General features: G+C 45.8%; 104 protein-coding genes, 2 pseudogenes and 2 riboswitches (1 of these 108 running past the window's edge). Of the genes and pseudogenes, 23 read left to right on the forward strand and 83 right to left on the reverse strand.

Annotated elements, in window-relative coordinates; genetic code table 11:
* From LC508_RS06300 to LC508_RS06375, 16 genes are all read right to left on the reverse strand, one after another.
* On the reverse strand, nucleotides 1-85 hold the beginning of the coding sequence (locus LC508_RS06300; RefSeq protein ID WP_033140446.1) for a metallophosphoesterase family protein. The gene continues 629 nt to the left of window position 1, outside the view; only the first 85 of its 714 coding nucleotides appear in the window; the start codon lies at nucleotides 83-85; the stop codon falls past the left edge of the window.
* 41 nt (nucleotides 86-126) lie between these two features.
* Nucleotides 127-291 (reverse strand): SymE family type I addiction module toxin, encoded by a 165-nt coding sequence (locus LC508_RS06305; RefSeq protein WP_103732198.1) that lies wholly within the window; start codon nucleotides 289-291, stop codon nucleotides 127-129.
* 371 nt (nucleotides 292-662) lie between these two features.
* Nucleotides 663-3,098 carry a restriction endonuclease-like protein gene (locus tag LC508_RS06310; protein WP_054351150.1) on the reverse strand — a complete coding sequence of 812 codons (2,436 nt, stop codon included), beginning with the start codon at nucleotides 3,096-3,098 and terminating at the stop codon, nucleotides 663-665.
* On the reverse strand, nucleotides 3,073-4,842 hold the full coding sequence (locus LC508_RS06315; protein ID WP_052099248.1) for an McrB family protein: 1,770 nt from the start codon (nucleotides 4,840-4,842) through the stop codon (nucleotides 3,073-3,075). The genes LC508_RS06310 and LC508_RS06315 overlap by 26 nt, the downstream gene beginning before the upstream one ends.
* A 41-nt stretch (nucleotides 4,843-4,883) precedes the next feature.
* Entirely contained in the window at nucleotides 4,884-5,459 is a 576-nt protein-coding gene (locus LC508_RS06320) for a hypothetical protein (RefSeq protein WP_033140448.1), read from the reverse strand.
* 4 nt (nucleotides 5,460-5,463) lie between these two features.
* Complete coding sequence (locus LC508_RS06325) at nucleotides 5,464-8,721, reverse strand: helicase-related protein (RefSeq protein ID WP_103732197.1); 3,258 nt, start codon at nucleotides 8,719-8,721, stop codon at nucleotides 5,464-5,466.
* 3 nt (nucleotides 8,722-8,724) lie between these two features.
* A complete protein-coding gene (locus tag LC508_RS06330; protein WP_033140450.1) occupies nucleotides 8,725-9,375 on the reverse strand; it encodes an adenosylcobinamide amidohydrolase in 651 nt (216 codons plus the stop codon).
* A 3-nt stretch (nucleotides 9,376-9,378) separates the two neighbouring features.
* The gene (locus LC508_RS06335; RefSeq protein WP_118594114.1) at nucleotides 9,379-10,854 is read right to left on the reverse strand and encodes an ATP-binding protein; all 1,476 of its coding nucleotides are present in this window, start codon (nucleotides 10,852-10,854) and stop codon (nucleotides 9,379-9,381) included.
* Between the two features lie 172 nt (nucleotides 10,855-11,026).
* A complete protein-coding gene (locus LC508_RS06340) occupies nucleotides 11,027-12,574 on the reverse strand; it encodes a MutH/Sau3AI family endonuclease (protein WP_033140452.1) in 1,548 nt (515 codons plus the stop codon).
* Nucleotides 12,575-12,635: 61 nt separating this feature from the next.
* A complete protein-coding gene (dcm, locus tag LC508_RS06345) occupies nucleotides 12,636-14,021 on the reverse strand; it encodes a DNA (cytosine-5-)-methyltransferase (protein ID WP_033140453.1) in 1,386 nt (461 codons plus the stop codon).
* Between the two features lie 83 nt (nucleotides 14,022-14,104).
* Nucleotides 14,105-15,532 carry a Sau3AI family type II restriction endonuclease gene (locus tag LC508_RS06350; RefSeq protein ID WP_033140454.1) on the reverse strand — a complete coding sequence of 476 codons (1,428 nt, stop codon included), beginning with the start codon at nucleotides 15,530-15,532 and terminating at the stop codon, nucleotides 14,105-14,107.
* A gap of 1 nt (nucleotide 15,533) precedes the next feature.
* The gene (locus LC508_RS06355; protein ID WP_033140455.1) at nucleotides 15,534-16,016 is read right to left on the reverse strand and encodes a very short patch repair endonuclease; all 483 of its coding nucleotides are present in this window, start codon (nucleotides 16,014-16,016) and stop codon (nucleotides 15,534-15,536) included.
* 31 nt (nucleotides 16,017-16,047) lie between these two features.
* Entirely contained in the window at nucleotides 16,048-16,389 is a 342-nt protein-coding gene (locus LC508_RS06360; RefSeq protein ID WP_033140456.1) for a nucleotide pyrophosphohydrolase, read from the reverse strand.
* Nucleotides 16,390-16,410: 21 nt separating this feature from the next.
* A complete protein-coding gene (locus LC508_RS06365; RefSeq protein ID WP_103733102.1) occupies nucleotides 16,411-17,994 on the reverse strand; it encodes a DNA/RNA helicase domain-containing protein in 1,584 nt (527 codons plus the stop codon).
* A gap of 12 nt (nucleotides 17,995-18,006) precedes the next feature.
* Entirely contained in the window at nucleotides 18,007-18,204 is a 198-nt protein-coding gene (locus LC508_RS06370; RefSeq protein ID WP_033140458.1) for a helix-turn-helix domain-containing protein, read from the reverse strand.
* Nucleotides 18,205-18,307: 103 nt separating this feature from the next.
* Nucleotides 18,308-18,964, reverse strand: a complete 657-nt coding sequence (locus LC508_RS06375) for a TetR/AcrR family transcriptional regulator (RefSeq protein WP_103733101.1) — start codon at nucleotides 18,962-18,964, stop codon at nucleotides 18,308-18,310.
* 185 nt (nucleotides 18,965-19,149) lie between these two features.
* On the opposite strand from LC508_RS06375, the gene LC508_RS06380 reads away from it, so the two are divergent.
* Nucleotides 19,150-20,268, forward strand: a complete 1,119-nt coding sequence (locus tag LC508_RS06380) for an alpha/beta hydrolase (RefSeq protein ID WP_054351138.1) — start codon at nucleotides 19,150-19,152, stop codon at nucleotides 20,266-20,268.
* A 90-nt stretch (nucleotides 20,269-20,358) separates the two neighbouring features.
* Here LC508_RS06380 and LC508_RS06385 read toward each other — a convergent pair whose 3' ends face one another.
* The 3 genes from LC508_RS06385 to LC508_RS06395 are packed head-to-tail and all read right to left on the reverse strand — an operon-like array spanning nucleotide 20,359 to nucleotide 23,076.
* Nucleotides 20,359-21,246, reverse strand: a complete 888-nt coding sequence (locus tag LC508_RS06385; protein ID WP_225305332.1) for a nucleotidyltransferase domain-containing protein — start codon at nucleotides 21,244-21,246, stop codon at nucleotides 20,359-20,361.
* 16 nt (nucleotides 21,247-21,262) lie between these two features.
* Entirely contained in the window at nucleotides 21,263-22,144 is an 882-nt protein-coding gene (locus LC508_RS06390; RefSeq protein ID WP_033140459.1) for a radical SAM protein, read from the reverse strand.
* Nucleotides 22,145-22,176: 32 nt separating this feature from the next.
* The gene (locus LC508_RS06395; RefSeq protein ID WP_054351137.1) at nucleotides 22,177-23,076 is read right to left on the reverse strand and encodes a radical SAM protein; all 900 of its coding nucleotides are present in this window, start codon (nucleotides 23,074-23,076) and stop codon (nucleotides 22,177-22,179) included.
* Nucleotides 23,077-23,226: 150 nt separating this feature from the next.
* Here LC508_RS06395 and LC508_RS06400 point away from each other — a divergent pair, with 150 nt between their 5' ends.
* Complete coding sequence (locus LC508_RS06400; protein ID WP_054351136.1) at nucleotides 23,227-23,553, forward strand: winged helix-turn-helix transcriptional regulator; 327 nt, start codon at nucleotides 23,227-23,229, stop codon at nucleotides 23,551-23,553.
* 12 nt (nucleotides 23,554-23,565) lie between these two features.
* On the opposite strand, the gene LC508_RS06405 is transcribed toward LC508_RS06400, so the two are convergent.
* The 6 genes from LC508_RS06405 to LC508_RS06430 form a co-directional block, all read right to left on the reverse strand.
* Nucleotides 23,566-24,897: a sensor histidine kinase gene (locus LC508_RS06405; protein ID WP_103730916.1), complete on the reverse strand. Its 1,332-nt coding sequence runs from the start codon at nucleotides 24,895-24,897 to the stop codon at nucleotides 23,566-23,568.
* Nucleotides 24,873-25,547, reverse strand: a complete 675-nt coding sequence (locus LC508_RS06410; protein WP_103730917.1) for a response regulator transcription factor — start codon at nucleotides 25,545-25,547, stop codon at nucleotides 24,873-24,875. The genes LC508_RS06405 and LC508_RS06410 overlap by 25 nt, the downstream gene beginning before the upstream one ends.
* A 47-nt stretch (nucleotides 25,548-25,594) precedes the next feature.
* Nucleotides 25,595-26,326 carry a lantibiotic immunity ABC transporter MutG family permease subunit gene (locus LC508_RS06415; RefSeq protein WP_103730918.1) on the reverse strand — a complete coding sequence of 244 codons (732 nt, stop codon included), beginning with the start codon at nucleotides 26,324-26,326 and terminating at the stop codon, nucleotides 25,595-25,597.
* A complete protein-coding gene (locus LC508_RS06420; RefSeq protein ID WP_103730919.1) occupies nucleotides 26,323-27,084 on the reverse strand; it encodes a lantibiotic immunity ABC transporter MutE/EpiE family permease subunit in 762 nt (253 codons plus the stop codon). The genes LC508_RS06415 and LC508_RS06420 overlap by 4 nt, the downstream gene beginning before the upstream one ends.
* Nucleotides 27,084-27,788 (reverse strand): lantibiotic protection ABC transporter ATP-binding protein, encoded by a 705-nt coding sequence (locus tag LC508_RS06425; protein WP_103730928.1) that lies wholly within the window; start codon nucleotides 27,786-27,788, stop codon nucleotides 27,084-27,086. The genes LC508_RS06420 and LC508_RS06425 overlap by 1 nt, the downstream gene beginning before the upstream one ends.
* Nucleotides 27,789-28,004: 216 nt before the next feature.
* Nucleotides 28,005-28,529: a cysteine hydrolase family protein gene (locus LC508_RS06430; RefSeq protein WP_054351134.1), complete on the reverse strand. Its 525-nt coding sequence runs from the start codon at nucleotides 28,527-28,529 to the stop codon at nucleotides 28,005-28,007.
* A gap of 320 nt (nucleotides 28,530-28,849) precedes the next feature.
* On the opposite strand from LC508_RS06430, the gene LC508_RS06435 reads away from it, so the two are divergent.
* The 4 genes from LC508_RS06435 to LC508_RS06450 are packed head-to-tail and all read left to right on the forward strand — an operon-like array spanning nucleotide 28,850 to nucleotide 31,695.
* On the forward strand, nucleotides 28,850-29,446 hold the full coding sequence (locus tag LC508_RS06435; protein WP_054351133.1) for a TetR/AcrR family transcriptional regulator: 597 nt from the start codon (nucleotides 28,850-28,852) through the stop codon (nucleotides 29,444-29,446).
* Nucleotides 29,439-30,293, forward strand: a complete 855-nt coding sequence (locus LC508_RS06440) for an ABC transporter ATP-binding protein (RefSeq protein ID WP_054351236.1) — start codon at nucleotides 29,439-29,441, stop codon at nucleotides 30,291-30,293. The genes LC508_RS06435 and LC508_RS06440 overlap by 8 nt, the downstream gene beginning before the upstream one ends.
* A complete protein-coding gene (locus LC508_RS06445; RefSeq protein WP_033140468.1) occupies nucleotides 30,290-30,991 on the forward strand; it encodes a fluoroquinolone export ABC transporter permease subunit in 702 nt (233 codons plus the stop codon). The genes LC508_RS06440 and LC508_RS06445 overlap by 4 nt, the downstream gene beginning before the upstream one ends.
* Nucleotides 30,988-31,695 (forward strand): hypothetical protein, encoded by a 708-nt coding sequence (locus LC508_RS06450; RefSeq protein ID WP_054351132.1) that lies wholly within the window; start codon nucleotides 30,988-30,990, stop codon nucleotides 31,693-31,695. The genes LC508_RS06445 and LC508_RS06450 overlap by 4 nt, the downstream gene beginning before the upstream one ends.
* Nucleotides 31,696-32,190: 495 nt before the next feature.
* Here the strand turns inward: LC508_RS06450 and LC508_RS06455 are convergent, their stop codons facing one another.
* From LC508_RS06455 to LC508_RS06465, 3 genes and pseudogenes are all read right to left on the reverse strand, one after another.
* Nucleotides 32,191-32,604 (reverse strand): DUF3795 domain-containing protein, encoded by a 414-nt coding sequence (locus LC508_RS06455; protein ID WP_054351235.1) that lies wholly within the window; start codon nucleotides 32,602-32,604, stop codon nucleotides 32,191-32,193.
* Between the two features lie 49 nt (nucleotides 32,605-32,653).
* Entirely contained in the window at nucleotides 32,654-33,610 is a 957-nt protein-coding gene (locus tag LC508_RS06460; protein WP_103730920.1) for an NAD-dependent epimerase/dehydratase family protein, read from the reverse strand.
* A 59-nt stretch (nucleotides 33,611-33,669) separates the two neighbouring features.
* A pseudogene (locus tag LC508_RS06465) lies at nucleotides 33,670-33,882 on the reverse strand (ACT domain-containing protein); the annotation flags it as partial.
* 419 nt (nucleotides 33,883-34,301) lie between these two features.
* Here LC508_RS06465 and LC508_RS06470 point away from each other — a divergent pair.
* Together LC508_RS06470 and LC508_RS06475 are read left to right on the forward strand one after the other, a co-directional pair.
* The gene (locus LC508_RS06470; protein ID WP_033140610.1) at nucleotides 34,302-34,559 is read left to right on the forward strand and encodes a hypothetical protein; all 258 of its coding nucleotides are present in this window, start codon (nucleotides 34,302-34,304) and stop codon (nucleotides 34,557-34,559) included.
* A 116-nt stretch (nucleotides 34,560-34,675) separates the two neighbouring features.
* Nucleotides 34,676-34,999 carry a DUF4368 domain-containing protein gene (locus LC508_RS06475; RefSeq protein ID WP_033140471.1) on the forward strand — a complete coding sequence of 108 codons (324 nt, stop codon included), beginning with the start codon at nucleotides 34,676-34,678 and terminating at the stop codon, nucleotides 34,997-34,999.
* A gap of 158 nt (nucleotides 35,000-35,157) precedes the next feature.
* Here the strand turns inward: LC508_RS06475 and LC508_RS06480 are convergent, their stop codons facing one another.
* The 9 genes from LC508_RS06480 to LC508_RS06520 form a co-directional block, all read right to left on the reverse strand.
* Complete coding sequence (locus tag LC508_RS06480; protein ID WP_033140472.1) at nucleotides 35,158-36,648, reverse strand: AAA family ATPase; 1,491 nt, start codon at nucleotides 36,646-36,648, stop codon at nucleotides 35,158-35,160.
* A gap of 201 nt (nucleotides 36,649-36,849) precedes the next feature.
* Nucleotides 36,850-38,109, reverse strand: a complete 1,260-nt coding sequence (locus LC508_RS06485) for an MFS transporter (RefSeq protein ID WP_054351127.1) — start codon at nucleotides 38,107-38,109, stop codon at nucleotides 36,850-36,852.
* 15 nt (nucleotides 38,110-38,124) lie between these two features.
* Nucleotides 38,125-40,230, reverse strand: coding sequence for an acetate--CoA ligase family protein (locus tag LC508_RS06490; RefSeq protein ID WP_103730921.1), 2,106 nt, complete (start codon nucleotides 40,228-40,230; stop codon nucleotides 38,125-38,127).
* A 15-nt stretch (nucleotides 40,231-40,245) separates the two neighbouring features.
* A complete protein-coding gene (locus tag LC508_RS06495; protein WP_054351123.1) occupies nucleotides 40,246-40,788 on the reverse strand; it encodes a 2-oxoacid:acceptor oxidoreductase family protein in 543 nt (180 codons plus the stop codon).
* On the reverse strand, nucleotides 40,785-41,528 hold the full coding sequence (locus LC508_RS06500) for a thiamine pyrophosphate-dependent enzyme (protein ID WP_054351122.1): 744 nt from the start codon (nucleotides 41,526-41,528) through the stop codon (nucleotides 40,785-40,787). Before LC508_RS06500 ends, LC508_RS06495 begins: the two co-directional genes overlap by 4 nt.
* Entirely contained in the window at nucleotides 41,529-42,596 is a 1,068-nt protein-coding gene (gene vorB / locus LC508_RS06505; RefSeq protein WP_033140477.1) for a 3-methyl-2-oxobutanoate dehydrogenase subunit VorB, read from the reverse strand.
* A 21-nt stretch (nucleotides 42,597-42,617) separates the two neighbouring features.
* Nucleotides 42,618-42,830 (reverse strand): 4Fe-4S dicluster domain-containing protein, encoded by a 213-nt coding sequence (locus LC508_RS06510; RefSeq protein WP_054351121.1) that lies wholly within the window; start codon nucleotides 42,828-42,830, stop codon nucleotides 42,618-42,620.
* 15 nt (nucleotides 42,831-42,845) lie between these two features.
* The gene (locus LC508_RS06515; protein WP_033140479.1) at nucleotides 42,846-43,820 is read right to left on the reverse strand and encodes a C-terminal binding protein; all 975 of its coding nucleotides are present in this window, start codon (nucleotides 43,818-43,820) and stop codon (nucleotides 42,846-42,848) included.
* Nucleotides 43,817-45,277: a sodium:solute symporter family protein gene (locus LC508_RS06520; RefSeq protein WP_033140480.1), complete on the reverse strand. Its 1,461-nt coding sequence runs from the start codon at nucleotides 45,275-45,277 to the stop codon at nucleotides 43,817-43,819. Before LC508_RS06520 ends, LC508_RS06515 begins: the two co-directional genes overlap by 4 nt.
* 266 nt (nucleotides 45,278-45,543) lie before the next feature.
* Between LC508_RS06520 and LC508_RS06525 the strand changes: the two genes are divergently transcribed.
* The 3 genes from LC508_RS06525 (at nucleotide 45,544) to LC508_RS06535 (ending at nucleotide 47,631) form a co-directional block, all read left to right on the forward strand.
* On the forward strand, nucleotides 45,544-46,227 hold the full coding sequence (locus tag LC508_RS06525) for a FadR/GntR family transcriptional regulator (RefSeq protein WP_033140481.1): 684 nt from the start codon (nucleotides 45,544-45,546) through the stop codon (nucleotides 46,225-46,227).
* 290 nt (nucleotides 46,228-46,517) lie between these two features.
* Nucleotides 46,518-46,718 carry a cold-shock protein gene (locus LC508_RS06530; RefSeq protein WP_033140482.1) on the forward strand — a complete coding sequence of 67 codons (201 nt, stop codon included), beginning with the start codon at nucleotides 46,518-46,520 and terminating at the stop codon, nucleotides 46,716-46,718.
* A gap of 322 nt (nucleotides 46,719-47,040) precedes the next feature.
* Entirely contained in the window at nucleotides 47,041-47,631 is a 591-nt protein-coding gene (locus tag LC508_RS06535; RefSeq protein ID WP_033140483.1) for a hypothetical protein, read from the forward strand.
* 72 nt (nucleotides 47,632-47,703) lie between these two features.
* On the opposite strand, the gene LC508_RS06540 is transcribed toward LC508_RS06535, so the two are convergent.
* From LC508_RS06540 to LC508_RS06590, 11 genes and pseudogenes are all read right to left on the reverse strand, one after another.
* A complete protein-coding gene (locus tag LC508_RS06540) occupies nucleotides 47,704-48,600 on the reverse strand; it encodes a putative manganese transporter (protein WP_103730923.1) in 897 nt (298 codons plus the stop codon).
* A 159-nt stretch (nucleotides 48,601-48,759) separates the two neighbouring features.
* The gene (gene pflA / locus LC508_RS06545) at nucleotides 48,760-49,527 is read right to left on the reverse strand and encodes a pyruvate formate-lyase-activating protein (protein ID WP_033140485.1); all 768 of its coding nucleotides are present in this window, start codon (nucleotides 49,525-49,527) and stop codon (nucleotides 48,760-48,762) included.
* Complete coding sequence (gene pflB, locus LC508_RS06550; protein WP_103730924.1) at nucleotides 49,514-51,766, reverse strand: formate C-acetyltransferase; 2,253 nt, start codon at nucleotides 51,764-51,766, stop codon at nucleotides 49,514-49,516. Before pflB (LC508_RS06550) ends, pflA (LC508_RS06545) begins: the two co-directional genes overlap by 14 nt.
* A 92-nt stretch (nucleotides 51,767-51,858) precedes the next feature.
* Nucleotides 51,859-51,938, reverse strand: a riboswitch (ZMP/ZTP riboswitch).
* A gap of 91 nt (nucleotides 51,939-52,029) precedes the next feature.
* A complete protein-coding gene (gene thiD, locus LC508_RS06555) occupies nucleotides 52,030-52,839 on the reverse strand; it encodes a bifunctional hydroxymethylpyrimidine kinase/phosphomethylpyrimidine kinase (RefSeq protein WP_033140611.1) in 810 nt (269 codons plus the stop codon).
* Nucleotides 52,836-53,486 carry an HAD family hydrolase gene (locus LC508_RS06560; RefSeq protein ID WP_054351115.1) on the reverse strand — a complete coding sequence of 217 codons (651 nt, stop codon included), beginning with the start codon at nucleotides 53,484-53,486 and terminating at the stop codon, nucleotides 52,836-52,838. Before LC508_RS06560 ends, thiD begins: the two co-directional genes overlap by 4 nt.
* The gene (thiE, locus tag LC508_RS06565) at nucleotides 53,483-54,142 is read right to left on the reverse strand and encodes a thiamine phosphate synthase (RefSeq protein ID WP_033140488.1); all 660 of its coding nucleotides are present in this window, start codon (nucleotides 54,140-54,142) and stop codon (nucleotides 53,483-53,485) included. Before thiE ends, LC508_RS06560 begins: the two co-directional genes overlap by 4 nt.
* Nucleotides 54,129-54,953, reverse strand: coding sequence for a hydroxyethylthiazole kinase (gene thiM / locus LC508_RS06570; protein WP_054351114.1), 825 nt, complete (start codon nucleotides 54,951-54,953; stop codon nucleotides 54,129-54,131). The genes thiE and thiM overlap by 14 nt, the downstream gene beginning before the upstream one ends.
* Nucleotides 54,954-55,019: 66 nt before the next feature.
* A riboswitch (TPP riboswitch) is annotated at nucleotides 55,020-55,127 on the reverse strand.
* Nucleotides 55,128-55,182: 55 nt separating this feature from the next.
* Nucleotides 55,183-56,712, reverse strand: coding sequence for an ATP-binding cassette domain-containing protein (locus LC508_RS06575; RefSeq protein ID WP_103730929.1), 1,530 nt, complete (start codon nucleotides 56,710-56,712; stop codon nucleotides 55,183-55,185).
* A 285-nt stretch (nucleotides 56,713-56,997) separates the two neighbouring features.
* Complete coding sequence (locus LC508_RS06580) at nucleotides 56,998-58,299, reverse strand: sensor domain-containing diguanylate cyclase (protein ID WP_334295357.1); 1,302 nt, start codon at nucleotides 58,297-58,299, stop codon at nucleotides 56,998-57,000.
* Between the two features lie 81 nt (nucleotides 58,300-58,380).
* Nucleotides 58,381-58,845: pseudogene (locus LC508_RS28545) on the reverse strand (YbaK/EbsC family protein); the annotation flags it as partial.
* A 15-nt stretch (nucleotides 58,846-58,860) separates the two neighbouring features.
* Nucleotides 58,861-59,214: an arsenate reductase family protein gene (locus LC508_RS06590; protein WP_033140491.1), complete on the reverse strand. Its 354-nt coding sequence runs from the start codon at nucleotides 59,212-59,214 to the stop codon at nucleotides 58,861-58,863.
* Nucleotides 59,215-59,488: 274 nt separating this feature from the next.
* Between LC508_RS06590 and pflB (LC508_RS06595) the strand changes: the two genes are divergently transcribed.
* The 5 genes from pflB (LC508_RS06595) (at nucleotide 59,489) to LC508_RS06615 (ending at nucleotide 66,606) form a co-directional block, all read left to right on the forward strand.
* Nucleotides 59,489-61,714 carry a formate C-acetyltransferase gene (pflB, locus tag LC508_RS06595; RefSeq protein WP_103730926.1) on the forward strand — a complete coding sequence of 742 codons (2,226 nt, stop codon included), beginning with the start codon at nucleotides 59,489-59,491 and terminating at the stop codon, nucleotides 61,712-61,714.
* Between the two features lie 19 nt (nucleotides 61,715-61,733).
* Nucleotides 61,734-62,501, forward strand: a complete 768-nt coding sequence (gene pflA / locus LC508_RS06600) for a pyruvate formate-lyase-activating protein (protein WP_054351113.1) — start codon at nucleotides 61,734-61,736, stop codon at nucleotides 62,499-62,501.
* Between the two features lie 151 nt (nucleotides 62,502-62,652).
* Nucleotides 62,653-64,086, forward strand: a complete 1,434-nt coding sequence (locus LC508_RS06605; protein ID WP_033140494.1) for a PucR family transcriptional regulator — start codon at nucleotides 62,653-62,655, stop codon at nucleotides 64,084-64,086.
* 327 nt (nucleotides 64,087-64,413) lie between these two features.
* The gene (locus tag LC508_RS06610) at nucleotides 64,414-65,589 is read left to right on the forward strand and encodes an MFS transporter (protein ID WP_054351110.1); all 1,176 of its coding nucleotides are present in this window, start codon (nucleotides 64,414-64,416) and stop codon (nucleotides 65,587-65,589) included.
* A 27-nt stretch (nucleotides 65,590-65,616) separates the two neighbouring features.
* On the forward strand, nucleotides 65,617-66,606 hold the full coding sequence (locus LC508_RS06615; protein WP_033140495.1) for a uroporphyrinogen decarboxylase family protein: 990 nt from the start codon (nucleotides 65,617-65,619) through the stop codon (nucleotides 66,604-66,606).
* Nucleotides 66,607-66,657: 51 nt separating this feature from the next.
* Here the strand turns inward: LC508_RS06615 and LC508_RS06620 are convergent, their stop codons facing one another.
* The gene (locus tag LC508_RS06620; RefSeq protein ID WP_033140496.1) at nucleotides 66,658-67,758 is read right to left on the reverse strand and encodes a DUF362 domain-containing protein; all 1,101 of its coding nucleotides are present in this window, start codon (nucleotides 67,756-67,758) and stop codon (nucleotides 66,658-66,660) included.
* 180 nt (nucleotides 67,759-67,938) lie between these two features.
* Here LC508_RS06620 and LC508_RS06625 point away from each other — a divergent pair, with 180 nt between their 5' ends.
* Nucleotides 67,939-68,727, forward strand: coding sequence for an arylamine N-acetyltransferase family protein (locus LC508_RS06625; RefSeq protein WP_052099263.1), 789 nt, complete (start codon nucleotides 67,939-67,941; stop codon nucleotides 68,725-68,727).
* On the opposite strand, the gene LC508_RS06630 is transcribed toward LC508_RS06625, so the two are convergent.
* The 5 genes from LC508_RS06630 to LC508_RS06650 form a co-directional block, all read right to left on the reverse strand.
* The gene (locus tag LC508_RS06630) at nucleotides 68,709-69,080 is read right to left on the reverse strand and encodes a hypothetical protein (RefSeq protein ID WP_052099265.1); all 372 of its coding nucleotides are present in this window, start codon (nucleotides 69,078-69,080) and stop codon (nucleotides 68,709-68,711) included. The genes LC508_RS06625 and LC508_RS06630 overlap by 19 nt on opposite strands.
* 14 nt (nucleotides 69,081-69,094) lie before the next feature.
* Entirely contained in the window at nucleotides 69,095-70,342 is a 1,248-nt protein-coding gene (locus tag LC508_RS06635; protein ID WP_330425235.1) for a Y-family DNA polymerase, read from the reverse strand.
* A gap of 90 nt (nucleotides 70,343-70,432) precedes the next feature.
* Nucleotides 70,433-71,020, reverse strand: a complete 588-nt coding sequence (locus LC508_RS06640) for an SOS response-associated peptidase (RefSeq protein WP_033140616.1) — start codon at nucleotides 71,018-71,020, stop codon at nucleotides 70,433-70,435.
* Between the two features lie 101 nt (nucleotides 71,021-71,121).
* A complete protein-coding gene (locus tag LC508_RS06645) occupies nucleotides 71,122-71,340 on the reverse strand; it encodes a hypothetical protein (protein ID WP_033140498.1) in 219 nt (72 codons plus the stop codon).
* Nucleotides 71,341-71,503: 163 nt separating this feature from the next.
* Nucleotides 71,504-72,829, reverse strand: coding sequence for a replication-associated recombination protein A (locus LC508_RS06650; protein WP_103731691.1), 1,326 nt, complete (start codon nucleotides 72,827-72,829; stop codon nucleotides 71,504-71,506).
* Nucleotides 72,830-72,997: 168 nt separating this feature from the next.
* Between LC508_RS06650 and LC508_RS06655 the strand changes: the two genes are divergently transcribed.
* Nucleotides 72,998-73,528 carry a sigma-70 family RNA polymerase sigma factor gene (locus tag LC508_RS06655; protein WP_052099268.1) on the forward strand — a complete coding sequence of 177 codons (531 nt, stop codon included), beginning with the start codon at nucleotides 72,998-73,000 and terminating at the stop codon, nucleotides 73,526-73,528.
* The gene (locus tag LC508_RS06660; protein ID WP_103731690.1) at nucleotides 73,521-74,720 is read left to right on the forward strand and encodes a DUF4179 domain-containing protein; all 1,200 of its coding nucleotides are present in this window, start codon (nucleotides 73,521-73,523) and stop codon (nucleotides 74,718-74,720) included. Before LC508_RS06655 ends, LC508_RS06660 begins: the two co-directional genes overlap by 8 nt.
* A gap of 199 nt (nucleotides 74,721-74,919) precedes the next feature.
* On the opposite strand, the gene LC508_RS06665 is transcribed toward LC508_RS06660, so the two are convergent.
* The 3 genes from LC508_RS06665 to rhaM form a co-directional block, all read right to left on the reverse strand.
* Nucleotides 74,920-75,753: an alpha/beta hydrolase gene (locus LC508_RS06665; RefSeq protein ID WP_118594104.1), complete on the reverse strand. Its 834-nt coding sequence runs from the start codon at nucleotides 75,751-75,753 to the stop codon at nucleotides 74,920-74,922.
* Nucleotides 75,754-75,864: 111 nt separating this feature from the next.
* The gene (locus LC508_RS06670) at nucleotides 75,865-76,215 is read right to left on the reverse strand and encodes a DUF2200 domain-containing protein (protein ID WP_103731688.1); all 351 of its coding nucleotides are present in this window, start codon (nucleotides 76,213-76,215) and stop codon (nucleotides 75,865-75,867) included.
* Between the two features lie 90 nt (nucleotides 76,216-76,305).
* Complete coding sequence (gene rhaM / locus LC508_RS06675; RefSeq protein ID WP_033140504.1) at nucleotides 76,306-76,617, reverse strand: L-rhamnose mutarotase; 312 nt, start codon at nucleotides 76,615-76,617, stop codon at nucleotides 76,306-76,308.
* 239 nt (nucleotides 76,618-76,856) lie between these two features.
* On the opposite strand from rhaM, the gene LC508_RS06680 reads away from it, so the two are divergent.
* Nucleotides 76,857-77,849 (forward strand): aldo/keto reductase, encoded by a 993-nt coding sequence (locus LC508_RS06680; protein WP_033140617.1) that lies wholly within the window; start codon nucleotides 76,857-76,859, stop codon nucleotides 77,847-77,849.
* Nucleotides 77,850-77,940: 91 nt separating this feature from the next.
* Here the strand turns inward: LC508_RS06680 and LC508_RS06685 are convergent, their stop codons facing one another.
* Genes LC508_RS06685 through LC508_RS06695 form a run of 3 tightly spaced genes read right to left on the reverse strand, consistent with a single transcriptional unit; the run spans nucleotide 77,941 to nucleotide 82,083 of the window.
* Nucleotides 77,941-79,872, reverse strand: coding sequence for an ABC transporter ATP-binding protein (locus LC508_RS06685; RefSeq protein ID WP_081960236.1), 1,932 nt, complete (start codon nucleotides 79,870-79,872; stop codon nucleotides 77,941-77,943).
* The gene (locus LC508_RS06690) at nucleotides 79,872-81,635 is read right to left on the reverse strand and encodes an ABC transporter ATP-binding protein (RefSeq protein ID WP_033140505.1); all 1,764 of its coding nucleotides are present in this window, start codon (nucleotides 81,633-81,635) and stop codon (nucleotides 79,872-79,874) included. The genes LC508_RS06685 and LC508_RS06690 overlap by 1 nt, the downstream gene beginning before the upstream one ends.
* A gap of 13 nt (nucleotides 81,636-81,648) precedes the next feature.
* A complete protein-coding gene (locus LC508_RS06695) occupies nucleotides 81,649-82,083 on the reverse strand; it encodes a MarR family winged helix-turn-helix transcriptional regulator (RefSeq protein WP_103731687.1) in 435 nt (144 codons plus the stop codon).
* A 231-nt stretch (nucleotides 82,084-82,314) separates the two neighbouring features.
* On the opposite strand from LC508_RS06695, the gene LC508_RS06700 reads away from it, so the two are divergent.
* Nucleotides 82,315-83,205 carry a LysR family transcriptional regulator gene (locus tag LC508_RS06700; protein WP_103731686.1) on the forward strand — a complete coding sequence of 297 codons (891 nt, stop codon included), beginning with the start codon at nucleotides 82,315-82,317 and terminating at the stop codon, nucleotides 83,203-83,205.
* Here the strand turns inward: LC508_RS06700 and LC508_RS06705 are convergent.
* The 4 genes from LC508_RS06705 to LC508_RS06720 all read right to left on the reverse strand — a co-directional run bounded on the left by LC508_RS06705 (nucleotide 83,202) and on the right by LC508_RS06720 (nucleotide 88,462).
* The gene (locus LC508_RS06705; RefSeq protein WP_103731685.1) at nucleotides 83,202-84,752 is read right to left on the reverse strand and encodes a hydantoinase/oxoprolinase N-terminal domain-containing protein; all 1,551 of its coding nucleotides are present in this window, start codon (nucleotides 84,750-84,752) and stop codon (nucleotides 83,202-83,204) included. The two genes, LC508_RS06700 and LC508_RS06705, sit on opposite strands and share 4 nt — an antisense overlap.
* Complete coding sequence (locus LC508_RS06710; protein WP_103731684.1) at nucleotides 84,745-85,845, reverse strand: DUF917 domain-containing protein; 1,101 nt, start codon at nucleotides 85,843-85,845, stop codon at nucleotides 84,745-84,747. Before LC508_RS06710 ends, LC508_RS06705 begins: the two co-directional genes overlap by 8 nt.
* Nucleotides 85,846-85,943: 98 nt before the next feature.
* On the reverse strand, nucleotides 85,944-87,563 hold the full coding sequence (locus tag LC508_RS06715; protein ID WP_103731683.1) for a PucR family transcriptional regulator: 1,620 nt from the start codon (nucleotides 87,561-87,563) through the stop codon (nucleotides 85,944-85,946).
* Complete coding sequence (locus LC508_RS06720) at nucleotides 87,560-88,462, reverse strand: RluA family pseudouridine synthase (RefSeq protein WP_158587336.1); 903 nt, start codon at nucleotides 88,460-88,462, stop codon at nucleotides 87,560-87,562. The genes LC508_RS06715 and LC508_RS06720 overlap by 4 nt, the downstream gene beginning before the upstream one ends.
* 288 nt (nucleotides 88,463-88,750) lie before the next feature.
* Between LC508_RS06720 and LC508_RS06725 the strand changes: the two genes are divergently transcribed.
* Nucleotides 88,751-90,610, forward strand: a complete 1,860-nt coding sequence (locus tag LC508_RS06725) for an ATP-dependent nuclease (RefSeq protein ID WP_103733033.1) — start codon at nucleotides 88,751-88,753, stop codon at nucleotides 90,608-90,610.
* A 43-nt stretch (nucleotides 90,611-90,653) separates the two neighbouring features.
* On the opposite strand, the gene LC508_RS06730 is transcribed toward LC508_RS06725, so the two are convergent.
* The 7 genes from LC508_RS06730 to LC508_RS06760 form a co-directional block, all read right to left on the reverse strand.
* The gene (locus LC508_RS06730) at nucleotides 90,654-92,555 is read right to left on the reverse strand and encodes a sensor domain-containing diguanylate cyclase (RefSeq protein WP_103733032.1); all 1,902 of its coding nucleotides are present in this window, start codon (nucleotides 92,553-92,555) and stop codon (nucleotides 90,654-90,656) included.
* Nucleotides 92,556-92,634: 79 nt separating this feature from the next.
* Nucleotides 92,635-93,018 carry a hypothetical protein gene (locus LC508_RS06735; protein WP_033140511.1) on the reverse strand — a complete coding sequence of 128 codons (384 nt, stop codon included), beginning with the start codon at nucleotides 93,016-93,018 and terminating at the stop codon, nucleotides 92,635-92,637.
* 2 nt (nucleotides 93,019-93,020) lie between these two features.
* A complete protein-coding gene (locus tag LC508_RS06740) occupies nucleotides 93,021-93,977 on the reverse strand; it encodes a tRNA dihydrouridine synthase (protein WP_054351233.1) in 957 nt (318 codons plus the stop codon).
* A gap of 29 nt (nucleotides 93,978-94,006) precedes the next feature.
* Nucleotides 94,007-95,107, reverse strand: a complete 1,101-nt coding sequence (gene fliB, locus LC508_RS06745; RefSeq protein ID WP_054351091.1) for a flagellin lysine-N-methylase — start codon at nucleotides 95,105-95,107, stop codon at nucleotides 94,007-94,009.
* A gap of 11 nt (nucleotides 95,108-95,118) precedes the next feature.
* Nucleotides 95,119-97,221: a glycogen debranching protein GlgX gene (glgX, locus tag LC508_RS06750; RefSeq protein ID WP_103732752.1), complete on the reverse strand. Its 2,103-nt coding sequence runs from the start codon at nucleotides 97,219-97,221 to the stop codon at nucleotides 95,119-95,121.
* A gap of 134 nt (nucleotides 97,222-97,355) precedes the next feature.
* The gene (locus LC508_RS06755; RefSeq protein WP_033140514.1) at nucleotides 97,356-98,027 is read right to left on the reverse strand and encodes a YkgJ family cysteine cluster protein; all 672 of its coding nucleotides are present in this window, start codon (nucleotides 98,025-98,027) and stop codon (nucleotides 97,356-97,358) included.
* Between the two features lie 41 nt (nucleotides 98,028-98,068).
* Nucleotides 98,069-98,797, reverse strand: a complete 729-nt coding sequence (locus LC508_RS06760) for an alpha/beta hydrolase (protein WP_103732753.1) — start codon at nucleotides 98,795-98,797, stop codon at nucleotides 98,069-98,071.
* A 1,219-nt stretch (nucleotides 98,798-100,016) separates the two neighbouring features.
* Between LC508_RS06760 and LC508_RS06765 the strand changes: the two genes are divergently transcribed.
* Entirely contained in the window at nucleotides 100,017-100,559 is a 543-nt protein-coding gene (locus LC508_RS06765; RefSeq protein ID WP_033140515.1) for a hypothetical protein, read from the forward strand.
* A gap of 79 nt (nucleotides 100,560-100,638) precedes the next feature.
* Here LC508_RS06765 and LC508_RS06770 read toward each other — a convergent pair whose 3' ends face one another.
* The 12 genes from LC508_RS06770 to LC508_RS06825 all read right to left on the reverse strand — a co-directional run bounded on the left by LC508_RS06770 (nucleotide 100,639) and on the right by LC508_RS06825 (nucleotide 115,301).
* A complete protein-coding gene (locus LC508_RS06770) occupies nucleotides 100,639-101,994 on the reverse strand; it encodes a phosphomannomutase/phosphoglucomutase (protein WP_103732863.1) in 1,356 nt (451 codons plus the stop codon).
* A gap of 18 nt (nucleotides 101,995-102,012) precedes the next feature.
* Nucleotides 102,013-103,470, reverse strand: a complete 1,458-nt coding sequence (locus LC508_RS06775) for an FGGY-family carbohydrate kinase (RefSeq protein WP_103732862.1) — start codon at nucleotides 103,468-103,470, stop codon at nucleotides 102,013-102,015.
* Nucleotides 103,471-103,474: 4 nt separating this feature from the next.
* The gene (locus LC508_RS06780; protein ID WP_103732861.1) at nucleotides 103,475-104,530 is read right to left on the reverse strand and encodes a 2-hydroxyacid dehydrogenase; all 1,056 of its coding nucleotides are present in this window, start codon (nucleotides 104,528-104,530) and stop codon (nucleotides 103,475-103,477) included.
* Nucleotides 104,527-106,116, reverse strand: coding sequence for a xylulokinase (locus LC508_RS06785; protein ID WP_118594106.1), 1,590 nt, complete (start codon nucleotides 106,114-106,116; stop codon nucleotides 104,527-104,529). Before LC508_RS06785 ends, LC508_RS06780 begins: the two co-directional genes overlap by 4 nt.
* Nucleotides 106,117-106,137: 21 nt before the next feature.
* Entirely contained in the window at nucleotides 106,138-107,289 is a 1,152-nt protein-coding gene (locus LC508_RS06790) for a uroporphyrinogen decarboxylase family protein (RefSeq protein WP_158587337.1), read from the reverse strand.
* A gap of 2 nt (nucleotides 107,290-107,291) precedes the next feature.
* Nucleotides 107,292-108,419 carry an ABC transporter ATP-binding protein gene (locus tag LC508_RS06795; RefSeq protein ID WP_033140519.1) on the reverse strand — a complete coding sequence of 376 codons (1,128 nt, stop codon included), beginning with the start codon at nucleotides 108,417-108,419 and terminating at the stop codon, nucleotides 107,292-107,294.
* Complete coding sequence (locus LC508_RS06800) at nucleotides 108,412-109,554, reverse strand: ABC transporter ATP-binding protein (protein ID WP_103732125.1); 1,143 nt, start codon at nucleotides 109,552-109,554, stop codon at nucleotides 108,412-108,414. Before LC508_RS06800 ends, LC508_RS06795 begins: the two co-directional genes overlap by 8 nt.
* A 9-nt stretch (nucleotides 109,555-109,563) precedes the next feature.
* Nucleotides 109,564-110,397, reverse strand: coding sequence for a carbohydrate ABC transporter permease (locus tag LC508_RS06805; protein WP_033140521.1), 834 nt, complete (start codon nucleotides 110,395-110,397; stop codon nucleotides 109,564-109,566).
* Between the two features lie 15 nt (nucleotides 110,398-110,412).
* Complete coding sequence (locus LC508_RS06810; RefSeq protein ID WP_054351079.1) at nucleotides 110,413-111,342, reverse strand: carbohydrate ABC transporter permease; 930 nt, start codon at nucleotides 111,340-111,342, stop codon at nucleotides 110,413-110,415.
* 76 nt (nucleotides 111,343-111,418) lie between these two features.
* Nucleotides 111,419-112,843: an ABC transporter substrate-binding protein gene (locus LC508_RS06815; protein WP_103732124.1), complete on the reverse strand. Its 1,425-nt coding sequence runs from the start codon at nucleotides 112,841-112,843 to the stop codon at nucleotides 111,419-111,421.
* Between the two features lie 98 nt (nucleotides 112,844-112,941).
* Complete coding sequence (locus LC508_RS06820) at nucleotides 112,942-113,745, reverse strand: DeoR/GlpR family DNA-binding transcription regulator (RefSeq protein WP_033140524.1); 804 nt, start codon at nucleotides 113,743-113,745, stop codon at nucleotides 112,942-112,944.
* A gap of 668 nt (nucleotides 113,746-114,413) precedes the next feature.
* Nucleotides 114,414-115,301, reverse strand: a complete 888-nt coding sequence (locus tag LC508_RS06825; protein ID WP_103732123.1) for a fructose bisphosphate aldolase — start codon at nucleotides 115,299-115,301, stop codon at nucleotides 114,414-114,416.
* Nucleotides 115,302-115,343 lie beyond the last annotated feature (42 nt).

Consider the following 115,343-nt stretch of genomic DNA (forward strand, 5'->3'; position numbering starts at 1 on the left):
TATCTTCACGACTGGTCTTTAGCCGCTCACAAAATTCTTCTATTCGTCCAAATTGTCCGTGGGTATCACCTGTTATGTATATCATTTCCAATTCCTTTCCGGATGCCCGCCCTTGGACGGCTCCCTTTATTTAACCATATCATTTCCCTCTTCAACCAGAACTGTCACCGGAGTATCCTTTGTAAATACCCCGTCCTCCAGCCATGCTCCTTTTAACATAATCGCTGGTGTCGGCTTATAATTATATCCGGACTGCTCACAGACTTTCAATGCCCATTTATCTTTCTTCATAATTTCGGCCATCCTTTCTGTATATTTCGATAACACTGCACCATTTGCACGGTATTTTAAGACTCTTACGCAGAATTCTGTCCTTAGTGATTTAAAACTTTGACCCCATTTTTCCGGAACAGCGGTTTCACCGCATCGGTATACCCATCTCTCTGAGAAGGTTCCTTCTGGATGCTTTTGTCTCCTGACTTTTACTTGAGCGAATAATATCCATATTTTCCTGTATAATACAGACATCATTCGCTACCAGAATATCCATTATTTTTCTGAGTTGTTCCTCAGTTTGAATGACTTTATCTGGGCTATTTTCAATTACGGCATTCTGCTAAGATAAGAAATTTTTCTCGTGCTTTTTAATCCATATCATAAAGCTAGCTCAATTTGCTCATGCAGCTTTGCAGCATCCTAAATGTTGCATTCGGATGCTTGTTAAATTCTGCAACATTTTCACTCTTCACGATGCTTCCATCACGAATGATATGAATCATGTCACTCTCAATCAAAACTTTCGTCTCCCCAAACTCAAATGCAGTGGATCCCTCTTCATCCAAAATTCGGGGATCTGTTCGTCTCTTTAATTCTATAAAGAAACGATAATCCGCCTCATTGCGCAAACGCAGTTCTGAGTATGTCTTTGCGGTACTCAGCAGAAAATAGTTTGTATAAGCAACCGGATTAGGTCCGCTCTCTTCCATGGTAATGATTTCCGGAAGTTCATGCCATTGTAAGACTTCAAACACATGATAATCCTTAGAACTATGTTTGCTGGCTCCGGGCAACTGTGACCGTTTTCTCTGACTGTAAGATATGAGTTCTCCGTAGTACCGAATACCGGAGCCTTTTTCATATAGCGCTACATACCGTATTGGCAGGTTCACTTTATCAAATCGACGAGTCCAGTACAACTTAGATTTCAGGAACAGCTGCAGGTGGTCCGAATCTGTAACAAGACCAATCAGCACATCTCTCTTATTCCAATCTACAGTACGAATACGCTCCTCCATACCTGCAGGAAGAGTCGCTCTTTCAAACGCTGACTCGGGTGAATCCGTAATCAGATCGTCCAGCAACTTTGTAACAAGTGAAGTTGCACTTGGAAGAAACGGCAAACCGCCAATGTTGACACTTTCTATGCTTCGGTAAAACCTATGATTCTTATATACTTCCTCCTCTGCATATGGAAACAAAATATAAGCGCCGAACATAGTTTTCTCAAAAGTAAATCTGGAATCCGGATTCTCATAAACAATAGAATCACGATAACGATGCATCGTATTGATATCATCCACTTTGGGACCTGGTTTGGTATCCGGATAAAATGAGCTGTCTGGATTCATTTCAATGCGGTACTTCGCATCAAAAACATATTTATAGGCATTCTTCGATCCTCGTTTTTCAAGTTCAAGAACATTATCCGGACGCTGATGCACTGTCTGAGTCTTTGCCTCAGAAGGATTGTAGGTAAGATAGAACCTTTCATCGATTTGGGTATTTACGAATGTTATCTTCGAAGGCTTTCCCTTGACCAAATCTACTGTGACCCCCTTCCGATCAACCTTGATAATATCCGGTGATTTCAATTCATATCGCTCTTTCAGAATGGCATAAAGCTTAATGAAACACCAATATTCATAGAGCTGCGCAGTTTCTCTTACAGACATTCGGAAGATGTCGCCACCAACAGAAATGCCATTCTGTAGCATCAGATAATACTTGTACAGTTCACGATAACCGGGAGCCATACCGAATACAAGTGACATACTTTGTGCTGCACTGTACTCAGATACATCCGCCAGAAACGAAGAGGCAAGAATACGCTGCAGTTCTCGCTTTATTCTGTATGCCTTATCCAAAATCGACCGCTCAGGTTTTTGGGTGCTCTTGATATATCTTTTCAGGAAATCATCAATGTGTCGTATGGTGGAACGCAACATGAACTTGACCAAACGGTTTTCCTGTGTATCATAGGTAATCTGCTTGCGCACAGAAAGCACACGCTCCGCCAGAATTCTTGTCCCCCCCTTTCTTATGTATTCAGGATGCTTCTGTAGCCACTTTTCAGAGTTTGAATCTGTTCTCCGTGCTTTATAATGCGGAACGACTTCGTGGATCGTTACCAGTTTGTGATGGGGAACAGCAACGATTCGATTTACCGACTGAAGATATTTGCTGCATATTGTTTCTAAAACAGTAAAAAATACGGCCGACACCTCGTTCTTTTTATGGTTCGGAACGAACACTTGATAAGTCTTCTTCATAAAGTCGAGGACACTTTCACTGATCAGGTCATTAATGTCCGCCATCATTTCTTGATAATCCTCTTTATAATTGACCTTAGTGGGATAGACTTCTATCCGAATGGAAATTACTGTCTTATTATTTGCAGCTACATTGAAATCGCAAAAACCGACATTGTTTCCGAAATTAATAACTCCGGACAATAATGATGCATCATCGTCAAGCACCCGGCAAATTCGTTCTTCAATTAGATTGCTGTTACTAAAGAATTCAAGCGCTTCTCCATTTCGAGCTTTTATGGTGACAACATAATCGGTCTGCTCAAAGAATAACGGTTTTACTTTGAATTCATGCACCGCCATTCCTTCATGGTCAAAATATTCCTCTGACATTTCCTGTACAGGAACACTGATTCGTTTTATATCTGAAGCAACGACTTTCAGGGAAGAAGACGCATCACCGTTTACCACAGCACCTGCATTCTGCTTCCCTTTCGTTTTTATTACTATATCAACATACGCTGTTCGGACCTCTAATAACTTATCAGAGCCAGTAGGAAGTGAAACCATCGTCTTCAAACCTCGTCATCATATATCCAATCTTCTTTGCGCTTTCCGGATATTTTGCAGTATATGCCATAACTCGCATCTGCTCGCCAACATTACCTGTATCTGCATCAATTCCGGAAGCAGAACCACTACAGAACTTAAAGAGATCGATCAATAAAGTTTTAACTGTAAAAGAACTGCCCTGAATCCTCGGCAGGATTTTCTGCATGATCTGGTTATCCATTGCCTGATTATATGTAAGCAGTTCTCCTGCCTTCTTATTATTCAGCATATAGAAAACAATCTCATCACGTACACGGAAGCCTACATTAGCATTTGCCTTGGCAAGAAACTTGTTCATTTCCTGAAGTTCCACGCAAACCTTCTGTACAAAATCTTCTTCCTCTGCACAATCAATAGCCAGAATCAGATACTCTGTGCACAGGAAGCTGTTAGATAATGCCTGTGGTTCAACTGTACCAACTGTACGTTTTTGTGGAATCAGATCCACATAGTTGAATTCTATGGTATTGGCACGATCCAGGACTTTCTTGCTGAATGGGAAGGTCGTTTCATCCATATTGACGGTACCGACAACATAAAGGTTATCCGGAATTCCACCTTCATACTGTGCTATGCCTTCTGTTTTGATTCTACCCTCACTCTTATAACGAGACTCGATAACTGACAAAAAATCACTCAGATAATACTCCACACGTGCCAAGTTCATCTCATCGAAACAAAGAAATACGGGCTTGTCTGGATTTTCAACAGCTGCATCAAAAGCACTGCAGACAGGACCCTGAATAAAGTGACCGTTAAGGTCTGTATGTCCGAAAAGGTCACTGCCATCGCTCCAGTCCGGCCGCACAGATACAAGCCTATAGTCAGCTCCGATGGCTTCCGCAAAGAGTTTTACCAAACGAGTCTTTCCAGTACCGGAAGTACCGGCAAGAATAACAAAAGGCTTGCTCTTCAAACTGAGGTAGAAGTTTTCAACCATGCCATCAGGGTAATCGAATCCTCGATTAAAAATATAATTTTTAATTTCAGTAACTGCCTCCTTCGAGCTAACAATAGACTTCAGACCAGGCATAGGCTTCTCTCCTTCCTTTGACTTTGGTTTTGAAGGTTGATGTAACTCGAAAAGTTCATCATAATAACTAACCAACTTTTCTGCTGCACCTAGCAGAGACTTACACAGAGCGGCATCGTTAGTGTAATCATCTTCAGTAATAATGTAGGAAATCTGAACCTTTTTTAGCTTCATAGCCTTTACTACAGTGTTATCGCGTTCATCCAATATACGAAATTCAGATTCGTTATTGCCTCCAGACACATATACGAGCATTGGATCAAGCGGGACATTAAGTAAGCCTGCATAAGTTGTAATATCGCTTGTAGAAGCAGCTGCCATTGCTAATTCAATGCTCAGACGAAACCGGAGAAAATCGTTTCCTTTTTCAGCAAATAACGACATGCTGATTTGGCTATCTTTATGCTCTTTGCGCTTCATTTGACACCATAAATAGCTTACATAAGTGCCGCTATTTTGCCATTGCGTAACCTTGTCATGTTCAAACGAACATGATTTCTCAATGATTTCCACTAGCTCTGTAAATTGCGCTCTTGCAAATTTTCCAGCCTCACTTCCAGAAACCATATAGTCACGCTCTTCATTTGAAGAGCATTTATCAAGCTTCTTATATTGATTTCCTCCATATTTTTTTAAAAATGACAAGATTTTCAGATAGTTATCAACCATTTTGCGGTACCTCAAGTTCTAATTTTAAATTATATAGTCAATCATTGTCTAGTTGGTATGGTCAAATCTCGATACCGTTCTTTTTTCAATTCAGCCTCAACATCTTTCGACGCACTAGTAAGCGGTGTAAGCTCTCCAATCAACAAAGGAATATCCAATGCCCCATAAAGAGACAGAATCTCCTTCTCCAATTTTTCAAACGAAACGATTGCTGCTGCATCATTAGGTGAGATAATATTCAGTGTCTTTCTATTAGCGGCAAGAATCACAGCTTGTTCAATGCCTTCCTTCTTACAAACTTTCAAAGCGTCCAAAATATCAGACCCTAGACTCATCTGATGTCTGAAAGTAACCCTAATCCATGTTTTTTCTTTTATGAAATAACCCGAATCGCCATCCCATCCATGATAGTTAAAACGTTCAACCAAAATCTCATTCAAATAACGCTGCATTCCTTTAGGAGCACTCTTTCCAGCTTTGATTTTTGCATCTCGCTCAGCTGAAAAACGAACAGAAGCATCTTTCCATACATTGCTACTGATTATTTCTAATGCTTCAGATGTTTCATCTGTTAGTGTTGGTTTTGTCCATGGAGGAGCAAGTAATCGAGTTTTCATAAAATCACATCCTTCTCAAAGCCCAAAATTCCGGGCATTTTTCTAGTTCAGTATCCACGCTATAGCTTAAATCCAAGTTTTTACTATTAGGCAACATAATAGGCCTCCCCTGAAGTTCATCACTTGTACTAAGCTCTTTATCCAAAAGAAACTCTGTTATTGATTCATGCTTGATCAGAATCTGATTTCCGCCATCTTTAATCGCAAAAGCGATATCTTTTCCATGCTCATCCTGAAGGATTTCTATTCTAGAATCAGTAAAATCTATGAATTTCCATGGTATTGATGTGAGAGAAATACTCTCTTGCATACCGTCTTTAGCCGTCAGGTCAACTATCGTACCATCTGGCATCTCATATTGAACAATAATTCCATCTAGTAATTTTCCGCGAACAGGAAATATGTTATTGCACAGTGAAATCAGATTTTCTCGCATTCTTCTTGTCACAGTTACAGCCGATGTTTGTGACCATAATTCTTCCAGCGCACGTCTTTGAACAGAGTTACGAATCTCTTTTAACTCTGCTATTCCCGTAGCATCCTCATCCTTATCTTCTATAACGGCATCGCGAATCTCAGTTGCAACGATTTCTGGAAATTCTCCTATAGCCAAATTTGTCTCTTCGAGACGTCGCTGTATTCGATGGTACATCCGTGCCTCTATACTATTAGGATACCAAACATTATAAACATCAACTTTCTCAGACACTTGACCAAGTCTTGCAATACGACCAATTCTCTGCTCTAATCTAGCCGGAGTCCAAGGCACATCGACATTGATCAACACACGGGCTGCTTGCAGATTTAAGCCTTCAGATGCTGCATCCGAGCAAAATACGACCTTCATTCGTCCGGAGAACAAAAATTTTTTTATTTCAGTTTTACTGCATAGTGTTTCTGTACCGTTTTCAACAATTATAGATTTGTCACCGGTATAGATGCCGTAAGCATACTTGCTGTTAGCTCCAATACGAGCAAATTCGTGTAATAACGCATCGACAGTGTCTGTATATCTTGAAAATAAAAGAACTTTATCATCCTTCTCCAAACACCTGAGCGCGATTTGAATTGAACGCACGATCTTCAAATCGCCAGAAGCCTTCAAAAGGGTATCCACTTCTTTTAGCAACGATGATAGCGCTGTTGTTTCGATGCCAACACTCCTACGTAGAGCCACCACATCTAAATCTCCACAATCAATTTCATCTGTACCTTCAAAATCAATATTCAGCAAATCATCCAATTCAATATCGTCTGAACTTGAAAGGATACCGAATGACTGGCCAAGTGTAGAGAACTTTTTCAGATGCTCATCTAATTTATCCTTTAGCTTGGTGATTTTTTCGTATCTACGTTCTAAACTCTTTTTACAGGATAAGAGAGAAGAAGCCATTCTCTGTTGATAACTAACTCGTACAAATCCTATTGACCTAAATTGGTCCGGGTATAAGACTTGCTCAACCTGAAAACAATCATTCGTTAAATACTGATCTAGTTTTATGTAAAACAACTGAACTCGCTCGGAATCAGTAACAGATTCTTCAATAAGATTTCTGGTTGGAAACTTGTATCCAACATTTGATAATGCTCTACGAGTATTTCTGACTGTCAGCAAATGAGCCGGATGAAGTTTGATGAATGCAGGCCTGAGTATATTCCAGTTGTTTTGCACCATTTTACCCAGTTCGTATTGATCCGCAGTATCCTTGATATCAACTATCTTCTCAACTGCAATCGTTTCTTCTTTTGTAAGACGGCTCATATCTGGTTTCATCGACGAAATTGTACTGAGAAGTAGCTTTGCAACACTGGCCGCATCTGAAATATCTGGTGTCTCAGCAATCGCGATAACTTTTAATGAAGTTGTATAATTACGTGGTTTTTGCCAAATTTTAGGCAACCCCAGTAATTTTAATATGGCATGATATTCACTTGCTTCTTTTTGCATAGGTGTAGCTGTGGCAAGTATAAGATGTGGAATCTTTCGAACCACGCTTTCTAACATAGAATACATGCGAGTCTTCTGTGAAGTTCCTGCAATAGATTTGCTTATACGCGCAGAATGAGCTTCATCAAGAATCAATAAATCAGGCAAAACGCATCCAGGTTGTGAAAATAGGTCCTTATTTTTTCCACTACCGCGAGCAAACTGTGCTGACATAAGTACAATACCTGGAGCCCTCTTCCCTAATGGATTGTCAGTACCAATACCGATGCTCTTACCAAAGCAGTCATAGTATGCCTTAGAGCTAGAATTATACAAATATGCATTTATGTGAAAGTGTTCAAAGAGTTCGTCTTGCCACTGTTTCAAAACTGATTTAGGCGTTAAAATGACTACTCTCTTGATGCCGCAATATTTTACAAGAAAGTTCATCGTTGCAGCGACTTCAAACGTTTTGCCGAGTCCCACTTCATCAGAAAATAATACACGCACAGGCCACCTTGAAAGAGCGTCAATCACAGCTCTTTCCTGATGCATATATAGTGCTGGAATATCTCCTGAAACAAAGTAATTAGCGAGCATTTTAGAAGCCGCAGAAAGAATTTCAGCAGAACCATGGCAAACTTCAACACCAGACTTAAGTGAAGCATAGTCCTTACCCAACGCCTCTTTAATCATTTCTGCAGTATCTTCTGTAATATCTAATACGTCCGCTTCTTCATGTTTATTGTTCCAAAGCGTTTCAAAAAAATCCTGCTGCGTTTTCACTGCATCCCGTGCTAGCCAAGAAGTAGCGACCATTAGCTGCTCAAAATTTCCCCCAAGCCCACTACCGGTCTCATTCGGACTTCCAACAGCGACCAGTGTATCTTTATCATCTGAAAGAATTAGCGTTTTCGGGTGAAAAATACCATCACCATTAACAGCAGCAGCCTTAATTTCGAGCAACTGATCTTCAACCATCCAAGCGATAGTAGCTAATCGCTTTTTCTTCAAAGAATCCGAAATGGAATTTATTCCTTTTTTAACTTCTTCACGTACTGAAGCAATCTGCTTTGTCAAATATTCTCGTCGCAAGGATGCTTCAACAAATTCTGCAGGTACGCTATGAATCCCTATAATGAGACGCATTCTTCCTTGTTTCTGATATAACGCTTCGATTCCCTGAGAAATTGCCAGCAGAGACTCAACTGTATAAAAACTTGTTACCCTGTCATAATGTACTGATTCGCCAATGGCAGGTAATAAAAAATCTTTTAAAATCAGTTCACCTCTACCGGCATAGCTCAGTTGGATATTGATTTCTTTTAATCCCATAACTTATTTCCCAATTGCGTCCAAGATTCTGTCGCATATCTCTTCATCACCGTCTATACTGTTGCGCTTAATAGCGCCCTTTGAAGACAGGTTCTCCAAAATTTTTAATACGATATCTATCTGCTTTCCAGAAAGAGTTTTTCCGCGTTTTTTCTGAGTCACAACACTTTTAAAAAATTTATTCTCCCACTCAGAAAGTGCATTGAAATCCTGTCCCTTTTTAAGTGCATGTGCCAAATCAGCTCCAGTCAACATTCCCACCATTTGTTCTTTAGTAAGTCCTGCAATTTCCATCATTTGCTGATAAACAAACTCACTATGCGATGTACCATTATTTGAATGTGAATCCTTACTATTCAATAATGCATTTAATGCCTGTCTCGCCTCTTCATAACTAGCGTTCGCTATCAGTGCCCATGTAGTTTTTGGCGGCTCAGCCTTAGAAATCAATTCAATAAGTTCTTCATCTAAAGCACCCAAAGATAATAGCGCGTCCAATTCAGAAGGTGTTGCTTTAACAAACGCAGCTGCAGTAGAAAGATCCAAACCCACAGCATAAAACGCTTCTGAGATTTCGATGATTTTCTGTCCTAAATCTACATCTACGGAATTCCAAAGGTCTTTGATTTTCTCAAGAGCTTGATATTTATCCACAGCTTATTTCATCCCTTCCGTGCGTTTAACTACCCATTCATTTCGAATTTTCAGGGCCTTGGACGCATCATAACTAAGTTTTTCCACAAGTAATCTATAAATAGCATCAGATGTTGCAAGTACTTTCTTTACATCGTCATCAACCTTCTTCTTCCATAAAGGGTGATTCTTAAACAGTAGCACCTGCAATTCTGCAGTATCGTCATCATCACTTTCAGCAAAAATATAGTCAAATGGTGCATGTATACTGCTTCCACTCTCTTTTTCAAGATAAGTAATGATAATTTCTCCTTCATCTTCCAAAGTCAGAGCCTCTTCAGTAACGATATTCTTGATGGTATCATTGATACTTGGCTTCTCGTCTCTTTCACCTTTCTTTGTAGAAGGTTTTTTTTCACCAAAATCCTCCTCACTCACTTCACCATCAACCTCATAATCGTCACGCAGCGTATTAACTATTTTCTTAAGCTCGCTCGGATTATTAATATTTCCTTTTTTGCTCACATTATTTGATGCCGTAACAATACCTTTCAAGTATTCTTTCATATGAGCGGCAACGAACATCCAGTCTTCTGATTGCTGAATACCCTGCTTATAGAAAGTTGCATCCAAAAAGTCCATATTAACTTCACCAATAATTCGGCTTGTCATCAGATGTGCTCTAAACCAAGTCTTGTCGTATTTTTCTACTAGCTGATTATGTCTATAAATATTAAATCCATAAAAACCGTTGTTATGAGTCTGAGAATCCAATGCCATCCAGCCAGTAATATGATATTTGTCTTCCGGCCCAAAAATCTCATCAATTTCGACTTTTGTTCCTTTAATGAAATTATATTTGATTGGCTCCGCATCATTAGTACCAGATTCATCAATAATGGTGATTCTATCGCCATGATCTAGATGAGCCTTAAAAGCTTCTCCCATGTAAGCTAGTATTGCACTTACCATAGGGTTTTTATTTTTTAATCTGCTTATAACAAAAGCAGTTCCATGTCCAGCTGCGCCTAAAGGGGAATTTTCAGAAGGCAGGAAATCTTCAATTTCCACGTCCCATGCATCTGACCCGGCTGGTCGTGTTCCGTAATCATTAATATCAAACGACGTATAATATTCGACATTCCCATCTACTGGTCTGGTATAGATTTCATAATAATTACCAAGGGTTGAACAGGATGTCTTAAAACCCATTCCGAAATGGCCTTTTGCACCTTCTCCTCTTTCAATATATCTAGACATATCTTCGGCAATACATACCGCTTTTTCCAGAATGGAAAATTCCATACCTTTTCCGTTATCAATGACAGTGATCCTTCCATTTCGCACGTCGATGGTTATTGCAAGTTTTTCATCCTGATAACGGGCGTCAAAGCAATTTGCAACCAATTCTCCAATGGCCTCAGGAGTCGTTTGATTTGTTGCACCAATTGTTTCCATCAAACGTGGAGAAGGATAATTTTTCACAATACGCTTGCCCATTTATCACACCTCATTTAAATAATCTTCTGTTTCTATTGATACGATATCATCCTGATGAACATCCAAGATACACGCCAGTTTAAATCTTCAATAGTCTGCACAGCTTGCCATAATTTCTTTGCAAGAAGATGCCTCATCCGTGTCATTATAATTTGGATGCTTCATAGCTTATTCAGCCTTTTTGGTGTTCTCCTAAATATTTCATCTTATTCAGTAGTTCTACAACATAAGTTCCTTTAACCCAATAATTTTGTCGGAGCATTTTTAAGCCATTAACGATCACTTTATCAGTCGCATCTTTTCCTGTTCCACGAAAAAAAATCACATTATCCAATGCTTTTGGAAGATTTGTTTGTAACATCTCAATTCCTGTTTTAGCTGTATAACGAACAGATCCATCTTTTCTCCTCATAACTGTTACTGTTAATTCACCCGTTTGTACTAAACGTTTTGCTTCTTCCCAGGATGCTCTTACCGATGACATAATTTCATCTGTCCCCAATTCCAAGATTTTGAACCCCTCAAAGGTATTCTCACCATAAATAACCTGAGTGATCATTTTCTTTCCATCGGGGCCTACTATCATTCTCGGATGTTCTTGGAATACTGGACACAACAATCTGTAATCATTAAAAAAGCTATAAACATCTGTATCTTCAAATTTTTTTTGTTCTCCATCTATAATTTGAAAATCAGAAAAATCCAAAGGACATGCAGACAATTTCAAGTCTTCTGTCCTTCCTCCATTTTTATTTAAAACAACGATCTGCCCATTTAATCCAAACTTCGCAAGCTGCTCAATCTGAGAAATCTTTTTAGTTCCTCCAAACATTTTTGCAATAATTTTCTCACCGGCTTGTTTACAACTAATGTTATTATCCACACCAAACTCACGACATAACTCATTTAATGTCATACCTTTATATCGTCTTGTATATTCTATACACTCCTTTTCGACATCATTTATACCAAAATAATGACGGTCAGATCTTTCATATGTATTATTGATTGAACTCTGTACGATAACCGTAACAAACCTTGCTCTAAAACGAAACCTAGGTGCATTAGGATATTTCGGAGATGTATCCAAATACTCCAAATTCTTATTCACAACTGTAGAAAGATTAGGATATTCTTTTTTTCTGCTTTCTTTATCTGGATATCTTTTATGAATATCAGCAATAAAATCATGTACTTTTTGCCAATCACTTGCTATAATCACTTTATCATCATCAGTACAATTATAGAAATAGAAATTCTTTACTTGAAAATCCTTATACCCTGCTGCTTTTACCGTCATCTTCGATAGATAATGATAATAAACAAATAAAATCCTCTGTGATTTATGCCAAAATTTAGATGTTTCAAAAGTCTCTTGTTCTATCGTAGGTATAGATACGGCGGTAATACTGCAAGGCTCTTTCGCATACCATAAACCGCGCGATTTTTCCTGAATACCGATAGTCTTTAACTCTACATCTTCATTGTCCACATTCAAATCCGGTATCTGTTTATTATTTGCCTTATAGCCAAACACAGACTGTTCAATTACATCTCCGGCAATACCTGTCACCTTTGGATTCATAACTGTCTTATCAAAAACTCGATTGATATCCAGCTCTTCAAGTGTTTTACCTATGGTAGGAATTAGGATTCCATATACCTGTTCTTTAGTATAATGTGGAATCTCTTCCTGCAGATTTATTTCACGAATACCCATATTCTATTCACTTTCTCATATTACTTAGTTTTCAACCCATAAAAATCCTCTGCTTAAGTTGTTACTCCTGGTCGAAAATAGCATCAAGGGTTCTTTCCATATCCTCAATCAAATTTACTACCAATGCATTCCCCATCATAAAACGTCTTTTCTTAACTGGCATTTCTACAACTTCTTCATTGACCAAACAAAATTTTGTATGATCTGTTGGAAATCCTTGTATACGTTCTGTCTCCGTAGCTGTTAACAATCGGATTCTTCCTGTCTGTTTATCTTTTACAATATGCGTTGTCCTACTAAAACTCCCTTCTGATGTCAGCATGGTACGGGCAGGTTTATCATAACTATCCAACATCGCAATGGCTCCCTCAGAAAAAATATACTCATGACCATTCGATGATTTTCTAGATAGTTTTTTCCCCCCTTTCAAATACTGCCATGTTTGACGGTCTTCTTTAGGTAGCTTTCCCTTTGTTTCGTCACTTCTCGTAACCAATGGATCCGTATAATAAAGCTTTTCTTCTGAGATAAAATAGGATTCATCTACATCTCCTGTTTCCATAATATCTCCTAACGTTATCTGTGTACCATCAAATTTTGGAGTTGTCTTAACACTATATACAACTCCATCTTTCATAATCCCTGTATTTTCAAATCCAAAACTAAAATGCTCAGATAACTCTCCTATCCCATCCGGGAGTTTCGTTATCAAAATTTTTTTATTATCGACATCGTTGACAGGAAATGTTTCAGCAAAGAATCCATCCTTCAGCAAAAGTTTACCCATGCTTATTCTCTGTGCTTCTAAACTATCACTATACTTATATCCAACTTTTTCTTGAATGGTAGTACAGTATTTCATATCATCCCTATAGGCAAAAATAAAGGTACGTCTTCTACGCTGTTGATATCCATAATCTGCCGCATTGATCACACGCCATTCGACCGTATATCCCTGATCTCTAAGGCAAGCCAAAATAATCCCAAAGTCTCTTCCCCTCTGTTTCGCTGGGGATTTTAATAATCTATCAACATTTTCAAGTAATATAAATGGCGGCTGCTTTGCTTCTATAGTGTCTCGTATGGACCACCATAAGATACCTTTTTTTCCTTCTAGACCCTTTGATGTAGCCAATGATGAAGCCACCGAATAATCTTGGCAAGGAAATCCACCAACCAGAAGATTAAAATCAGGAATAGAAGACTTATCAACCTCTTCTATATCGACATTTGTAGTATCATTTCCATTAATATCGTATCTATTGCCAAATCGATATACATAACAATCATGTGCATACTGTGTCTTCTTCTCTGCTGGCTCCCACTGATTAAACCAGACAGTATCCCATTTTTCTTTTTTATTTACATCCTCCAATGTTTTTATATGGTTTAACCCACAACGGAATCCACCTACCCCTGCAAATAATTCACAAACAGTTTTTTTCATTCAAAACACCTCAATCTATTATTTTACATGTAACTATTCCGATTAATTGTATGATAAATATGGGACTTTGTAAAGATCTTTTTCTATTTTTCCAAAAATCTTTTTTCTAATTGACTCAATATGTACGAATTATTTAGCCAAAAGCATTGTTTTGGAAACTCTCTACCGTCTGGTAATTCATAGGTATCTTTAGCATTTCTTGCGTGTGGTCTGACATGACATACTGGATTATCAGATGCTTTAGGAAAATTATTATAATGTTTCCCATTTCTGACTTTTATCTCCAATCCGTCCAGCACTACTTGCTTTGTAGCTTCCCATACTGATTTGACATCACCTTCCAAATCCTTGTATGGAATATTCCAAAATTGACATCCCTTCAACCTTAATTCATTTTCTCCATTATATTTATAGACAACGAACAAAAAACGAGTCTCGCGAAGATAGTTTCCAAAAGTAGATTCATCCCATTCCTCTTCTACTAATTCTTTAAATTTAAACGTAGGAAATGACATATTTTCTCTGATTTTATTATTCTTTTCTATCCTAATCGTCTTTACAACAATATTAGCTTTTTCAAATTCTTCTGCATGATTTCCTTTAATTCCCAGGATTCTATACGCTAGCATTGCTTCCAAATTTTTTGTTTTTTTCTGGAAATCAACCTGAAATTCCTCACATAAGTCTCTGACGGTATACCCACAATATTTATTTATCTTCTCTACGACATAATCCTCAAAAGAGGCTTCCGCCATTCCTTTGATAATTGGTTCATAAGTAATCTTGCCTGGAATGACGTAATTATTCAATACATAGGTCATATAAGAATTCTTAAATGCAAATGCCCTAGGTTTTGCTAACTCGCTACTAAAAGGTTGTTTTCGTCTATCTCTTGAGCTAGACGCCTTTGGAGCTGCACCTAAATAAAGCGTATCACTCTCAGACAATTCATGTGCCTTTCCAGCCTTTATCTTTTCTTTTATGACATAAAAATCATGCTCAATTATCTTGATATCCTGTTCTGCCGGTGAAAACAATTTCACATAACCAATTTTATAATCCAATCTATTTTCAATCTCTTTTCGATACAAATAATAAATCAATAAAATCAATCTTGCCTTTTGCCACATATGGCTTTCTACAAAGGTCTCGTTAACAACTGAATAGTAATCAATCATAGTAAGAATAAGCCTCTCCTTTGCAGATATAGTTCCATTTTTATTCACCTTATATGGTGTTACTTTTAATTCTACCCCTGCTTTGTCAAAATCTGGTTTAGCATCATTATTTGCCTGATAGTGAAAATATCTTTCTTCTATTAATTCACCAAGTCCACCTTTTCTCTTTTTATTTTCATGTTTTGCTTCGTAGTTATTAATTTCTCGAACCACCATGGCTTTTGTGATATCATCGTCTTCACATACCTCTGCAAATGTTTTTCCAACCAATTTTTTTCCATATTCTTCAATTGATATGGGATCCGTCTCATCATACTCTAATATAAAATCCATTTTAAATCTCCTCATCGAAATCTATCTTCTCCATTTGTTGATCAAAGATCACTTCCTCTATCACTTGAACACATTCCTCTGGTTTTTCTAGTATATCTTTCCCCCAAAAATGAATAACCGACCATCCCAGATACAGTAATGCTTGATCTTTTTCAATATCCCTTTCCATATTACGCTGGATTTTTTTCACCCAGTAATCCGGATTTCTTCCTTTTTCCAAGCGGGGCCGTAGAACTTCCCAATCTTTCCCGTGGAAAAACTCACTGTCACAAAAAATTGCAATACGATACTTAGTTAAAACTATATCTGGTCTTCCCGGTAAATTTTTATAGTTCTTTCTATATCGGTATCCCTTTTTCCACAATGCCTTTCTTAATTTTGTTTCAATCGCTGTATCCTTGCCACGAATATGGCTCATGGTTTTATGACTTTTTTCTGTCACTTCTCCATAAAATCTAGGTTCAGTAGGTTTTTTGGTTCCCACTAAAAATCAACTCCTATTATAAAGTACAATATCATTTATCTTTTAATTCCGTATACTTTTCCTTACTTCCAAACGCCTTTTCCACCGGATATTTCTCATTATTCAATTTCACTTTTTCACGAACAATCTCATCCAAATCCAATCCGCAGGCATCTGCCATGAGGATGCAGTAATTCACTACATCAGCAAGTTCTTCTCTGATCTTATCAATCTTATCTGTGCACACCACATCTTCGGCACTCCACTGGAACACCTCCAATAGTTCAGCAGCTTCCAGACTGATTGAAATTGCCAGATCCTTAGGGTTATGGAATTGTTTCCAATCTCTGTCATCTCGGAATTTTAACACTTCGTTTATCGTATCCTGAGTCATTTTGCCATACCTCTTTTCAAATTATACTGTATCAACATACTGTGAAATATATTTTCGTAATTCCTGATCACATACATATAAATAAGAGCCTCGGATTCCTCTGGTCATAAGGACATAATATATGTGCTGTATGTATTCCTTAAGCTCCTCATATTCTACAGTCTTTTTACCATTTTGATCATAATAGTTTTGTGGCCGGATTATAATACTTTTGCTAACCGGATCATAGCCGATTTCTTCGCCAAGAATGATAAAGGCATAATTCAGATCATAACCTTGTGTTGAGTGAATACATCCCACCTCGTTAATCGCTTCGCTTGAATGAACCCATCCCTCTGTACAATGATTCCATTGTTTCTTTATACCCTGAATTTCAATATCATAAACTGTTTTGTCATTCTTGCTGATCCATTCCCAGGCATATCCGGCTGCCATTCTTACAAGCTGTACTTCTTCTTCCTTTTGGTACATCAGTTGATTAAATGCCTTAAAATCCGTCATCAGTTTAAATTCATACTTATCAAATGTTTTCTTTTCTCTGACATTGCCTGATAAAATATTTTTTACATATGCAATATAATCATTGCCGCCATTTACCCGCATCTGTGTCAACAAATTATAGTAGGATATCATACGCTTCGTCTGTTCGATTTCCATCTTCTTATGAAATCTTCTCACATCGATTCCGGATGGGCCGACTACCTGCATTTCATCATAGAAAAGTACCGGGCATTTGCATTGATGTAAGATCCAATCTAATTCATCACTTTCAATTGTCAATCCGATTTTTTCACAGTTTTTCTTAAAAGCGCCCATATATGAAATATTTTTATACTGATGCAGTCGGTGCGCTTCATCTACAAGCAAAATATCATAAAACTGTTTAGTCACATCTGATGGCGATAATACATCTGATGATCTAAGACCGTAAATGCTCTTGAAAATACCTTTCAGTGTCTTTCTGAGAGATGTCTGCGGAACAACAAAGCCAATCTTTTTATCCTTAAACTCTTCACTGTCCCGTAAATACTTGAGTAAAAAGATAGCAACGATCGTCTTTCCGCTTCCCGGCCAGCCGTTTACTACAATTGTCTGCTTCCCATCTTGCTTTAAGGAACCGATTATCTCTTCTACAGCGGTTCTTTGATCACCGTTCAGTTCCTTATATGGTGAATATTTAAATAAATCAGAATTCTCCAGTTCTTCCAGAGAATGCTTTACTATTTTTTCACGCTGTAATCTTCTCCAAAGGACCTGAAACTTTTCATCATACTCTTTTTTGCCATAATATTCTTTTTCAGCCATTCCGGCATTTTTGTTGCGAACCTCGTAAAGCTCATCTGCCGCAATATACTGAATGAGTTTTGACTCATAATCAAATGTAACCGACTGATTAAATTTTGAAGAATAAATAAAATGCACCTTATCAAAAATCTTCTTATCTAAAGAATTATGATGCTGAGACATACGGTTTTTTACATGATTAGATTCTCCAATATAAGCTTGCTTTCCATTATCCAGTATATAGAGCATCGGCCAATTTGACAGATAACTTTCCTCTCCGTATATCTGGTTTTTAAAGTCGCCTTCCGTAATTTTAAACATACTCATCTTCCTTCAAATAATGTCCATAATATCATCTAATTTACAATCCAGGGTCTTGCATATCTTGATCAATACGCCCACACGAACATCTTCATCTTTCCCAAGTTTCGCCATTGCATTGGTACTGATTCCTGCAGCTTTGATCAAATCTGTTTTCAGCATTTTACGTTCTTCAAGGATTTTCCATAATTTATTGTAACTTACAGGCATTGATCTACCCCCATTTTTGTATGATCCATAAGTCATTATTCGTATTTTAACATCTTGCACAGATAAACACAATCAAAGAATTGTAAATTGCAATTTTCAATTATCATGCTTTTCCTATATCCGTCTGCTCCTGAAATTCCTGGTTTGACACCTGCAGATCAAAAGTATAACGAAGAATTTCCTCTGCAAACAAATCCATATATTTTCTCTTTTGCTGTACATTTCCGATACATGAAATATCATTCGCTATTCTGTCTGTAATGATATATATCATCCTGGCTCTGATATAGAAATCTTCCCGCACTTCCGGATAACGCCTCTTCAAAAACATTTCCACCATGGCAATGAAATCTTCCTCTGCCCTGGATATAATCTCCTGTACCCTTGTGTTCTCTTTCGCGATAATAACAGAATCTTCAAAAAACCTATTGGTACCATCAAAACGTTCCAGCAACGAATTTAAATCCTTCAGCAGAAATTCCTTACAAGCAGCTCTGTCTTCAAATGTTGCCAGTTGGTCCAGCAATTCCTTCATCGCCTTACATGAGTTGCTGCAGTAATCCTCTAATAAAGCGCAGTAAATATCACCTTTATCCCGATAATAATTATAGAAATTACCAATAGAAATACCGGCAAAATGGACGATTTCTTTCGTATTGGTATTGTAATACCCCTTTTCCGCAAAAAGCGCATAAGCAGAATCCAAAAGTTTTTTCCTGCTCTCAATAGCCCGCTGCTGTTTCTTACGCTCTGTGCCCATTTTCTTCCCTCCCGTCGAAAATATAGAATATCATTAGTATACCAGTAAGAAAGAAAAAGTGAACCAAAATTCAGAATATATTGACATCTGCTTACAAACAAGATATAATTAACCTGAACTATAGTTCAGTATTTTAGAATAAACAATATTTATTTCATAAAAAACAGCAAAAAGGAGGGCGAAAAATGGCAATATGGATTATGATCATATGCATTGTCATAGCAGTCTGGGCTATATTTCCGCCCGGTCCGGGAAAAATGCCGTTATTCTATGATAATAACGGTAAGATTCTCCCTGACAGCATATCAGAAAAAACTTATATTGATGTAGACGGAGCAAAAATCGGACTGCTCATAACCGGAAAAAGCAGGTCAAATCCCGTTTTACTCTTTCTCGGAGGTGGCCCCGGTATACCGGAATATCTTCTGGAATACCAAAATCCCTCAAAACTGGCTGATATATTTACTGTGTGTTACCTGGAATATCGTGGTACATCCATTTCTTATAATTCTCATATCAATGTTGATTCCCTGACAACCGAATGCTATCTGTCTGACGCTGCCGCTGTAACCAAATATCTAAGAAACAGGTTTTCTCAAGAGAAGATTTATCTCATGGGCCACTCCTTTGGCACCTGCATCGGGATTCAGGCAGCATTTAGGCATCCTGAATTTTATCATGCTTATATTGCCATGTCCCAAATAGTTAATCAATCGGAATCTGAGATTACTGCATATCAATTTATGCTTGAACAATACCGTCAGATGAACCATGGCAGAATGGTAAAAGCCTTTGAAAAATATCAAATCGCATTCTCTGAAATGGCATATAAAGAGTATTGCCTGTCACCACTGCGGGATCATGCCATGCACAATCTTGGTGTGGGGACCATGCACACTATGAAATCTGTTATCACAGGCATTTTCTTACCCAGCCTTCGGTGCAAAGTTTATACGCCTCTTGAAAGACTCAATATCTGGCGCGGAAAGAAGTTTACAGCAGCTTCTCCGGTTGGATCTGACCGTATGGAGTTTAATGCCTATGCTGAAGTTCCCTATCTTGAAATTCCCATTTATTTCTTTGGTGGCATATACGATTATACCTGTTGTTACTCTTTACAGAAAAACTATTACGAAACAATGAAAGCCCCGCTAAAGGCTTTTTATACATTTAAGAACTCTGCCCACAGTCCTCTGTGGGAGGAACCTGTGCGCTCTATGCAAATCATAAAACGCGATATAAGAAAGGGCCAAAAGGAACTGTCCGACTCAGGCACATGCCATTTTCACATATCCCCGTCATAAACGCAGAAATGACATGGAACGTTTGATATCCCATGTCATTTCTCCAAAAAATTTTAATCAGATTACTTTTTCAATACCTTTTTTCATTTATCAATAAGCCCGAATCTGCTGATTAAGCAAATCTTCCGCCTCACAGCACAATTGCTCTATCATCTCAATATGTTCCATCATATTTTCTTCATTCAGCATCAAAGCCTGATTTGCTCGCTCACTGTAATTATATGGAGAAACCGGAAAATTTGTGATACGCTTCAGAGCTTTCTTTTCATTCAAACAATAAATCTCATTCAACGCGAAGATCACCTGATTCAGAGCAGAAACGGAACGGAACATATGACCAATCCCGTAATATATATCCTCTTTATTCATATAATTCTTTGCCAGTGTACACGAGAATTTTGCTTCAAACATAAAAAAGGACAGGAGTGCTGACTTCAATTTTTCCGGATAACATTCCGCTCTTTCTTTCAATCGTTTTAATTTTTCATTTCCATACAATACCTTTGATGATGCCAGTTCCCCGCGGTACATCACATTAAAATACGCATGCGGATGTCCTGTCTGATAATGCATGGATATATCCCCTGCATCTGTCTGTTCAACACACGCCTCTACACGTTTTATATCACGCAGAATCAGATCCACATCATATCCCTGTACGGTCAGCCACCCTCCGCAGTTAACCCAGTTTCCCCACTCTCCTTCGCTGCAGATAAGGTTTTCCCGCCTTTCATCATCCAACTTCTTAGCAATCAGATTGAGCTGTCTAAAATCGATCAAATGACTGTCATAATATATCCCCACATCAATATCCGAACTTTCTATCGCCATACCCGTCGCCCTTGAACCGCCCAAAACAATCCCTTCCACAAAAGGCAGTCCGCTTAATTCGGAAACAACTTCCCGCAAAACATTTTCTACCATATCTTCTCCTGCTCCTGCATAAATACCGTTTATCTGCTGTCCGTATTTTATCACAGATACGCTTTCTTTCCTATCCCAATGACTTTAAATTCTTTCTATACCTCTGCATTTCCTCTTCCCCCACAGTATCAAGAACATACTGCAGTTCCCCAATCACCTGTTCTCTGTCCCTGGGCAGATAAGCAGCAGTCGGATAAAAATTTGATACACTATTGGCGAACAAATGCACTCTGATCTGCAAATTCCGAATAAAGATCTGCAGTTCTTCCAAGCGTTCCTTTTCACCGGCAGGCACAAATTCTCCCCTCTCGGCCATTTCATATAACTCGGTTCCCTCAAAGAGCGTCAGGGAATCTACAGAAATGAAGCGGGGATTTACCTTGCTGAAAACTTTTGCGCTGTTTACCGCATTTCGATGGCCATTTCCTTTACCGGCCAGTCCGGTCATGTAAACAAAATAGTATTCTATTCCGGCTTCATCTAATTTGCGGCACTGGTCAATAATATCTTTTGCCGTATACCCCTTATTGGCTAACCGCAGTGTAGCATTATCACCTGATTCTGTTCCGATACTAAGACCATTGATTCCCAGCCTTCTCAGTGCCCTTAACTGCTTCACTTTCTTATCCTTTATGTCCCTTATATTTGCAAACATGGCCATCGTCTGACATTCTTTTAAATACTCATGTACCAGCAGCGCTCTTGTCTTCAGATTGTCAAAACTCATAACAAACGGATTGGCACCTGTCCAGAAAATTCTTCTGGCAGTGGGCTGATAAGAACTCAATTCTTTTAAATCTTCCTCCCACTCACGCAAAGGTGCCATACGAAAACATTCCTCCTTATAAAGACTGCAGAACCGGCATTTATGATATGTACAGCCGGAAGCTGCCTGTATAATAAATGAATCGGCTTCATATGGCGGCCGCCACGTTCTGCCTGTAAAATGCATAAAATCACTTCCTTAAATTACTTTTATTGCTGTCATAAATGGCGGAGATTTTTTCGGTAATCCCTTAATTCTTCTTCCTTCACATTTTGTATGATTTCCTCGAGAACAGACAATACCTTTTTCCTGTCCCGCGGCAGATACCCCTGAATTGGGATTGCATTTGACGCCCCGCCCGCAGCAAACCATACAGGAATATTTAAATGCTCCACAAGCGTTCTCAGTTCCTTATATTTTTCAATTTCTGTTTCTTCCTGCCAATTCCCGTTTTGAATCTCCTGATAAAGCTCTGCGTTTTTATAAATCGTAAGCATGTTCGCCCCTATGACCTTTGGCTGTAACTGATTACATATAGCTGCAGTATCATATGCTCCTTTTTCTCCTTTTCCTGCACCCGAAATACCGGTGAGATAAAAGAAATTGTAGCTGATACCCGCCTTATCCAAACGCCTGCACTGTGTGAGAATATCCTGCGCTTCATAACCTTTATTCATGAACCTCAGCGCCTCATTATCCCCTGTTTCAATACCTATGGTCAGCCCATCATAACCTGCTCTCTGTAATTCCGCCAGCTCCCCGTCTGTTTTCAAAGTAATATCCGTAATTCTTGAAAAACAGCCAATACTTTTATTGTCCGGAAAATATTTGCAGATAAGAGCCGCCGTTTCCAATAACCGGGCCGCACTTAAGACAAACGGATTGGCTCCCACAAGGAAAACACGTGCTGCCCTATTATAATTCCATAAGCGAGACTGCTCCCTTGCTTCTTTTAGATCGGCTTCCACAACCTCCGGCGGCGTCATTCTGAATTTGAAGGGTAAATCGTCATATAACGTGCAGAATTTACATTTGTGATGCGTACATCCGGCTGTGGCCTCTATAAGTAATGAAGATGCCTCATATGGCGGCCTCCATACTGTTCCTGTATAATGCATCTCTTGTCTCCTTTCCTATATTCTACACAGATTATATCATTGTACACGAGGATTAAAAGTACTGTACTTTTTTGTAGTACCCTGTCTAAATACTGTACATTGATTTTTACATATCCATCTTATATAATACAGAAAAGGAGCAGAACAAATATGAAAAAAACAGAACAATCTATACAGAGATGCCTAACCATATCAACCGTTCAAAAAATACTGGGCGGCAAATGGAAAATCGAAATCCTTTATTATATCGGCCTGCAGAATGTCCGCAGATTTGGTGCGTTACGTCGTCATATAGGTGGAATAACAGAATCGTCACTGACCAAACAGCTCAGGGAATTAGAGTCTGACGGCTTTATCAACAGGTACGATTTTAAAGAGGTTCCTCCCCACGTAGAGTATACGCTGACGGACTTAGGCGAAAGCTTCATGTCGGTTCTGGAAGTGATAAAACAGTGGGGTGATCTGCATTTAAAATAATTTCCTGCCGGCTTATCTGAAGCTGAATATAACCATCCCGCCTGTCTTGCAGTTGCGCAGTTCCAACTGTGCTGCATGCGTTTTTGCCACTTCTGCCGCAAACCAAAGTCCAAGGCCATTGTGTCCATCCGCCCCGCGTGCCGCATCTCCGCGCCATAAGCGCTCGGTTGCATGACGCAGCGCAGCCTTGCTGAACCCCTCTCCCTCATCACGCACAACAATCTGCCATCCGTTGTCCGTCATACTGCCTTCCAAATATACATTCTTTCCAGCCGGTGTATGTTCTATGGCATTTTGTACCACATTGCCAAGGGCACGCAGCAAATGCTCTTTCTGAATCTCCGCACCACCCTCCAGGCCGTTTTGGGCTTGCAGGCGGACTCCCTTTGTTTCCGCAATCCCTGTTGTATTCCGGCAGAGTTCCTCGAACACAGCAGGCAGGCTGGTATATGCAAATGTCTCTTCCGTGCCGGCTGCGGTTTCCAGCAGGCTGGCCACATACTGTTTTGCCCGTTCATTGCCGGACAGGATCTTTTTCACCATTTTGCGGCTGTTCTCAGAAAGCTCTTCCTCCAGCAGAAGTTCCGCATTGCCTCCCACAAGAGTGAGCGGGGTTTTCAGATCATGGGCCAGCGCTGCGATCTCGGTCTCCCGTTCCTGCTGTGCCGCCCACTGGGAGGACAGGGAACTGTACAGTGCCTCCCGCATATGCTCCATAGCATCAAGCGCCTGGTCATACTCACGGATTCCGGCATGTGGAATCACAAAATCCAGTTCCTGGGCTCCTACCTTCTCACTCACCTCACTGAACAGCTTTAACCTGGCAGCCAGGCGCCGGCGAAGCCACAGGGTATTACCCAGTACGCAGAACGCCACTGCCGCAAAAAATGTAGCAATCCACAGGTATTCAAAGGGCGGCAGCCGGTTACGCAGCACAGGGTCAGCAAACTCTGCTCTGTAATACCAGTGAAAAATCACCGTACTCCCATCCGCATAGGTATACCGCAAAGTATCGGCCTCTTGAGATTCCTCCTGCAGAAGATCTTTTAAAGCTTTCAGCATTTTTCCTTTTACATTACATTCCAGCACTTCACCGTTTTTTCCAAATAAAGCGTACTCTGCCAGAAAATCTTCACCGGGAGAATGAAAGGTCTCCGGCTTACCGGCAAGCATTTTTTCCACCTGCTGGCTGGGAACGATTCCCCGATAAACAATACCGGTATTTTGAAACCGCGACAAACCGGAAGACCATATCATACCGCACAACAGTGTACAGCCAAGCATAACTATGGCAAAACGTAAAAGCACAAAGGAAAGGCTTACAGAACGCTGTCTTTTCGCCATTTATACCCCACCCCCCAAACAGTTTCAATCGGACTAAGGCCGGCCGTTTTCAGCTTGGCACGGATATTTTTGATATGCTCTGCAACAGCCGACGCATCCCCCTCCGCATCAAAACCGAAAACTGCTTCATATAATTGTTCTTTGGTAAACACCTGTCCGGCATGCAGTGCCAGATGCTCACAGATGGCATATTCACTCTTGGTAAAAGGCAGTACGTGCTCACCTGCCATGGCTGCTTTCGCCTGCATATCAAAACGCACACCGCCTCGTCTCAGGGTGTGGGTTGGCTGGCGCAGTTCCCGTCTCAGATGGGCATTTACCCGCGCACACAGCTCTGCTATGCGGAAAGGCTTTTTAATATAATCATCCGCGCCAAGTCCAAAGCCCTGTATCAGGGCAGCGTCTTCGGCTCTTGCCGTCAGAAACAGTATGGGGCAGTCCACCTCTGCCCGGATACGGTTGCAAAGGGAAAAGCCATCCTCCCCGGGCATCATTACATCGAGCAGCAAAAGGTCGTACATCCGGCATCTGGCAGGCTGTACAGTAGCGGCATCTGTCTCCGTGTCAACCTGATGTCCATCCCTTTCCAGGGCAGCACGCACCAGATCCAGCATATCGGGGTCATCATCGACCACTAACAATTTCGGCATAATTACTCTCCTCATATAATAAGTTTCATTCATTTTTCCTCATTACTTTACTCCTGAGTCACTTTCCCTTCCCATCTGTCAAACCAGAGGGTGGTTAGAACCAGAATCGCTAAAGTTATAATGATAGGCAAAACCACCTCGAAAAAAACGGGTATGCCTGATACATTCATACATTCTTTTAAAAATCGAACTCCCCATTCCCACGGAATAGCGGTCCAGATTTTATCACCCATGGGATTCTCAAAGATACCTGCTAAAATGGTTCCGGATACTCCCAATAAAACAGAAACGCTGGACCCAAACCGAAAAGCAACTGCCATGTGCAGCAGATATAAAAACAGATTGCAGAATAAAAATATACAAAAAACCGCAAGATAAAAATCAAAATGTATTATGCTGCTATTTAAAAACCAATTGACTCCAATATAAAAACACACCTCATATAGTATCACATTTACAGCCGAAAGGAACAGCAGAAAGAACAATTTCCCCAGATACACACATTTTCGGGACTCCACCAGTCCCAGCGCATTTTGAAGCCCGTTTATATTCCTGTCTAAATGAATGAAAATCGACACAGCCATGCTTGCAAAAATGGGATACCCTATCTGCAGCAAAAGGAAGAACGAACGCACATCGGGAATGATGCGGTATCCGGCAGAACCGTAGTAAAGCAAAAATAAGGCTGTGATCACAATGGGTGTCAGCAAATGCAGCAACAGCATTGGAGTCCGTTTGATCTTTGTAAAATTGGAAAGGAACTCCCTTGTGACCGTCATTTCCGATACACCTGCCTTTCATACCAGCGGGAATAGAAAGCCGTAAGAGCGAAGGCAGCAAACAGGCTCAGCAGCACCAGCAATAAACTTTCTCCCCTATTTAAAATCAATCTTGATCCCGGTTCAGCCAACAATCCGTTTGTCAATACGCCAAAGACCGTAACCATAAATCTGGCCGGCCAACTGTATGGAAAGATCCAAAACAAAGGTGTCAGGTAGAGAAACAGCCCGCTTGCTGCACTGGCAAACAGATTGATGATCATCGAAGCGACAAATCCCGTTTTTTGTTCCAAAAATAAACAGAACGGAATCTGCCATAAGAGAGATACCCATAATAGGCAGTAACCCAGGATATGACACCCTGCAAGACGAACCGCGTCTGCAAAACCGGACAAAATGCATTCGCAGATAATCGTGACAATCGCCAGCACCAATGATATGACCAAAAGATTTCCTGCAATCAAGATTGTTTTAGACACAAATGTCTTCTTCAGGTCAATGGGCAGGCTGTATAAAGTACGGTATTGGTGCTTCTTTTCCTTATTGTTTACCAAATGGCACATAAACACAACGGACAATGCCGCAATCGGCATGGACCAATTGCAGACCATGACACTTGAAAAACCTCCCAACCCCATACCGATATACATAAATACCATGGAGGTCAAAATCAGGACCACCGGAATCACAATCGCAAGTTTCTGAAACAGGGAATGTTTATATTTCATGTTTTCTGCTTTTAAATAAATTTGTAACATCAGGACGCACGCTCCTTTCTGATAATATCCATAAATAACTGTTCCAGATCCTCATTCGCGTCAATCTTATCCTCATACAGAAGGGAGCCATTGTATATGATCCCTATGTCATCAGCAACCTGCTGTACTTCGCTTAAAATATGGCTGGATACAATGACAGATATCCCCGACTCCGTGAATGTCCGGATCATCTTTCTCAGTTCCTCAATGCCAAAAGGATCCAGCCCGTTGGTTGGCTCATCCAGGATCAGTAGCTGAGGATTATTCAGAAGTGCCAGGGCTATCCCTAATCTCTGTTTCATTCCCAGTGAAAACTCCGATGTCTTCTTATTCTCAGTATCTGCCAAATCCATTTTCTGCAGTACCTCATAACATCTGTTTTTCCCGATTCCCATCAGGGCAGCCCGCACTTTTAAATTCTCAAATGCCGTTAGATTCTCATACAGCGGAGGGGATTCGATCAGGGAACCGATAACCGATAAATCCTTCCGTTTCCAGGGGTGACCGCAGAATTGTATTTCACCCGAAGTCGGTCTTATAATCCCTGTGATCATCTTCAGCAGGGTGGATTTGCCGGCACCATTAGGCCCTAATAAGCCGTAGACTGTATTTCTCCTCACAGACAGTGACAAATCTTTTACTGCATATGTCTTTTTGAACTTTTTAGAAACATTTTGGGTTTTTATGATATACTCGGATGTCATACGCTCCTCCCTTTGACATTTAGCCGCCGATTTTTCTATACTCTGTTTCATATAATTTGCCTCCTTTTTCTTTACTGATGTTATGATAGCAGGCAATTTTAAGGATTTTATAAGGAAACGGGCATTTACTCACATTTTTTACAGAAAAAAAGGCATATGCCGCTTTGACATATACCTGTTCACTTTCTATTTCTAACCATTATCAGGGCCTGCATTTTATCGGCACATTCTTTCCATGGTTTCCTGTACCGTAATGCAGCTTGCGTATCTTTTGTTCCAAATAAAATCATTGTAATATTTATACGTCTCTTCTGCAGACATATAGGCATTGTCAAACGTAGAATTGGACTCTTTTGGTACGATAATTTCAAATCCGTGTTCAAAACCGCATTTGACAGCAGCGTCTATGCAATATTCCGTCTGCAGCCCCACCACGATCATTTGCCCAACCTGCTTTTCGTTTAGATATTTCAGAAGCCCGGTCTCTTTAAAAGGGCTGTTTACGGTTTTGTCAAAAATCTTCTCATTCTTACACGGCTTAAATTCTTCATATATTTCAAAACCCTCCGTTCCCCTTGTCAATGCCCGGCCGGCCCCATCGTCATGGCGGACATATATGATTTCCGTATGTGTCTCTCTTGCCGTTTTTATCAGTTTTTTTACATTAGATACAAATATATCATAGTGATATAAATCCGTGTTTGTAATAAGCTTCTGCGTATCAATCACCAGTAATACCATGTGCAGCATCCCCCCTAAAATATAAATCAGCTTATCCCTGCGTTTTTTATACAAATTCCATATCTATCAGCCATATCTTATCACAGACATATAGGAAAGTCATTTCTTTTCTGCCGATTCAGGCGTAATTCCACACCCCTGGGTTACTGTCCCTTGTCCGGCAACAGGCTTCGCAATGTACAGACATGGGACACTCGATTCCATGTCGTACTGGCTGCCTCGGGATTTTCCAACTCTTCCATTGACAAAGCCAAATACAAGGAATATAATCTATATGACTAAAACATATTATTTAGTCATATAGATTGGAGGATAAATCTATGCCAAAGTTCAGTGACGCGGAAAAAGAAATCATAAAGCAGAAATTGATGCAGGAAGGAGAACGGCTGTTTACTTCATATGGAATAAAAAAGGTGACCATTGACGAGATCGTACAGGCTGCCGGTATTGCCAAAGGTTCCTTTTACTCTTTTTATTCCAATAAAGAGCACCTTTACATGGACATTGCCGGAAATCTGCAGTTTAAAATGTGGCGGGAAATGGATGCGTTTTTAAATGAAAACCGTTCATTACCGCCAAAGGAGCTCTGCAAACAGTGTTTTCTTTGGATGTTCAAAGAATTACAGCGGTATCCCATGCTGAAACAAGCCAACAGTGAAACGGCTGATTATTTATACCGCAAACTGCCCCCTGAAGTGATCGAAGCACATACAAAGGATGACGGACATGAACTTATCAAGCTTCAGGAATATGGTGTTCATTTCAAATGCGGCATTGAGATAGCGACAAAAACACTGCAGACACTTGCCATCAGTTTCCTGAATCTGCAGCAGGAAAACGCTGCTGATCAACAGACGATCATGGAACTTATTCTGGACGGTGTGTTAAAGGAGATGATAAGTGATGAAGGTGATTGATGTTCAAAATGTCTTTCTAAAATATCCATCTGCCAAATCAGATACCATTCGCGGAATCAGTTTTGCTGTTCAGCAAGGCGAGATATTTGGCTTTCTCGGTCCGTCCGGCGCAGGAAAAAGTACCATGCAGAAAATCTTAACGGGGACTCTTAGAAATTATCGCGGAAATGTTCGTGTTTTTGATACAGAGATGAAGAACAGAACAAGTGATTATTATGAAAATATCGGTGTGGATTTTGAGTTCCCCAATTTTTACAGTAAATTCACTGCTGCCGAAAATTTAAAATATTTCGCGTCCCTCTATTCCCGCAAGCCCCTGGACCCGATGGAGCTTTTAGAAAAGGTGGGTCTTCGCCATGACGCGGATAAAAAGGTAGCGGATTATTCTAAAGGCATGAAAATGCGGCTTGGTTTTGTGCGCTCCCTGCTTCATGAGCCGAAACTCCTTTTCCTGGATGAGCCTACCAGCGGTCTTGACCCGGCAAACGCCAGAATACTGAAAGACATGATCTTAGAGCAGAAAAGAATGGGAAAAACTATCATTCTCACCACCCATAACATGCACGATGCAGAGGAGCTGTGTGATCGTGTCGCCTTTATTGTTGACGGAACCATTAAAACAATTGACTCTCCCCATGCTCTGCGAAAAAGCGGAGCCGATACCGAAGTGGAATACAGTTTTTCGGAAAACGGAAAAGAGATAAGAAAGGTCTGCACGCTTTCCGAACTTGTCCATTCACAGGATTTCCAATCAGCGCTGAAAAAAGGCTGCCTGACAAGTATCCATTCAAAAGAACAAACACTTGAGGATATATTTATTGCGTTGACCGGAAGGGGGCTGCAATGAGACTCTTAAATGCCTTAAAAAACGATATTCGTTTTCAGATGAAATATGGTTTTTATTTTCTATATGCCTTTTTCAGCGCCGTGTACATAGCTGTGCTTTTGATCACCCCCCGGGAATATAAAAGTATAACCGCATCCCTCATCATTTTAACAGACCCCGCAATGCTCGGCCTTTTCTTTATGGGCGGGATCTGGCTGCTTGAAAAAGGGGAAGGCCTGCATGGTTTCTGGAGTGTTTCCCCTCTTCGGCCTGTGGAATATGTGTGGTCCAAATCCGTATCTCTGGCAGTTCTGTCAACGGTATCGGCTGACCTGATCGTTCTGTCTGCCATGAGAACCGGGGTGAATCTTGTGCTCTTATCCTTCAGTGTGTTCCTTGGCGCAGTTGTCTTTAATCTCATGGGATTGATGGCGGCATCCTTTGCCCGTTCAGTCAATCATTATATGATCATCGTTTTGCTTCCTGCTGTTTTGCTGTCAATGCCGCCGGTCCTCACAGCGTTTGGAATCACGCATCCGCTCTTAGAGATTTTTCCGGGAACGGCACTGTGGCATTTGATCAACCTTTCTGTCCACGGCTCCCGGAGTATCCATGGCCGGATGTGGATGAATCTTCTTATCTGGCTTGGCATCGCATTGTTTTTGGCTGACAAACGGATTGGAGCTGCTTTGGAATCAGAAGGAGGCGGAGGCACATGAAACATACAGGAAAACTTTTTAAAATCGGATTAAGACAGATAGCAAAAGACGGCATGCTGCTCGTTCTGATTCCGGCACCGTTTTTAGCCGGAATATTTTTTAAGTTTGCTATTCCATATATCAATACCATACTGATTAAAAAATTCGCCTTTTCCATCACGCCCTGGTATGGTCTGATGGACGGTATGCTGATTTGTCTGACACCTATGTTTGTCGCAATGATATCTGCATTTTTGCTTTTAGAAGAGAGAGATGAGGGGTTAAGTGCCTTTTATCAGATCACGCCTGCAGAGGGCCGTTCCTATTTATTTGCACGTATCGGACTTCCCATGATATGGGCGTTTTTTATTACCATGACAGTTGCTGCAGTGTTCAAACTTTCATCCTTTTCTTTTAAAATCCTTCTGTCGAGTTCGGTTATCAGCAGTTTTACCGGTATCTTTTTAGCCATGATGGTGGTCTCCATTGCCGGAAACCGCGTTGAAGGTCTTGCGCTTTCAAAACTGATGGGGATTAGCTTTGCAGGGCTTATTTTAATATGGTTCATACCTGCTCCATATCATTTCATAATGGCATTTCTTCCGTCTTTCTGGATTGGAAAATTGCTGATGGACGGGGCAAGTCTCTTTTCCTTTTTGTTTGGTCTGCTGACCTGCTTTTTGTGGGTCGTCTTTTTTACGAGGAGGTTTTTAAAAAGAGTTTAGGTAAAGAATTGACGAGTAAAACAAAATTAACATCTGACGGATTTGTGTCAGCTCTCTTTTTTAAAAAAGCGCCTGCACTTTAGGATAAAGCTGATAAGGAAGTACCACACAAAACCAACTTAACGGCTGACAAACAGAGTTGCAACGAGGAACGGGCAAGGAGTCAACAGCTTCTTGCCCGTTCTTTCTGTCTTTATATGCTTGTGCTAAAAGGGCGAATGTTACGCAATAGAACGTCGTTTTCGGGGGTGGGAGTATAAAAACCCTTACCGCCTCATTTCTGCGCCAGCAAAGCCGCATAAAGCAAGGCTTTTTTGCGTCTACTTCGTAACATAAACCCATGATATTTTGAGGGCGAAAGCACTTGTTGCTTTCGCCCTCTTGATTACCTGTAAAGCAGGGACAGGCAGTATTGCCAACGACGGCGACAGCCGTTTATTTTATCGTTGACAATGCTGAATGGCTCTGCTATCTCTCCGACAAATCGGAAATCTGCTATTTCATTTTTTCTTGGCACTCGCTACATTCTCTATCGTGGATTGATATAATTCCCCCACATTTTAAACAGGTATATTTCTCTTTCTGCTGTTCCATAAATGCTTCTAATCCCTTTTGTTGTACATATTCACTGTTCTCCATAAGGCTTGCCTGATACCTTTGGTTATAGCTTTTTTCGAGATTTTTTATCAGTTTGCATGGATAATCAGAACATTCAAAGCAATAGGTCAATCTTTTATCCTTAATACATTCTTTTATCTTGCATTTACGACAATGCTCTGGTTTTCCTTGGTCGCTTTTCAAACATCCAGCACATGGTTTTTTATGATAGCAATGCTTATAACATACCTTACAGTTCATACCGCAAGGGGCAAACATTATCGTATCAATTTTTTCTGTTGACATTTTCATAAAGTCTTGCCCCTTTCCTTGTTTCAATTGCATCTCGCCAAATCGGAATTTAATCGACTTTTATAAGTCCTCTGTCAATGTAGCTCTTGACTGCCAAATCAATTGTTTCAATACAAGTGTATTTAGGCTGATACTCCAAAAGAGTTCTCGCCTTTTCAATGCTGAACACACCGCTTCTTACAATGTGATAGTATGTGTGGTCGCACTCTTCTGGACTACCCTCATACTGACACCACTCTGACCACGGAAGAAACTTGATTTTCGCTTCATGCCCAAAGTATTCGTATAGATGCTTTGCAAAGCCATAAAGCGTGATATGAGTTGCTGCATCTGCATCGAAGGATTCTCCAAGTGCTTGATTTCTGTGCGTTATTGCTTTATAGAATACTTGAGCAACATCGTAACCATGTACATGATGAAGGATTTCTTGCCCGAAATTGGGGAGTGCAATTTCCTTACCGTCTGCAATGTCCTGAAACACCTTAATTGAGGTATTTCCCCATGGATTGATAATTGCCCAGCCAGGTCCCGATATTTGTCCTGGCATGATAACTGTTGACGGGAAACCATTCTGCCGATATTGTTCTTTTAGGTACATCTCACTGGCAAACTTATCTTTCCCATAATCATCCAATGGTTCCTTTCGCAAATCATCAGGGTCAAAAGGTATCGTCTCAGCCATTCCATGCGCCCAGCAAGACGAACAATATAGATAGTGAGACAGCTTTGTATTCTTAAATCCTTCGACAATTTTTCTTGTCTCCTTAATGTTAAAGTTCACCAAGTCAACAATGATGTCTGGTTCCATTGACTTCAGATTCTGAATAAAATCAACATCATTTTCTCTATCCATCTGTTCACGCTTAACCGTATGCCACGCAGGTGCATCCTCATATGGTGGTGTCATTTTTCGTGTGATGGCAACCGTATCGTACCCAGCATTCACCAGCATTGGAATCAAATAAGTTCCAATATGCCCTGATGCTCCTATAACTATAACTTTCATAAAGAAACCTCCTTGCTAAATTCATATTTTTTCATCCCGACAACTCGGAATTTGCATCATTATACAATGGTATCGCCTGCATCTCCAAGTACCTTCAATGATTTATCATAGTTTTCTTCTTTAACGAGAATATAATCCGTATTAAAAGTAGAAACAGCAAAAATACCAATCTTATTATCTGCCAATACAGCTGAAATTTTTGACAATATACCTATGAGAGAAAAATCAAGAACACCTTGTATTCTCATCATTTTCCATCCATCATCGTACTTCCGCAAATTCCCGTTTGTCGCTCTGTTTATGATATATTTTACCATACCTCTATGAACATTTCCACCACAACCGCCCTGTTCGCCTACTCATCTTGAGCAGGCGAATATTTTTTTGCTTTTTTCGCCTCAAGCTTTGGCAAAAACACAAAGTGTGGTGTTGTAGGTAGTAAGGAAAGAAATAATCTTTCTCAAATCTTTGGTAAAGCAGATGTTCAATCGTGGTAGAGAGAAAGAGAAAAATATTTCTCAATATCCTCAAAAACTTTGGCATTTTTCATTTTACGGTGGAGAGGGTATTGAAGGGGTTGGGGAATATCCCAACAAGCAAAATGCGGAGCATTTTTCGGAAAAGGGTACCCTTTTCCTATGCTTGCTGCGATACTTCTCACCCTTACCAAACTACAAAGGACGGGAAAGAAATGGAACGGAATATGAAAGATAAGAACAGCGATTTATTACCAAAACGGGGCAATCCGCTGAATGAAACGGTTACACACAAAATTGGCGGTACGTTCTATGAAATATCTACGGTTTGCGGCGGCGATGAACTGCTCTATGACAAAATGGAACGGCTCATAAAATCGGAAACCGTCACATCGCCTACTGACAGGGAAAAGAAAGTCCGATATAATAACGGTAGCAACCTGGTTGTCGGGCGTTCATTACAGGAGGAATGAACACATGACAACGACAAATTATCCCGACAATATTACAGCTTTATATGCCCATTTAAGCCAAGAGAACGCTTTGGACGGAGAGAGTAACTCCATAGCCAATCACTCACGAACGGTTTTTGAAACTATCCTTCGAGTATGAGGCGGAGCAGAAAGAACTGACAGAGTTTGTAAAGTCCGAGCAAGCGGCGGTCAACAGCTACGAACAGGACAAAGCCGACTTTGACAACTTCGCCGCCGTTATACGCAAGTATGTGGGAATACGAGAATTGACGCTCACCATCGTCAACGAGTTTGTGAAGAAAATCATCGTCCATGCTCCCGATAAATCCAGTGGGCACCGCCGCCAAAAGGTGGAGATTGTTTGGAACTTCATCGGGGAACTGAAACAGGACGAGGATAAGCAGACGATTGAACGGCAGAGAAAAGGCAAGACGGCATAGCCTAAGCTATGCCGTCTTGCAACATGATTAAATTACTTCCTTACGGGTGTTCACCATTCCAGCAAGCGCTTTTAAAGCGTATTAATTCATAACAGATATCACCGGCATAAGATATGAAATACATGGTACCCTTCTGTTCGCTCTTAAGCAAAACTTTATTATGCCAGCAGATGTCTCACCATCTCCCCATCAAAAACTACTTTTGCCACACGGTCCACTTCTATCTGATACAGCGCATTGGCCGCCATGTGCTCTGCCGCCTGTTCCAGGTCACGGATACCTGTCGTATCTGCATATTTTTCTATGACTGCGTCAACAGCCTCTGCAGTCACAACGCATTCCTTTTCCTGCAGGCCCATACGTTTCAGGACTTTTGGCAGGGCAAATTTTGAAAATATGATTTTCTTTTCCTCCGCTGTGTAATCCGGAATATCAATGACAGCAAACCTTGACATGAGCGGTGCGCTGATCTGCTCCTTATCATTGGCTGTAGCTATGGGATACACGCCGACTGTTGGGACCATACACTCAATATAGTTATCTGTAAAGCCCAGATTGTCGAGAAGGGTCAGAAGCACATCCGCCGGATTTCCATTCCCCTTTCCGGAAGACGCTTTATCCAGCTCGTTGATAATGAAGACAAGGTTGGATTCTCCCGCCATAGAAAATGCCTCCATAATGATTCCCGGTTTTGCATTTGCATAGATACGGGAGCTTCCGGTGAGCTGTTCCGGGTCGTTGATGGAACTCATATCCAAGGTGGTCCACGGCAGTTTTAAAATGCGGGCAACCGCATAGGCGATCTGGGATTTTCCCGTGCCCGCAGGGCCCACCAGCAGAATGCCGTATGCAGGGAGGGTATGTGTGCGGTTGATCTGTATGATCGTTTCCATGATCCGCTGCTTCACCCTTTCCATGCCGTAGAGCTCTTCATCCAGAATTCTGCGCGCTTCCTGAGGGTCAATGGCTTCAAAATAATTGTTTTTCCATTGAATATTCATCATAATGGAAAGTGCACGCTGCGCATGTCTGCGCTCCTCCGGGGAGACTTCATGGGAGCGTGCGACAGCAAGGTTTCTTCTGGCCCAGAGGCGTATATTATCAGGCAGAGTCTTACCCGCACAGGTCATAAAATCCGTTATGCTCTGCAGGCTGGTGAGCTTCATGCTGTCACCGGTCTCCTCCTGGTCCTCGTCCTCAATCTCCTCTGCAGGTGCACTGCCTGCCAGTAATCTTTCAATCATGAACTGAAGAAATCCATCCTCTGCGGAGAGCTTTGTCCCTCCTCCGAAAGCAATTTCCCGAATCTTGTAGACTGCATACCCGTCTTCCATGTTCTTGCCGGACAGACGCACATTAATGCGGTTCTCACCCAGCCAGTGAAGGAGGCTGACAAAGCGGGCGTCTACTTTGAGAATATCTGCCGGTACCGTACCGTCCTCCTCTTTGAACTCAAATACCGTCTGCTTATCCTGATCTGCAAAGACACCACAGGAATGATGTTTCCATTCCCGTTTATGATTGTCCAGAAGCAGGATGGGCTTTTGGGGTGAAGCAGCGTTCTCATTGGAACGAAATACCGTGTATGTACAATGGAACTCATTACTCTTTTTGTCGTCTGAACTGTTGCTGAAATCAAATACTGGCATATTGGCACACTCCTTTTATTTTAAAACTAAAACACGTATATGGCGCGATATGTGGCAGAGACGGCTCTGCCCGTATGTAGTATACCTATTTTTCCATCTATTTACAAGCTCCTTTATACTGAGTCAACAAAAAAAGAGCGCCATTTTCTCTTTCCAAATGACGCTCTGTGTTCCAATCCTGACTCCTCAACAATATTTTATTCAGTTTTCCTCAAATAACCGTGCCTTCTTACTCCTTCTGTAAAGTACAGCCGCACTTGTTCCTCCGACAGCCAGCAGAATGATTGTATATATAAACATAAACACATATCCTCTGTTTCCATAGTGATCTAGCCAGAACCCAAACAGGGAATGCTGGAACAAATCCGGTGAGTAAGCAAGAGCCGCGTATAAACCCATTGCCGTACCGCTGGCCTGTCTGGCAACATTTGTTTCCGGAGGCAGTGCCAGACAAATATTGGTAAATAAGGTACACACGATTCCGGTAATAAGAGACACTGCCACCAGAACCCCCAACGGAACTTTTGCAGAAAAAAGAAGAATACATATAAGAAATACAATCAGCGCGGAAGTTCCGAATATTACCATTCTGGAGACATATTTCGTCTTCGTTGCAATCTTGCCCAGAATAGGGCTGAACAACCTTCCTCCGTATAGATTCAGCACTCCCAGCACTCCGGAAAATGTCACCGCAACGCCAAACACATCATTAAAATACGGTACAAAATAAGACGTGGTAGCCATGGTTGAAAACATACAGAACCCGCATATGATCATCATCCAAAGCCCAGGTTCCTTCATAACCAATGCCAGCTGGGAGAACGTAAACTTCTCATTCTCATCTCCTTCCGTATTCACATCCTCTACCTTCCTGAATATGAAAATACATCCCAGGGCGGATACAAATGTAAATCCCGCATAAACCCACACAACTGTTGAAAATGCAGGGACCTGTCCCACAGATTTTTCTGCGAGATTATATACATATAAAGAAGTAAAGTTGATAACCATATAGCCGATTGACTGTGCAAAAGAAAACATGCCAACCGATTCACCAACCAGATGCTCCGGCACTATCATACGAGGCAGTTTAAAAATAGATGGGTTAAACACAAAAAATGTAGTAACACCAAACAATCCCCATATAATATACATATTGATCACTGACGGTGCCAATGCCAGCCATACACTAAGAGCCGTGGTTCCAAGCAGTGATACAATAATACATTTTTTATAATCCAGTTTATCTGTGACAAAGCCTCCTATGAGGTTAAATATCACATTTCCAAATCCATACACTGACATGATCAGTCCAAGCTGTGTGTTTGTAGCACCGGTTGCCTCCATCATGGGATCATAAAAAATCCCTTTGATATAAGGCAGCGAATAAGACGCCGCATAGCAGATGCCTGCAATCATCAATGCCCCAGTTACCCATCCCCCAAGACCTTTTTTCTTCATACATAAACCTCCCTTTTAGGGTTTCCGGCATAACACCATTAATCCATCCGCAGCTTTTACTCCTTTTCCCTCCGGATATACAAAAACTGGATTGATATCCATCTCCACCAGTTTATCCCTGTAATCTTCTGCCAGACGGCTCACAGATACCAGGCAGTCTGCCAAAGCTTTTATGTCAAGAGGCGACTGTCCCCGGTATCCCGCAAGCAGCCTGCTGCTCTTCAGGGAACTTATCATCTCTTCTGCTTCCCAGTGATTTATGGGGGCAGGATACAGGACTGCATCCTGGAAGATCTCTGTAAAGATACCACCCATTCCCAGAAGGATCATTGGTCCCAGATTGGGGTCACAGGTAACACCGATTATCATTTCCAGACCTTCTTCCAGCATCTCCTGAACCAGTATGCCATTGATTTTTGCATCCGGGCGCTCTTGTTCTGCACGTTCCATGATACCTTGAAAGGCATTTTTTATCTCTTGTTCTCCCTGAATCCCAACACGTACTCCGCCTATTTCTGACTTGTGCAGGATATCATTGGATTCGATTTTCAAGACCACCTTTTTGCCCATTTCTGCCGCGCAGGCCGCCGCTTCTTTCCAGGTAACCGTCAGTTTTTCTTTCGGACATGGAATCCCATAATCTATAAAAATCTGCTTTGACTGATGCTCGGACAGTGCGATTCTGTCTTCCTCCTGTTTGTTCTGCAGTGCGGCAATTGTACCGGTACGGTTTTCAGCAGTTTTTAAAAATGCAGTGTAATCCATCAAATGCCGTATGACCCGGTATCCGTAATGCGGCGGCGGCAGTATGGGAACACCGGCAGCTTTGAGTTTTTCAAGAACCTCTTTCTCTCTTCCGGATTCAATGAGCGGAACTACAGCGGCCGGCTTTTCCGGATGTCGAATGCAGTAACGGATCAGACCTTCCAGGTAATCGTAAATTGTGATATCACTAATTTTCTCTGTTATCTGCAGAGAGGTTACCAGCATCTCTACCTGGGGATCTTCCATCACGATTTCTGCCACCTGTTCAAAGGTATTCCCATCACTTCCACCGGTTAAATCCATGGGATTCTGCGCTGTGGCAAAGGGCGGCAGAACCTTTTTCAGCCGTTCTGTGGTCTCCTCGGAAAAATCAGGAAGTTCCAGACCGTACAGGGAACCTGCGTCCGCTGAGATTGTTGTCTCCCCTCCTGATATATTTACAAATGCCAGACTGTTTTTTTCCGGCAGTTTTGGGAGCGTTACAATTGCAGCACAGACAGAAAGAAGTTCCTCCAAATCCTCCACCCGGATAACTCCAAACTTCTTAAACAGCGCATCCGTATGCTTATCACATCCACTGAGATTTCCGGTGTGTGAGGCGGCAGCTCTGCTGCCTTTCTGGGAGCGTCCCGCTTTTAGGATAACAACCGGTTTTCTCTTTTCCACTGCTCTGTGCAGTACCTGCGCGAACTTTTCCGGCTTTTTTATTCCTTCCATATAAGCAGCTACAACTTCTGTATTCTCATCCTCCACCAGGAACTCCAGATAGTCCTCCATAGTCACAATTTTACTGTTTCCTGCGGATATCACATAGGAAAAGCTCCCCTTGGCACTCTCCATCAGCCCCATGCAGACTTGACCGCTCTGAGATACCAGGCCGATTTTTCCTGCACTCTCCCTGGCCTGGAACAGAAAACCAAAGGCAAAAACCCGGTCCACGAAATTTAAAAATCCCGCGCAGTTTGGTCCCATAACAGCAATATCCAAATCTTTTGCCTTTGCTGTCAATTCCTCCTCCATCCTGACATCTTCCGGCAGCTTTGTCTCACCGTAGCCGCTCGCAAAAACAACTGCGCCTTTTGCTCCTTGTTCAGCGGCTTCTTCCAATAATGCCGGTACTGTAGTTTTCGGTGTACAGATGACAGCAAGGTCTATTTTCCCCGGAATATCCGATATCTTCCGGTAGCAGGGAACGCCGAATACCCTGTCATTTTTCAAGCTCACAAGATACAGATCTTCCATCCGTTCCCTGCATTGTTCCAGAAACATTCTCGACGCGAAACCCGCCATCGTTTCTCTCTCCGTGGCTCCCACAATCACTATTTTCTGTGGGCGCAGCAGCTTATTCAGTTCCATTTCTTCCCCCGCTTTCTATGAATACAGTCTGTATCCTGCATCAAAAGCCGCTATATTGGCCGACAGATATTTTCCTTTGCCCTTTTTGTCGAAATAGGCGGCAATCGCAGCGGCAAGCTCCTCTTTTCCGAACATCCCTGTGGCCTTTTCCAGAACTCCCAGCATAACCAGATTGGCACCTTTGGAATTCTCTGCACCGGCAGATAATTCATTTGCCGGTACGGAAAGGGCCGTGATATCCTGCCGTGTAATTTTGTCTGCCTCCACCATATCTCTGTTATACAGCAAAATTCCTCCAGGCTTTATCATATGCTCAAACCGTTCCACGGAAGGGGCATTCATGGCAAGCAGAATGTCCAGTTCATTGCAGTAAGGACTTCCAATCTCTTCATCCGACAGCTTCACATTGCAATTGGCTGTCCCGCCACGCATCTCAGAACCATAGGAGGGATACCACGTAAGATTCTGCCCCTTCCGGAAGCCCGCTTCTGCGAGGATCAACCCAGCGGTCAATACACCCTGTCCTCCAAATCCGGCACAAATTATTTCCTTATTCATAAGCTGGCATCCTCCTTCCCAATAAATTCTCCAACAGGAAATACGGGCATAATCGTATCTTTGATATATTTCGCTGCTTTCACCGGTTCCATTGCCCAGTTTGTGGGACAGGGAGAAAGCAGTTCCACAAGGCTGTATCCTGCTCCCTGCATTTGCTTTTCCAAAGCCCTTTTTATATACTTCTTTGCCTTTCTGATATTCGCCGCATCACAAAAGGAAGCCCTGGCCAGATAGGCGATATCCATTTTATTGAGAAGTGAAACCACATCCAGTGTGCCTCCTCCTTCTTCCATACTTTTTCCATGTATGGAAGAACTGGTTACCTGTCCCTGAAGTGAGGTGGGAGACATCTGGCCTCCGGTCATTCCAAACACACAGTTATTTAGGACAATTACAGTAATATTGTCATTTCTTCTTGCAGAATGGATTGTCTCGGCAATTCCAATAGAATAAGCAGCACCGTCTCCCAGATAGGCAATGACGGGATTTTGGGGCCTGGCAAACTTGACTCCCACTGCTGTGGGAACCGGTCTTCCATGTGCTGCCTCTATTGTGTCATATCTCCAGATATCAATGGGCATCCCTCCGCAGGCTACATCCAGTACGGCGATTGCTTCTTCCTCCCGCCCTAACTCCTGGAGCACTTCTCCGATCAAACGGATGGCAATTCCATGGCCGCATCCCGGGCAAAAAGAATGTCCGTCCGTATATGTTATTCTTTCCGGCGCCTTTACCATCATTTAAAACACCTCCCTCTCCATCTTTCCTTCTAATATCTGTACCGCTTTTTCAACAATGTCCATACTTCTCGGCACTTTTATTCCTGTCCCGTATGTATATACAGGGTATCGGCACTGCACAGACAGCTTTACATCCTCTGCCATCTGACCGGTAATACTCATCTCCACTGTCATAAACGCTCTGCAGTTTTCTCCCAAATCAGCAAATGCGTCCACAGGGTACGGAAAAATAGAAATAGGGCGGATGAGACCCAGACGGATTCCCTGTTTTCTTGCTTTTGAGACAGCTTCCTTACAGACTCTGGCACTGATTCCGTATGCTACTAGAATCAGCTCTGCGTCCTCAGTGAGAATACTCTCCCATCTCTGCTCATTCTTTTTCATTTCCTCATATTTCTCTCTCAGAAATGTATTGTAATCATCCATATAATAGAAAACATTTGTGATTTTCTTTGATTCCTGCCGGCCTTTGCATCCTTTTACAGTCCAGTCATCTCTGTCAATATCTACCTCTTCCTGCGGCGGCAGACACACAGGTTCTACCATCTGCCCGATTGCCGCGTCTGAAAGGATGATAACAGGGTGTCTGTATTTCTCAGCCAGAGGAAATGCCTGCATCATCAGATCCACACTCTCCTGAACAGATGCCGGGGCTAATACCAGAAGATGGGAATCTCCGTGTCCGTTTCCTCTTGTTACCAGCTTATAATCGCACTGTCCCTGGCTGATTTCTCCGATACCGCTTCCAAATCTGGCTACATCCACGATCACAGCCGGAATATCTCCTGCGATCAGATAGGAAAGCCCTTCCTGCATCAGTGAAAAACCGGGGCCGGAAGAAGAAGTCATGGCTCTGGCGCCTGCCGCTGCTGCTCCTAATACCATATTAATGGCTGCCAGTTCTGATTCGGACTGTATAAAGGTTCCTCCTGCCTCCGGCATCCGCTGGCTTAAATATTCCAGTATCTCATTCTGGGGCGTAATGGGATAGCCGCTGTAAAAACGGCACCCGCTGCGGATCATAGCTTCAGCCAGCGCTTCATTTCCCTTCATCAATACCTTTTCCATAGACTTTTGTCCCTCCTCTTCTCACTGTACTTTCCCGGAACAGATTTCAAATACATAGTCCGGACATACCGTGTAACATGTGGCACAGGCTACACACAGTTCCTGATTGACTTCCACGACTTCATACCCTTTTTTATTTGTTTTTCCAGATCTGCTGACTGCCCCTTTGGGACATTCCTCTATGCATCTTCCGCAGGCTTTGCAGCGGTGAAGATGAAGTATTACTTTCTCCATAATTTCCTCCTCTGTCTACAATAAATTCTGCACCTGGCCCATTTTCCCTTCACAGTAATATCTCGCATTGTACGCTCCGATTTCCAGTGATATCCGGTATGCCTCATCCGAATAAAAGGCTGTATGCGGTGTTAAAATTACATTGTCCCTGTGCAGAAGCGGATTCTTAGTTAAATCCGGGGTTTCACTTTCCAGAACATCAAGCGCTGCACCTTTTACCAGCCCCAAATCCAGGGCCTGTACCAAATCTGCCTCTACGACAGCTCCGCCCCTGGCTACATTGATGAGAAACGGCTGTTTTTTCATCTTACGGAACATATCCATGTTCAAAAGCCCCTCATTATCTTCTGTCAGGTTCATATGTACACTGATGATATCCGAAATTTCCAGCAGTTCATCCAGCTCTGCCCGGTTCACATTCATATTGTCCATAACCTCTTTTGGCACATATGGATCATAGGCCACGATCTTCATTCCGAAACTCCGGGCTCTTTGCGCAACCGCTTTACCGATTTTGCCAAATCCGATGATTCCCAGTGTTTGCCCCTCGATTCTGTGCACTCCCATTTTCTGAATAGTTTCCATTTCCCATGCGTAGTCTTCCTCAATTCTCCTTCTCAGATAAGGGAAACGACGCTCCAGAGAAAGAATCAGAGCCAAAGTGTGGTCAGCCACTTCCTGTGTACAGTAGCCTGATACATTTGTCACAGCGATTCCCCTGCTTTTTGCATATTCTACGTCCACAAAGTTAAAGCCTGTCGTTTCCAGTGCAATAATTTTACATTTCTGCATTCTGTCAATTGCTTCTTTTCTGATAGGCGCGAAGTCTGAAATCACTGCATCTGCCTGGCTTAAAATCTCATAATAAGCATCTAAATGTTCCGGTTCATACACTGCCCTCAATATTTCCGCATCCGGGGGCAGGCAGTTGATCTCTGTCTGTAAATCTCTGTCTTTTGTTTCTGGAAATACTGTAAATACAACTTTCATTCTTCTTTACCTCCTTGTTTTCCTGCTGATTGAAATACTTTCAGTTTTGCTTTCTCTTCCGGTGTCTGTCTGCCCCAAATACTGATCGGGAAAAAGAGCAGCGCTGACACCGCAAGCCCGGGCCAGAAACTGTCTGTCTCAAAAATTTTCCCCCACTTAAGGGCATTGCCCAAAAACCAAAATAGTACGACTGCCAAAGAACAGGCCGCCGAATAAAAAGCTGCGCTGCTGTTCGCTTTCTTCCAGCACACTCCGAGAACGGTTGGAAGAAATAATCCGGCAGAATTAATCGTCAGTGCAATAAACAAAACATCAATAATATCCTGCCGGTACATTGCAAAAAGTAATGCCACAAATCCTATTCCAAAGGAACAGCACGTACTTAAATGTCTTATTTTTTTATCCGTCACATCCCGGTTGATATATCTTTGATAGATATCCTTCGTTAGATTTGTAGATGCTGTCAGCATTAAAATATCTGCTGAAGACATTATGGCAGCTATAATTCCTACCACTACAATTCCCCGCAGTCCCTGGGGAAATATATGGATGATCAAATAAGACAGCGCATTTCTGCTATCCGGCAGATCAGGCATAATAACCTTTGTACTCAGTCCTAAAAAGGTGGCTGACACCGCAATGATGAAAATTCCCGCAGCAGCCAGCAGAGAGCCTCTTCTGGATGTCTTCACATCTTTTGCCGCTATACACCGGGTATATCCATCCATATTTGTATAGAAGGAAAACAAGGTCGTTAATCCCAGTGCGATGATACTTGGCCACCCCCATGCTCCGAGATTCATATAGGAATCCGGCAATGACTGAATCGCTGATATACCGCCGTCCATATGCATAATGCTGAGCGGAACCCCGAGGATCACAATACCCAGAAGTAAGATTACGGTCTGTACCCAATCCGTGTAGGTGACCGCAAGGAGACCCCCGAAAGCAGTATAAAATGTGATCACTGCTGCAACTACGATCAATGAAACCTTTGTGTCCCATCCTGTCAGCGCACTTAATGTACTCCCTCCTGCCAGAAACTGACTCGCCACAAACCCGATCATACCCAGAATTGTACAGATGGTTGCCACCATTCTCGTTTTGGAATCGTATCTGCTTTCAATAAAATCCGGATATGTCAGTAAGTTCAATTTTGTACTCAGCCTTTTTATGGTTCCTGTAAACGTAAACGCAAAAATCACAAGACTGACTGCAATGACAACCACATACCAGACTGCCGTTATCCCCATGGAATACGCTCTCTCGGCAGTCCCCACAATAGAAGCACCTCCTATCCAGGAAGAAAGCCACAGACATGTAATGGAAAACACACCTGCTTTTCTGCCTGCCACAAAATAATCATCTGAATCCTGCTGTTTTTTACCGGAATATATACCTATAAAGAGCATACCTGCCATATAAAAAACAATAATACCGATATCCAAACCACTCAAAGGAATACCTCCTTCCGTTCACCAGCCCCGCGCGCGAACTGGTCATACCAGTTATTAAGTACATTATACACTGGTACGACCAGTTGTCAATAATTTTCAGATATCATTTTCTCTATTTGTAAAATATGCAGATTTTTGGCACGTATTTTTTGTATATTATTTACAATCCCTCCCACAACACCATTGATTTTTTTCTTATAAAATGATATTTTATTAGGTAAATGGTATTTCATGCCATCTTACGTTAAATGGTCGGAGGAAAACAAATGGAAAAAGAATCAGAACCGAAAGGTTATCAGATAATTATCAGTGAATTACAGAAAATGCTTGCAAACGGTGAATTAAAATGCGGGGATAAACTTCCCTCTGAACGAAATATGACCACTCTCTTTCATCTGAGCAGAACATCTGTCCGTGAAGCCCTTCGGGCAATGGAAATGATCGGGATTGTAGAGAAACGCCATGGGGAGGGAAATTATATTGTAAATAACGCGGAAAGTTCCCTGACAGATGTACTTTCTATTATGCTCATATTGAATGATGGAGCTCTTGATGAATTCATGGAATTTCGTAAATGGATAGAACTTGGGGCAGTCAAAAGCGTGATCGCTTCCTCTTCCGAAGAGGAAATCCTTTCTCTGGATGAAAAATTATCTGCCTATGCCGATTCATCCTCTGTCCATGAAAGGACTTTAAAAGATATTGATTTTCATAAGGCTATCGTTTGTTTATCCGGAAATCCTTTTTTTATTTCCATTTTTAATGCCATCTCTGCTCTTGCCGTCAATCATCTGGAAACCATCATACAGAGGCTTACGTCTAACGGAAAAGACAGTGCAAAGGTAGATTCTATTTATCAGGAACATGAAATGATTCTAAATGCCATAAAAAAAAGAGATTATACTATGGCGGAAAGATTTCTGGATTATCACATCCAGACTTTCACATAAAGAGTCTTCTCCGCTGTGTATCGCAGCGGCATAACTGTTCACAAGCTGCGATACACAGCATTGTGAACAGCGGCACCTGAAACCACATGGTATAAATACATGACGAAAATATTGGTAAAGACATTTCATTTTCTGCTTGACATTCCCCATTTTCTATGTTAATCTGTAACAAGTGTTTTGATAAAGCCTTGATTTCGCATATATCCGTAAGTCATTCTTTTATTCATGATTTACTGTTATATGCGTTTTTTGTTTTGTAAAATGCATATAAAAATTAGGAGGTATCTTTCATGAATAAAGGTACAGTAAAATGGTTTAACTCAGAAAAAGGTTTCGGATTTATTACAGGGGAAGACGGATCTGATGTGTTCGTACATTTCTCAGGAATTAATTGTGACGGTTACAAATCTCTTGAGGACGGCCAGGCCGTGACTTATGATTTGACCAGAGGAAACCGCGGCATGCAGGCCGTTAATGTGTGTGCTGCTTAAACCAGAATATCACTGCACTGTCTTATGAATACCTGGCTGTGATCCACAACAGCAGGTATTCGTAATCTGTATATCAATTAGTCAGAGCTATGATTGATGTTACAGCTAAGTCGGCGGGGTTTATTTTGTATTCCTTGCTGGCTCAACCTAAATTAACTGAATTTCACGATTCATTTATATATAAATTTTCTGCTGACAAAATTCTTATTTTCCAAAACTCCCCCATCCGTATTTTCCATCCCCTATCCAAACTTTTATGCAATAACAATATCAAACGATCTGCATATAATAAACCAACAAATAATGTTCAGGTACACATATTATGAACAATGACCCCCGCGGTACAATCATTCAGCAGGGCAATATTATGCGCATAGATAATGCATTGATTGAAGAGGTATTCTGTTTTAATAATTCGATCGGTCATATCCTTATCTCCTATGCCGTTCCCGAGGCAAATCAGACCACTTCCATACAGACCTTACGTCTGAATATAGGCAGAAACACTGTGATTCTGAATATGTTCGGACAGCGTGTTGACGCCTGTCAGCTTCGGCAGGGTATGTGGATAAATGCCGTATTTTCCTCACGGATGACGCGAAGTATCCCGCCCCAGGCCAATGCGTTTCTCCTTCTTGTCAGGAGAAATCCCCGCCCGCAGACCAATACCACGGATGGACGGATTGCTTCCATTGACCTGAGAAACAGGTTCCTCTTTACGGGAAATCCCAATGATATCAACAGCCAGATCCGGTTCACAGTCACGGACGATACTGTTATTCTGAACCGGTTTGGAAATCCCATCAGCCTTCGGGCGCTCCGCCCCGGGCAGATGGTCAGGATCAACCATGCCAATTTCCAGACGGCCAGTATTCCGCCTCAGACCACTGCCTTCCGGATACAGGTGATATAGGAAATCTTATGGACACAAAAAAAGCTGGCATCTCATACAGAAATGTCAGCTTTTTACTGCTCGCCTTTTTCATTATAATACAATTCCCAGCATCTCTATGAGAATCCCCCAGAACACACCTGTCCCATAAAGGATTCCAATGAGTCCCAGATTCTCTTTCATTCCTTTGTTCGTTCTGCAAAGCACCAGAACGCCCACTCCGGCTCCCACCAGAAGTCCTGCCATCATCTGTCCTGCTCCCAGGATTCCTGTCAGGTAGAGCTGTGTGATGACCACAGAGGAGGCGCAGTTGGGAATAAGGCCCACCAGTGCAGCCAGTAACACACCGATCAGGGGTTTGCTGCTGATAAAGTAACCGATATTATGGCTGCCCACCAGCTCCACGCAGAAACTGATCCCCAGGGAAACCAGGAATATGAAAACCGTGATCTGCAGGGTGTGGAGAAAAGCAGATTTGATGATGCTGCCGTTCTCACAGTGGCAGTGTTCGGATTCACACAGATCATGGATCTCTTTTTCATGGTGGTCCCTGTGTATATGTCTGTATTCTTCCCGCTCTCTTCTCTTCCTGCCGCCGAACCGCCATAATATGTCAATGGCAAATCCCGAGACAGCTCCCAGTACGATCTTCAGTCCCAGAATACGCAGGATTGTGCCTGCAGCCACGGATTCGGAGATAAAGATGGGCAGCATCTCATCTGAAGTGGAGAGAAAGATAGCCAGCAGTGTTCCTGCGGATATAACCCCGCCGGAGTAAAGACTGGCAGCGGCAGCGGAAAATCCGCACTGGGGAAACGCCCCCACAATGCCGCCTATAAGGGGACCAAAATGTCCCGACTTTCGCATAATCTGTTTCGATTTATTTTTTGTCTTATGTTCCAGGTATTCCATGACCAGATAAGTCAGGAAAAGGAAAGGAATCAGCTTCGCCGTATCCAGCAAAGCATCCAAGATCACGTCAAGTACCATTCATACAGCTCCCTTCCGCATCAGAGTTCATCACTGTGCCAGTTTCTAATCATAGCATAAAACCGGGACAAACTCAACGCCGGATTACTATATTTTACAGATATACCTAAAAACAGGCAGCGGCAGCAGAAATCCCGTGTCTTTCCGCTGCCGCTCTTTTTATGCGTTTTGATAACCTGTATATTCACTTGTATGAAGCAGTCTGTTTGCATTCTCCACCCGCTCTTTTGTGGGCGGTTCGATTCCCTGCAGGGGGTAGGGAATACGCATATCCTGCCATTTGAAAATCCCCAGTGTGTGATACGGCAGTACCTCAAAACGCTGTACATTGCCCAGGCTTTTAACAAACGCGTCCAGCCGTATCAGGTCTTCGTCATAATCGTTCCGCTCCGGCACAAGAACATGGCGAATCCATACAGGCTTCCGGATTTCTGCCAGATATCCGGCCATATCCAGGATATTTTCATTGCTGCATCCTGTCAGGATCTTATGCTTTTTGCTGTCGATCTCTTTTATGTCAAGAAGCAGTAAATCCGTGACTTCCATAAGGCGGTTGAATTTATGGAAAAACGGCTCGTGCCTGGAAAACGGATTCCCGGATGTATCCAGAACCGTATGCACGCCATTCTCCTTTGCCTTGGTAAAAAGCTCCAGCAGGAAATCCATCTGCAGCAGCGGTTCCCCGCCGCTGACAGTGATTCCGCCCTTGTCTCCCCAGTATGCTTTATAGCGCAGTGCCTGCCCTAAAAGCTCATCGGCTGACATCATATCCATGGAACTGGTGCTCCAGGTATCCGGATTGTGGCAGAACTGGCAGCGCATTTTGCACCCCTGCAAAAAGATCACAAACCGGACACCCGGTCCATCCACGGAACCGAAGCTTTCTATGGAATGGATGGAGCCTTTTCTCAAACTAAATGCGCTCATGTGCGGAGCGGGCAATCACATCAAGCTGCTGCTCGCGTGTCAGGTCAATGAATTTCACCGCATAGCCGGATACACGGATGGTAAAGTTGGCGTATTCCTCTTTTTCCGGATGTTCCATGGCATCCACCAGCTTCTCTATGCCAAACACATTTACATTTAAGTGGTGTGCGCCCTGGTCAAAGTATCCGTCCAGTATGTGGACCAGGTTGTTGATCCTCTCCTCCTCGGAATGTCCGATGGCACCCGGATTGATGGTCTGTGTGTTGGAAATTCCGTCAAGTGCCCACTCATACGGGAGCTTGGCAACGGAGTTTAAGGAAGCCAGAAGACCGTTTTTCTCAGCACCGTAGCTTGGATTAGCTCCCGGTGAAAGGGATTCTCCTGCTTTTCTGCCGTCCGGAAGAGCGCCTGTGGCCTTGCCGTAAACCACATTGGATGTGATGGTCAGGATTGAGGTTGTAGGCTCGGAATTGCGGTAGGTGGGGTATTTTTTCAGCTTCTCAAGGAATGTGTGAAGCAGCCAGACTGCAATATCATCCGCCCGGTCATCATCATTTCCGTAGCGCGGAAAGTCTCCTTCTGTCTCGAAATCCACAGCCACGCCTTCCTCATCGCGTATCACCTTCACCTTGGCATACTTTACAGCAGAAAGGGAATCCACCACATGGGAAAATCCTGCGATTCCTGTTGCAAAGGTTCTGCGGACATCGGTATCGATCAGTGCCATCTCCGCTGCTTCATAGTAATACTTGTCATGCATGTACTGGATCAGGTTCAGAGTATTTACATAGAGTCCTGCCAGCCAGTCCATCATGATCTCATATTTACGGATCAGCTCATCATATTCCAGATATTCGGAGGTGATCGGTTTGTATTCCGGTCCAACCTGCACTCTTGACTTCTCATCCAAACCGCCGTTGACAGCGTATAAGAGGCATTTTGCCAGGTTTGCCCGGGCACCGAAGAACTGCATCTCTTTTCCTGTCTGTGTAGCTGATACACAGCAGCAGATGGAGTAATCATCTCCCCATACAGGGCGCATCACATCATCATTCTCATACTGGATGGAACTGGTCTCCACAGAGATATAAGCAGCATATTTCTTGAAGTTTTCAGGCAGCCTGGATGAGTAGAGGACCGTCAGGTTCGGTTCCGGCGCAGGTCCCATATTCTCCAGTGTGTGAAGGATTCTGTAGTCCGTCTTTGTCACCATGGAACGGCCGTCCTGTCCCATACCTGCCACCTCCACGGTAGCCCAGACCGGGTCGCCGGAGAAGAGCTGGTTGTAAGAAGGAACGCGGGCAAATTTAACCATTCTCAGTTTCATGATAAAATGGTCAACCAGTTCCTGTGCCTCTTTCTCTGTCAGCATTCCATTTTCCAGATCCCTCTGAATATAGATATCCAGGAAGGTTCCCACACGGCCCACGCTCATGGCAGCGCCGTTCTGTGTCTTGATGGCTGCCAGATAGCCGAAATACAGCCACTGGACTGCTTCTTTGGCATTCTCGGCCGGTTTGGAGATATCGTATCCATAGCTTTGAGCCATTTTCTTCATATCGGCCAGAGCGCGGTACTGCATGGTGATTTCCTCTCTCTGACGGATGATCTCATCTGTCATGATACCGCAGCCGCAGTTATCGTAATCTTCTTTTTTCTTTTCCATCAGGAAATCAATACCGTAAAGTGCCACTCTTCTGTAGTCACCTACAATACGGCCACGGCCGTAGGTATCCGGAAGTCCTGTGATAATCTTGTTATGACGGGCTTTTTTCATCTCCGGTGTGTACGCATCGAAAACACCCTGATTATGCGTTTTGTGATATTCTGTAAAGATTTTATGAAGTTCCGGAGCCGGTGTGTAGCCATTGGATGTGCAGGAATCTTCCGCCATTTTGATACCACCGTAAGGCATAAATGCCCTTTTCAGCGGTTTGTCGGTCTGCAGCCCCACTACCTTTTCCAGGTCTTTTAATTCTTCACTGATATAGCCCGGCCCATGGGAAGTCAGTGAGGATACGATTTCCGTATCCATATCCAGAACGCCGCCTTTTGCACGCTCCTCTTTCTGCAGTTTTGAAAGTGCAGACCAGAGTTTTTCCGTAGCTTCTGTGGGTCCTTCCAGGAAGTCCTGGTTTCCTTCATACGGCGCGTAGTTGTGCTGGATAAAGTCACGTGTGTTGACTTCTTCCTTCCAGATTCTACCTTTAAATCCATCCCATTGTTTGAAGTTATTCATCTTTGCAAGTCCTCCTTCTAAGACAATAATTGTGTCGGAAACTGTACTGTAATGTGACCGGACTCATTAAAAAAAGCCGGTCCTATCCAGACAGCTTCTGCCCAGACGGTCGGCTAAATCAACGTTATACTCCCTGTGGTTCATTCCACTTCCGCCAGTCATATAACACTTGTAGTATAAAGCATTTTTTTAAGAATTGTCAATAAAAGGAATAGAACTTTTATGTTCTTTTTAGTATACATTGCTGCAGAAAAGATTACTTATTACCGGAATGGATAGCCATTTGCAAAAGGCGGTAATCTGTACATGTGGTTCAAAGGACCGCTGCCCGCACCCAGATCAAGTCCATCCTGCAGCGCACCGGTCAGATAATTTTTTGCGTTCTTAATTGCTCTTTCCAGGGCGTATCCAGCGGCAAGATTGCAGGCAATAGCCGAGGAAAGTGTACATCCTGTTCCGTGTGTATTTGGATTTTCTATCCTCTTTGAAGAGAACCAGATGTATTTTCCTTTCTCATACAGCAGGTCATCAGCTCCATCTGCCAGATGTCCGCCTTTTAAAAGGACAGCGCCGGAACCGTAACACGCTATTTTTTCTGCTGCCCGCTCCATCTCACACGGTGTACTGACAGAAAATCCGCAGAGTGCCTCCGCCTCCATAAGATTTGGTGTCACCACTGCTGCCAGAGGAAAAAGCTCTTCTTTCAGAGCTTCCTGCGCATCTTTGGACATGAGTCTGCTGCCGCTTGTGGAAATCATGACCGGGTCTAAAACTACATCCTGTACCTGGTATGTTCTCAGCTTTTCTGCAATCACACGGATAATCTTTTCATTGGGTATCATACCGATTTTTACTGCATCCGGACGAATATCCGTAAAAACACAGTCCATCTGTTTTGCCACAAACTCCGCATCTGTTTCCCGGATGCCGTATACGCCTGTTGTATTCTGTGCCGTGAGAGCTGTGATCACACTCATGGCGTACATTTTGTGAACGGTTATTGTCTTAATATCCGCCTGTATCCCGGCTCCTCCGCTGCAGTCCGAACCGGCGATCGTCAATACCTTTTTCATCTGTTTTTTCCCCATTCTTCCCAGCTTTCAAGATAAATATCTGCCAGTTTCAACAGTTTTTCTCTGTCCTTTTCCGAATAAAAATCGCGTATAACTGCCACTGTAAACCCGGATTTTTTTGCTGTCTCTGCGGCAAAATATGCATCTTCAAACACCAGAGTTTCTTCTTTTTTTGTACCTAAAATCCCCATCGCCAGCTCATAAATGCGCGGATTTCTTTTGCCTGCTCCGGCCTCTGTACAGGTGAGAAGGCCGGTAAAATATCCATCAATCCCATTATTTTTAAGAGCTGCCTCGATCAGAGGTCTGTCCGTAGATGTGGCAATGCACATTCTGACATTACGGCTCTTTAAATCCTCCAGTACCTGCAGAACGCCCGGTTTTATCCGAATCACTTTTTCATAACAGTCATATATCATCCTGTTGAATTCGTCAATGATCTCATCGCGTTCCAGGCGGATCCCGTAACTGCTGCGGAAATACTCTGCGGATTCCTCCATGGTCATGGTCTCCAGCTGCTCCTTCGTATCCTCCCCGGGTCTGATTCCTTTCCGCCTCAGATAGATTTCCCCTGCCCGGTCCCACAGCCCCATAGAGTCGAACAGCGTACCGTCCGCATCGAAGACAGCCCCTTTTATTTCTCTCATTTTTCTGTCATCTCCTTCGCCAGAGCCAGCAGCTCCTCACAGGCTTTTCTGATATCCGGCTGTCCGTAGATACCGGATATGACAGACACTCCGGCGGCACCGCTTCCGGCAAGCTGCATCAGATTCTCTTTCTTGATCCCTCCGATAGCCACAACGGGAATGGATACAGCCCGGCAGATTTCCTGCAGTGTTTCCCGGGATATCACATCTGCATCCTCTTTTGTAGAGGTAGAAAATACCGCGCCGACTCCCAGATAATCCGCGCCCATTTTTTCAGCCTGCAAAGCCTGCTCCACGGTTCTTGCAGAGACGCCTATGATCTTGTCAGGGCCCAGTTTTTTCCTGGCGCTTCCCGCCTCCATATCGCTTTGTCCCACATGTACCCCGTCCGCGTCCACAGCCAGCGCAATACCCACATTGTCATTGATAATAAAGGGCACGCGGTAGCTGGCCGCCAGCGCCTTCATGTCCTTTGCCTCGCGCAGGAACTCATCATCCGGCATATCCTTTTCCCTGAGCTGCAGAAGCGTGATACCTCCGTCCAGGGACGCCTTAACCTGTTCGTAAAGTGTCATTTCCCCCACCCAGGACCGGTCCGTAATGGCATACAAAAGCAGGGCACGCCTCACCAACTCTCTCTTCTCAACGCAATTCATATTTTGCTCCTCTCTCCAGCTCCCGGCCGGTCAGTTTATATACTTCATCGATCAGGTGATTCCTGCAGCCTGCGTTGCCGCTGTTCTCCTCTGCCATTTTCTCATATGCCTTCTCCCCGCACAGGCCCATGGTGATGACAGCAGCAGCCACGGCCTCCAGCTTTCTGTCAGGATTAGCAGCCAGATAGGCTGCGGTGAGGGAGCTTAACATACATCCGCAGCCAGTGATCTTTGCCATGACGGGATGCCCGTTTCTGATTATGTATGTGTTTTTTGTATCTGTCACAATATCCACTGCGCCGCTTATGGCGATCACAGCTCCTGTCCTTCCTGAAAAGTCTCTGGCCAGCGCTATGGTCTTTTCCAGATTCTCCTCTGTCACAGCATCCGCTGCGTCGGCATCCACACCTTTGGAGCTGTTTCTGCCTCCGGAAATGGTCTTGATCTCAGATATATTTCCCCGGATGGCAGTAAATGGAATCTCTCTGAGCAGCTCTTCTGCTGTCTCCCGGCGGTATGTGGATGCGCCGGCTCCCACAGGGTCAAGCACAATGGGGCGGCCAAAACCCGCAGCACTTTTTCCGGCCAGAAGCATGGCTTTTACAGAGCGCGGATGGAGAGTTCCCATATTGATATTTAAGCCGTCGCAGAGACGCCCCATCTCCTCTGCTTCCTCCTCCCCGTCCGACATCGTCGGGGAAGCGCCGCAGGCCAATGTAATATTGGCGCAGTCATTTGCAGTTACATAATTGGTGATGTTCTGAATCAGAGGCGATCTTTCTCTGACATTTTCCAGTATTTCTCCCAGCATTTCTGTTCTCCTCTCTGCATCCTGACAGGGCCGCCGAACACAAAAAGGGAGACGCCAACACGTCTCCCGGAATCGTCCTTCTCTCCCTACGCTGGCATTACCCATATCAGGTTAAAGGGTCGAAGTTGATTACTTCCTCTCAGCCTGCCGCTACAGGCTCCCCTGATGAATTAACTGACTATAAGAATACCACACCTGCCTGTATCTGTCAAATACTCCCTGTCTATCCTCATTTCTTCTCCAGCCCTCTGTCTGTGAGTTCATAGATGGTATCGCACACCTCCTCCATATATTTCCTGTCATGGGAGATACTGATGACTGCCCCCTCAAAATCAGCCAGCAGTTTTCGGATGACCGGCCCGGAGAGCGGTGAAAAGTTTCTGGTCGGCTCATCCAGAAGGAGCACATTGCTGCCGTCCAGACTCATTTTCAGAAAGAACAGCTTTGCCTTCTGTCCGCCGGAAAGCTGGGAGATGCAGTGGTCCATCTCATCCGCCGTGTATTTCATACTGCCCAGATAGGTGCGTATCCTGCTGATTTCTTCTTTGTCACCCGTCTTCTCAAGAAATTCCGGCGGAGTCCTGCTTTCGTCCATTTTTTCCTCATAGTTCTGCGGCATATAAGCGGCCCGGATATCGGTACGCCCCTCCATGGTTGCAGCAATTTTTTTAAGAAGTGTTGTCTTTCCCGTACCGTTTGCCCCGGTAATGCAGATTTTTTCCGGTCCTTTTACAGTCAGATGAATCTGTGTTGAGAGCAGCCTGTCTCCAACCGCGAGTCTGTCGAGAGAATACTCCAGCACTGTCTTACCGTTTGGAATGGAGGTGCCCTTTTGAAAACGGATAAAAATAGCATCCTCTGTCTCGGGTATCTCCGTCCTATCCTCCGCCTCCCTCTGATACCGGCGTTCCATGGCTTTTACCGCACGCATTTTCTTTTTCAAAAGCTTGCCTCCGTGAGGATTCTGCCGGCTGATATTTCTCTGGTCACTCTCCACTTTCTGCTGGATCCTGCGGAACCGTTCCTCCTGTTTTTCAGCTTCCTCCCGCTCTTTTCTTGCGATGCGTTCCTGATTGGTGAGCCCTCTTGCCCTGTTTTCCATATACGTTTTGTAGTCCATCTTTGCCACCGTGTACCTGGGCTTTGTCTTTCTGTTGATCTGCTCCAGATGAATGATGACATTGGCTGTGCGCTCGATCAATGTCTCATCATGGGAGATATAGAGGATGGGAATATGACTGCTGTTCATAAACTGTTCCATCCACTCCAAAGTCCTGATATCAATGTCATTGGACGGCTCATCCAGCAGAAGGATATGGGGATTTCCCATGAGGATTCCCGCCATCTGCAGCTTGATTTTCTCTCCGCCGGAGAGCTCTCCCATCTTCTGCTGGGAATAGTAAATATCCGCCGGTATTCCAAGCTCCCTGCTTATCTTTGACAGCTCTTTGGGGGACATATTATAAAAGTCTGATTCTTCCGTGAAAAACTCCCAGATGCTTTTCTCCCGGTTCCGCTCTTCCAGCTCCTGGGGCAGATACCCTGCCTTTATGTGGTTTTTGACAATCTCCCCTGTATACTCTGCGTAGGAGTCCACCAGAGCCGGGTCATAAATAAGCTTTAAAAGGGTGGATTTTCCGTTTCCCTCCTCACCGATCATGACTGCCCTGTCCCCCTTGTTCAGTACAAAAGAAAAATCCTCCACCAGGGTTCTCATATCTTTTTTATGTGTAACAGTCAGATTCTTAATCTGCAGCATTATGCATACCTTCTTTCCTGATATAAAAAGAGCCTGCTTCTCCACCGGAAAAACAGACTCTTAAATACGCGCACCCATATCGGGTTCGCTGAAGATATCATCATAGGGATACCATTCTCCAGTCAGTCTACTCTCCGGCAACGAAAACAGACCTGCTGTGCAGGTAATGCTCTGTCTTCCATGCTCCGAATCATAAACTACTGAATCATCCTATCCCTCTTTTCTTTTTCATTCTTTAAGCAGAATACTCTGCAGATTTCATTCTATATTATGCAGTACGCCCTGTCAAGTGTCATTTTCACTGTATACCCTGAAGGAGCGTTTTCCTGCCCGCTTTGCCTCATACAAGGCCTCATCGGCACGCCGGTACATCTCCTCATAGGAAAGCTTACTGCCGGTCTGGTAAGATACACCTGCGGACAGAGTCACATTGTACTGCTCCACGCTCTCGTCCTGCAGCGTGTATGTGACAAGCTGCTGCAGCCGTTTCAGACAGACGCCCTTATCCCTGACATCCTCCAAAAATACCATAAATTCATCTCCGCCGATACGGGCACAGATATCATTTTTCCGGAAAGTGGACTGCAGGGCACAGGCTACCTGCAGAAGAATGTTGTCGCCAAAGGGATGCCCGTAGGTGTCATTAAGCATTTTAAATCCGTCCACATCCAGCATGATCATCATACAGGAGGTGGTCTGTTCCATACTTTTCAGCCGCCGTTTGATAAGCCGCTCCCCTGACCTGCGGTTGTAAATACCGGTCAGACAGTCCTTTTCCGCTCCCTGTCGGTAGTAGATCTCCCGCATGGTCTGCTCATGGGTGTCCAGCATTCTGCCGATTTTTCTGTCAAAGCCGCCGTCCTTCCCCTTAAAATGTGCGATCTGGCATCTGGTCCACAGGTTATTGCCTTCCCCGTCCACCATGACCACATCCTGCTCTTCCTTGTCAAAGCTCTGTTCCTCCATGGGATAACTGTGCACAAAGAGCTTCACCTCTCCCTTTTTCTCACAGTTTTCACACATAAAAGGAATGAAATCCTTCTTCCTGGGCGGTCTTCCGAAGCGCTGCTCAAAGCAGCCATAGACATCAATGGTACAGTCTTTGCAGTGTATGTCAAAATCCACATCATTTGCCAGCGTGGTGAGTACCCTCTGCAGATGATCCCTGCGGTTCACCAGCTTCCGCAGCCTGATTTTTTCTGTAGCGTCCACGAGAAAGACGTAAAAGTAATACTTTCCGTTCTCTTCCTCCACCAGGCGTCCGTAGTCCTCCACCCACAAAACCGTTCCGTCCTGGCAGCAGATTCTGTATTCCACATAATCGTATGTGTCTGACGCGATCTGCGCCATGATCTCGCTCTCCACCCGTTCCAGATCCCCGGGATGCACCATTCCCCGGAAGGAACCGCCTGTAAGCGCCTGGAAAGCCTCCATATCCCTGCACCGGAAAAGTTTTAATACGTTCTCATTGACATAGGTGATCTTCTCGTCGCCATCAGCCTCATAGATAAAAAAGCCCCCCGGCATACGGGACAGATACTTTTTTGACGGTTCCGGCACTGACGGCGTATCTGGCACAGATGGCATTTCCGGCACTGACGGCGTTTCTGACTCAGACGGCTTTTCCGGCACAAACGGCTTTTCCGGCACAAACGGCTTTTCCGGCTGCCATCCCCGGCATACATCGATCCATTCCCGGCTGCCGGCGTATTTTTCCAACTCGCCCGGTGTCAGCTCTATGGCGCTGCTGGCACTTCCGCAGGCCGGAAATACTGTCTTAAATCTCTTCAGGGAAATATCTAAAAACACCTGTACATCAGCCGGAATCCCGAAGGGGCATACTCCGCCCACTGCATGTCCTGTCCTTGTTTCCACCTCATCGGGAGAAAGCATTTTGGCCTTTGTATGAAAATAATCCTTGAACTTTTTGTTGTCCACCCTGGCGTCCCCTGCCATCACCACAAGGACCGTCCTGCCGTCAACCAAAAAGGACAGGGTTTTGGCAATGCGTTCCGGTTCGCATCCGGCAGCCTTTGCCGCCAGCTCCACGGTAGCTGAGGACTGGGAAAATTCCATGATCCGCTCCTCCATGCCAAAACCTCTGAAATACTCCTTTACTTTTTCAATTGCCATTTCCGCACCTCTTTTTTACAGACCGAGCTTTTCCATCCACTCTTTTTCCTTAAACCCCGTGACAACAAAAGATTCTCCCACCAGCACCGGACGCTTCACCAGCATACCATCCGTGGCAAGCAGGTCAAGCTGCTGCTCTTCGCTCATTTCCGGCAGCTTATCTTTCAGTTTCAGCTCCTTGTATTTCATACCGCTGGTATTAAAAAAACGTTTCAGGGGCAGACCGCTTGCGTGATACCAGGTCTCCAGCTCCTCCCTGGTGGGATTCTCTTCTATAATATGGCGGTCCTCAAACTCTATCCCCTTCTCTATAAGCCATTTCTTTGCCTTCTGGCAGGTGCTGCATTTTGGATACTCTATAAATAACATATGTGTAATGCCTCCTTTTTATGGTTCTAGTTTATCATTATACTTTCACGCTTTCAACTACAAAAAACCTTCTTTGCCTTCTCTCTTTGTATTTTATTCAATACTTTTTTAATCCAGATTGACAACAGACTATTGGCTGTGCTATTTATATAGCATAGGTTACATTTTGTATACAATATACAATTTGGAAATATCTGGTAACCTTTTTCTTCGAGGCTGCTGCACATAATTTTGTCAGCTTTGATTCATGATTACAGCAGGAGGTAAATACTTTATGAGAACAGAATGGAAAAGCTTTACAGGCGGTGCCTGGGAAAAAGAGATCAATGTGCGGGATTTTATCCAGCAGAATTATACACCATATAAGGGAGACGGAAAGTTCCTTAAAGAGGCCACAGAGGACACCAAAGACCTGTGGCAGCAGGTTCTTGCCCTTATGAAAGAGGAGCGGGAAAAGGGCGGGGTTCTGGATATGGACACCAAAACCGTCTCCACTATCACTTCCCATGGCCCCGGATACCTGGATAAAGACAAGGAAAAGATCGTGGGCCTGCAGACAGACAAGCCGCTGAAACGCTCCATGCAGCCATACGGCGGTATCCGTATGGCAGTCAAAGCCTGCGAGGACAATGGCTACCATGTGGACCCTGAGGTTGTGGAGTATTTCACCACTCACAGAAAGACGCACAATGCCGGTGTGTTTGACGCCTACACCCCTGAAATGCGCGCCTGCCGTTCCAATCATATTATCACCGGACTACCGGATGCCTACGGCAGAGGGCGTATCATCGGCGACTACAGAAGGGCTGCCCTCTACGGTGTGGACCGCCTGATCGAGGAGAAAGAGGAAGAAAAAGCCACCACACGCAGCATTATGTATTCCGATGTTATCCGTGAGCGCGAAGAACTCTCCGAACAGATCCGCGCGCTGAAAATGTTAAAGGAACTGGCCCGCATTTACGGCTGCGACATCTCCAAACCCGCTGAGAATATTCTGGAGGCCACACAGGCACTTTACTTTGCCTACCTGGCAGCCGTGAAGGAACAGAACGGGGCAGCCATGAGCCTTGGCCGCACTTCCACGTTCCTGGATATCTACGCAGAGAGGGATTTAAGAGAAGGGACCTTCACGGAATCCCAGATTCAGGAGATCATTGACCAGTTTATCATGAAGCTCCGCCTTGTCTGCTTTGCCCGCACCCCTGACTATAACCAGATCTTCGCGGGAGACCCTACCTGGGTGACAGAATCCATCGGCGGCATGGGACTGGACGGCCGTCCTCTGGTGACAAAAATGTCCTTCCGTTACCTTCATACCCTGGACAACCTGGGTGCTGCTCCGGAACCGAACCTGACTGTTTTGTGGTCCTCCGGGCTTCCGGAAAGCTTCAAGGAATACTGCGCCGAAATCTCCATCCGCCACTCTGCCATCCAGTATGAAAATGATGATATCATGCGCCCGGTACACGGGGATGACTACGGCATTGCCTGCTGTGTATCCTCCATGCGCATCGGCAAAGAGATGCAGTTCTTCGGTGCCCGTGCCAACCTGGCAAAATGTCTGCTCTATGCCATCAACGGCGGTGTAGATGAGGTTTCCGGACAGCAGGTAGGCCCAAAATTCCGCCCTGTCACATCTGAATATCTGGATTATGACGAGGTGATGGAAAAATACAGAGACATGATGAAATGGCTGGCAGGTGTCTATGTGAACGCTCTGAACATCATCCATTACATGCATGACAAATACAGCTATGAACGCCTGCAGATGGCGCTCCATGACAAGGAAGTACGCCGCTGGTTCGCCACCGGAATCGCCGGATTTTCCGTTGTGGCGGACTCTCTCTCCGCCATTAAGTATGCCAGAGTAAAGCCGGTCCGCAACGAACAGGGAATCGCTGTTGATTTTGAGATCGAAGGAGATTTCCCCAAATACGGAAACGATGATGACCGGGCAGATGAGATCGCCCAGGAGGTGCTTCATACCTTTATGCAGTATATCAAAGGCAACCATACGTACCGCGGAGGTGTCCCCACCACATCCATCCTGACGATCACCTCCAATGTGTCCTACGGCAAAAACACCGGCTCCACCCCGGACGGCAGAAAAGCCGGAGAAGCCTTCGCCCCGGGTGCCAATCCCATGCACGGACGTGATACCAACGGCGCGGTCGCATCCATGGCCACGGTTGCCAAAATGCCGTTCATGGATGCCCAGGACGGTATCTCCAATACCTTCTCCATCGTACCGGATGCCCTGGGCAAAAACGGAAATGCAGAGAAAAATCTGGTGGCACTTTTGGATGGATATGCGGCAAAAGGCGGGCATCACCTGAACGTAAATGTATTCAACAGGGACACACTTCTGGACGCACAGAAACACCCGGAAAAGTATCCGCAGCTCACCATCCGTGTATCCGGTTATGCTGTAAACTTTATCAAGCTGACCAAAGAACAGCAGGATGAAGTGATCTCCAGAACCTTCCATCAGAATATATAAAGGAAAGGCAGGTGTCCACATGAAAGGATATATCCACTCTCTGGAAAGCTTCGGAACCGTGGACGGCCCGGGAGTCCGCTATGTGGTATTTTTCCAGGGCTGTCCCATGCGCTGTCTGTACTGCCACAATCCTGATACCTGGAACCCCGGGGAGGGCCGGCTCATGGACACAGAGGAGATCATAGCCTCCGTGAACCGGAACCGTGCCTTCTATTCCACGGGCGGTCTTACCGCCACAGGGGGAGAGCCGCTTCTGCAGCTTTCCTTCCTGACAGAGCTGTTTGAAAAGGCAAAGGCACAGGGTATCCACACCTGCCTGGACACCTCCGATGTTACCTTCCGGGGCGGCAGTTCAAAGTACCTTGGGAAGTTAGACCGGCTCCTAAAGTCCACGGATCTGGTCATGCTGGACATTAAACATATCCACGATGAAACCCACAAAAACCTGACTGGGCATTCCAACAAAGATATCCTTCAGTTCGCCGGATATCTGGACGCGCACCGGATTCCCCTCTGGGTCCGCCATGTGGCGGTTCCCGGCATTACCTGTGACCGGGAATCCCTCCGTTCCCTTGGAAAATTTCTCGGTACCCTTAAGAATCTGAAGGCCGTGGAGGTTCTTCCTTATCACTCCATGGGGAAAATCAAGTACGAGAATCTGGGACTTAAATATCCTATGGGCGATACAGAAGAGGCAACAAAAGAGGATGCCAAAAAAGCATACGAAATCATTCTGGACGGAATGGAGAGCGTGACCCATACCAGGTTCGTCTCCCATTTCACCTGACACTTTGACCCGCCGGATTTTCCTTCTCCGGCGGGTTTTTTGCCGCTTTCTCTGCCGACACCTCTCGACTTTTTCTGCAGATTGTATTATACTTTGATATAAAGCTGCATATCAGCATAACCTGCTTATGCAGAACAGGGGGATTTTTATTATGAAACTGAGTATGTGGATGATAGCCAACAGGCTCAAACCGCTGAATCCTGAGTTCCAGATCAGCGATGGTTCGCCTGCTGTTTTAAAGAGTGCCCGGCGTGCCTATGCCACCAACTGCGTTTATGTGTTTCCCAGCGGAAACGACGTTATCTGCCAATGGGAAAACGACACCATCAGACTGAAAGATATACAATTTGACGAAGCCTTTGAAATCATTCAGGGCATCTTTGATTTTTATGAGGACTGGGATGCCGCCATCGTCTCAGCCGCGGAACAGGGGGATTACCAGAAGATCCTGGATGAAAGCTGGCACTGTTTCCACAATCCCATGGTCCTGCTGGACGCCAACTGCAATGTTCTTGCATACAGCCAGCAGTATAAAGAGGTTTATGTGGACGAGGAGTGGGCACACCTGATGGAATACGGCTGCAGCTCCATTGACAGCATCCGTTTTATGAGACGTGACTGCACAGACCAGAACTTTTTTAATGTGGGAGCCACCAAATATCATTTTGACAGGAAAGCACTCTCTGACTGCCTCTCATCATTTATCTATTATGACCGTGCCCAGTGCGGACGGATCACCCTGGTGGAACGAAACCGAAAGCTCAATACCGGGGACTGCCAGCTTCTGGACCATATCACACGGCTTCTTGCTGTTTCCATGGGAAAAGCAGGGCCTGCCGCGCCTCCGGATGGTGACCATTACAGTGTATTCCGAGATTTGATCAAGGGGGTTTCCGTCAGTGACAGAGAGCTTGGACGGCAGTTGGAAGTCAATGACTGGTCCACAGAGGATACCTACGGCCTCTGGGTGTTTCACGGGGAAAACGGGGTTCTGGAGGAACAGGTGCTTCTTCTGGCTGCCCACATGATATCCCAGCAGCTGCCCCACTGTGAGATCTTCTGCCTGGATGGCAGCGTGGTGCTTCTCTATAATGAAAAACGGGAGACCTCTGACACTTTAAAACACCGCCTGAGCCGCCTTGTGCGCCATAACCATATGCGAGCCGGCATCAGCCTTCCGTCCTGTTTCCTAAAAGACATTCAATATCACTACAAACAGGCACTTTTTGCCCTGGAGGAAAAGCTGCCGGACAAACATTACTATGATTTTTATCCCAGGGCCATTGACTACATAATCAAAAACAGTGCCCCTGATGTCCTTCTGGCGGCCTGCCATCCGGACATCATCCGGTTTCACCGACTGGATTTGAATCAGCCCACAGAACGGGTGCGCACCATGGCGGCTTATCTGAACAATGAGCGCTCTCTTCTTCACACTTCCGAAGAACTGTTTGTCCACAGGAATACACTGGTGTACCGAATCAAAAAAATAACGGAGGAGCTTAGCTGCAATCTGGAGGAAGGTTATACCCGTGATTATATGAAGCTCTCCATCCGTATCCTGAAACTTTTCGGCTGTATTTAATGCCGCACATCTGCCGGCTGTCATCGCAGGAGTCTGTTCCCTAGACGTGTACAGACTTCTGCAATTTTTTTAGTTTTCTGCACATCTCTGCCATTTTTCTTATGCAGTACGAATAATCACCTGTTTTTCCATAAAATTTCGTATTTCCCAACTGTAGTTTTTATATCTCCTTTTTCTTATAATCTAAGTATAGTAGTTGTTCGGTAATTCTGCAGAACATTCAAACAATATATGCAGAACACTGATTTTGCTGTTATTTCCGGAAAATGCGAAACCAACTGACCGCAGCACAAAAAGAGAGAATGAAAAGAAAAAGGAGGCTTTCGTATGAGCACTACGAAAAATAAGGTTGGTCTGAAAGAGACCATAGCCATACTATCTCTATATTTTGTATCCATGGGATTTACTGTTGTGACGCCTGCTATGGCGAAACTGGCAGCAGCTTTTCCTGACAACAACTTTTCCCTGATATCCACCCTTCCCACCCTCTTCGTGGTATTTGCCACTCTATGGGCAGGTACTGTGGCAGGGAAAAAGGTAAAATACCGCACCCTGGCCCTGACCGGCTGTATTATTTTCACTGTATCCGGCACACTTCCCGCCATCGTGGGCGGTTCCTTTGCCTTTATCCTGGTGACACGCGCACTGGTAGGTATCGGCCTGGGCCTCATGGCTCCTCTTGGAAACGCACTGATCATCGGTCTGTATGAAGGCCAGAAACAGGCAGCTTACCTGGGATACGGCACACTGCTTATGAACGGCGGCGGTATTATTCTCCAGATGCTTGGCGGCGCTCTGGCTGATATCGGCTGGAAGACCACCTTCTTCGGACATCTTCTGGGCGTCATCTCCATCGTATGTCTGATCTTCCTGCCGGAACCGGAAAAAGCTCCTGTACAGCAGGAAACCGGCGGCAAACCGGCAGCAAAAGACAAAATATCACCTTTTGTATACACCATTGCCATTTTGTTTCTGCTGTTTAATGTATTGAACTACCCTGTTATGCTGAACATGTCCCTGATGTTTGAAATGAAGGGTGCCGGCGGTGCGACCATGGCTGCAACAGCTCTGTCCCTTTACACAGTTGCCGGATGTGTGGCAGGTTTCCTGTTCGGTACGATCTTCAAGATAATGAAACGTTTCTGTCTTCCCATTGCCTTCTTCCTCTGGGCAATCGGCGCTTACTGCATTTACATAGGCAAAACCATGGTGGTCATGTCAGCAGGTACTATTTTGATCGGATTCGCATTCTCCGTGATCATGCCTGCAGCCTTCACACTGGTTGGTATGCGTACCCCGCCTTCCACAGTGGCGATCGGAACTTCCATTGTCATGGCACTTATGAACCTGGGCGGCTTCCTCAGCAGCTTCTGGCTGTCTCTGCTGAAAGCGATCTGCGGTGAAAATATTTACTCTCCGCTGCTGGTGGAAACTGTGATCATTGCGGTACTGGGCGTTGTATTTTTGATCTACAACCCTTTCCCAAAACAGGCTGAGCAGTAAAAGCACCCCTTTACAGGAGGAAACTATATGCTGACGAAAAGAGAAAATTTCCTGGAAACCATCCGGGGCGGCAGACCTGACCGTTTTGTCAACCAATATGAAGCTTTCCGGATACTTTACAATCCCGTTATGATGCACAGCCCAATGCCCGGCCCCGGGGATCTATATGTGGTGAATGACTGGGGAATCGTAAATTCATGGCCGGCCGGAACACCGGGACCTTTCCCGGTACACAAGCCGGAAACCATTGTCATCAAGGATATTACCCACTGGAGAGATTATGTCCATGCCCCCGCCACCAAATATTCGGAGGCGGAGTGGGAGCCGTTTATCAAACAGGCGGAAGAGGTGGACCGGAAAGAATATTTTGCTACCCCCTTCGTGGCGCCGGGGCTTTTTGAACAGTGCCACCACCTGGGTGAGATTCAGAACACCCTCATCAACTTCTATGAGGAGCCTGAATACATGCACGAGCTGATCGACTATCTGACGGAATACGAGCTGTCCCTTGCGGAGGAAATCTGTACGCATTTAAAACCGGATGCCCTGTTCCACCACGACGACTGGGGAAGCCAGACTTCCACCTTCATCTCACCGGAAATGTTTGAGGAATTCTACCTTCCGTCCTATAAGAAGATTTACGGGATGTACAAATCCATGGGTGTGGAAGTGATCATACATCACTCTGATTCCTATGCGGCAACCCTGGTTCCCTACATGGTTGAGATGGGTATTGATGTATGGCAGGGAGTCATGTGCTCCAACAATATCCCGGATCTGATCGCAAAATACGGCGGGAAACTTTCTTTTATGGGCGGCATAGACAGTGCAAAAGTGGATTATGAAGGCTGGACAAGAGAAGTGATCGCAAAAGAAGTACGGCGTGCCTGCGAGGAAAACGGCAGATTGTATTTCATCCCCAACACTTCTCAGGGACTTCCCATGAGTACCTTCCCCGGTGTCTATGAGACAGTGACCGAGGAAATAGATAAATACAGCAAAGTGGTTTTTGGTTAATACCCTTTAAAAGGGCGCCCTGCAGTTCCCGCTGCAAAGGCGCCCTTCCTTTTATTCCTGTTTTTCAATATAATCTTTTAAAAATTCATAGATCTGATTCTCCGTTGGCGGACATCCCTTCAGGGAGTGCCGGAAGCATCTGGTACAATTACCGATTCCAAGCTCCCCGGATTTTTTCTGAAATCCCTGTCCGATGCAGATCTTTGTCTTCAGCTCTTTGAAAAGCCCTTCCTCCTTCAGTTGGTCCAGAGCAGGGATCAGATATCCATAACAGGCACTGCAGGATTCCACCTCCTCCACAGCGTCCTGAAGCTCCACGATTTTTCTCTTGACAGGCACATGAACGGAATGCTCCTGTTCATTGCAGGCGCGAAGCACGGCTTTTGAAAAATCAGCGCTTCCCACTCCCAGCTTCTCCGCTATTTTTATATATGGCACCTCCTCTGTTTCATAATTCAGAAGATGGCATACATAGGTGTCACAGAGCACCGGGTCGGCTGCCGCTAAAATCCTGTCCATCACCACCGGATTGCCCCCGTCCTCAAAGTCCAGGTCCCCGCAGATGTTGTCCACCACAATGAAATCCTGGCGCAATACTGTGTTCAGATGAGCAATCGGCTTGTGCAGCCCCATGGCGTGAAAATGTCTCTTCTCTTTATTGGGTATCAGCCCCTTCATGTTTTTCAGGGCACAGGTGACCTTTGTCTGGCAGTGTCCCTTCAGCACAGGCACATTGATCAGAAAATCAAGGGCCAGGGCACTGTCACAGATCTGCAGCTGCATTCCCGCACAGTCACAGGATGTGGTGCTGTCCTTCTGGGTATCCACAAGTTCTACCCCGTATTGCTTTGCCAGACTGTCATATCCGCACACCTGAAAAGCCTCCGCAGTCCGGTCTCCCACCCAGGAGCCCTCCAGGATCACCAGGTTTTCATAGTTTCTCTCCTGCAGATATTCCAGAATCCCGGCAATGATCTCCGGGTGTGTGGTAGCCCCGTAGGAAGCCTCTGTGGGGGATACCAGATTGGGCTTAATGCCGATGCGGCATCTTCTGTCAGGTATCCGTGTGTCCAGTTCTGCCTCTCTTAAAAGGCGCTTTGTCATCTCTTTGTAGTCTTTTCCGTGTATCATCAGAATTTCGTTTTTTTCCATTTCTCTGCCGGCTCCTTTATCGCCTCTTTTCTCTGGAAAACAGGCATTTTTTTCATTTTACTGTCACCAAAATAGTATCATAATTCCCCTGTATATGCTATACTTGTTTTATGGATTTTCCGCTGTCAAAAGCCTGCGGCAGCGGTACGTAAATACAAAAAGAGAAAAGGATTTATTACTATGTACGAAGAATTGTATGAACCCATTCCCCAGACAAAACCCTATCTGAAACGTCTGGGACTTACCGCTGTGCCGGCGGCTGACAAGGAGAATCTGGACCGGCTCATCTACGCCCACCAGCTCCATGTCCCCTTCGAGGATCTGGATGTGTGTGAATTCAAGAGAACCGCATCCCTGTCCATCTCCTCTCTGTATGAAAAGATCGTGTTGAAAAAACGGGGCGGATACTGTTATGAACTGAATGCACTTTTTGCCTCCCTGCTCACTGCCTGTGGGTATGAAGTCACACCCTGTATGGCCAGAATCATCCGGGACTGCGATGACGAGTTCATCCCCCCGATTTCCCACCGGATCAACCTTGTGCGGATAGACGGGCAGCAGCATTTCTGTGACGTGGGATACGGCGGTCCCATGCCCGCTGCCTCCATGCCCCTTGTGGACGGCTTAGAGGAATGCATCAAAGGCCAGACCTTCCGTCTTGACCAGACAGATGCTTTCTGGTGGAAGCTTTCCTACTGCTCCAAAGATACGTTTTCCACTGTCATGAGCTTTTCCCCTGTTCCCTGTGAACCGGTGGATTTTGTGGCTTTGAACGCCTTTGCCTCCACCCACGAACATTCTGTCTTTCCGCGTCTGCGCATGGTGAATCTGCGGACGCCGGGAGGAAGTGTGTCCCTGATGGGAGACATTTTCACCTGTTCGGAAAACGGTGAAAAGACCGTCCGGCAGATAACGGAGGAGGAATTCCTCCCTGTGCTGGAACAGTATTTTCATCTGCATATCTCCTGATCTTCGGTACAAATCACCCCGTCTGCCGGCTGAGCAGACGGGGCATTCTTTATCATTGCCCAGCGGTGTTCCTCCAGAAAAAAGATGAGTTTTATCTCTGTCTCATATCCCTCTTCTTCTATTTTACAGACATATTCCAGTGTGGGAATGCCATTGTAGTGTTTTTCCTCCCTGCAAAGGACCCGGATGCTGCGGACCGTGTGGATCTGTCCTTCCTCATCCTGGTATTTTAAAAGCTGCAGGCTGGTATCCCCTTTGCTGGTAAACCAGCAGCCCACGGCAATGCTCTTTTGTTCTCCCCGGATACTGCCTGCATCCGCTTTCTCCATATGGATATCTGTGCCGAATGCCATAATTCTCTCTCCTCTCAGTGTTCACAGCGGTAACGTTTCTCCCTGGACATCCCGCCGCTCATATGGTCAATGGGGGATTCCAGGAACACGGCCCGCTTTACCGCATCCATACCATACCGCCTCCGTATGGTGTCCACGGCCCGGTCCAGCCGCTCCAGTTTCCCGTAATCCCTTGTGTCAAAAAGTTCCATCTGCCGCATGGCATTTTCATCCTGTATCCTGCCTGTGTGTATGCCCAGATGCCGGATGGGAAGCCCGTCCCAGAGTTTCAGAAAGAGACTGCAGGCATGGCGGTGCAGCTCCTCTGTAATGTTCGTGGGAGCCGGAAGCCGGCACTGATGAGAGGCAGTCTGAAAAAGATAATCCTTGATACTCACAGACAGCACTTCTGCCTTCTTTCCGTCCTTTCTAAGCCTGGCTCCCACCGTTTCCGCCAGAGCCAGAAGCACCAGGGATGCCTGAGACGCAGATGTCACATCCACCGGAATGGTGGTGGAATTTCCATATCCCTTGTTGGGCGGCGGCACAGCCTCCACCAGGGAAAAGTCTCTTCCGTTGGCAAAATTCCAGATAAGTTCCCCCTGCTTCTTCATGTGCCGTTTCAGTATCTCCACATCAGTCCGCGCCAGATCCCCTATGGTATAGATACCCAGATTACAGAGCTTTTTTGCCGAAGCCCTCCCCACAAAAAACAGCTCACTTACAGGAAGGGGCCACAGCTTCAGCGGAATCTCCTGCGCAAAAAGGGTGTGCGTCCTGTCAGGCTTCCTGAAATCAGAAGCCATCTTTGCCAGCAGCTTGTTCTCAGAGATACCGATATTGACGGTAAATCCCAGCTCTTCCCGGATTCTTTCACGGATACGGTCAGCCGCCTGTTCCGGGGATCCGAAAAGTTTTTGCGTGCCGCTCATATCCACGTATGCCTCGTCAATAGAATACTGCTCCACATCCGGGGAATATTCCCTCAAAAGAGTCAGCAGGGCATGGGAACTCCTGTCATAGAGGCTGTAATCGGGAGGTACAATGGTAAGGGGGCCGTACTTCTGCCTGGCCTCCCAGATCGAGTCACCGGTACGGATTCCATATGCTTTTGCCGGCATGGATTTCGCCAGAATGATTCCATGCCTCTGGTTTACATCCCCTCCCACCGCGGAAGGAATATCCCGCAGATCCAGAACTTCTCCCCTGTATTTCCTTCTGTATACCGCCTCCCAGGACAGATAGGCGCTGTTGACATCCACATGAAAAATGACCTTCTCCATTTTCATCACCTCATTACATTCTATTCATGTAAGAATTATATCAGAACATATGTTCTGTTTTAAATAGGTGATTCATGGAAAAAGGACCCGCTACTGCAGGTCCAGTGTCTGTTGCTCATATTCTGTACTATTATAAAGCATGACCGGTGTCTGCCCAAGCAGGTCTTCCGCCTTCTGTCTGCTGAAGATCCAGTCCTTAACCTGCCGTTCCTCCAGGATCAGGGGCATCCTGTCATGAATCCGGCGCATGGAGTCATTGGCCTGCGTGGTCAGGATCACAAACCGTTCTTCCTCTCCATACCGGTTATAAATGCCGGCAAAAAATAAAATTCTGCCGTCAGGTCTTGTAAATGTGTACTTTTCTTTCTTTTTATCCCACTCATAGAAATTTTTGGCCGGAATCACGCATCTCCGAAGAAGAAGGCTGTCACGAAATGTTCTCTTTTCCAGTGCTGTCTCCTGCCTTGCGTTAAAGATCACCCGGCTTTTTTCAAATCCGGGAAATCCCCACATAAGCTCCTCCCCGCACAGCTCTCCCTCTCTTCCCGTGACCACAGGTGCACTCTGGGAGGGAAATACATCCCGGCTCTTTTCTTCCAGCAGTTTTTTATCAATCTGGCGTACCAATTTTTCCATTTCCCTGATGGTATCATCATCAATATAATATCTGCCGCACATAAGCCCTCCTTTTTTCTTTCCTATCTGTAAGGATGCGCATCTGTATTTCTCTTTATTCTCCGTGTGAAAAGGAGATGCGAAAAATCGCATCTCCCCTGTTCTCACGCCTCTGTAAAGGTATACCTCTCTTTTACGCCGTTGGTCACAACTTCGTACACAACGGAACCGTCCTCACGCTCTGTCTTCTCACAGGTGGAAACTTTGCTGGTCAAACCCTTCATGTAAGTGTCCAGATCATCAGTATCCACTTCTTTGATCTGGGAATCCGGATGTCCGTCACACAGATTATAAATCTCATGAATCAGTTCATAATGTTTCATACACAATTACCTCCTTGTATTCATGGTTTCTATACATAACTGCTCTTATACACGGTCAGCGCAGTCAATGCGCAGATCTGACGGGACAGTTACTTTATACTTCTATTATAAACGAATTTCCTGATTTTTACAAAGCTTCTTTTTGATTTTTCAGTTTTTTCTTCTATTCTTCGGAATGTTCTCTCTTCCACTGCAGAACAGACTCCAAACGCGCTTTGACGATTTTTTCCTCCCCCTGTTCTGTGGGGTGGTAATAGCGTCTGTCCTTTAGAGAATCCGGCATACACTGCATGGTGCTCAGTTTCTCCTGTGTATCATGGGCATAGACATATCCCTGTCCGTAGTCCAGCTCCTTCATAAGCTTTGTGGGCGCGTTGCGCAGCTGGAGGGGAACCGGTTCTGCTCTTTTATTCTTCACATCCTCCTTGCAGTGCTCGCAGGCAGCATACAGGGCATTGGATTTCGGCGCCATGGCAAGATATGTAACTGCATGTGTCAGATGCACATCGCACTCCGGCATTCCCAGAAAATGACAGGCCTGGTATGCTGCCACTGCCACCTGCAGGGCATTGCTGTCCGCCATCCCCACATCCTCACTGGCAAAGCGTATCAGCCTCCTGGCAATATAGAGAGGATTTTCCCCGCCCTCCAGCATCCGGCACATCCAATAGATAGCCGCGTCCGGGTCACTGTTCCGCATGGATTTATGCAGGGCGGATATCAGGTTATAATGCTCCTCCCCGGTCTTGTCATACAGCAGGGATTTCCTGCTGATGCACTGCTCCATCCCTTCCCGGGTCACGGTAATGCCCTCTGCCGTGATTTCTCCGTTTAAGACCGCCATCTCCAAGGTGTTGAGGGCAGTTCTGGCATCTCCGTTTGCAAAAACAGCTATGGCCGTAAGCTGTTCCTCTGTGATACGGACATTCTGCCCGCCAAACCCTGCCGGGTTTACCAGGGCATGTTCCAAAAGCTTCACCAGATCCTTTTCCTCCAGTGCCTTCAGCACAAATACCTTACACCGTGACAAAAGAGCCGCGTTGATCTCAAAGGAAGGATTCTCCGTGGTGGCCCCGATGAGCGTAATGCTGCCCTTCTCCACATACGGGAGAAAAGCATCCTGCTGGGCTTTGTTAAAGCGGTGGATCTCGTCCACAAAAAGAACCGTGCGGATTCCCATTCTCCGGCTGGTCTCCGCATGGCTCATCACATCTTTGATCTCTTTGATGCCGCTGGTCACCGCGCTGAAATTAATAAAATCAGCTTTTGTCCTTCCCGCAATGATACTGGCCAGCGTGGTTTTCCCCACTCCGGGCGGCCCCCAGAAGATCATGGAAGAGATCTGGTCCCGCTCTATGAGCTGACGCAACATCTTCCCTCTTCCGAGCAGATGCTCCTGCCCTACAAAATCCTCCAGACGCTCCGGCCTCAGGCGGCTTGCAAGGGGAGCCGTCTGCCCTCTGTCGTCAAATAATGTCATCTGTTCCATATCACCTGTACCTCCGTAAACGAACCGTCTTAACTCATCATTACTATCTTACCAAACATTCGTTCGTACAGCAATATTTCTTTTTTTATTGTAACCATTTATGTTATATTAAAGTCTAATCAGTATAATCATCATGCATGAATGAAAACTGACGTGGGAGGAAAATGTGTGGACAAAGAAAAAATGGCGAAAAAAGCCATGCGCGGAGATACAAAAGCCTATGGAGAGCTGATTCATCTATATCAGGAATATTTATACAGTGTCGCCTTTCTGCATGTAAAAAATGAACAGACTGCACTGGACATGGTTTCCGAATGTATCATAAAAGGCTACGAAAACATAGGCCGTCTGCGGGAACCGAAATACTTCCGAACCTGGATGACAAGAATCCTGTTAAATGCCATAAACGACTATTACAGGAAAAACCCAGTATGCGCCGTATATGAAGACGCCTGTCTGGCAATAACAGAAAGCCCGAATGCGGGCATATCACCGGAGGAAAAAATAGATTTATACCAGGCAGTGGACGCTCTTCCGCCGCGTTACAAAACGATCATTATCCTGCAGTATTTTGAGAACCTGAAAATAAGTGAGATTGCCTTTGCCCTGGACATCCCGGAAGGCTCCGTAAAAGCTTATTCCCACAGGGCTAAGGAAAAGCTCAGACAATATCTGAAGGAGGACTACCTGTATGTATGAAGATAACAGAATAAAAATACCGGAAGAACTGGGGCAGGTTGTTGAAAACAGTCTCCGGAAAGTCAAGAAAATTCACAGGCGAAAGGTATTCTGCAAAGTCTGTCTCACCGCCGGTGCCTGTGCCGCTGCCATTACGCTTCTGCTTGTATGGGGGTTCAAAAATCCTGTAATGGCCAGTAAGCTGCCTGCCATCGGACATTTGTTCTCCCAAATCGAAAAGGACGTCAGCTACAAAGGAAATTTCAGCTCCAAGGCCAATATTCTGCTGCCGGAGGATAAAGGCAGCCGGACAGACTCCCCTTATATACAGGAATCTAATGGAATCACCATCTCCGTCACTGAGACATACTGCAATAATCTGGCCGTCTACCTGGCTGTGGAGATTTATAATGAAGAAGCATTTCCCGATGACTTTATGGCTACAAAATATGATGAAAACTATATTGACGGATATGATGTACTTCGTATGGACAGCATTGACACCTTCAGTTTCGACAGTCCCAAAAGTTCTTATGAACCGTTTCAGATACAGGGGAATTATAAGGATGCGCATACCTTTATAGGAATCATACGTGCAGAGACCGGAGCTGCCAATTTCCGCCTGGAACAGGATACTGAGGTGCCTGAAACCTTCCAGTATGAACTGAATATCAGCAGTTTATCTGGCTATATTTACAGTGGCTGGGTCGAGGATACCTACATCGATCCCGTGACAGGGGAGGAAGGGATCTGCAGACACTTAGACGGACAGGAATCCAAAGTTTACAAGGGTAACTGGAACTTCAAATTTGATCTTAAAATCGACCCGGCACAGATACAGACAGTCACTTTAAATGACGTGAATGACAAAGGAGTCGGCATTAAGGAGGTTGTTAAAACGCCCTTCGAGATAACTGCCACTTACGTTCATCCGGAAGGTACGAAAGCATACGACTATGCTCTTGTCATCTGTGACGCCAACGGCGATTTCCTGGATTTCCAGGGAGAAAATACAAGAAATACATACCAGACTTATGAGCGGAATACGGATACGGTCTCGATTTTTCTCTTTGAAAACGAACAATTCTGGTCAGGGCTGGTGCAGTATTATTGGGCTGAGGACTACGAAACAAAACGGAAAACGAAAACTTTTGCGGAATATTTAGAGGAACATGCCCTTTACAGCACGCATGTGGATTTCACAGATAAGTAGGAACGGCTGTCCGCAGACGAAAACAGAAGCATGTCAGGATTCCTGTATCATCAGGTATTTCCCGGCATGCTTCTTCTTAATAGAAAAATCTTCTTATCCCTGCAGCAAATCTCTTGCTTCCGACTCATCATGGGCAACATCCCTGAGACCATAATGTTCCGGTGTTGCTCTTGCAGGAACCACCATACTGTCCTGCCAGCTATATACCGACATTCCCGCTGTTTCTTCCCAACCCTGTATTCTCTGTGGGAAGCCATTCCATGGCACGTTTGATATAAGTATCCCAGAAATCCCATTCATGAGCTCCTGCACCGCTTTCATATACTGCATTCACCCCGTTTTCTTTCAGAAAATGATACATATCCAGATTAACGTCTCTCAGGCCGTCCTGTTCTCCGCATGCTATGTACACTTCAGGAAATTCTGCGTGCTCTTCTTTTATTCGTCTGACGAGATATTTGGGGTTATTCTCACTTTCAGCCACTTGATCAAGATTTCCCCAGATGCTCTCTGCGTAATCTCTTCTTTCAAGCACATTTACGGTATCGTTTGTCCTGTGGGGCAGCTCCTCTATCAGGAACGCTCCGGAAAGAGACACAATATATCCGAATGTCTCATGATACTTCAGCCCGTTTAGCAAAGCTCCGGCTCCGCCCATTGACAGGCCGCCGATAAAGGTATCTTCCTTTTTTCTTGAAAGAGGAAACATTTTCCGGGTCAACTCCACTAACTCTTTTCCCACAAACTTCCCGTAATTGTTCATGGCTTCCGGGTGATCCACATAAAAAGAATTATCTCCTGAAGGCATGACCACCGCCAGATCGTGCTCTTCCGCATACCGCATGATCTTAGTCCCTGTCACCCAATCCATATAGTTTCCGAAGATTCCGTGGAGCAGGTAAAGCGTTTTGTATGGTTTCTCCTCTCTGGCCGGCATTCCCGGCATCTGCTGCTTGTCTGCCGGCAGGATCACATTCACCGGAACTGTACGCATTAAATTTTGTGATAATAAATTCATTTGGATAAAAGCCATGATCTGTTTTCTCCTTTTGTTAAATTTGATGTGCGGGTACTGGAACTCCTTAAATTATATCTAATTGTACCTCAAAAGTTCCCGTATGGCATTTGGGATCAGCAGAACCCCTCATGTTCTTAATATTTTATCCATTGCCTTTCCTCTTGCAAGTTCATCGATCAGTTTATCAAGGTATCTGATTTCCTGCATAAGGGGTTCCTCAATCTCCTCCACTCTGATACCGCATACGGTTCCTTTGATCAATTTTCTGTTCGGATTCATATTCGGCGCATTTTCAAAAAAGGCGGCATAAGTTATGGGATTCTCAGTCATCGCATCGATTTCGTCATGACTGTATCCTGTGAGCCAGCAGATGATTTCATCCACTTCTTCTTTCTGCCGTCCTTTTTTCAGTGCTTTATTGACCAGAAGCGAATAAATCTTTGAAAAACTCATCTGATATACTTTATCGTTATTCATTGGCGTGTCCTCCGCATTTATGATTCCCTGATTTCAGGATTTTCTGCTTCTTCCGGAGCGTGTTTAAAAAATCGCTTTCGGCAGGCTGTATCAGTCCAGATGGAACAGAGGTTTTAAGTCCACGGAAACCGGGCTGTTGTCAGGATTTGTCTCCATAATATCCGCCATAAAATCCCACCATTTCCGATTGATCACAGTGTCTGCCCCTTTTGCCCATAGTTCTTCATTATCAATTTCTATGTACCCAAATAAGGTAAGGGTCTCACGGTCCAGAAAAATAGAGTAATTCTTACCTCCATGGGTGTGGATCATCTCTCTCATTTCAGGCCAGAGTTCATTATGGCGTCTCTCATATTCCTCCTCAAAGCCGGGATATAGTTTCATTTTAAATGCTTTATACATGTTTTTTCCTCCCAATCATCACTGAAACTTTTTATCAGTTGTAAACAGGATTTCCGTAAAACAGCCCTGCAGCTGACTATCTCCATTATACTTTTCTTTCACCGGAAAAGCCATACCCATTGACAGGACTTCAGGAAATTTTTATAATAACGTTACTGTTTACACTGTGCCCGGCAATACGCTCCCCGATGCACAGATATAACAATACGCTGCTTCACACAGCGGGAAAGAAGGAAAATATGAAGACACTCTCTATTGGAAAATCAGATATATGCTCTCCATACATCGCCATGGGAACCTGGGCCATCGGCGGCGGTACCTGGTGGGGTGAAAACGATGATGCCCTCTCCATCCGTACCATTTCGGAGGCCATGGAGCATGGGATTCTCTGGTTTGATACAGCTCCGGTCTACGGCATCGGCCACAGCGAGGAGGTTGTGGGAAAAGCCCTGAAGGGAAAACGTGACAAAGTTCTGCTCTCTACCAAATGCGGACTGGAATGGGATTATGAAACACCCTGTTTCCACAAAGTCATGGAAGGCCGTAAGGTATACCGGGACCTGTCCCCCAAAGGCATCCGCAAAAATCTGGAGGACAGCCTGCGCCGCCTGCAGACAGATTATATTGATATCTACTACACCCACTGGCAGTCTCCGGACTTCGCCCTCTATCCTCTGGAAGAGACCGTAGGCGTACTGATGGATTTGAAAAAAGAAGGGAAAATCCGTGCCATCGGAGCTTCCAATGTAAACGCGGATATCGTCCGCCAATACTGCCGTTTTGGGCAGCTTGATGTGATTCAGGAAAAATACAGCATTGTGGATACCCGCATTGCCTCGGAACTGGTCCCTGTATGTGAAGAAAACCAGGTGTCCATCCAGGCCTACTCTCCTCTGGAACAGGGACTGCTGACCGGTAAGGTGACTATGGATACAGTGCTCTCTTCCACGGATGTGAGAAATAAAAACCGTTTCTGGAAACCTGAAAACAGAAAGCTCATTCTTGATATGATGGAGAAATGGACGCCCCTTACGGAAAAATACGGCTGTTCCCCGGCAAACCTGGTCATTCGTTATACCGCTTCTGCTATAAATAACCTGAACATCCTGTGCGGCGCCCGGAAACCGGAACAGATTCTTGATAATGCCAAAGCCCTGGAACTGCAGTTACAGGAGGATGATATTCGCCGGATGACAACAATGCTCGATGAAGTCCGCAGTCATCTTATCTGACTTTCTTACAAAAGGGGATGTGCACCGCACATCCCCTATCCGTCTGTTAGCAAAGACAGATACGTCAAATGCTGCCCCTTCTATCTATTCTTTATGCCGTCTCCTCCGCAAAATTCCCTGTGTACAACTGATAATACTTCCCTTTCTCCTCCATGAGCTGGTCATGGGTTCCTCTCTCGATGATCCTTCCCTGTTCCAGGACCATAATACAGTCAGAATTCCGCACCGTTGACAGCCTGTGGGCGATGACAAAGGTAGTTCTGCCTTTCATCAGCCGGTCCATACCCTGCTGCACCAGTGTCTCCGTCCTGGTATCAATGGAGGAAGTTGCCTCATCCAGTATAAGCACAGGCGGGTCAGCCACAGCGGCCCGCGCGATCGCCAGAAGCTGCCTCTGGCCCTGGCTTAAATTGGAGCCGTCCCCGGTGAGCATGGTGTCATATCCATCCGGCAGACGTCGGATGAAACCATCTGCGTTTGCCAGTTTTGCCGCTGCCCTGCACTCCTCATCCGAAGCCTTCAGGCGGCCATAGCGGATATTTTCCATTACGGTTCCTGTGAACAGGTGGGTATCCTGAAGCACCATGCCGAGAGAACGCCGCAGGTCGGATTTTCTGATCTTATTGATGTTGATATTGTCATATCTTATCTTTCCATCCTGTATATCATAGAAACGGTTGATCAGGTTGGTGATCGTCGTCTTACCTGCACCGGTGCTTCCCACAAATGCAATCTTCTGTCCCGGTGTGGCAAAAAGTTTGATATTGTGCAGCACGATCTTATCGTCATTATATCCGAAATCCACATCATTGAAGGTGACATCCCCCTCAAGCCTCTGATAGGTCACGGTCCCCTCCGCCTTGTGCGGATGCCTCCATGCCCATATACCGGTCCGCTTTTCGCTCTCTGTAAGGCTGCCGTCCGGCTGTTCTTCTGCGTTGACCAGCTCCACATAACCGTTATCCACCTCCGGCTCTGCGTCTAAAAGCCTGAAGACACGGTCCGCGCCTGCCATGGCCATAACGATACTGTTCATCTGCTGGCTGATCTGTGTGACAGGCTGTGTAAAGTTCTTATTCAGTGACAGGAAGGATACCAGGGTTCCAAGCGTCAGCCCGGTAAATCCCTTCAGGGCCAGGACCGCGCCCAGTACGGCACAGAGCACATAGCTGATGTTGCCCAGGTTGCTGTTCACCGGCATCATGATATTGGCAAATGTGTTGGCCTTATCTGCACTGTCACGAAGCTCCTCGTTCAGCTTTCTGAAGTCCTTTACACTCTTCTCCTCATGGCAGAACACTTTTACTACCTTCTGGCCCTCCATCATTTCCTCAATATAACCATTTACCCGGCCCAGGTTCCTCTGCTGCTCACCGAAATATTTGCCGGATTTGCCGCTTAACTTTTTCGTGGTGACCATCATGATCCCGACCATCACCAGTGTCAAGAGGGTCATGGGGATATCCAACACGATCATGCTGGTAAATGTGATCACGATCGTCACCGCTGAGTTGACCACCTGGGGAATACTCTGGCTGATCAGCTGGCGGAGGGTATCCACGTCATTGGTATAGACAGACATAATATCCCCGTGGGCATGGGTATCAAAAAACTTGATGGGCAGAGACTCCATATGTGTAAACAGATCCACACGCAGGTGTCTCAAAGTTCCCTGGCTGATGTATACCATGATCCGGTTGTAGGCAAATGCACACAGCACCCCCACCGCGTAGATCCCGATCAGCGTAAGAAGCGCCTTTTTCAGCGGCCCGAAATCAGGATTCGATGCTTTGGTCATGGGAATGATATATTCATCGATCAATTTCTGCATAAACAGGGTTCCGCTCAGGGTAGCCAGCGCTGTAGCTACAATACAGACCACTACCACAGCGAAAAGCCATTTATAATTTTTCATCATATATCCCAGCGTCCGCTTCAGGATCTTTCCCGCATTGTCCACCTTGGGTCTGGGACCGCGGACGTTCATGCCCGGGCCTTTTACTGCCTTTACATTTTCTGCCATTATGCTGCACCTCCTGTCTTCTTTCCGGCCTGGTCAAAGTCTCCGCCGCCTTTGATCTGTGTCTCATAAATCTCCTTATAAATATTGTTATTGGCCAGCAGATTCTCGTGTGTATCGAATCCGTTTACCCTTCCGTCATCCAGGACCAGGATTCTGTCCGCGTCCTGCACACTGGAAATCCTCTGGGCAATGATCAGCTTGGTGGTTCCCGGAATTGCCTTGGCAAAAGCATCTCTGATCTTCGCGTCTGTGGCAGTGTCCACGGCGCTGGTGGAATCATCCAGGATCAGTACCTTTGGTTTTTTCAGCAGCGCCCTGGCAATACAGAGCCTCTGTTTCTGGCCGCCGGACACGTTGGTCCCTCCTTGTTCGATGTAGGTCTCGTATTTGTCAGGGAACTGCTCAATAAATTCATCTGCACAGGCCTGGCGGCATGCTTCCACGCATTCCTCCTCAGTGGCCTGTTCATTTCCCCATCTCAGGTTATCCAGTATGGTGCCTGAGAAGAGGACATTCTTCTGAAGCACCACAGCCACCTGATTTCTCAGCTCCTCCATGTCATAGCTCCTCACATCCTTGCCGCCTACGGATACAGTCCCTCCCGTCACGTCGTAGAGACGGCTTATGAGATTCACAAGACTTGATTTTCCGCATCCGGTTCCGCCGATGATTCCCACGGTCTCCCCTGCTTTGATATGCAGGTCAATGTCTGTCAGTGTCTCTTTGCCGCTGCCGTGTTTGTAGGAAAAATTCACATGGTCAAAATCAATTCTGCCGTCCGGTATCACAGGATCAGGATTCTCCGGATTGACCAGATCCGCCTGATCATTCAGGACTTCGGCGATACGTCTGCCGCTTGCCGCACTCATAGTCACCATGACGAATATCATGGAGAGCATCATAAGGGACATGAGGATTCCCATAATATAACTGAACATGGAAGTCAGCTCACCTGTTGTCAGATCCCCCACAACAATGAATTTTGCTCCGAACCAGGAAAGCGCAATGATACAGAAATAGATGACAAACATCATCACCGGACCGTTCAGAGAAAGGAATTTCTCAGCTTTTACAAAGAGACGGTACAGATTGTCTGCAGCTTTTGTAAATTTTTCATTCTCATATTCTTCCCGCACATAGGCTTTCACCACACGGATCGCAGAGACATTTTCCTGTACACTGGCATTTAATGCATCGTATTTTTTAAATACCACATCAAATATCTTTGTTGTCCTGCTCATGACAAAGATAAGGACTGCAGCCAGAATCACAATAGCCACCACAAAGATCAGGCTCAGCCTTACATTAATGAAAAAACACATGAACATACTGCAGATCAGGGTAAAGGGAGCGCGCACCGCGATTCTCAGGATCATCTGGTACGCGTTCTGCACATTAGTCACGTCTGTTGTCATACGGGTGACCAGACCTGCTGTACTGTATTTGTCAATATTGGAAAAAGAAAAGGTCTGTATATTGTCATACATGGCTTCTCTCAGATTACAGGCCAGACCTGAGGAAGCGCTTGCCGCATAGCGGCCTGCCAGAACTCCGAAGAGCAGACTGAGCATGGCAAACACCAGCATGAGTGCACCGTACTGATACACCTTGGCAATGCTGCCGGCCTCAATCCCCTTATCAATGATTGCCGCTGTGATAAATGGTATCAGAACCTCCATCACCACTTCCAGGGCGGCATAAAGCGGTGTCAGCAGGGAAGCCTTCTTATACTGCTTCACCTGCGCAAGTAATGTCTTGATCATGTTGTAAGCCTCCTTATTGCTTTAAATTACTCAGCATTCGTTCCAGCAGTTCCGTCAAAAGCTGTTTTTCTCCCTCTGTAAAACCCCGGTACATACATTCCTCCAGGTCACGAAACCCCTGATCGATCTCTCCTTTCAGTTCATCTGCCCTCTCTGTAAGACGGATATGTTTCAGTCTCTCATCCGCAGGGTCCGGCACAAAACCTATGTATCCGGCATTTTTCAGCTTTTTCAGGAGAGATGACACGCTGGCTTTTGACAGCCCCAGGGAGATATGAAGATCCCTGGCGCAGATATCCTGGTCCGCATGGTCTGTCAGGTAGCACAGCACATTGCACTGAGCCGCCGACATCCCGTGCCTGACCATCATGGAATTACCTATGGACTCCATCGTCAGATTCAGCTTTTTCAGCAGACGCATCACATTTTCGTCCTTTACCTTCTGCATATTTTGTCTCCTTATCTGAAACAAGTTCGCTTGCTGACTGTTTCCTTACAAACTAGTTTTACACCATTTTTCCTTGTATGTGAATTAGAAAAATGTTATCATTAATAAAGTATATTAATTAATATATCTGGGTTCTTTTTATTATAAGAAGCACAGCCCGCCGGACCGGTACACGCAGACACATCTGTCCGGTCTGTAACACGGGAAATATCTGCAGAGAAAGGAATTTTTATGAATACCGTACAATTAGAATGCTATATGGCAGTGGCGGAGAACCTGAACTTTGCCAGAGCCGCCGAACAGCTTCATATAACACAGCCCGCCGTAACCCATCAGATCAATTCTTTGGAAACCGAACTGGATGTCAAACTGTTCAAGCGGACCACCAGGACAGTGGAGCTCACGTCCCCGGGATGGGTTTTTCTCGGATACGCCAGGGATATCCTGGCAAAGACAGCCCAGGCCAAAAACAGACTTGCCGGACATTTTGAAGATCAGATACAGCCTTTTATCATAGGATGCCACAGCTCTTTTGAACTGACTATGCTCCCGGAGGCGCTGCGGCGGCTGACCAAGGCATATCCCCAGGTGCATCCTGACATTAAGATGGTCCCCTCTCAGGCCCTGCGAAACCTTCTGCAGGAGGAAACCCTGGATGTGATGCTGGGCTTCGGGGAGGATAAAGAAAAGAAAAAAACAGGCACTTATGTGGAACTGATCAAAGCGCCTGTGGTGTGCGTGACAGCAGGTGACCACGCCCTGGCAAAAAAAGACGCGGTCACCCTGGACGAACTGCACGAAGGCCGCCTGGTTCTCTGCGATCCTCACAAATCCTCCCCCGTGATCACGGAAATGCAGGGAAGCCTCATCAGCACACGGCCTCCCTCCCAGATGTTTTTCTGTGAAAATATAGAGTGTGCCCTGGCTTTTGTAAAGGCCGGCCTGGGCTTTACCATTCTGCCGGATATGCCTCTCATGCGAAGTGATGATCTCTGCTATATTCCCGTAAAAAATGCAGCACCGGCTTCCTTTGGGCTTTATTACAAAACCCTCCAGAATAATCCGGTGCTGCGCAGTTTTATACGCATTATGAAAGAATGCTCACAGGTACAGAAGCTTTAACCCAGATCTCCTGCCGCCTTTATTTTCACCCGGTTGGTATTTCCCGGATAGTAGGCAAGAGGGACATCCTCCACATCAATGATCTCCACAGTCTCCTCCACAGCGCCCGCATCCACAGCCATGGCTATGGCCTCTTTCCTGGCCTGTGCAAGCGCCTCCTCTCTGGGAACCACATCAAAGTCCAGAAGCTTTTCATAGGTTCCGCTCACTTTAGAGATGGCAGAGCCGATGGCATTGGCTGTCTGGGCATGTTCCGGGTTTACACTGCGGCTGGTTCCCTCCAGCTCCTTTGGAAGAATGATGGAGCCGCCGCCAACCATGATGACCTCCACATCCTGACTGGATACCTTCATGGCATCAATGCCTTCCTCCACCATTTCTTTGATGACATCCATAGCTTTTTTCGCAAAATCCGGGTCAATATGGGATACCTTCTCCCTGTCTCCGATCTCGGCCATTCCAAGCCGCACGGCAATATCCGTGGCTGTCATCACATCACCGCCGAACACAAGGGCCTTTTCCGTAATGCGGTACCCCACACTGTCAGGCCCTACCGTCACCGTGCCGTCCTCTTTCTCATGTACGACAGAACCGCCGCCAAGGCCGATGGAAAATACATCCGGCATACGGAAGTTGGTCCGCACGCCTCCGATAGTCACGGCAACACTGGATTCCCGCGGAAATCCGTTCTGGATAACGCCTAAATCCGTGGTCGTACCGCCCACATCGATCACCACCGCATTCTGGATCCGGCTCAAATAACTGGCGCCCCGGATGGAGTTGGTGGGTCCGCAGGCCACTGTGAGGATCGGATACTTTTTGGCATATTCCATGGTCATCAGGGTACCGTCGTTCTGGGACAGATAGAGTGCCGCGCCTGTCACGCCCTCCTCCTTCAGACTTCTGGCAAACCCATCGGTAAACCGCTCCGCCACCCTGCAGAGCGCCGCGTTTAAGATCGTGGCATTTTCCCTCTCAATAAGGCCCATGGAACCGATCTCGCTGGATATGGAAATGCGGACATCAGGCCCCATGATCTCCCTGCAGATCTGCGCCGCCCGCAGTTCATGGTCATTGCGCACAGTGGAAAATACGCAGGAAATGGCTACAGACTCCACTTTTCCCTTTATCTTTCGGAAAAATTCTGCTGCTGCCTCCTCATCAAAAGGAGCCAGTTCCTTTCCGTCATACTCAAATCCGCCGCCTATAACTGCCACGGACTTAGCAATGGCCCTGATATCCTCTGCCCAGTCCACCATAGGGGGAATCCCCAGTGTGGCCGGCGCTCCGATTCGCAGAATGCCGATAGGCGCCAGATGCTTTCTCTCCACAATGGCATTGGTACACTGGGTAGTTCCCAGCATAGCCATGGTAATCTCTTCTTTATTCACACCGGAGACCTGTAAAATTTCACGCACGGCACACACAATGCCGTCGTAGATATCCTCCGAAGTGGGATGCTTGATCTCTGCCTTTACCTGTAAATCCTCATTGATCAGAACCGCATCCGTATTGGTTCCGCCCACATCTATTCCCAGCTTATACATCTGTGCATCCTCCTTTGCAGCGTTCTTCCAGTGGAATATAATCCGTATCGCAGCCGAAATACCGCGGTCCCACCAGCTCCAGTCCGGCCTGGCTTCTCCACATTTCAAAGCATTTCAGCCCCACCAGCATGACTCTCTTGCCGTATTTCAGCGCATCTGTGGTGACCGGAGCAAAAGTTTCCGTGTCCACAAGGCAGATAAGGTCCGGCACGGTAGCCAGGATTTCCCCGTCCACCACTGCTGTCAGGTTCTCATTCTGGAATTCCACATAGGCCTGTCTGCCTCTGTATTCCCCAATCCCTTCCAGGCACACCTTTCCGAAGTTGAATGCCCCCCTGGTCTCCCGGAGCACATCGCCGATCTTTCCTTTAAAAAGTTTGAAGCCCTCTGAAAACCGCAGGAAATTTTCCTCCGGAGTCCCCTGCTCCATATCTTTTACGCAGCGGATCGCCTCCCCCAGCCTCTGGCTTCTGGTGACGATATGCTTCACAGCATATTTTTTAAGCTCCGCGCCGCTCATACAGTACAGGGCCACAGAAACAGAACCGCCGCAGCTCATGGTCACTGACCGGGCCAGTTCTTCTGTCCATTTGTTGGTGATCGTATTGAAAATGGCGGAATTTCCTTTCTCATCTGTGAGAGCCATAGGGCTGGCGCTCATACCGCCCATGGTAAATGTCACCATCTGCAGTTCCGGAAAAGCCCGTCCCATACCGTCCGCATCCACCATGGGAAGCCCCATTCTGGCGGAGGCCGCGATGGGAAGCATACTGTTCACACCGCCTGCCTCGATAGGCATAAAGGCATAGACTTCTTTTCCGAAGAACTTGGAAACCATATCATAGAGCACCCGGTACTCTTTGCCGCCGATTCCCTTTTCCCCCAGAATGGTGGGGGCTCCCATCATGGCAATGGGCACGACCAGCGCGTCATCCGGCACCTCCCCGGGGTCTAACAGTGTGACCGGGCCGCATTCCCTCACCGCACCCATAGCCACCAGCTTGCCTATATAGGGGTCTCCGCCGCCGCCCGCGCCTAAAAGGGCAGCACCCATGGCGATATCCTCAATCTCTTCCAATCCTATTTTTCTCAAAATCCCATCTCCAATCCAGCGGCACAGGTATCTCCTGCCGCGCGTTTTGTTTTTTTCTATTATAAACGCTTTTTCCGCCGTTGTAATTATGGATTGGGTTAAACTTCCCCGCTCTCTTTTGTCCTTTTGGACAAAGAAGCGTCACGAAACAGGCGCAGAACTGCCGCTGCCTCATAGAGACGCCCCGCTTCCGGCATTTTCTGTATTCGGAAGCGGAAGAACTCGTGGAGCTTTCCCACCCGGTATTTGATGGTATTTTTATGTACATATAACAGGTCAGCCGTGCGGGCAATATTGCTGTCTGCATCCAGAAGAAAAGTTTCCAGTGTCTTATAAAGCTCCTCGTCCTGCTCTTCCAGCCCTTTCAGACAGGCGGTCTTCTCCAGTATTGCTTTCTCCCCTGCGTCCAGAATCTGCCTGCAGGCGCCTGCAAACTCCAGCTCACTCCCCGTCAGAATATGGCGGCAGGGAAAGATGCAGCCCGCCTCCTCCGCGTATTCTGTGCACAGAAGAAAAGCGCTGCGCACCTGTGCCGTATTTTCAAGCCCGGGGCAGCTTATGAGGCGTATCTCTTTGTCCCCCTCCTCATAGAAAGCCTCCAGAATCTGTTCCTGCTCCATTTTGGTGCGCTCCTGTCCCGTAAAGACAACTCCCCTTCCCTGATGGATGCCCGCTATGCAGATATCATAATACTGTTCCAGAAATGTGCTTGCGTGCCTCACTTCCTTTTCCAGATTCCGCTCCGCCTTCTTTTTCCTGGGCAGGAGGAGAAGCATGTGGTGAATGGATTTCACATCAATCCGGAAGATTTCCGCCAGCCTGCGCATCTTCACCGGTTCGTCATTTAAAATAGCTTTCAAAAGTTCTCCAGTTCCCACATTGCCGTAACCTCTGCTCCAGACACCGATGAACAGCCTTACCGCCTCAGCGGCCTGCAGGCAGAGCTGGGCATGCAGTTTTTTGTCCTCACGGACAAGGAAAAGAGTAAGCCCCGCATTGTCAGCGTCTTTCACCGGCGCGCAGAACACCCAGCGCCCGGAGGGAAGCCGCTCCATCTCCTTTGACGCGCCCGGTGCCTCCCCGCCGTAAAACTGCTCCAGCTCCTCCATAGAGGATTCTCCCGCCTGAGGCCACACAGCCAGATTCACAGGGCGGAAGCGGCTGTCAACTAAAAAGAGGGAACAGCGCAGCCTGTCACTCAGCATCCTGACCACAGATTCCACGGTTCTCTGGCTCTCGGGAAGATAACCGAACCGCTCTAACATCTCCCCCACAAGATAGGTATCCCGCTTCTGCTCACTGATGATGGCGTGCATAACCTCTGTGATCACCTCACTGTAGCGCAGGTCCATGCGGTTTTTCGGCATACAGATAAGGACAAAGCCCAGTTCGTCCGCAAGTGCCGCAACCTCAGGAGCAATGTCCTTTAAGAAAATTCCCACATAGTATAAGATCAGCCCCACTTCCCCGCCCTCATATAGCCTCCGTATGGTGGCAAGCTGCAGCGGGACATCCTCCCTTGCGTTGATAAATCCCGTAATGGCAATCTCACCGCCGTAAAAATCGCCGGGGAACAGGTCATCATTCAGCATCTGGGGATTGGCGTATTCCAGGACAGAAATGGATGTGACCACTTTTTTAAGTCCTGACTTCCCCGCTGCCACCCTGGCACCTCCAAGGGAGGGCAGCTTTAACAGGTCTTCCACCGTAACACTCATTTTATCTCACTCCTCTTTGCCTCAAGGCACTTCTGCATATCGTCGGGAAAGGCAGCCTGTATCCGTATCTCCTCTTCGGTAAAGGGCTGGATAAGTGTCACCCGGAAGGCATGCAGGGCAGCCCGCTTCATGTGCTCCGTATTTCCTCCGTACAGACGGTCCCCCAAAAGGGGATGCCCCATCCAGGCCATATGCACCCGGATCTGGTGCGTGCGCCCTGTTGCAAGGCAGAGATGTACCAGAGCACAGTCCCTCATTTTTTCCACAACGCGGTATCTGGTCACCGCGGTCTTTCCCTGAGGGGAGACACACATGCGCATCAGTTCTCCCTCCGCTTTGTCTATCTTCTCCGTAATGATCCCCTCATCCATTTTGGGAACGCCCTCCACAAGGGCCAGATACTCTTTTTCAAATGCCCCCTGCTGTTTCTGCTTTGCCAGTCTCCCTGCTGCCGCCTGGTTTAAGGCAAACACCACAATGCCTGAGGTGTCCTTGTCAAGCCGCCCCACGCTTCTGACCCTGGCCTGCACTCCTTTTTCCCGGAAATAAAAGGCCAGCATATTGGAAAGGGAATCCGCGTAATGCCCATGGGAGGGGTGCACCACAAGACCTGCCGGTTTGTTCACACAGAGCAGATCCTCATCCTCATACAAAATATCCGGTATTCCCTTTCCCGGCACCAGTTGGGAGGAGCCTGTGTGCGCCTCCTCCAGCTTTACTTCCACTTTATCCCCGGCTTTCAGTTCATGGGTAACTCTCGCCCTGTTACTATTTACCCGGATTCCGTCCTTCCTGAACTTTGCCTGTTTTATCTGCCGCTTTGTAAGTTCCATATCATGAAGCAGAAAGTCTGACAGACTGCAGTCCCTCTCTGCCGTTTTACTCCATATCTTTTCCATTTGCTCATCCCTGTGCATGCTCGTGCTTTCCTCTATCTGTCTTTTTTTATTCTAGCAGAGTCCGGCAAATGCGTAAAGGAAATAAAAGAAAACCTCTTTCAGAACCCCTCCTCCCGTGATAGAATGGATTTATAGCAATAGAGAGACGGGCAGATGCACACAAAATGCAATAAATTGCATTTTGGCGCTGGCTAACTCGGGATTTTGCTTCGCATCGCGCAGCATCCCCTTGGGGAAAACACCTCCCGTGACATTGGCCGTGAACAGTAACCAAAAGGAGACTTTATTATGCAGATCAGCAGCCTTCACATCAGGAATTTTAAATACATACGGGATATGGAGATTCGGAACATTGAAAACGCCCTGATTCTGGTGGGGAAGAACAATACGGGAAAAACCTCCGTTCTGGATGCTGTCCGGGCGGTGAGCGGCTCTTACCGGATACGTGAATGTGACTTTAATGAAAAAAAGCAGAGGATAGAGATTACCATGACTCTGTCCATCTCCAGGGAAGACCTGCAGATGCTGCACCACCACGGACGCGTGAGCGTGTACCGCAGATATACTGCCTGGTATGAGGATTTCTGCAAAAAGCTCCCCTCCTACCAAAACGGAAGTCTGACCTTTACCTACACAGTCAATGTGCTGGGACAGGAACGCCTGAGCGACGGCCGCGAAAAGCACAACAAATATATCCGTCAGGTACTGCCCCAGATTTACTACATCGGAACCGACAGACGGCTGGAGCAGCTTCAGAAAGATCTGCTGGCCTTTGAGGAGGATGAACAGTTAAAGAGAATGCGCCTTGATGTCTGCCTGTTCGAGAGCAGCAAGCACTGCAGCCGCTGTTTCCAGTGCATCGGCCTGATCAACCAGAAACGCCCGGAGGATCTGACCGCCTTTGAGACCGCAAAGCTTCTGGAATACAAACTCTGTCAGATGAATCTGACGGACTTTGCAAGGCGTGTCAATACCAGTTTCCACAGAAACGGCGGATTTGATGAGATCCGCTACACCATGCGCTGCAACATCGACGAAATGTGCTCCGTTACGGCAGAAGCCTACAACACCAAGCGCAGCACATACACCCCGGTGGAACATATGGGAGAAGGTATGCGCAGCATCTATATGCTCTCTCTTCTGGAGGCTTACACCCAGGACAACAACAGGATTCCCAGTGTGATCCTGGTCAAGGACCCTGAGACGTTCCTTCACCCGGAACTGCAGAAAAAAGCCGGGGAAATTTTGTACCGTCTGTCCAAAAAGAATCAGATCCTGTTCTCCACCCACTCGCCGGACATGATCTTTAACTTCAGCAGCCACCAGATACGGCAGGTTGTGCTGGACGAACAGTATTATACCATTTTACGGGAGCGGACTGATATGAACCGGATACTGGATAATCTGGGTTTCAATGCCAGCGACCTTATGAATGTCAGCTTTGTCTTCATTGTGGAAGGCAAACAGGATAAAAGCCGACTCCCCCTGCTTCTCCGGAAATATTACTCGGAGATCACCACCCCGGACGGCAGACTGTCCAGAATCGCCATCATCACCACCAATAGCTGCACCAACATCAAGACATATGCCAACCTGAAATATATGAACCAGATCTATCTCCGTGACCAGTTCCTCATGATACGCGACGGAGACGGCAAAAACAGGACAGAGCTGGCTGCACAGCTCTGCCGCTACTATGAGGCCAGGAATCTGGAGGATGTGGACCATCTCCCGAGAGTCACCCCGAAAAATGTGCTGATCCTCAAATACTATTCTTTTGAGAACTATTTTCTCAACCCCGCTGTCATGGTTCAGATCGGCGTGCTGGAAAAGGAAGAAGATTTTTACAGAATCCTCCTGGAAAAATGGAAAGCCTATCTCTATAAAATAAAGAGCGGGCGCCATCTGACAGAGGAGCTCGGATTTGAGATACAGACAGAAGAAGACCTGAAAAACCATATGGAGGAATTTAAGATCTATATGCGGGGCCATAATCTCTTTGACATCTTCTACGGACCTTACAAAGAGAAGGAACAGGAACTTCTGAAACGCTATATAGATCTGGCTCCCAGGGAGGACTTCAGGGATATCCTGGATGCTGTCGACCATTTTATCTATTTTGACAGCAGGAAAAAGCAGGAAAGTTAAAACACAGGCGCCGCAGATAGGATGTGAATCTGCGGCGCCTGTATTATTCTTTCTCTTCTGTTTCAGGGGCATAGAGGGCATATCCGCCCTTTCCGCTCCGTTTTGCTTTGTAGAGAGCCGTATCCGCCCTGCGGTACAGCTCGTGGAAATTCTCGCTGCCATTAGTCATGACAGCTCCGATGCTGCCGTGTACCGGATAGTCATCCTTTTCCCCTGTATAGAGGGAATCCCACTTCTTTACAATGGCATCCAGGATGAGGATGAGCTGATGGCTGCTCTGCACATTGATGAGAAAGACCATAAATTCATCTCCGCCGATTCTGCCCACAATATCCGTGGAACGGAATGTCCTCTGCAGAGCATCCGCAAAGCGGACGATCGCCCTGTCCCCCTGGGTATGCCCCAGCGTGTCATTGATACGTTTTAAATTGTCCATATCCACAATAAGGAGCGCACAGACACTGCCTTTGTATTTTCTGAGGGCATGGGTGACAAGTTCCTCTGTGGCCATTTTGTTATAAAGTCCTGTCATGGAATCTGTCTCGGCACGCAGCCTGAGTGCCTCTTTTTCCCTCATATTTTCATCTATGTTCATCATTTTGCCCAGAATGCGCACAACTCTTCCCCTGTCATCCGCAAAGATACTGGTGAGCACTGAAAACCAGATATAGACGCCTGCAAAGTTACAGAAACGAATGTTCCGCGTCATAACCCCTTTTTTGCTGCTGAACTGAGGCAGTATCCTGGAAAAGGCGGTGACATCATCCGGATACACCCATTTCCCGTCCAGAAATGACTGGTAATCCGGCTTTATGCCGAGTATCTTTTCAAAATTTTCGTTGAACTCCAGTGTATGGTCCAAATTGTTGAGTTCAAATACCAGCACATCGGAATCCCTGGCCAAAAGCCGGAATCTCTCCTCCGAGACTTCCAGCTTTTCCTTCTCCTCCAGAAGCTTCTGTGTCTGTGCCCGCAAAGCCTTCCGCTCTGTTCTGAAGAGATAAAAGATCAGCAGAAAACCAAGCAGAAAAGAGACTGCGAAGGCAATATTGAGCCTCGCTGCATAAGTCCTGACAAAGGCATAGGAGGAATCCACCTCCCCCCGCTTCATGGCAGATAAAAGTGTCCATCCGTTATATCCGAAGGGTGTCTGTGTCACATAATACTCCTGTTCCCCTTCCTGTATAAGGGATACCAGTTTCTCTTGGTTCTTGGCTGCCTGCTGCATATCCTCCACGGAATGACCGTCCAGAAAGGCTTCGTTCTTTGTCTTTTCATATATGTTTTCCAGGCTCTTATCCCCTACCACCATCTCCTCATCTTTGGAGGCCACTATGACGTCTCCCTGTCCGTTGATGAGAACACTGGCATCATTTCGCTCGAAATTGTCATGCAGGAACAGGGTCCCGAACTGTTCTGCCGTATAAGAGCCGCAGAGCACGCCTGTGATCTCCCCCTGAGGATTTTTGATGGGAACAGCCAGCAGAACACAGAGGTATCCGTCTTCGATACTGGAGATAAACGGCTCTGAGATCGTCTGTTCCCCTTTCACAGCCGCCTGGAACTCTTTCAGATTTTTGATGTTCCTCTGTATTCCCTCATTGGTCATTCCGTTTCCATTCAAATCCGCCATGGTAATGCGATAAAACTCCTGGGTCTGCCGGATGGCATCGGCTGCGTTCAGGAAGGTCTCTGTATCCTCCATCCCTGCCTGCCCCAGATAACTGGCAAAGGCGCCCAGGGAATCAAACTGGCCGGAAAGTACAGTTCTCACATGATCCGCCTGCTGCTGCGCATAACTTTCCAGGGTCGCGTGAATCTCTTCGTTCACCCTGCGGCTTGTCTTCTGATTATAATTCAGCACTGCCACTGCAAGAAAAACTGCCAATACCGCAAACACCCACAGTGTCTGCTCTGCCCGTGTATGTTTCCTTTTTTTCGTCATACATGTACCATACTCTTTCCTCCGCTCATATTTCCTTGTACAACTAGGCGTATTTCACATTTTTCTTTTGTTTATTCTGTCAGAAACGGTTCTGCTCCATGTTTTCCATTTTTTCCTTTGTGAGAAGAAAAATCTTAACCTCTGCCTCGTGACCGTCCAGTTCCTCCTCTGTCATTCTGCTCAAAGCGGCCACTCTGCTTTTTCCATCCCGAATCTCCCACATGGCATCTTCAAAAAACAGGTCTTCCCCCTCTGTCGTCCGGCCCGTATCCGGCATGGCGCGAAGCGTAACGGTAAAGGAAGATATGCCATGCTCCATACTGCGTCTGTGTATGGCAGCCTTCTCCAGTGTCTCCTCCTCAAAAGGATATTCCCTGAAAAGCTCTGCCAGGTCTGCCATGCGGACAAACCCTCTGAAATAATACTCATTTTCCTGTATCGCCTGCTGCAGTCTCAATTTCATAGTCATCCCTCATTTCCGCCCGGCATCCGCAGTTCTCTGTCGCAAAAGAGGGCATCCACTGCTGCCCTGTATTCATTCAGATGCTGGGCCTTTTTTATTTTCTTTGCGTATTTCGCGCTGTCGGGAAACATATGTATCATGTAGAACCAGAGTTCTTTCATCTTAAACAGCACATTTCTGTCTCCTGACATGACTTTCTCATATTCAGTACAGAGGATGTCGTGAAATTCCCGAAATTTCTCTTTATCCGGCAGTGTGCCCTTCGTAATATGTCCCGCAAGGTCCGGGTCTGTGAGCATTCCCCTGCCAAGCATCACTGTCTCCACCTGGGGAAACCGTGCTGTAAATGCCTCATAGTCTTTCTTCGTAAAAATATCCCCGTTATAGCAGACCCTGTTCCTGCTCAGGGACAGGGCATCTGCAAAAACATCCAGATTCGGTTTGTTTTTATAATAATCTGTCTGCAGTCTCGGGTGAATGATCAGCTCCTCCATGGGATATTTGTTGTAAATCTCTATCAGCTCGTAAAACTCTTCTGCATCCTCCATACCGATTCTCGTCTTAACGGAAAGCTTCAGATCCAGTGTATCAAAAATCTCATCAAGAAATTTTTCCAGCAGCTTCTGCTCTCCCAGGAATCCCGCGCCTCTCATTTTCGTCACAACGGTCCGGGAAGGACATCCCAGATTCAGATTGACCTCCTCGTATCCCATACTCTGCAGTTCCAGAGCTGTCTTCACAAAATCCTCTGCGTTGTTTGAAAGAATCTGGGGCACTGTGTACATTCCCCGGTTATTTTCCGGCAGGACATCCTTTAACTCCCTGGAATTAAAACAGCGGTTCCGGTTCGGCATGATAAACGGGGTAAAATATTTATCTATGTTATTATAACATGAATACAGGGCATTGCGGTAGATATATCCTGTAATTCCTTCCATTGGCGCAAGATAAAATCTCATAGTATTTTCTGTCTTCCTCCCGGTCTTATTCAAGTCTTATGTTCCTCCAGCCATCTCTCCAGCACTTCCAGATTCATGTCAGAGTGTTCCACCTCCCTGGCATATCGGTACGCAGTCTCCACCACATCCTGAAATTCCAGCTTTTTCCCCTTTTTCAGCCATACCAGCATAACAAATTCCTGAATCCATTCCGTGGAAAATACAGCCAGAGCCATCTTGGAATAGACAGCATCATCGTACACCGCACCGCAGAAATAGGTATATACAAAGAACACCATAAGCTGTTCTCCCATCCGTTCCCACTCCCCGCGTACGCTGCTCTCATACCCAAAGCTGCGTTCAAATTCCCCGCACAGTTCCAGATAATGCTCCTCCCCGTTTTCATAGAGATTCTTCCAGGCATCCGAAAGCAGGGTGCCCCACTCGCTCCTAAGCCGCTCCAATTTCCGGAACACGGAAAATTCCTGCTTTCTTCTGGCGTACCGCCCTTCCTTTTCTATCTCTGCACCGGTGGGATGGCGGTATTTTTCAATCACCTGATCTATGGCGAAAAATTCTTCCCGGTCTATGCATGCCTGAAAATCCTCCGCAAGAAAAAGCACCTCCCGCATCCGGATCCGCAGGTCCTTTTCCCTGTCTGTAAGGATTTGAAATATCACATCCCTGGCATCCGAAAGCAGGGTAAAAAGGAAAAAATCAAAGTCCTCAAACTCATCTTCCTCCTCTGTCTCCCAGGTGATAAATTCCGCCTTCTCCCTGCAGGAAAGAATCATTCTGGCAGCTTCGGGACAGGACAGCGTAAGGGAAAGTTCCCGCAGATCCTCAAATTCCTCCACATGCCTGGGATACATGCTGCAGGTGGCACATAGCCCCTTCGGGCCCAGTTCCCTGTAAAGGTCACAGAGGTTTTCCTCGTTTAAAAACGCACAGCGCCTGTCATACTGATAAAAGCATCCCTCCATCCAGTCAATGGAATTTCTGAGCCTTCTGCCAAACTCTCCCTGCACATTTCCATAGGTCTGCAGTGACTCCTCATCAATGACGATCTGCCATCCGGCGCAGCAGGTAGCCGGACAAGCTCCGGCAATACAGACAAAATCATCATAATAGCCGGGTTTTATATATCTCATATTGCGTCTCCTTATTGATTTCTTTCGTAAACCGAACAGAACTCACACCCGGTCAGGACTATGACACTCCTGGGGCCGGCAAGTATACTGTCATTGTCCAGACGGACAGGCTGTTTTTTCCACTCCGAACCGATCTCTCCGGTATTCACGGATACATGCCACAGCAGGGGCCGCGGAAGCTCAGGCAGTCTGACTGAAACAGGTTCCCAGAAGGCATTCACCAGGAGATAGACAATGTCATCCCTGCCGTTATTCTCATCATAGCCTGTGAACATCACTGCCGTAACCTTTGCCTCCTGCCCGAAATTCTCCACCCAGGGATTTTCCCCGTGGAAGCTGATCTCCGGAAGGCCGAAGCGGTTGCTGCCCAGATTGCCGCTGATGCTCTTATGGCTCTTCCTGAAATGTATCATGAACCGGAAGAATTCATACACATCTCTGTGTGTCTCAAGCCTGCTCCAGTCAATCCAGGATATCTCGTTGTCCTGGCAGTAGGCATTGTTATTCCCATACTGGGTGTTGCAGAATTCATCCCCTGCATAGAACATAGGCGTCCCTCTGCTGCACATGAGGACTGCGCAGGCATTCTTGATCAGACGCATTCTCAGCGCATTGACCTGAGGGTCATCTGTCTCTCCCTCTTCCCCGCAGTTCCAGCTCCTGTTGTCATCGGAACCGTCCCGGTTTTCCCATCCGTTGGCCTCATTGTGTTTCCAGTTATAGGAATACAGGTCATAGAGTGTAAAGCCGTCATGACAAGTCAGGAAATTAACGGAAGCATTTTTCCCCCGTATCTTGGGCTTGTAAATGTCCGTAGAACCTGCGATGCGCATGGCAGCCGCCTGGGCTGACCAGAGTCCGCCCTTCAGATACTCCCGCAGGTCATCCCTGTACTTTCCGTTCCACTCTGACCAGCGGCAGAAGGCCGGAAACTGCCCCACCTGGTATAGTCCCCCTGCATCCCATGCCTCCGCAATCAGCCTGGTGCCGCTTAACAGAGAATCATAGGCCAGAGACTCCACAAGAGGCGGCCGTTCCATGGGTGAACCGTCTTCGTTCCGCCCCAGAATCGATGCCAGGTCAAACCGGAAACCGTCAATATGGTAATCGGAAACCCAGTATCTGAGGCATTCCTGAATCATTCTCCTCACCACCGGGTGATTGCAGTTCAGTGTATTGCCGCAGCCGCTGAAATTATAATAATGGCCGTCCGGCGTCAAAAGATAGTAAATGTTGTTGTCAAATCCTTTAAACGATATAAAAGGCCCCTCCTCGTTTCCTTCAGCCGTGTGGTTAAACACCACATCCAGAATGACCTCTATTCCGTTTTCATGGAGCGCCAGCACCAGGTCCTTTAACTCCATTCCCTCCCGGTTGTACTCTTTTGAGGCCGCATAACTGGTGTTGGGGGCAAAAAATGCCACGGTATTATAGCCCCAGTAATTGATGACCTGCCGGTCATTCACCATTCTCCGCTCCCGCAGCTCATCAAACTCAAAGATGGGCATAAGCTCCACTGCATTAACTCCCAAATCCTTCAGATAGGGGATTTTCTCCTTAATGCCTGCAAATGTCCCCGGGTGCTCAACATCTTCTGCCATCTTCGTAAATCCGCGGACGTGCATCTCATAAATGATCAGCTCATCCATGGGAACCTTTGGCTGCCGCTCTTTTCCCCAGAAAAAATCATTTCTCACAACTCTGGCCCGATATCCTTTTTCATTCACTTTTTTGCCCCATACACTCTGGCCTGTCACTGCCTTTGCATAGGGGTCAAGGAGTATGTGGTTCTCATCAAAGAGAAGGCCCTGTTCCCTGTCCCAGACACCGCCCAGCCGGTAAGCATACTCAAATTCTCCGATGTCCAGACCGAACACCATCATGGAGTACACGTCACCGATCTTAAAATGCTCCGGAAACCTGAGAACTGCATACGGTTCCTCCTCTGTCCTGTGAAAAAGCAGCAGCTCACAGAACGCCGCACCCTTTGAATGCACGGTAAAATTAACGGCAGTCTGTAAAACTGTGGCACCGTAGTTGCCGTACAGCCCCGGGCATACCTGAAAACCTGCCACCTCGTCTGTTGGTATCCATTTTTGAAGCTCATCATTCATGCTGACATCCCTCCCTGAATTTTATGCGATCACGGTTTTCGGTTCTCTTACTTTGCGGGAGAGTCGGAAAAAGCCCGGCAGCAGCCAGGCTCCGGGAGCTCCCATACGGTACACAGCATTTCTTCCGGGAGGCATCAGTCCTGCCTGAGCACTGACAGCAGCTTCCTCATCTGTCCCAGGCGCTCCTCAAACTGTACATAGAAGTCTCTTCCGCTTTCAAACGGCTGTGTATAAAAAAGATTCAGGACATACATGTTCAGATCTTTCGTGAGCTGCTCTTCCTCTTTTTCTTCCAGAAGATTCCGGATGTCTTTTAAAAGAAAATGCCATTTGGCAGCAAAATCTTCATAGTTTTTCAAATCCGGCACATCCAGCCATTTGCTCACTTTTATTTTAGTCTTATTTTTCTTCGGGCATTCCTGATTCTGCAGGTAATAGAAAAAACCTTTTTCCTCATAATATCTCCCCAGGGGAAATAACCGGCAGAGCCCCGGGCGGAAGGCATGGACCTTACATCTTCCATTTTCATCTAAGAAGGTACACTTTTCTTTTGCTCCTGTCATCCGCAGATTCGGCAGAATACTGCCCTCTGCCACATGCAGTTCTATGTGGCTGTTCATCAGGTCTTCAAAAGTGAGGCCCAGGTTTGTCTCCAGCCTGTAGACATCAAGGGGGTCCAGTTTAATGGAGTCCCCCATGCCCCGGCAGCACTCGGAACATCCCTGGCAGCCTCCGCAGTCAGCCTTCACCATATCTCCCGCTTTATATAATTTCTTTAAGTCCTCTGCAAGAACTTCTCTCTCCATGTATAAAACCTCTCTGTCTTATGTATTTCTGTTTATGGACTTTACAGAATGTGTTTGAAAATTTCTTTGGCCGGCTGTACGTCACACTCTGTGGGAGATTTTCCCCCATAAGCCAAAAGTCGGGAAATCCCTCTTACCACGCGTCCCTCCGGATCATCAAAATGACCGCCCGGATTACTCTCACAGATAACCGGACAAAATTTCCCCCAGTGGGCAGCCAGACGTTCTGTGCACACTTTTACGGAAGCCATTCTCACATTGCGGACTTTATGCTCCCTGCTGCCAAGAGATATATAGATCAATGGATTTTCGGCTTTCATACTGTGGGACATGGCATAATCTGCCCAGCCGTCAAACCAGAGGGAACCGGACATGGTGCCGATTCTGTTGAACTTGTCCGAATGGTACATGGCATACACGGCGAATAATCCGGCCATGGAATATCCCACGATTCCCCTGTCCTTCACTTCAAATGAAAGATTCTGTTCCGCCCGGGGAAGAAGCTCCTGCTCAAAATACCGCAGATATTCCCCGGCTCCGCCTGTAAAATCCGTGCTCTTTGCAAAAGCCTTCTCTGCCTTCCAGGGAGAAAAATCACCGTTCCAGTCTCTTCCCGAAACGCCCGCAAGGACACACGGCCTCGTGATCTGCTGCCATATCTTCTCCCCTTCCTCCCGGGAAAAAATGTGGCACCAGATAACAGGAACCGGTTCTTTTATCTCCTCTCCCCAAAGGTAGATTTCACATTTCTCTTCTTTAAAACTTTTCATGGCAGCAATAAGACCTTTCTGTGTGCAGTCAGTATTTTTACTGGTGTTGCCGCTGATTTATACAAGTTCAGCACGGTAAATGTACAGATACGGCTGAACGGTTAGCAATTTATTTTCTTCTTTTTTATTATAAGGGACGGGGTAGAAAACCGCAATGTTTTTATTCGCAGGGACGGGAAAATGGGGACGGGAAAATGGCCGTAGGCGGGGCTGCATGATAGCATGACATGGGAGGGGCAGCTGCGAGGGATGACTCTGATCTTCCTTGCTCTATAGACAAATTGAAAGAAATCTAAATCTCTTATTTTCGTAGATAGTCTTAAGCGCCTGGCAGCAAGTTCTCCCCACTTTACGGCTAATTTTAGAGAAATCTCTGGTTTTCGTAGGTGATTTTAGGGCATCTGACAATACTTTCTTCTTGTTTTACAGATAATTTATTTTTATAGGTAATCTTAGGACTCCTGGCAATAGTTTCCGCCTGTTTTACAGATAATTTGAAGGATATCTTTAGCTTTCGTAGGTAATCTTAGGGCGCCCGACAATGATTTCTTCTTATTTTGCAGATAATTCATTAAAAAGCTTTAGTTTTTATAGGTAATCTTAGGACTCCTGGCAATGGTTTCTGTCTGTTTTACAAATAATTTGAAGGATATCTTTAGCTTTCGTAGGTAATCTTAGGGCGCCCGACAATGATTTCTTCTTGTTCTGCAGATAATTCATTAAAAAGCTTTAGTTTTTATAGGTAATCTTAGGACTCCTGGCAATGGTTTCCGCCTGTTTTACAGATAATTCGAAGGATGTCTTTAGCTTTCGTGGGTAATCTTAGGGCGCCCGACAATGATTTCTTCTTGTTCTGCAGATAATTCATTAAAAAACTTTAGTTTTTATAGGTAATCTTCAAGAACCAGACCATGTCTTCTGCTTGTTTTACAGATAATTTGAAAGACAGCCATATAATCTATAGGTAAATCCGGAAATTCGACATGTGTCCTTACTTTCCAGGTAATTCAGAACTCTGATATCTAACAGATGATGTGCGATGGGTAATATATAAATACAACAAGGGTATTTATAAAGTGAGACAGCAATGACCCGGTATGGCGTATGGAATCTATATATAGCTTGCAGGCTGCAGGAAATGTAGTATAATAGTGTCTGGCTGTCCGGATGATCTCCATGCCGGACTGTATCATAAAACTGCACGGGAGGTCTTGTGAAAATGAATCTGATATTCCGGAAAAATTTTAAAAATGCAGTGGAACGTGTGCTTCATGTTCCCCATAACTATACAGGCGGTATTCTGGAAATGACCTTTGTGTTGGATTATGCGCTTTCCAAAGAATGTGCCGTATCCATGACAAAAGAGATTGCCGCTGTGCTCCGCTCTCACAGCCAGGTCTTCCAGAATGTCCGGCTCAACCTTCTGCACTGGAAGGAGAACGAGGTGCTTGTAAACCAGGTGGTGCCAATTTCCATGCTGCAGCTTGGGAGAGGGTTGGAAAACTATGAATCCCTGCCCGGAAATAAATCCCTGGACACCCTTACAGATACCCTGAAACGCTTCCACGCCAGGTCTAAGCTGGTAATCTGCCTGCTCGGTACAGGATCTGCCGCAGGCGCGGTGGTGCTGGATGAGGAGAGGACAAAAAAGAATCTGCAGCCATTTCTTGGGCGGAAGAGTATATTCTTATGTGTGCAGGAGGACGGGGAATGCGTTAGTCCGGAGATTGTGATGGGGGCTGAAATACTTTCCAAAATATAAGGACACAAAAAACGGAGACTGCATTGCCGGGGAATATATCCATATTCCCCGGCAGCATAGTCTCCTTTTTCCGTTTTCCTTATCCCTTTGCCAGATTCAGCAGAGATTCCTTTAACTCCGGCACTGCCGCCTTCACAATTCCTCTTATCCGCTCAAAAGCCTCCGCATCTGCCGCCTCAATCCGGTACGTCATGGCCTGTTCCGTTACAGATTTTCTGAGCAGGAACCAGCCGTCTGCAAATTCAATACGCACACCGTCCATTCTGCTCACAGGATAGCATTCTCCCATCTCTGCCGCCTTATCCAGCCATTTTTCCTGTTCCTCATAGGGGCAGAAGACCCTCAGATCCGGTGTGATGATGGAATCCGGAAACTCTTCTGCCATCTCTGCCAGGCTCCTGCCTTCCTCCTCCAGGATTTCGCACATTTTCAGTGTTGCGTAAAGGCCGTCATCTCTGCCGATTTCCCGGAAGAAAAAATGTCCGCTGATCTCCCCTGCTGCCAGTGCCCGTTCCTTTAAAAAACGCTGCTTGATGAATCCGTATCCGCTCCGCTCCATAACAGGCATCCCACCGTAAGCCAATATGGTATTCTTCACCAGGGAGGCGCTTTTCTGATCATATACAAATGAACCCGGGCCTCCTTTCAAATACTGACGGATAAAAACGGCAAAGCTTTTCTCACTGGTCAGATAATGCCCCCTGTTGTCAATAAAGACAACTCTGTCCCCGTCTCCGTCATAAGCGGCTCCCAAATCTGCCCCTGTTTCCAGAACTTTCTTACAGACATCTGCAAGGCAGTTATACTCTGCAGGATTGGGGTTCCTGTTCGGAAAATTTCCGTCGTATCCGCAGTAAAGCCGGCTCACCTCATACCCCATTGTTTCCATGATCTGTGGTACAATTTTACTGGTGGCGCCATCACAGCAGTCCAGGACTATCTTCAGACTTCCCTTTCTGCAGTTTCTTTCTATGAAAGCCGCGTAGTTTTTCTCCACATTTCTTGTTTCATATGAGCCGTTCCCTGTTAAGAAGTCTCTCAGGTGCACCAGATTCTCCACCTTTTTGATTTCTTCCGACGTCACCGGGAAATTCCCGAACATCATTTTAAATCCATTATACCGTGCCGGGTTATGGGATGCTGTGACCATGATTCCTCCCTGCGGCGCTTCGGTTCCAAATTCCGCTGCGTCCAGAGCGTAATAAAACATAGGTGTGGTCACACAGCCTACATCTATCACATGGATGCCCGTTTCCATCAGTCCCCGCATAAGAGAGGCCTTCAAAACCGGTGTTGACAGGCGGATATCCCCTCCCACCGCCAGCCGCTTTCCCCTCTGCAGGGTCCCGACTGCTTTGCCGATGAGGTAAGCATCCTTTTCATCAAATTCCTCTCCGTATATCCCCCGTATATCGCAGTCTTTATAAATACTCATGTAACACTCCTTCGCTGTTCATCCTTTTCCAAGCTGATATCTCTCTTGATACGCCTCAAATGCACACTGATAAAGCTCATCATATAGAGAGGTAAGCCCGTACACCGGCTCAATGATGTCCCGGTAAGAAATCATGTGCCCTGCTGCCTCCGGTAAATCATGGTAGCAGGAAGCCGATGCCGCTAAAATCGCACATCCCATAGCCGCCCCCGTATTCTCCGGCACTTTCAGCATCCTGTCCAGTACACTTGCCCGTATACGCAGCCACTCCGATGATCTGCAGGCCCCGCCTGTTGTAAAGATCTCCTGTCCCACACAGGCGCCGCACTCCTGCATATGTTCAAAGGCCAGCCGTTCAGCGTAGGCCACACCTTCCATGAGCGCAGCATAATGAATCTGCGGATCGGAAATATCTCCTAGGACAAATGCCCGGGCCTCCGGGTCCAGAAATGGAAAACGTTCCCCTCTGCCATGCAGAGGATAACTGATGACCTTCGTGGGAATCACGTCCATAACTCCCCGGTTCCACATCTCAAACTCTTCTTTTTCAAAAAAATCATTCAGACACCTTCCCCCAATATTGGAGGCGCCTCCAAACATCCAGTCCCCGGAGGGCAGTTTGTGTGAATAACTGCTTCCCCCCGCATCGACGAACAGTTCTTTTGTGACTCCTTTTAAGACCATGGTCGTTCCGATGATGGAAGCCCAATCTCCTCTTTTGACTGCTCCTGTAGAGACTGCGGACACATAACCATCTGTCGCTCCGGCAGCAACCACGGTATCCGGTGAAAACCCAAATTCCTCCGCAGCCTCTTTTGTGATATTTCCTATGACCTGCCCCGGGGGAATCACCGATGGAAATATGCGCCGGTCAAGCCCCAGCACCTCAAGCAGTTCCGGCCAGACTTCTTCTTTCAGGTCAAACCCGCTTTTCAGCGCATTGGAGTAATCCGTGATTCCATATTCACCTGTAAGCCTGCCTACGATATAGTCTGACTGATGCACCATGTATTCTGCCTTCTCATACACATATGGATCCTGCTCTTTTATCCACAGGATCTTCGGCAGGGCAAAGGATGCGTTGAATACATAACCCATTTTCTTTTCCAGCTCACCGGCATGTTCGTGTATCTTCTCCGCCTGGACAGCCGCGCGCATATCATTATACATCAACGCATTCCTGAGAGGATGCTTCTCTTCGTCTAAAAGCACGATTGTACCAGAAGTACCGTCTACCGTGACGGCGCGTATTTCCGTCGGCTTTCTGCCCGTCCTCTTAAGTGCATCCACACACTTTTTTATAACCGTTCCGGCCGCATCCCACCACATAGCAGGGGCCTGTTCATACCAGCCCTCTCTCCTGCTTGTATTCAGCTCCCAAAAGTTGCATGTCCCCTGTGCAAAGACTTGGCCCTGTTCATCACATATAATACCTCTGGCTCCCTGGGTACCCACATCAATCCCTAAAAAAAGCATCCCATCACCTTGATCCTTTCAGGACTTCCGGGTTCATAAGAAATCTTGGCATCTCCCCCGCAAAATACCGTTCTGCCTGTCCGAGAACCATGGCAGGACTGTCAGCAAAAGCCTCCACTGTATCTCCGCTTTTATGACAACTGAATGTCAGATTATCCAATTCAAAAAGTGGGCTGTCCACAGGTACCGGCTCCACCTCATAATTGTCAATGGCTGCCCCTGTGATCCACCGTTCCTTCAGTGCCTCATAAAGGGCATCCATATCAACCAGAGGAGACCTGGCTGTATTGATAAAAACTGCTGTTTCTTTCATCATCCTGAACTGCTCTCTTCCCATCATACCCCTTGATGTCTCAGAAACTCTTGCATGCATGGAGACGATATCACTGCGTTTTAACAGTTCTTCCAGACTGACTGCTTCTCCCCCCGCCTCCTGCACTTCAGCTTCCTTCACATAAGGATCATATACCAGCAGCTTTACTTGGAACGCTGCCAGAAGCCTTGCGACCGTCCGGCCAATGGTGCCGAATCCGATAATTCCTACTGTCCTGCCTTTCATCTCATGGATTCTTCCGAAGTTGGGGAAGTTTTCCAACCAACGGTGGTGTGCCTGCATGGAGGCATGACAGCGGCCGATATTTCTGGTCTCTGCGATCATCAGTCCAATCGTCATCTCTGCCACGGCATTGGCATTGTGCGCCGGATTGGCAATGACAGGGATTCCTGCCTTTGTAGCTGCCTCCAGGTCGATATTCTCAATTCCGCCTCTGTTTGTCAGCAGCAGCTTCAGACATTCAGCCTCCTCAAAGACCTGGGAGGGTATGGGGCATTGATGCGTCTGTATCACATCCGCATCTCTGATCTCTCTCATGATCTTATCCGGTACAGGCACGCAGCGGGACCCTGTCGTCTCCATGTTCTTGATATAGACCCGCATCTCTTCATGAGACTTTGGCCCGAAATAAAAGAATTTTTTCTCATCATAACGGACAAAGCCTTCTATTCCTTTTTCCATCATTTCCGGTGGAAGCAGCAGGTCACCAATGCATACGATTTTCATACATTTCCTCCTTCGGTTCTCATCTCTCTGCTTTCCTGCCTCTGCATATGTGAATCAAAGCAGGGAAGCAGGCATTTCTGCAGCTCACAGAATGTCTGATAATTTATCTCATACTGTCTTTGTTTATGAGCATCAGGCAGATACGTCCGTCCGATGGTCTTCATCTTCTCTGCCCCTTCTTTCAGGCTCGAAAACACACCTGCCGCGCAGCCTGCCACCACCACATCTCCCATAGCTGCCCCCTCTGTGTTTTCCTGTATGGTCACAGGAATCCCCAGGATGTCACTCAGCATCTGCATCCAGGCACTGCTCTTGCACGGACCGCCTGTGGCGACGATTTCCCGAACCTCATCCGGCCTCATCCCCTGGGCATCAAGGACAATATCCACGTTCTGCCTAACCGCATAGCAGGTCCCCTCCATCACGGCCCTGAGCATTTCTTTTTTCGTGGAAGTCCCTGACAATCCGAAGAATACCCCCCTTGCATTGGGGTTATAGATTGGAGATAATTCACCTGCCAGATACGGCAGAAAAACGATTCCATTCGCCCCGATCGGGGCCTCCGTCACATAATCGCTCATGACTGTAAAGACATCCTTATGAAGGGTCACTGCACACAAAGTCTCCATATCACAGACAGCCTCTTTCATCCATTTAAAAGCTCCGCCCGTATTGGACATAACTCCTATATTCATCATATAATCCTTATCCGCATATCCGATCGTGATGAGCCTGTCATCTGTCTTATACTGCTCTCTTTCCCCACATTCCTGGAGCATGACCACGCTGCTCCCTGTCCCGCAGGAATAGGCCATTTGATTTCTGCTGAAGATTCCTGCGTTCAGTGTTGCCACTGCCGTATCCGAAGCTCCTGCTGCCACCATAGTCTGTTTTGGCAGTCCCAGTTCTTCAGCGGCTTCTTTTGTTAAATGTCCAATCACCTCATGACAGTCGCAGACTTTCGGGAAACGCCTCAGATCGATCTGCAGTTTTTCTGCCAGCCTTTCATCCCATTTTTTTTCAAAAATGTTATAGAAATGATAGTTCGTAGCCATAGATCGGTCAATGGTAAAGCGGGAAGTAAGCCTGTATGTAATGTAGTTACTGCAGTCCAGAAACATGGCTGTCCTGTCATACAATTCTCTCTTATATTTTTTAAACCAGAATAGTTTTGAGACAATATGATAGGGACGAATCGAGGCCGGATTCACAGAAGCGATCTCTTTTCCGTAATCTCTCTGAAGTTCCAGACTCTCCTCCACAGCCCTTCCGTCGGCCCATATCATGCCGTTCATCAAAGGCTCTCCGTCCTCTTTTACAGGTGTAAGAGTCGGCGTGTGGCTGCTGACACAAAGAGCCGAAACCTGTTCCTTTTGAAAAGCGCCCTCTGCCAAAAGCTTGCCGACACACCATACAAATGCACTCCACCACTCTTTCGGATCATGTTCCGCCTGATTTTTATAAGGGGTTATCACAGGATAACTCTTATAAGCCGTTATCATCACTTTTTCCATCCTGACACTGTATGCCAGGGCCTTCACACCGTTTGTGCCGAAGTCAAACCCCATAAGAATCTTATCGTCCATTTACACCGCCCTTTCTGCCGCTTAACTAAGCGGATATTTTCCATATTCATGAATCGCTTCATACATGGCGATCACATTTTTCATGGGCACGCCGCCCTGTATGTTATGGGATGGAGCGCACAGATATCCTCCGCCCTGTCCCAGATCACGGATTCTCTTTTTTACTTCTTTCCTGACATCCTCCTCATTTCCTAAAGCCAGTACGTTTACGCTGTCTATTCCACCATGTAAGCAAAGGCGGCTGCCGAATTCCCGTCCGATCAGAGCTGTATCCATCCCCGCTGCCGACGGCTGGATCGGATTTAAGACATCTGCTCCTGCATCTATAAAATGCTGAATAAAAGGATAGACACCTCCGCAGGTATGGATTGAGAGTTTCCCCTGGGGATTGTGTTTCCGAAATTCCCGTTTCACATGGTTCCATTCTATTTCATGGCGGGGTTTTACCACCTGTTCGTAATATGCAGGATTGATCAGAGGACCGTTCTGAGTCCCCACATCTTCCCCGTTCAGTCGGACATAAGAGAGATACTCTCCTATGGTATCCATCACCATAGTCTCTACTTTCATCTGGATTTCCCTTGTTTTATCCATGATGGCTTCCACGATTTCCGGTTCTGTATAGAGGTATGCCAGATAATCTTCAAAGCCTAACAGGAACTGTCCCATCTCAAAAAGATGTCCACCCACCTGGCAGGTAAGGGCAAAGTCTGTCTCCTTATAAAGACTCCTCACCAGCGGCACCGCCAAATCCGGGTCATAGAGTTCCTCCGGTTCTGGCCAGTGATAGGCATAGACGTCCGCTACATCCTCGATTCCGGCCAGAGGCGCATCTCCATTGATGTACATAAAATCCGTCTCTGTATCCCAGATTTTCTTTCTGAGAACGCCCCACTGGTCCCGGAATTCATCCTGTTCGATGGAAAAATTCTTCGGCACAAATGCATTTGCAGAAAAATGCATGATGTCAATATCCAGCTTTTCCAATACCTCCGCAGAGGCAAATGCGTGATTACAGTCATCCCACCAATACGGCTCAAAGGGCACATGCAGATATTCGCACAGCTCTATGTACGCCGGCGGCGCAATGGTCATATCACAGGGAACCCGGTCCGGCTCCCGGTGGTTCAGTGCAGTCTCGACACGTTCTCTTCTGGTATATACTTTTCCCATAATCATCCTCCATTTCTTTGTCCCTGTTCCCTCACACGCTCTCCTGTTTCCCTGTCAAAGAGGTACAGCAAATCTTCCTTCATTTTCACATATATCCTGCTCCCTTTTTGGAAAACCAGCATATCTTCTATCACAATTGTAAGAAAATCCTCCAGGATACGAATACTGATGATTCTCTCATCCCCCAGATTTTCAAATACATCCACGGTAAACTGTGCATCATAGTCTTTCTCATCGGCGATCACAATGCTGGTAGGCCGGATTCCCATGGTATACTGCTGTCCGTCTTCCAGAATGGAATGAAACTTAGCCGGTGCCTTTATCCTGGTGCCATCCAGCAGGAGAAAACAAAAGCCGCCGTCCGCTTTCTGCACAGTCACTGGCAGCAGATTCATCGGAGGTTCGCCGATGAAATCTGCTACAAATATATTGACCGGGTCATTGTATATCTCATCCGGCGTCCCATACTGCTGCAGCACTCCCAGTTTCATGATTGCAATATGATCAGCCAGGGATAACGCCTCCATCTGGTCATGGGTCACCAGAATCGTGGTACATTTAATCTCTTTGTGCAGTCTTTTGATCTCTCCCCTTAAAATCTGTCTCATCTTCCCATCCAGGTGAGACAATGGTTCATCCAGCAACAGGATTCTCGGATTCCTTACCAAGGCCCTGGCTATATTGACCCTCTGCTTCTGTCCTCCGCTCAGACCCTCCACTTTTGCATCCAGCAGTTCTTCCACCTTCATGGTCTTAGCAATCTTCCTGACTCTCTGGTCAATTTCTTTCTTGTCTACTTTGTTCGCCTTCAGACAAAAGGCGATGTTATTGTACACTGACAGGGGTGGATATAAAGCATAATCTTCAAATGCCAGTCCTATTTTCCGCTCTTTCGGATGGATGTCATTGATGACCATATCACCAATGGCAATCTCACCTTTTGTGATCTCCTCAAGTCCTGCGATCATGCGGAGCGTCGTGGATTTCCCGCATCCGGAAGGGCCCAGAATGCCGAGAAACGTACCGTCTTCAATCTCCAGATTCAGGTTGTTTACTGCATAGACGCCGTCCTTTTTTCCATTGCCCTGGTCATACATCTTGTACAGATTCTGCAGTTTTAAATTAGCCATTCTTTCCACCGCCTCTCATGACTTCCTCATTGTGGCGCACCAGGTATTCCTTTGTCTCACTGTGAAAGAAAATACCTTTATCCATGTTAAAATGAAGATAAATCGCCTCATCGATCTCAAATCTCTCATCCACATGTACAATAAAACGTATCATATCATCACCAAGGCTTACTGTAAGCTCCACTTTATTTCCAAGCGGTTCATGGGTATAGATCTTCCCCCGGACATATCCTTTTCGCGGCTCTCTGCTGTAGTCAATCGCCCAGCCCCTGAAGCCGATATCCACATCTTTTACCCCCGCACACTGCAGTCTCTCCCCCACGTCATCCGGCACCGGATAGACTTCCTCTCCATAGGGGAGACGGATACCGGTTCTTCCTTTTTCCTCCGTCACACACCCCTTTAGGATATTGATCTCACAGTCTCCGAAAAGCTTTGCCACAAATTCCGTCTCAGGCAGGTAATAGACCTCATTCCCTGTCCCTACCTGGCAGATACTGCCCTCATGGATAACCGCTATCCTGTCTCCAAGGCTCATTGCCTCCGTATAGTCATGTGTCACATAGATTGTCGTGGTGTGAAATGCTTCCTGCATGGATTTCAATTCCTTGCGCATGGAATTCCTGAGCTTTGCATCCAGATGGGCCAGCGGTTCATCCATAAGAAATACATTCGGATTTCTTACCAGGGCACGTCCCAGTGCAATCCTCTGCCGCTGCCCATTGCTGGCCTGAGTGGGTTTCCGTTCCAGAAGCTCGGATATATTCATCATCGCTGCAACTCTTTTCACCTCGCGGTCCACCACTTCCTCCGGCTGCCGGTACTTTTTCGTTCTCATGCTGGAAGCGATGTTTTCGTATACCGTTTTGTGAGGATACAGGGCATAATTTTCAAACACCATGGCCACATCCCGCTCCCTTGGCTCCACATAATTCATATATGCATCGTCAAACAGGATATCCCCTTCCTCCGGGTCTGAGATGCCGGCTATCAGATTCAAAACAGAGGTTTTTCCGGCGCCTGCAGGACCGAAGATCACATAGAATTCATTGTCTTTTACATCAATGGATACATCCTTCAGCGCTGTGATGCTGCCATATTTTTTTGTCACATGATCCAGTCTGATTCTCGCCATTTTATTCACCTATCCTTTCACGGCACCAAAGCTCAGTCCCCGGACCAGATGTTTCTGGATGCACAGACACAACACGATCTCAGGTGCTATGGCGATCAGGGATGCCACAGCCATCTGCCCGTAATGTATCGTGTCCGTAGCGATATACGTCAGTGCGGAAACTGTAATTGTCTGGATATTAAACCCACAGAGCATCAATCCAAACGTAAAGTTATTCCAGCAGAAAATGAAGGTCAGAAGCGCTGCTGCCACAAGACCCGGCCGTATGAGCGGTATCAGCATTTTAAAGAACACCTCAAACCAGCTGTATCCGTCAAGTTCTGCCGCTCTTTCCATTTCCACGGGAATATCTTCAAAGTACCCCCGCAAGACCCAGATCAGCAGCGGAAGACCAATAAACTGATAGATCCATATCATTCCGAAATAGGTGTCATACAGATGCAGTTTTTGGAATATGGCAAATAACGGAATTATGATAAGAATCTCAGGCGCGAACTTAAACGAAAGTATCGTAAACGCCACAGTCTCTTTCCGCTTAAAATTATATCTTGCCAGGGCATAGGCCGCGGGTACGCCCACGATCACGGACACCAGCACCGCCCCGGAACAGATAATAAAGTTATCTCCAAACGCTTTTACATAGTTTCCCGTAGTCAGGACATTTCTGAAGTTATCCAGTGTGGGTTTAAATATGAACAATGTCTTGAACATATCCACATCGCTCTTGAAAGAAATGATAACCATCCAAATGAGCGGGAAAACGGAAAAGATCGTATAGATCACAAGAAAAACCGTACTGGCGATCCCCAGCACTTTTGCAAATCTCGATTTGTTCTGATACATAGCACACCCTCCTCTCTATCCGTTGTTCGCTGACTTTGCTTTCAGCCACGCTTTGACCAGTTTACTGCTGATAAAGTTTATGATCACCCATAAGACCAAGATCTGAGGAACCGCTTTTCCGATACTGGAATAGGTGAATGCATCCCGGTATGCACTGAGTGAAAGATTCATCAGGGTATCCCCGGGGCCGCCTTTTGTCGTAGAATATATGATAGAAAACTCCTGTATCGCAGCGCACAGCCTGAAGATCAATGTGATCAGGATCACCGGTTTTAAAAGCGGCAGTGTCAAAGTCTTAAAGGTAAACCATGCGCTTCCCCCGTCGATCATGGCTGACTCATAGGGTGACTTTGGAAGTCCCTGAAGGCCTGCCAGGATGAGAAGCAGCACAAAAGGCGTATATACCCAGGTGTCAATCAAAATGACGGAAAACAATGCGGTGGAGGAATCAGCCGTCCACGGAAATCCATACACGCCGAACAGATTCAGGAATCTTTCCACCACACCCACAGAGGAATTGGTCATCAATTTAAAAAGCAGTGTAGCAATGACCGGAGATACCATCAGAGGAAAGATCAAGACCACCTTCAAGATCCTGGTGAACAAATTGTCTTTCCGATTCAGAGATAAGGCGATTACCAGCCCCAGTCCCATCTCTACCACCAGTGCGGCTATGGTATATTTCACGGTAACCCACAGAGAGTGCCAGAAATTCACTCCCTTGAACATTTCCAGCCAGTTTTTCAGTCCCACAAAATGCCATACCGGCTTTTTCAATGAATAATCCGTCAAGGAATAAAACACAGCCTGATAAAATGGATACAAGATACCAAGCGTCACTACCAAAGTGGGCAGTATGATAAGCCATGGCCGCAGGCGCAGATTCATGGGCTTTTTATTCAGCTTCTGCCCTGTTTGTTTCGTTTTTGCCATATTTCCCCGCATGACCCAACCTCCTCATTTTCGTAAAAAAAGTCAAAAAAAGCCCGCCCAGACACCAATATCAAGGCGGGCCCAGTTCTTATTCCGTAATCTCTATATGTGATACAATCTCATCCAGCTTTTCTTTTAACTTGTCCATTCCCTCCTGTGTGGACGCGTATTTACCTTCCACCAGCTCCTGTAGTGTCTGGCACCAGGTCTGTGACACCTCAAAGAAATATGTCTCGGGTGTGTAATACATCCTTGTGTAATCCACTGTGGCATCAAAAGTCTCCACAAATCCCTCAGAATTTTTAAGCAGTTCCTGGTATGCATCTTGGTCATAGCTTGACTGCCTGGGGGTATTTACAATCTTCGCGCTTACAGAAGATTCATTCTGATATTCTTTGCCTGAAAAATACTGTAAGAACAGCCATGCGGCATCCTTGTGGGCAGATGCGCTGTTCATTGCCAGGGACCAGGTCCAGAGCTGTGATTTTGTATCTGCATCTGTCTTGCCGTCCGGCAGAGGAATGGGAGCAATTACCAAATTCTCTGCTTCTGCCGCATTTTCTGGGATTGTCTGGGAAAACGCGTTGTTGGTGGCATCCAGCATAATGGCTGCTGTTCCTGCACCTAATTCCCCACCGCAGGAAGACCAGGTCGCACTTGCCCATGTAGGACTTCCGCCCTCCTGGATCAGTTTTACATACCAATCGGTCATTTCCACAGCTTCCGGGCTGTTTACTTTTGAGACAAGCTTGTCACCCTCCACTTCAAAGTCAGTGGCCCCCCACATCTTATACAGACTCTGATAAGCAGTGATGATGGTTCCCCAGCCTAATTCCCCGCGGAGTGCGACACCGTAGGAGTTTTCCCCATTGTGTTTTTGAAGTGCCCTGGCGGTCTCTAAAAGCTCTGAGGTGGTTTTGGGAACCTGCAGGCCCTTCTCATCCAGGATTCTCTTGTTGTAGATCATGACATTTGATTCAAATCCCATTGGCAGGCCTAAAAGGGGACCTGTTCCCATTTCATGGCCCTCAACGCCATCCCAGCGCGCAGAGTCCAGAATCGACTGGAAGAAATCATCCGAGTCAAAATCAGGATTTGTCTTCTTATCATTGTCAATATAGGGCTGCAGGTCTTCCATATAGCCGGCGCTTCCGTATTCCCAGATTTGATAAGGTCCTGTCATGAAAATGTCCAGTTTATCTGATTTTGCGTTTAAAAGAGTTCCTATCTTGTCAAAATAATTCGATTCCGGTATAGTCGAATGCTCCACTTTTATGCCGGTGAGTTTCTCAAAATCCTCCATTTTCTCTATGATCGGCGTTACATACTGATGTTCGTTGAACAGCACCGTTATAGTATCCCCGGAGCACATATCCCAGGAAAACTCTGCATGATCCGTGTTGCTCCCGCCCTGTGATTTCTCTTTCTTATCGGAACCGCAGCCGTTCAGCGTAAACATCATACTTACAGACAAAATCACACCCAGAAACTTCCACACCTTTTTGTTTTTCATACGGTTTTATCCTCCCGTTCTTTTGCTTTTTAAACTCTTATATAAACTGTCCGAACAGACCGTGCGCACTTTGAATCTGTCCTTTTCAGCCATACAATTCACACTACCGTGTCCTTCCAATAATTGACTGGTTCATTGCCGCAGATGACCCGCACCCCTTTCAGCCTGAGCTGCTCCACAAACTGGATAGGGGCGCCCCAGTCTGTGATCACTGTATCCATTTCCTTAATGGGACAGATCAGGGATAAGGAGTCGTCACCGAATTTTGAGTGATCCAAAACTATAAATGACTCCTTGGATGAGTTCATAACTGCTCTTTTAAAATTCGCTTCCCCTATGTTCGGCGTTGTAAATCCATGTTCCAGGGAAAGGTGGTTTCCGCTCACAAAGCCTTTATCAAAAAACAGCCTCCGCACCATCTCATCTGCGAAGTTCCCTGTACAGCAGAGAATTCTGTGCCTTACCTCTCCTCCAATCAATACCACCGGGATGTCTTCTGCTTCTGCAAGCTCCATGGCAATATTGATTGCATTGGTGGTCACCATGATTTTTCTCTTTGGCCCCTTCTTGATCAGTCTTGCTATCTGCAAAGTGGTTGTCCCGGAATCCAGCATGATGGCATCCCCGTCATTGATGCATTCATATGCGGCTTTTGCAATTGAAAGCTTTTCTTTCAAATATTTGGGAACTTTCTCAGAATGTGAATATTCCTGCAGGGAACCTTCCACACTGACGGCTCCTCCCCATGTCCTTTTTATTTCCCCCTGTTCTTCCATCTTCACGAGCATCTTGCGGACGCTGACCTCGGACAGTTGAAACGCTTTGCTCAATTCTGCAACTGTTACCGATGATTTTGCACTCAGCAAATTTAATATGTACTGCTTTCTCTCTTCCTGTAACATTGCTTCCTCTCTTTTTTCTTTCGTTCTATCCATCTTTTCCGGATGCCGGCTGGTTCGTCTGAAAATGGAATCTGTGCTTATTTAGCTCTGCTAAATATGATGTGATTTCCTGTTGTTTTTATAAGTTAATTTTACAAAAGCCGCCACAAATTGTCAATCTATTCATAAACAATTCATACATAATCAGCATAATATTCATTCTTATCTTTCATTTTGATGTATATCTTACAATTTTCAGTTTCGTTTTCCCATTTTTCTCTTTCGTTTTCAATATCACTTGAAACCATTCGTAACTTTCGTTATATTTCAGACGAGTAAAATATAACATTCTGAGTCCATTTTCTCTGCTTTCCGGCCTCTCCTTTCCTTTATTCGCAACCAAAACAAAAGGTTTCATAACAATTTAAAACCTGTTTCTTATGAAATCTAAAGTCTTTTGGAAGTATTATAATGAAAAATAGCAGATAATAATATATATTTGCGTATATTTACTGAATGGTAATTTCTACCATGGGAATTGATGGAAGAACAGCAGACAATTCGCCTGTATCTGCTGATAAAAAGAAACGTTTTCCTCTAAAACTATAAAAGGTGCTGCAAACTACGCAGCACCTCATCATAGAATATACCCTGCAATTGCAGGAAATACTGTCATTATATCACTACCCTCAGGTAATAGAAGCCTTATAGATCGCGTCTATGGACTCCCTCAGCAAATTATTGAACTCTTCCTCCGTCTGATTAACATTCAGCCCCTGGGTCAGTGCCCTGGAGAAGCTGGCGATCAGGCCCGGATTCCGGGCTAATTTTTCGTCTGCCTCATCCCTGCTGTACCCCCCGGAAAGAGCCACCACACGAACCACATGAGTGTCTTCCATAATGTCAGAATAAAAACCATCCACATCCGGAATCGAAAGCTTGAACATAATCTGTATACTGTCATCCAGTTTTGCCAGATGCTCCTGCAGATATCCTTTCATGATTCTTTCAGACTCCGCTTTATCTGTACTGAAAATGTCAATCTCCGGTTCCAAAATGGGAACCAGTCCGGCTTCTGCAATCTGAATCCCCAGTTCAAACTGTTGTTCCACAACAGCACGGATGCCTGCCTCATTGGCTTCTTTAATGACGGAGCGCATCTTGGTTCCGAAGATATGACGCTCTTTTGCCCGTACAAGCAGTTCATCCAGTCCCGGAATGGGTTTCATGCACTGTACACCATTCTCCACCGGTGCAAGTCCTTTGTCCACTTTCAGAATCGGAAGGATGTGTTTCTCTTCCCACAGATAATCTGCCGTCAGTTTTCCTTCCACTTCCCGCTCCATAGTCTTTTCAAAGAGAATGGCTGCCAGAATATGCTCCGAAGTAAATGCCGGGCTGGTCATGATCCTTGTACGCATAGAGTGGACCAGGTCAAACATCTCTTCCTCCCCGTGGTAGCTGTCCTCAGCAATACCATAGAGTCTCAGCGCTTTCGGCGTACTGCCGCCGCTCTGGTCAAGAGCTGCTATAAAACCTTTTCCCGAACGCATTCGATTCAACTGTTCCGTGTTCATGCTTCCTCCTTTCGCCGTTTGTCAGTATCCATGCTCTGTCCG

This window comes from Blautia parvula (genome assembly GCF_020215665.1).
Taxonomy (GTDB): Bacteria; Bacillota; Clostridia; order Lachnospirales; family Lachnospiraceae; genus Blautia; species Blautia celeris.

Bases quoted from the DNA above. Each gene is read 5' to 3' on its own strand.
- LC508_RS06305 (WP_103732198.1), bottom strand. From the start codon at position 291: ATGAAGAAAGATAAATGGGCATTGAAAGTCTGTGAGCAGTCCGGATAT.
- LC508_RS06310 (WP_054351150.1), bottom strand. From the start codon at position 3,098: ATGGTTTCACTTCCTACTGGCTCTGATAAGTTATTAGAGGTCCGAACA.
- LC508_RS06315 (WP_052099248.1), bottom strand. From the start codon at position 4,842: ATGGTTGATAACTATCTGAAAATCTTGTCATTTTTAAAAAAATATGGA.
- LC508_RS06320 (WP_033140448.1), bottom strand. From the start codon at position 5,459: ATGAAAACTCGATTACTTGCTCCTCCATGGACAAAACCAACACTAACA.
- LC508_RS06325 (WP_103732197.1), bottom strand. From the start codon at position 8,721: ATGGGATTAAAAGAAATCAATATCCAACTGAGCTATGCCGGTAGAGGT.
- LC508_RS06335 (WP_118594114.1), bottom strand. From the start codon at position 10,854: ATGGGCAAGCGTATTGTGAAAAATTATCCTTCTCCACGTTTGATGGAA.
- LC508_RS06340 (WP_033140452.1), bottom strand. From the start codon at position 12,574: ATGGGTATTCGTGAAATAAATCTGCAGGAAGAGATTCCACATTATACT.
- dcm (WP_033140453.1), bottom strand. From the start codon at position 14,021: ATGAAAAAAACTGTTTGTGAATTATTTGCAGGGGTAGGTGGATTCCGT.
- LC508_RS06350 (WP_033140454.1), bottom strand. From the start codon at position 15,532: ATGGATTTTATATTAGAGTATGATGAGACGGATCCCATATCAATTGAA.
- LC508_RS06360 (WP_033140456.1), bottom strand. From the start codon at position 16,389: ATGACTCAGGATACGATAAACGAAGTGTTAAAATTCCGAGATGACAGA.
- LC508_RS06365 (WP_103733102.1), bottom strand. From the start codon at position 17,994: ATGTTTAAAATTACGGAAGGCGACTTTAAAAACCAGATATACGGAGAG.
- LC508_RS06370 (WP_033140458.1), bottom strand. From the start codon at position 18,204: ATGCCTGTAAGTTACAATAAATTATGGAAAATCCTTGAAGAACGTAAA.
- LC508_RS06375 (WP_103733101.1), bottom strand. From the start codon at position 18,964: ATGGGCACAGAGCGTAAGAAACAGCAGCGGGCTATTGAGAGCAGGAAA.
- LC508_RS06380 (WP_054351138.1), top strand. From the start codon at position 19,150: ATGGCAATATGGATTATGATCATATGCATTGTCATAGCAGTCTGGGCT.
- LC508_RS06390 (WP_033140459.1), bottom strand. From the start codon at position 22,144: ATGCATTTTACAGGCAGAACGTGGCGGCCGCCATATGAAGCCGATTCA.
- LC508_RS06395 (WP_054351137.1), bottom strand. From the start codon at position 23,076: ATGCATTATACAGGAACAGTATGGAGGCCGCCATATGAGGCATCTTCA.
- LC508_RS06400 (WP_054351136.1), top strand. From the start codon at position 23,227: ATGAAAAAAACAGAACAATCTATACAGAGATGCCTAACCATATCAACC.
- LC508_RS06405 (WP_103730916.1), bottom strand. From the start codon at position 24,897: ATGGCGAAAAGACAGCGTTCTGTAAGCCTTTCCTTTGTGCTTTTACGT.
- LC508_RS06410 (WP_103730917.1), bottom strand. From the start codon at position 25,547: ATGCCGAAATTGTTAGTGGTCGATGATGACCCCGATATGCTGGATCTG.
- LC508_RS06415 (WP_103730918.1), bottom strand. From the start codon at position 26,326: ATGACGGTCACAAGGGAGTTCCTTTCCAATTTTACAAAGATCAAACGG.
- LC508_RS06420 (WP_103730919.1), bottom strand. From the start codon at position 27,084: ATGTTACAAATTTATTTAAAAGCAGAAAACATGAAATATAAACATTCC.
- LC508_RS06425 (WP_103730928.1), bottom strand. From the start codon at position 27,788: ATGACATCCGAGTATATCATAAAAACCCAAAATGTTTCTAAAAAGTTC.
- LC508_RS06430 (WP_054351134.1), bottom strand. From the start codon at position 28,529: ATGGTATTACTGGTGATTGATACGCAGAAGCTTATTACAAACACGGAT.
- LC508_RS06435 (WP_054351133.1), top strand. From the start codon at position 28,850: ATGCCAAAGTTCAGTGACGCGGAAAAAGAAATCATAAAGCAGAAATTG.
- LC508_RS06445 (WP_033140468.1), top strand. From the start codon at position 30,290: ATGAGACTCTTAAATGCCTTAAAAAACGATATTCGTTTTCAGATGAAA.
- LC508_RS06450 (WP_054351132.1), top strand. From the start codon at position 30,988: ATGAAACATACAGGAAAACTTTTTAAAATCGGATTAAGACAGATAGCA.
- LC508_RS06455 (WP_054351235.1), bottom strand. From the start codon at position 32,604: ATGAAAATGTCAACAGAAAAAATTGATACGATAATGTTTGCCCCTTGC.
- LC508_RS06460 (WP_103730920.1), bottom strand. From the start codon at position 33,610: ATGAAAGTTATAGTTATAGGAGCATCAGGGCATATTGGAACTTATTTG.
- LC508_RS06470 (WP_033140610.1), top strand. From the start codon at position 34,302: ATGGAACGGAATATGAAAGATAAGAACAGCGATTTATTACCAAAACGG.
- LC508_RS06480 (WP_033140472.1), bottom strand. From the start codon at position 36,648: ATGCCAGTATTTGATTTCAGCAACAGTTCAGACGACAAAAAGAGTAAT.
- LC508_RS06485 (WP_054351127.1), bottom strand. From the start codon at position 38,109: ATGAAGAAAAAAGGTCTTGGGGGATGGGTAACTGGGGCATTGATGATT.
- LC508_RS06490 (WP_103730921.1), bottom strand. From the start codon at position 40,230: ATGGAACTGAATAAGCTGCTGCGCCCACAGAAAATAGTGATTGTGGGA.
- LC508_RS06495 (WP_054351123.1), bottom strand. From the start codon at position 40,788: ATGAATAAGGAAATAATTTGTGCCGGATTTGGAGGACAGGGTGTATTG.
- LC508_RS06500 (WP_054351122.1), bottom strand. From the start codon at position 41,528: ATGATGGTAAAGGCGCCGGAAAGAATAACATATACGGACGGACATTCT.
- vorB (WP_033140477.1), bottom strand. From the start codon at position 42,596: ATGGAAAAGGTATTGATGAAGGGAAATGAAGCGCTGGCTGAAGCTATG.
- LC508_RS06510 (WP_054351121.1), bottom strand. From the start codon at position 42,830: ATGGAGAAAGTAATACTTCATCTTCACCGCTGCAAAGCCTGCGGAAGA.
- LC508_RS06515 (WP_033140479.1), bottom strand. From the start codon at position 43,820: ATGAAAGTTGTATTTACAGTATTTCCAGAAACAAAAGACAGAGATTTA.
- LC508_RS06525 (WP_033140481.1), top strand. From the start codon at position 45,544: ATGGAAAAAGAATCAGAACCGAAAGGTTATCAGATAATTATCAGTGAA.
- LC508_RS06530 (WP_033140482.1), top strand. From the start codon at position 46,518: ATGAATAAAGGTACAGTAAAATGGTTTAACTCAGAAAAAGGTTTCGGA.
- LC508_RS06535 (WP_033140483.1), top strand. From the start codon at position 47,041: ATGAACAATGACCCCCGCGGTACAATCATTCAGCAGGGCAATATTATG.
- LC508_RS06540 (WP_103730923.1), bottom strand. From the start codon at position 48,600: ATGGTACTTGACGTGATCTTGGATGCTTTGCTGGATACGGCGAAGCTG.
- pflA (WP_033140485.1), bottom strand. From the start codon at position 49,527: ATGAGCGCATTTAGTTTGAGAAAAGGCTCCATCCATTCCATAGAAAGC.
- pflB (WP_103730924.1), bottom strand. From the start codon at position 51,766: ATGAATAACTTCAAACAATGGGATGGATTTAAAGGTAGAATCTGGAAG.
- thiD (WP_033140611.1), bottom strand. From the start codon at position 52,839: ATGAAAAAGGTATTGACGATCGCCGGTTCGGACTGCAGCGGAGGAGCC.
- LC508_RS06560 (WP_054351115.1), bottom strand. From the start codon at position 53,486: ATGAGAGAAATAAAAGGGGCTGTCTTCGATGCGGACGGTACGCTGTTC.
- thiE (WP_033140488.1), bottom strand. From the start codon at position 54,142: ATGAATTGCGTTGAGAAGAGAGAGTTGGTGAGGCGTGCCCTGCTTTTG.
- thiM (WP_054351114.1), bottom strand. From the start codon at position 54,953: ATGCTGGGAGAAATACTGGAAAATGTCAGAGAAAGATCGCCTCTGATT.
- LC508_RS06575 (WP_103730929.1), bottom strand. From the start codon at position 56,712: ATGCTGCAGATTAAGAATCTGACTGTTACACATAAAAAAGATATGAGA.
- LC508_RS06580 (WP_334295357.1), bottom strand. From the start codon at position 58,299: ATGCCATCTGTGCCAGATACGCCGTCAGTGCCGGAACCGTCAAAAAAG.
- LC508_RS06590 (WP_033140491.1), bottom strand. From the start codon at position 59,214: ATGTTATTTATAGAGTATCCAAAATGCAGCACCTGCCAGAAGGCAAAG.
- pflB (WP_103730926.1), top strand. From the start codon at position 59,489: ATGAGAACAGAATGGAAAAGCTTTACAGGCGGTGCCTGGGAAAAAGAG.
- pflA (WP_054351113.1), top strand. From the start codon at position 61,734: ATGAAAGGATATATCCACTCTCTGGAAAGCTTCGGAACCGTGGACGGC.
- LC508_RS06605 (WP_033140494.1), top strand. From the start codon at position 62,653: ATGAAACTGAGTATGTGGATGATAGCCAACAGGCTCAAACCGCTGAAT.
- LC508_RS06610 (WP_054351110.1), top strand. From the start codon at position 64,414: ATGAGCACTACGAAAAATAAGGTTGGTCTGAAAGAGACCATAGCCATA.
- LC508_RS06615 (WP_033140495.1), top strand. From the start codon at position 65,617: ATGCTGACGAAAAGAGAAAATTTCCTGGAAACCATCCGGGGCGGCAGA.
- LC508_RS06620 (WP_033140496.1), bottom strand. From the start codon at position 67,758: ATGGAAAAAAACGAAATTCTGATGATACACGGAAAAGACTACAAAGAG.
- LC508_RS06625 (WP_052099263.1), top strand. From the start codon at position 67,939: ATGTACGAAGAATTGTATGAACCCATTCCCCAGACAAAACCCTATCTG.
- LC508_RS06630 (WP_052099265.1), bottom strand. From the start codon at position 69,080: ATGGCATTCGGCACAGATATCCATATGGAGAAAGCGGATGCAGGCAGT.
- LC508_RS06635 (WP_330425235.1), bottom strand. From the start codon at position 70,342: ATGGAGAAGGTCATTTTTCATGTGGATGTCAACAGCGCCTATCTGTCC.
- LC508_RS06640 (WP_033140616.1), bottom strand. From the start codon at position 71,020: ATGTGCGGCAGATATTATATTGATGATGATACCATCAGGGAAATGGAA.
- LC508_RS06645 (WP_033140498.1), bottom strand. From the start codon at position 71,340: ATGAAACATTATGAACTGATTCATGAGATTTATAATCTGTGTGACGGA.
- LC508_RS06650 (WP_103731691.1), bottom strand. From the start codon at position 72,829: ATGGAACAGATGACATTATTTGACGACAGAGGGCAGACGGCTCCCCTT.
- LC508_RS06660 (WP_103731690.1), top strand. From the start codon at position 73,521: ATGTATGAAGATAACAGAATAAAAATACCGGAAGAACTGGGGCAGGTT.
- LC508_RS06665 (WP_118594104.1), bottom strand. From the start codon at position 75,753: ATGGCTTTTATCCAAATGAATTTATTATCACAAAATTTAATGCGTACA.
- LC508_RS06670 (WP_103731688.1), bottom strand. From the start codon at position 76,215: ATGAATAACGATAAAGTATATCAGATGAGTTTTTCAAAGATTTATTCG.
- rhaM (WP_033140504.1), bottom strand. From the start codon at position 76,617: ATGTATAAAGCATTTAAAATGAAACTATATCCCGGCTTTGAGGAGGAA.
- LC508_RS06680 (WP_033140617.1), top strand. From the start codon at position 76,857: ATGAAGACACTCTCTATTGGAAAATCAGATATATGCTCTCCATACATC.
- LC508_RS06685 (WP_081960236.1), bottom strand. From the start codon at position 79,872: ATGGCAGAAAATGTAAAGGCAGTAAAAGGCCCGGGCATGAACGTCCGC.
- LC508_RS06690 (WP_033140505.1), bottom strand. From the start codon at position 81,635: ATGATCAAGACATTACTTGCGCAGGTGAAGCAGTATAAGAAGGCTTCC.
- LC508_RS06695 (WP_103731687.1), bottom strand. From the start codon at position 82,083: ATGCAGAAGGTAAAGGACGAAAATGTGATGCGTCTGCTGAAAAAGCTG.
- LC508_RS06700 (WP_103731686.1), top strand. From the start codon at position 82,315: ATGAATACCGTACAATTAGAATGCTATATGGCAGTGGCGGAGAACCTG.
- LC508_RS06705 (WP_103731685.1), bottom strand. From the start codon at position 84,752: ATGTATAAGCTGGGAATAGATGTGGGCGGAACCAATACGGATGCGGTT.
- LC508_RS06715 (WP_103731683.1), bottom strand. From the start codon at position 87,563: ATGAGTGTTACGGTGGAAGACCTGTTAAAGCTGCCCTCCCTTGGAGGT.
- LC508_RS06720 (WP_158587336.1), bottom strand. From the start codon at position 88,462: ATGGAAAAGATATGGAGTAAAACGGCAGAGAGGGACTGCAGTCTGTCA.
- LC508_RS06725 (WP_103733033.1), top strand. From the start codon at position 88,751: ATGCAGATCAGCAGCCTTCACATCAGGAATTTTAAATACATACGGGAT.
- LC508_RS06730 (WP_103733032.1), bottom strand. From the start codon at position 92,555: ATGACGAAAAAAAGGAAACATACACGGGCAGAGCAGACACTGTGGGTG.
- LC508_RS06735 (WP_033140511.1), bottom strand. From the start codon at position 93,018: ATGAAATTGAGACTGCAGCAGGCGATACAGGAAAATGAGTATTATTTC.
- LC508_RS06740 (WP_054351233.1), bottom strand. From the start codon at position 93,977: ATGAGATTTTATCTTGCGCCAATGGAAGGAATTACAGGATATATCTAC.
- fliB (WP_054351091.1), bottom strand. From the start codon at position 95,107: ATGAGATATATAAAACCCGGCTATTATGATGATTTTGTCTGTATTGCC.
- glgX (WP_103732752.1), bottom strand. From the start codon at position 97,221: ATGAATGATGAGCTTCAAAAATGGATACCAACAGACGAGGTGGCAGGT.
- LC508_RS06755 (WP_033140514.1), bottom strand. From the start codon at position 98,027: ATGGAGAGAGAAGTTCTTGCAGAGGACTTAAAGAAATTATATAAAGCG.
- LC508_RS06760 (WP_103732753.1), bottom strand. From the start codon at position 98,797: ATGAAAAGTTTTAAAGAAGAGAAATGTGAAATCTACCTTTGGGGAGAG.
- LC508_RS06765 (WP_033140515.1), top strand. From the start codon at position 100,017: ATGAATCTGATATTCCGGAAAAATTTTAAAAATGCAGTGGAACGTGTG.
- LC508_RS06770 (WP_103732863.1), bottom strand. From the start codon at position 101,994: ATGAGTATTTATAAAGACTGCGATATACGGGGGATATACGGAGAGGAA.
- LC508_RS06775 (WP_103732862.1), bottom strand. From the start codon at position 103,470: ATGCTTTTTTTAGGGATTGATGTGGGTACCCAGGGAGCCAGAGGTATT.
- LC508_RS06780 (WP_103732861.1), bottom strand. From the start codon at position 104,530: ATGAAAATCGTATGCATTGGTGACCTGCTGCTTCCACCGGAAATGATG.
- LC508_RS06785 (WP_118594106.1), bottom strand. From the start codon at position 106,116: ATGGACGATAAGATTCTTATGGGGTTTGACTTCGGCACAAACGGTGTG.
- LC508_RS06790 (WP_158587337.1), bottom strand. From the start codon at position 107,289: ATGGGAAAAGTATATACCAGAAGAGAACGTGTCGAGACTGCACTGAAC.
- LC508_RS06795 (WP_033140519.1), bottom strand. From the start codon at position 108,419: ATGGCTAATTTAAAACTGCAGAATCTGTACAAGATGTATGACCAGGGC.
- LC508_RS06800 (WP_103732125.1), bottom strand. From the start codon at position 109,554: ATGGCGAGAATCAGACTGGATCATGTGACAAAAAAATATGGCAGCATC.
- LC508_RS06805 (WP_033140521.1), bottom strand. From the start codon at position 110,397: ATGTATCAGAACAAATCGAGATTTGCAAAAGTGCTGGGGATCGCCAGT.
- LC508_RS06810 (WP_054351079.1), bottom strand. From the start codon at position 111,342: ATGCGGGGAAATATGGCAAAAACGAAACAAACAGGGCAGAAGCTGAAT.
- LC508_RS06815 (WP_103732124.1), bottom strand. From the start codon at position 112,843: ATGAAAAACAAAAAGGTGTGGAAGTTTCTGGGTGTGATTTTGTCTGTA.
- LC508_RS06820 (WP_033140524.1), bottom strand. From the start codon at position 113,745: ATGTTACAGGAAGAGAGAAAGCAGTACATATTAAATTTGCTGAGTGCA.
- LC508_RS06825 (WP_103732123.1), bottom strand. From the start codon at position 115,301: ATGAACACGGAACAGTTGAATCGAATGCGTTCGGGAAAAGGTTTTATA.